This is a genomic window from Gymnodinialimonas ulvae, assembly GCF_037543845.1.
GTDB lineage: Bacteria > Pseudomonadota > Alphaproteobacteria > Rhodobacterales > Rhodobacteraceae > Gymnodinialimonas > Gymnodinialimonas ulvae.
On the sequence record NZ_JBBIFX010000001.1, the window covers coordinates 1751081 to 1860513 of the forward strand.

The following is a 109433-nucleotide window of genomic DNA, read 5'->3' on the forward strand; positions in this document are numbered from 1 at the left end:
CTTGCGCGGAAACCGGTCGCGCAGACGATGCAGGATATCGCGGATCACCGCGCCCGATGGCGAGGTCACAACGCCGATCACCTCGGGTAGAAACGGCAGGGGCTGCTTGCGGGTTTCGTCGAACAACCCCTCGGCGGCCAAGGCGCGACGGCGCTTCTCCAGCATCGCCATCAATGCGCCCGCGCCCGCGATCTCCATTGTATCGACGTTGAGGTTATATTTCGATTGCGGCCCGAAGGTCGACAATCGCCCGGTGACAATCACCTCCATCCCCTCTTCGGGACGCATCCCCAGACCGGCGATCTGACCTTTCCACGTGTTGCACGCGATCACCGACCGGTCATCTTTCACATCATAGTAAAGATGCCCCGATTTCGCCTGAACCACGCGCCCGATCTCGCCGCGCACGCGCACCCGCCCGAACGAGCCTTCTAGCGTCTTCTTGATCGCGCCCGTCAGCTCACTGACGGAGAATTCCGGCGCGTTTGCACCCGGCGCAGTTTCGTCGTCGATCAGATCATCCATGGGAAGCCCCCGCCGCCTGTGTCTCGCATGGGCTCACATGTTGTGCGCCCCGGCTCTGCTCGTTATGCCTGCGCCAACCATATAAAGGGGGGGACGGCCCGTGAACATCCTAATCCTCGGCTCCGGTGGCCGCGAACACAGCCTGGCCTGGGCCGTGTTGCAAAACCCCAAATGCGACCGGCTGATCGTGGCGCCGGGCAATGCCGGCATTGCACAGATCGCAGATTGTGCCACGCTGGATGTGAATAACCCAGCGGCGGTTTGTGAATTCTGTTCAGAGGAATCCATTGATTTCATTATCGTAGGCCCTGAAGCACCGCTGGCCGCCGGGGTTGTGGATCGGTTGACGGATGCCGGATTTCTGACATTTGGCCCGACCAAAGCCGCCGCAGAACTGGAAGCCTCGAAGACCTTCACCAAACAGATATGCGATGCAGCGGGCGCACCCACCGCAGCCTGGGCCCGGTTCACGCAAGCGGACCCCGCCAAGGCCTACATTCGCCGACAGGGCGCGCCGATCGTGGTCAAGGCCGATGGGCTCGCCGCGGGCAAAGGCGTGGTCGTCGCCATGGACGAAGCCACGGCGCTGTCGGCCATCGACGACATGTTCGGCGGTCAGTTCGGGGCCGCCGGGGCCGAGGTGGTGATCGAGGACTTCATGGACGGCGAAGAGGCGTCTTTCTTCCTGCTGTCGGACGGCACAGATGTCCTCTCCATCGGCACCGCACAGGATCACAAACGCGCCTATGACGGCGACGAAGGCCCCAACACCGGCGGCATGGGCGCCTATTCCCCCGCTCCGGTGCTGACCGAAGTCCTGCAAGACAAGGCGCTGCGTGAAATCATCCGCCCCACGATTACCGAAATGGCTCGGCGCGGCACGCCCTACAAAGGCGTGCTCTATGCGGGCCTGATGATCAAGGACGGCCAACCTCGCCTCGTGGAATACAATGTCCGCTTTGGCGATCCGGAATGTCAGGTCCTGATGATGCGGCTTGGCGGGCAGGCGCTCGATTTGATGCTGGCCTGCGCCGAGGGGCGGTTGGCCAAGGCGCAGGTGAATTGGGCCGAGGATCACGCGATGACCGTTGTCATGGCGGCAAAGGGCTACCCGGGTACTTACGAAAAAGGCAGCCGGATCAAGGGTCTCGAAACCTGCTCGGAAACCTCGTCGGAGATGGTCTTTCACGCCGGAACCACCGCCAAAGACGGCGCGATTACGGCTACGGGTGGGCGGGTGTTGAACGTCACGGCGCGGGGCGAAACCCTGCAACAGGCTCGTGACCGCGCCTATGCGATGGTCGACCGGATCGATTGGCCCGCAGGGTTCTGCCGCCGCGACATCGGCTGGCGCGCGTTGTGAGGCAAACCGCCGCCTAGCTCAGCCATTTCGCGTAATCCGACACCAGCAAATGGGTCGGATCGACGTTTTCCTCGATCTCCGCAAAGCGGCCCAACGGCTCGCGATACCAATTGTCGGTCTCGTCATCGTTCACCGTCGACACCTCCCCGATCAGAACGTCGCCACCCTCGCCCCAAAACGCATGCCAATCGCCAGGCATCAGCGTGACCGACTCGCCCGGTGCGAACAAAAGCACCTCGCCGGGCGTGAACCGCCGCTCGATTCCGTCGCACATCACAACCCCGCCCGCATTCGGATCGCACGAGCCGTCTTCGGCAGCGCCGAACATCTCAACGGCCAGTGTGGCCCCCCCGCGGTTGATGATATCCTCAGCCTTCAGGTAGTGGCGGTGCATCGGGCTCATCTGATCCTTCTTTGAGATCAGCAGCTTCTCGGCATAACACATGCCGCCGCCACCCTGAAGATCGCTCAACCGCCCATTGCGCAGCGTGAACAGAAAAAGGCCCAGGTTCTCGAAATCACCTGCGCCGAAATCGGTGATGTCCCAGCCCAAACGCTGATCGATCACCGCGCGCGCCGCGTCCTTGCGGTCCACGAATTCGCCGGGTGTCCAATACGCAAAAGGCGGCAATGCAAAGCCGAACGAGCGCATGAAGGCGTCGGCTTCGGCCATGATATCGTTCACTTCAGAGCGCTTCATTCCGGTCCCCTCCGTAGCTCTCAATCCCGCAGGTTTCCCCCGCCCGTACGGTTTGCGCAAGCCCCCCACGCGACCGAAACCTCCCGACCGCCCGCCCCTCCTTGTTCCGGACAAATGCCGGCGGGATGCGCAAGCAGCCGGGGCAGCGCCCCGTCCCACGCCGCCACACACCACACCGTCAAAAACCAAGCACCATTTTCACCATTCGGTCCTCGCGAAGCGGGCCACGTCCGTCTAGGCTCATCCCCAACGCTACGATACGGACATCGCCATGGACGAGACCCTGCTTCAGGCCACGATATACCTCGGTGCGATGCTGATCGCAGTGCCGATCTCGGTGCGCCTCGGACTGGGGTCGGTCCTTGGCTACCTGCTGGCAGGGATCGCCATCGGTCCGGTGCTTGGCCTTGTCGGCGGATCGGAAACCCAACACCTGCAGCATTACGCAGAATTCGGCGTCGTCCTGATGCTGTTTCTCATCGGGTTGGAGCTTGACCCCCGCGCCCTGTGGGAGATGCGCAAACGCCTGATCGGGCTTGGCGGTAGCCAGATCGCGCTGTCGATCATGGCGCTGGCAGGCGGCGCGGCGCTTCTGGGCATGGAGACCCCCTTGGCACTGGCCATCGGGATCACATTGGCATTGTCGTCCACCGCCATCGTGCTGACCACGCTCAATGAGAAGCAATTGATGCGCACACCGGGCGGACGCGGCGCGTTTTCCGTGCTGCTGACGCAGGACATCGCGGTGATCCCGGCGCTGGCGGTGTTGCCGCTTCTGGCCACATCCTCGCTGCTGCGGCTCAATGAAGACGGTTCGATTTCACGCGGGCTGGAAAGCGACGGCCATCATTCGCTGTCGTTGGTCGACGGCTTGCCCGCATGGGGCGTGACGCTGGTCACACTCGCCGCGGTGGCGGGCATTATCCTAGCCGGGCGCTACCTTCTACCACTGATATTCCGTGCGCTCCACACCACCCGCCTGCGGGAAATGTTCACGGTTGCAGCGCTGGTGATCGTGGTCGGCATTGCAGTACTGATGCTTCTGGTCGGCCTGTCCCCCGCGCTTGGCGCGTTCCTGGCCGGGGTCGTTCTGGCCAATTCCGAATTCCGCCATGAGCTGGAAGCCGATATCGAGCCATTCAAAGGCCTTTTGCTCGGGCTGTTCTTCATCACCGTGGGCGCAGGTATCAATTTCGCCACCTTCTTCGGCATGCCCTTCCTGATCCTCGGCCTCACCCTCGCGGTGATGCTGCTCAAGGGCCTGATCCTCTACGCCATCGCCCGGATCAGCCGGATAGAAGGCCGCGACCGCTGGCTTTTCACCCTCAGCCTTGCGCAAGCGGGCGAGTTTGGCTTCGTTCTGGTAGCGTTCGGTGTGCAGCAGGCTGTCTTTCCGGACCGCATCGCGGAAATCCTGCTCCTGATCGTGGCGCTGTCGATGCTGTTCACCCCGCTCAGCTTCATCCTCTACGAACGGATCAGCGCGCGCCTGGGCGATGGCGGCGACGACGCGCCCGGCCATGACGAGATCGATGATGAAGCCCCGATCATCATCGCGGGCATCGGCCGTTTTGGGCAGGTCGTGAACCGTATGGTGCGCGCCGCCGGCTTCAAAACCGTGGTGCTCGATGCCAACCTCGAAACCATCCGCCTCATGCGCCGCCTCGGGCTGAAAAGCTTCTTCGGCGATCCGACCCGGCCCGAATTGCTCAAGGCCGCCGGGATCGACACGGCCAAGGTGCTGGTGGTCGCGGTCGACAACAAAGCCTCCGCCGTGCAGCTTGTCCGTTACGCCAAGCGCACCAATCCCGATATTTCGGTCGTCGCGCGGGCCCATGATCGGTTTCATGTCTATGAGCTTTATGAAGCCGGGGCCGATCACATCATCCGCGAAGTGTTCGACAGCGCGCTGCGCGCCGGTCGATATGTCCTCGAAGACGTGGGGTTGAGCGATTACGAGGCGCACGAGACCGAGATCGCCTTCTACCGCCACGACCGCCACCATTTGCGTGAATTGGCCGATGTCTGGAAACCCGGCGTCCCCGTGGCAGACAATCCCGAATACATGCGCCGGGCGCGGGAAATGGCCGACAATCTGGAAAACGCCATGGCCGAAGTGCTCAGCGAAATGGGCGACGAGCGGCCCGACATGACGGCCCGCGCGCGGGGCGATGTCAGCGCCTTGTCGGGCCTGTCGCGGGCGCGCCGCCCCGGCGGATCCGGGTCTTAGCTTTCGCGCCGGGTGGCTGCGGAAATCCTGCGGTTTGCGAGCCGGAAATCCTGCGAAATTCGCCCGCGCCTAGCCGTCTGACACACCCGCCTCGGCAAAGCTCGCCATGCCCGAATGACACGCCAGGGCCCCTTTCAGGATCTGGATCGCCAAGGCCGCACCCGAGCCTTCGCCCAACCGCAGATCCAGCGACAGCAGCGGCACCTTCCCCAGCTGTTCAAGCATGCGAATATGGGCCTGTTCCGCCGACGCATGACCGGCGATGGCATGATCCAGCGCGCCTTTGGCCGTGCGGTCCAACACCGCCGCCGCTGCGGTGCAGATGAACCCGTCGAGGATCACCGGAATGCCCTCGACCCGCGCGCGCGCCATGGCGCCGGCCATCGCGGCAATCTCGCGTCCACCCAGACACCGCAGTGCCTCCAGCGGGTCTTTGGCAGCACCGGGGTTCGCGGCCAATCCGTCAGCCACGACCTGCGCCTTGAGGGCAATGCCCGCCGCATCCACGCCCGTGCCGCGCCCGGTCCAATCGGCCGCCTCTCCGCCGTAAAGCGCATGGGCGATAGCCGCCGCCGACGTGGTATTGCCGATCCCCATCTCGCCGACCACCAGAAGATCCGCGCCGGTATCGACAGCGTTCCAGCCGGTGTTGAACGCGAACAAGAACCCCGCCTCATCCATTGCGGGGCCTTGGGTGAAGTCTTCGGTCGGCGTCTCCAGATCGATCGCATGGGCCGACATTGCTGCACCGGCCAGATCGCTGAGCTGGTTGATCGCCGCGCCGCCGGCTTCGAAGTTGGCGACCATCTGCACCGTCACTTCCGGCGGAAAGGCCGAGACACCCCGCGCCGCCACACCGTGATTGCCCGCGAAAACAAGGACCTGCGGCGCCTCGATCCGGGGCCGGGCATCACCGCGCCAGGCCGCATACCAGATCGCGATCTCCTCCAGACGCCCCAACGCCCCCGGCGGCTTTGTCAGCACGGAATTGCGCGCCTCCGCCGCCTCGCGCGTGGCAGTATCAGGCGAGGTTGCCGCCTTCAGGCGCGCGCGAATATCGGACAGGTCTTGCGGTGCACTCATCAATCGGGTCCCTTGCGTTGCGGGGTCATTTTCGTGTTTAGCGGTCGCCAATTCGTCCGCAGGCGGCAAAAAAGGTCATCCCGATGTCTGATACCAAGGGCTTCGCTCCGCAACCCCGCGATGTCGTCCGCGCCTTCCACCTTTTGTCGCGCCTGCCGCTTCCCGGCGGCGATGCGACGCGTGCCGCCTCCTCGGCCTGGGCCTGGCCGCTGGTCGGGTCGCTGATCGCGGCGCTTCAGGTCGGGCTTGGCATTGCGGCGCTGGCCCTCGGCGTTCCGGTCTGGGCTGCCGCGGGTCTGGCGCTGGCGCTTGGCGTGATCCTGACCGGCGGGCTCCATGAAGACGGGTTGGCCGATTGCGCCGACGGCTTCTGGGGCGGGCATAGCCGCGAACGCCGGTTGGAGATCCTGAAAGACAGCCGCGTGGGAAGCTACGGCGTCTTGGCGATGATCTTTGCCGTCGGCCTGCGGTGGAGCCTGCTGGCCGCCCTTCTGCCCACGGCACCCTGGGCGCTGCTCGCAGGCGCCATGCTCAGCCGCGCGGCGATGGCAGTCTTGATGGCCCGGATGCCCTTCGCGCGCAGCGATGGCCTGGCGCAGCATGTCGGCAAACCGCCGGTCATCGCAGCGGCCTTGGCCTGCGCAATCGCATGTGTTGGTGCGGTGATCAGCGCGGGCCTGTGGCCCGGCGCGGTGGCCGCGCTCCTCGTTGTGGGAGCGGCCTTTACGGTGGGTGCGCTTGCCCGCGCGAAGATCGGCGGGCAAACAGGAGATGTCTTGGGGGCCGCGCAGGTCATGGGCGACATCGCCGCCCTTTTGGCCGTCGCAGCCCTTCTGATATGATCAGCAGGGGCCTTGGCTGTAGACGTCCTGACCGAACTGGTTCTGACCCTGATAATAGGCGCATTGCCCGGTCTGGCTGTTGCGCGCAACCTGTGTGCCCACGGCAGCGCCGCCAACGGTGGCCAGAACGGTCCATGCCGGGTTCGCATCAAACGCATCGGCAAGCAGCAGGCCCGCGCCCGCGCCGCCCAAAAGGCCGAGGTTCGCACGATCCTGGTTCGACAGCGGCTGGCAGGCGCTGACGGCGACAGCTGCGATCAGCAGCACGGGTGCAACAAACGTCTTCATAAGAGGTCTTCCTTTCAGTGATGGGCGATTCACGCCCGTTCGGTCATGAGATCCGCGTTTCCCTGATCCACCTAGTAGCACAGAAAAAAACCTGCCGCGAGGTCGCGACAGGTCTGGAAATCCGGCCCTTAGGTCAGGACCGCGTGAACTTGCCCGCGCCGGGGCGGTGTGTCGGCGTTATGCCGCCACCCGTTTCGACAGGACCTCAACCACATGGTTTGCGGCGCCTGCCTCGTCGAGCCCTTTGACCGCCGCCAATTCGCGGGTCAGCCGCTCCAATGCGGCTTCATACAGCTGACGTTCGGAATAGCTCTGCTCACGCTGATCATCGGCCCGGTGCAGGTCGCGCACAACCTCCGCGATGGAAATCAGGTCGCCGGAATTGATCTTTTGCTCGTATTCCTGCGCCCGGCGCGACCACATGGCGCGCTTCACGCGAGCCTTGCCCTTCAGCGTATCAAGCGCCTTGGACACCACCGTCGGGTCGCTGAGCGGGCGCATGCCCACCTGCGTGGCCTTGGCGGTCGGCACGCGCAGTGTCATCTTGTCCTTCTCGAACGAGATGACGAACAATTCCAGCTCCAGCCCCGCAACCTCCTGCTCCTCGATGGAGACGATCTTGCCAACGCCATGGGCAGGGTAGACGACATAATCGTTAGGGCTGAACAGCTGCGACTTGCGGGCTTTACTCATGCGTTTCATTTCCTTTTTGTGGCGCTGGTCACCGGCGATGAACGGCGGCGACGCGCGAGACTGCAGGCGTAAAAAACGCATGCGGGATGCGCGAGCATTCCGTTTGCGTTGCTTTATAACTGCAGAGTTTACAGGCCGATCAGGCGACCCCTCAGTGGTACGGACGATGCGATTTGTTTGCCATATATAACACGAATCGCCCCTGATTCCTAGCGTACCACCCGCAAGGGTTAGCGAAGCCCTTAAAAGAAGGGGCAAATCTTAGGTCAATTGTGCTCACCTTTCGGCACCGGGGCCCCGAACAGACGGTTTAACCGCCCTCACCTGCCGCTTCAGAGAACAGCTCCATCTTGCCATCCTTGCCGTCCATCTCTTCGGCAGTCGGTAGCGGGTCCTTCTTGGTGATGATGACCGGCCAAAGCTCGGAATACTTTCGGTTGAATTCCACCCATTTCTCCATGTCCGGCTCGGTGTCCGGGCGGATCGCGTCGGCGGGGCATTCCGGCTCGCAGACGCCGCAATCGATGCATTCGTCGGGATGGATCACCAACATGTTCTCGCCCTCGTAGAAGCAATCTACTGGGCAAACCTCCACGCAATCGGTGTATTTACAGGCGATGCAGGCGTCGTTGACGATGTAGGTCATGGCTGTGCGGTCCAGGTCGGTCTGTACGTGATGCCTGCTACGGCAGGCGTGGGATGGATGCAAGGCGACCAAATGGCCCCTCACAGGGTCGTCAATTTGGTGTAAGGCAAAGTTTACACTTTGCCAATAACCTCTTCATTCTCCATCGCGAAAGGCCTGCAAATCGCGTCGGTCCTTCTTGGTCGGGCGTGGGCCGACACGGGGGGCGACCGGTTCGGCCTCAGGCGTCAAATCCTCGTAAAGTGCCTGCGCCTCGGCGGCCGGTCCGCGCCGTTTCGCCAGCGCGGCAATCCGCACCACTCGGATTTGTCGGCCCTGCGGAAAGGTTAAGACATGGCCCACGCCCACTTGGGTCGAAGACTTCGAGACCTTGTCGCCATCCACGCGTACGGCGCCGTCGCCGACGACGCGCGCCGCCAGCGAGCGGGTCTTGAAGAACCGGGCCTGCCACAACCAGCGATCAAGCCGATCCTTCTGGCCCGGCTCGCTCAGGATTTGTCCTTGAGCGCAGCCAGAACCGCGAAGGGATTGTCGGGATCGACCTTGCCGCTTTTCTCGGGTTTCGCGGAATAGGTCTTGGGCTTGTCATCGCGCGGCGGACGTTTGCCCTTTGGCTTGCCCCCGCCCTTGCGCTGACCGCCATCGCCGCGTTTGCCGCCATCGCCACGCCGACCGCCGGACGCACCATCGGCGCGGCCACCCTGCGCGCCATCGGCGCGGCCACCCTGCGCGCCGTCGGCGCGACGCGGACGCTGCGCGCCTCGGCCACGCGGGGCCCATGTGAAGGTGTAGAACACCTCCATCTCCGCCTCAGTCGCCGGCTCGACAGGCGCCGCCTCGCCGGACAGCGCATCCGGGGTTTCAACCGCCGTGCCGGGCACAGCCTCAAGCAAGGTCTCGTCCGCGCCTTCCGGAGCCATAGTCGCCGCCGGTTCCGCCTCGGGCGTTTCTTGCGTCGTGGTCTCAGCCGCCGCGTCCGCCGACGCATCCTCTGCGGGGGCGGCCTCAGGCGTCGCCTTGACCTTCACCCGCTCGCCCTGCTCCGCCTTGTAGCCAAGCCCACCCATCAGATCGGCGAATTGCTCCAGCGTCAGGCCCGAGATCGACAACATGTCCGGGTTCGCCTCGAACCCATTGCGGCTGTCTTCGCCGCGCAGCAGATCGGCCAACCGTTCCAGCATATCGATCCGAATCGACCGCGCGCCCGATACGCGGTAGCCCGCCATTGTCGCGTGACCCGCAGGCGCGCCTTCGACCGTCGGGATCGTGACGAGGCCCGGCGGCGGGCTGTCGGGGAAAGTGTCCAGCCCCTGCCAAAGCCCCCACATCACCAGCCGCAGGCGCGTCGGCGCGGGCTTGAGAAGCAGCGGCAAAAAGATCGTGTACTGACCGAACCGCACGCCATGCTTGCGCAACAAGGCGCGCGCGTCCTGATCCAGCGCCTTGATATCGTCGGCGATCTCACCGCGCGGCACGATCCCGAAATTCTCCAGAAGCCGGTACGCCACGCCCTTGGCGAGACCCGAAATCGCCTCGTCCCGGCTCATCGCCAGAAGCGGCTCGAATTGCGCGGCCACGCGGCGGTCGATGAAATGCTGCAACCGGCGTTGCACCTTTTGCACAACATCGGCACCTGCCGCCTCTTCGTCGACGAACGCCTCGGCCACCGGCTTCATCGGGTCGTCGCCGCGAACCAGCTTGCCGACCGCCTGCTCGCCCCACATCAACCCGCCCTGTTCTGTGACGTCGAATTCTGTGTCGGGCGCGTTGTACATGCGGTCCGCGCGCAGGTGGAATTCCGGGCGCAACGCCGCCATCGCCGCCTGCTGCAACGTCTTCGCCTCATCCGGGCTGGCGGTTTCATCCATGCGAAAGCGGAAGCCTTCGATGCGGCCAAGCACCTGGCCCTCCACCGTCACTTCCCCCTGGTCGTTTACTTCGGCCACAAGGCTCTCCCTCTGTTTCAACCGGCGAAGCAGCATGCTGGTCCGCCGATCGACAAATCTTTGTGTCAACGCAGTGTGAAGCGCGTCTGACAGTCGGTCTTCTACGGCACGGGTCGCGCCGCGCCAATGGCTTTCATCATCGACCCAACCCGTGCGCTGCGCGACATACGTCCACGTGCGGATATAGGCCAGCCGTTTCGACAGCGTGTCGATATCGCCCTCAATACGGTCGATGCGCTTGACCTGACGGGCCAGCCAATCGTCGGGCACGCGGCGTGACTCATGCAGAAACTCAAAGATCCGGCCCAGAAGATCGGCATGTTCGGCGTGGCTGATGCCCCTGAAATCGGGAATATTGCACACGTCCCACAAAAGCTTCACCGCGCGCGCATCGCCAAGCCGATCCGCAATCTCCGGACGCGCCACCAATGCCTTGAGCGCCTGCAGATCGTCGGCCTCCCGCGCACGGGCCAGCCATTCGTCCTCGGTGCGTTCTTCCAGCGAGCCGATCAGCCGCTCCGCCGAGCCGAACTCAAGCGCGGAATTCCGCCACATCAACTTGCGCACCGGCGCAAAGCGATGCTCCACGATCGCCTCCGCCACCTGATCATCCAGCGGCGGCGCCTCCCCCGTCACGCCAAAGCTGCCGTCGGATGTATGCCGCCCGGCCCGCCCCGCGATCTGCGCCAACTCATTGGGCCACAGGTCGCGCATCTTTCGCCCGTCGAACTTGCGCAGCCCCGAAAACGCCACATGCTTGATATCGAGGTTCAGGCCCATCCCGATGGCATCGGTCGCCACCAGCACATCGACATCACCGTTTTGATAAAGCTCCACCTGCGCGTTGCGCGTGCGCGGGCTGAGCGCGCCCATGACAACCGCTGCCCCGCCCTTCTGACGCCGCAGCAATTCCGCCATCGCATACAGATTTTCAACCGAAAACCCCACAATCGCGGACCTCGGAGGCATCCGACTGACCTTTTTCGAACCTGCATACACAAGCTGTGAAAAACGCTCCCTGCGGACAAACTCCGCCCCCGGTACCAGCGCCGAGATCGCCGGGCGCATGGTTTCGGCTCCCAGAAACAGCGTCTCGTGCAACCCCCGCGCATGCAGCAATCGGTCCGTAAAGACATGCCCGCGCTCGGGATCTGCGCAAAGCTGTATCTCATCAATGGCCAGGAAATCCGCGCCGTTTCCGGTCGGCATCGCCTCGACCGTGCACACCCAGTATTGCGCACGCGGCGGCACGATCCGCTCTTCGCCCGTGACCAGCGCCACCACGGACGGCCCCCGGATCGCGACGATCTTGTCGTACACCTCGCGCGCCAGAAGCCGCAGAGGCAGACCGATCACCCCGGTCCGATGCCCCAGCATCCGCTCGATCGCGTAATGGGTCTTGCCCGTGTTGGTGGGGCCCAGAACGGCGGCTATTCTTTTCATCTGCGCTACCGCCTTCGGCTACTTGAGCGCGTCGGAATTCTCTTCATCTGCGCTACCGCCTTCGGCCACTTGAGCGCGTCGGGGTTCTCTTCATCTGCGCTACCGCCTTCGGCTGCCTGACCACGCAAGACGCCTCGCTTGCAAACCCCGAATATGTGCGCACTCCGCGCGCCGCCGCAACCCGAAACGCCTAAAGCGCCTCACCTTCTTCGCGCACGCGCAGGTTGGTCAGCAAACGGAAGATATCCGGCTGGTTCGGATGCAACTCATGGGCCATCTCATAGGCCTCCATCGCGCGGTCGGCCTCGCCCATATCCTCCAGCATCAGGCCCATCGACACCAACGCCCCGAAATGGCGCGGTTCAAGCGCCAGCACCCGTTGCAGATCGGCAATGGCCGGGCCGTACATCTGTTGCTCCACAAACATCCGGGCCCGCGTGTGCCACCCTTCGGCGAAATCCGGCGCATGATCGACCAGTGCCGTGAGATGATCGTAGGCCTGTTCGTAATTCTGCGCCTCAAGCGCCTCGATCCCGCGCCGCAACAGGTAATCCGCACTGGCCGAACCCGAAAGCTGCCAGCGTTGAAATACCTCCTGCTCGACGATTTCCCAGTTGCGGAGCTCGGGATTCGCCAGCCGATCCAGGAAATCGTCCGTCGTGGATTGCGCGAATGCAACTACGGGAATCCCGCAGATGACGGACGCAACGGCAAAGTTGATGATGCGAGATGAAATCGTCATGGTCACGAACGTAGCATTCCGCGCGGCAGATACCAGATCACTGTTGCGCGAGGGCGCACGTCCAAAGGGATTTCAAGGGGCCAGAAAATGGGCAATGCAATCATCGACGCCGCAGTGACGGCAATTTCCGAAAAACTCGGCGGGCAAAGCTTTGACGGCTCCGCCAAGTTCGAGATCAACGGCGAAGGTGCCGTGATCGTTCAGGGCACCGAGGTGCGCGAAGCCACCGATGCCGATGCCGCCGACGTCACCATGTCCGCCGACACCGAAACCTTCCAGGAAATCATGTCGGGCGACTTGAACCCGACCGCCGCGTTCATGTCCGGCAAGCTCACCCTTGATGGTGACATGGGCACCGCGATGAAACTGGGTGGCGTTCTGAGCTGATGTTGACCAACCCCGCACCCGACACCCCCGTTTCCAACGGGCTTGAACCCGCGCCGTTTCACGCCGAGGTCGCCGAAGGCCCCGCCGGTGTGAAGGCGTGGTGGGTGCGGGCCAGCGATGGTACGCGGCTGCGCTTCGGGGTTTGGCCGGAGGGGCCGAAAGGCACTGTCCTGATGTTCTGCGGCCGCACCGAATATGTCGAGAAATATGGCCGCGTCGCCGCGGATCTCGCCAAGGCCGGCTACGGCATGGTCAGTTTCGACTGGCGTGGCCAGGGGCTGGCCGACCGTCCGCAACATGAACCCGGCATGGGCCACGTGCTCAGCTTCGATGAATACCGCTGGGACGTGACGGCGTTTCGGACCGCGCTCGAAGATCTGGGTGTACCGAAGCCGTGGTACCTGATCGGTCATTCCATGGGCGGCTGCATCGGCCTGCGGGCGCTTTACGATGGTCTGCCGGTCGCGGCCGCCGCATTCACCGGCCCGATGTGGGGCATTCAACTCACGCCCCTGCTCAAGCTGATCTCGCCGCTTCTGATCGGCGGCAGCACGCTTCTGGGCCGTGACAACCGCTTTGCGCTCACCACCGGTCCGTGGAAGGAAGAGCCGTTTGACGGCAACATCCTGACCACCGACCCCGACCAATACGCCTACATGAACCGCCAGACCGCGGCCCACCCCGAGCTGACGCTTGGCGGGCCTTCGTTCCGCTGGGTGGCCGCCGCCGAGGAAGAGGCCGAGGCATTGATGGCGATGCCGCCGCTCGACCTGCCCGTGGTCACCATTGTCGGCTCCGACGAACGGCGCGTGTCTATCGACAACGCCCGCAAGCGCATGGACACCTGGCCGCGCGGTGAGTTCGTGCTGGTCGATGGGGGGCGCCACGAGGTGCTGATGGAAAGTCCCGCCCGCCGGGGCCAAAGCCTCACGGCGATCCTTGACCATTTCGACGCGCACCGCCCGGACGCGTCCGCTTAGCGCAATCCGCTCGGATCAAGCCGCCTCAAGCACTCCATTCTGCAACCGAATGACCCGGTCCATCCGGCGAGCGAGCGTGTGGTTGTGGGTCGCGATCAGCGCCGACAATCCGGTTCCGCGCACCAGCTCCATCAACACATCAAAGACCGTATCGGACGTCTCCGGGTCCAGGTTGCCGGTCGGCTCATCGGCCAGCAACAGGGCGGGCCGGTTCGCAAGCGCCCGGCAAAACGCGACGCGCTGCTGCTCGCCGCCGGACAATTCCGCCGGACGATGCGCGGCCCGAGGCCCGAGCCCGACACGGCCCAACAAATCCGCCGCTCTCTGATCGGCCGCGGGCCGGCTGATGCCATTGGCCAGCTGCGGCAGCACGATGTTCTCGGCGGCGGAAAACTCCGGCAACAGGTGGTGGAACTGGTAGACAAAGCCCACCCGGTCGCGCCGCGCCGCCGTCCGGGCGCGGTCCGACGCCCCGGTCACCGCCTGCCCGCCGATCTCGACCGTTCCGCCGTCGGCCACATCCAGCAGCCCCGCAATATGCAATAGCGTCGACTTGCCCGCCCCCGAAGGCGCAATCAGGCCGACGATCTCGCCTTGCGCGATCTCGACAGACGCGCCGCGCAACACGGCGATTTCGTTCGGTTTCCCGTGGTTGTACGCCTTTTCGATGCCATCCAGCCGCAACGCCAGCTCATTCATAGCGCAACGCCTCCACGGGGTTCATCCGCGCCGCGCGACGTGCCGGAAAGATCGTCACCACAAACGACAATCCCAGCGACATCGCCATCGCCGTCAACACATCCGCCCCCTCCAGCCGCGCAGGCAGCGCCGAGATCAGGCGCACGGACGGGTCCCAGACGCCGCCCCCCGCAACCCAGTTCACGAACGAGAAAATCGGATCGATCCAGATCGCGAAAGCACAGCCCAGGATCACCCCCATAACCGTGCCCGCCACACCAATCGCCGACCCGCAGATGAAGAACACCCGCAAGATGGCCCCCTCGCTCAGACCTATGGTGCGCAGGATCCCGATATCGCGGCTTTTGTTCTTCACCAACATGATCAGGCCCGACACGATGTTCATCGTCGCGATCAACACAAGGATCGACAGGATGATGAACATGATATTGTCCTCCATCTGAAGCGCCCTGAGATACGCGCCGGAACTGTCCTCCCAGGTCCAGATCTGCACATCACCGCCCGCCTGCAACAACGGCAGGACGTATTGGTTGATCCGCTCAGGTTCGGCCACTGTCACCTGCACTTCATCGGCCACGCCGTCGCGGTTGAAATAGGTCTGCGCTTCGCCGAAGGGGATGTAGACGCGCGTCCGGTCGATATCGAACCGCCCGACCTGGAAGATATAGGCGACCGGATAACTCGACACCCGGGGCGACGTGCCAAACGCCGTGCGCGCGCCATCGGGCGAGATCAACCGGATGCTGTCGCCGACATTGGCCCCCAATTCCCGCGCCACGCCCGCGCCGATGGCGATCCCCGGCGCCATCGCATCGCCCTGCGGCTGCGCGAATTCCGACAGCGCGCCCTGGCTCCATTCCGGGTCCGCGACGAGCGGAATGGCCGCAAGATCCTCAGGCGAGATCCCGATCACCTCCACACCGGCATTGCGCCCGCGATAAGCCGAAAGGACCTGCCCCCGGATCACCGCAGCGGCATGCTCCACCCCGTCAACGCCCCGCACGGCCTCGGCCACCTCGGCGTAGTTCTCCATAGAGCGGTCAAGCTGCCCGGCGGCGTTCTGCTCGGCGATGTCATAGACCGCCACATGGGGGTTCGCGCCCAGGATGATGCCCACGAATTCGTAGCGAAAACCCGACCGCACGGCGAGCGTCGCAATCAACGCCATGACCGCCAGCGCGATGCCCAGAAAACTGATCCAGGTCATCACCGACACGCCGCCTTCGGCCCGACGCGCCCGCAGATACCGCCAGGCGATCAGGAACTCGTATTTCGAAAACGGGGCGGGGGTTGCCATGTGCTCGTGCCTTTTTCGGTCGTTGGCGCAACCTCGCCATTCCAGCGGCCAAGTCAACCGAAACCCTTGTGATATTGGCCAACGCGGCTATCGTTGGTGCGGATCGTAGGGGGACAGACCATGAAACTGGGCGCATTTTCGATCTCGCTGGCGGTGAAAGACCTCGCGATGTCGCGCACCTTCTACGAGAGTATGGGATTTTCGAGCATGGCCGGCACGCCCGAGCACGGCTACCTGATCATGAAGAACGGCGACACGCTCATCGGCCTGTTCCATGGCATGTTCGAGGGCAACATGCTGACCTTCAATCCCGGCTGGGACCAGAACGCGCAAGAGCTCGACACATTCGACGATGTCCGCGCCATCCGGGATGCGCTCACCAAGGCCGGCCACCCCATCGAAAACGAACAAGGCGGCGACACCGGCCCGGGCAGCTTCGTCACCCGCGACCCCGACGGAAACGTCATCCTGATCGACCAGCATCGGTGATCCGGCAATGACGGAATCACGCTCCGCTGCGGAGATTTACCAGGCTTTTCTCGATGCCGTGGGCGAGACCATCGCCCAACGCGATTTCGCGGGCTACAGCCGCTATTACCTGTTTCCCAACCGCCTGATCACCGTACAGAAAACCCTGCTGATCGAAACCGAGGCCGACCTTGAACGCCTGTTCCGCAGCATGTGCCACACGTTGGAATTGAAGACCGTCGCGGCCCCGTCCCGAGCCTGCAGTTCGGCCGAATTCGCCGAAGACGGGCGCACGATCCACGGCGCCCACACCACTTGGCTTGTCAATGCGACCGAGGAAATCCGGCAAAGCTACAAGGCCCGCTCGACCCTGCGTCTGTGCGATGACGGTGCCTGGCGGCTCAGCGCCAGCCAGTACGAGGACAGCGGCGGCATTCTTCCCAATCAGGTCGTCTCGATGACCGACGATATCCCCGGTCAGAAGCCTGACGATGATTGATCACACCGGCCTGTCCGTGTCGGATTTCGCCGTTGCGCGGCGCTTTTTTGATGGCGCGCTCTCCCCGCTTGGCATCGACTACCTGTTCACCGTCCCCCCGGAACACACCGGCGGAGTGAAGGTCGGTGGCTATGGCCGCGACCGGCCGCAATTCTGGATCGACGAGGGCGGCGCGCAACGCCCCCCGATCCACATCGCCTTTGCGGCAGCAACACGCGCCGAGGTGGTAGCCTTCCACACCGCAGCGCTTGCCGCCGGAGGCACCGACAACGGCGCGCCCGGCCTGCGCCCGCAGTATCACCCGACCTATTACGGCGCCTTCGTCCTTGATCCGGACGGCAACAATATCGAAGCGGTCTGCCACGCGCCCGAACCTCAGGCGTAGTCGCGACGTAGCGTCACCCGCCTTGACGCGCCAACGCGTTCGCGCGCAAGTAAACGTCCTGCCGAGGACCCAAATCATGCATCAACCAGCCATCACCGGATCGGGTGTCTTCACCCCCGCGCTCAGCATCTCCAATGAAGAGCTCGTCGTGGCCTTCAACGCCTATGCCGACACGTGGAACGCCGCAAATGCCCCTCAGATCGCAACCGGCGCGGTCGAGGCGATGGCGCATTCCTCCTCCGACTTCATCCATGCTGCCTCCGGCATCGAAAGCCGCTTCGTGCTCGACAAGGACGGGATCCTCGACCCCGACACGATGCATCCGTGGTTGCCCGAACGGTCCAAGGACGAGATTTCCGTCATGGCCGAGATGGGCGTCGACGCCTGCCGCAAGGCGCTTGATATGGCCGGTGTTGCGGCCAGCGATGTGGATGCGGTGATCTGTGCCGCGTCAAACCATGAACGCGCCTATCCCGCCATCGCGATCGAGATCCAGCAGGCACTTGGCACCGGCGGCTTCGGCTTTGACATGAACGTCGCCTGCTCCTCCGCCACCTTCGGGATACAGGCCGCCGCTGACATGGTCCGCTCCGGCTCGATCCGCCGAGCGCTGGTGGTCAACCCCGAGATCTGCTCGGCCCATCTCGAATGGCGCGACCGCGATTGCCACTTCATCTTCGGCGATGTCGCGACAGCGGTGCTGATCGAACGCGCCGACGACGCCAAAGGCCCACATTTCAAGATCAAATCGACCCGCTGCGCCACGCAGTTTTCCAACAACATCCGCAACAACAACGGCTTCCTGCGCCGCACCCGCGATGGCCACATGGACGACCGGCGCGACATGCTCTTCATGCAAAACGGACGCAAGGTCTTCAAAGAGGTCCTGCCGCTCGTCTCCAAACATATCGCCGAGCATATGGATGACACCGGCGTCACCGCGCCCAATCTCAAACGCCTCTGGCTGCATCAGGCCAACAAGACGATGAACGACTATATCGGCAAGAAGGTCCTGGGCCGCACACCGGAAGACGGCGAACAGCCCAACATCCTGCAGGATTACGCCAACACCTCTTCGGCGGGCTCGATCATCGCCTTCGCACAACATTCCGACGACCTTGCGCCGGGCGACACCGGCATCATCTGCTCGTTCGGCGCAGGCTATTCCGTGGGCTCCGTGATCGTCGAACGCGCATCCTGACCGCCCTGCTGCGCCACGCGCTTCCTTGTTTCGGAAATACTCCCGGGGAGAGTGTGAGAGGGGCAGGCAGCCCCTCTCGCGGCCCCGCGCAAGCGCACCCGTCCATCTTGACCCGCGCGATCTGACCCGCGCGATGCACTGGCCTACGACCGGCTGTCGGCCTCCAGCCGCAGCTTCATCTCGATCAGCACCTTCTGAAGCTCCAGCGTCTCTTCCAACAAACGCCGCGCCTCGTTGATCGAAATCACGCCGTCCTCGATCGAGATCTGATACTCCCCCATCAAGGTCGCAAACCGCTGGCTCAAGGCAATGACATTGGCATTCACATTGCCATGGTTGTCGCCGCGCATCGCATTGCGCTTGTCGGCGCCATAACTCAATTGCCCACCATTCAATTCCGCCAAGGCCGCGGTCACATGCGGGAACGACGATTCCGCCTCAAGAGCGGCCACCGCATCCACCGGCATGAACCGGTCCGCGTGCTCGTCCGCTTCCGAAAAATAGCGCCCCAACGTCGCTTTGGACCGCCCCGTCAGGTCGCACGCTGCCGCATATCCGACGTCCTTGATCAATCGCTCCGTATGGCGCTTCAAATAGCCCTTGGCCGTTTCGGTCATGGTGTAATCCCCTCGCTGGTGTCAGCAAAGCCGCTTCCGCCCCTATTCGGTCACGCCCATAGCATATATCTTGTCAGTCCGCCCCTCATGGGCCAAACCTGCCCCCATGGCAAAGCTCTATTTCCATTATTCAACCATGAACGCAGGCAAATCGACTTTGCTGTTGCAAGCCTCCTACAACTATAATGAACGTGGCATGGCAACCTATTTGCTCACAGCCAATTTCGACAACCGCTCCGGCGCGGGCAAAATCGCCAGCCGGATCGGGATAGAGGCCGAGGCCGACACCTACACGCAATCCGATGATCTGTTCGCCAAGATCGACGCCCGCCTCAAGGCCGGGCCCTGCGCCTGCGTGATGGTCGACGAGGCGCAATGGATGACCCGCGATCAGGTCTGGCAACTGGCCCGCGCCGTCGATGACCTGAACGTGCCGGTGATGGCCTACGGATTGCGCGTCGATTTCCGGGGGGAGCTCTTCCCCGGCTCCGCCGCCCTTCTGGCGCTGGCCGATGAGATGCGCGAGGTCCGCACGATCTGCCATTGCGGGCGCAAGGCCACGATGGTCATACGCGTGGGTCCCGACGGCAAGGCCATCCGCGAAGGCGCGCAGATCGAGGTCGGCGGCAATGACCGCTATGTCAGCCTGTGCCGCAAACACTTCCGCGAAGAAATCGGGGATGCCACGAGCGGCTAGAACCGCTTTTCTTGCCGGGCCTTGGCGGGCCAAAAAACCGCGCCGTGGATCGCAGGACCGCCCCCACACGGGCGCAGTCTTCCACAACGATATGCCGCTGTGCAGGACAAAGCGCTAATTCGCTGCACAAGCAAGATCAGTCGGAGGGGAACTACCACGTTACCGGGTCAGGAACTCTGCAAGCGTGCGGTTGTAGCTCTCCCAGCAGGGACTCCCGTGCAAGGGAATATGGTTGGCGGTTTCAAGCACGACCAGCTCGGCCCCGGGAATGCCCGCCGCCAGCTTTTGCGCCTGCGACAGGGGATGCACGGAATCGTCGCGCGCATGCAGGATCAACACCGGGCACCGCACCTGGCCCAGCAGATGTGCGTTTGTTGCGTGATTGATGGCGTCGCGATGGCGCAACATCGTCTCGGGCGGGCAGGCCGCCTGCGCCATGCGCTGCACCTGGCGCATTTCTTCCATGGGGCCTTCGGGAAAGTAAGCCGTCGCAAAGGCGCGCGCGAAGGCGCTATCGGGGCCCGCCCAGCCTTCGGCGATCATGCTTTTCAACGCATCTGGCGCGGCATCCGCACTGCGCCGCGTCCGTCCCTCGACATATCCGCCCACGATCGCCAGCCGGGTCAGCCGTTCCGGGAAGAGGGCCGCGAAGGTCAACGCGGTCATGCAGCCGCCAGAATAGGACATTGCGGAAAAGCGGTCAAAACCGGCGGCATCGGCGACGGCGGCCGCATCGCGCGCCTCGGTCTCATAGTCGAGATCGCGCAGAACCCGTTCCGACTGGCCGCTGCCCACATTGTCAAAGCGCAGGTGCCGGGTGGTGAGCGCCATCGCCGTGCTCCAAGAGCGGTGAAGCCCGTAGGCCCATTCCATTTCCAGGTCGTGAACTCACAAAGGGCCGAACCGCAGCACGGGCGGGCCCTCGCCGCTGACCGCATAGGCGACGGCACTGCCATCCTCGCTATTGCAATAGCGGATCCGTTGGGCTTCTGCGGGGATCGTCGGCGCCGCGACTGCGGCCGGGGCGACCGCCTCACCGGACACCTCCGCGACCAGCATCAGCCCCCGCCGCGCAATGGTTCGAATGACTGCCTGTTCCTTGCCGGTATCACCGACGGCCTTTCGCGCCGACGCGATGCAAGCAGACATCGCGGACTCGGACACGATCCGTCCACCCCAGACCTCTTCCACCATCCGGTCGCGCGTCACGAGGTCCCCGGCATTGCGCACCAGCAAAAGGATAAGGTCAAATACCTTGGGTTCCACGGCCACCGGGCTGCCGCCGCGCGTGAGCGTCAGGCGGGCATCATCCAACGTGCAATCAGCGAAATGGTGTTCCATTCTCCTCTGGTTACGCCACTTTTTCGGTTCTGTCCTACAAGATTCAGCAGCCCAAACGGTTTCTCAAGGCAATCCCAAGGATTTCCAAGGGTCCCCCTCAAGCAAGAGGGCAAAAGATCAAGCACCTTCGGAGCATCAACCAAGGAGCCACGCCGTGATGACCCCGATGCACACCGACCTGATGAAGTACAGTACCCCCACAGCACCGACAGAGCATCAGCGCCAAGCACTTTACGCCCGACGTCGGGCCCGGCGCGCCGCGTTCTCCGCCTTCATCAAAAAGGTCTTCTTGCACGTCTCGCGCTTCTCGGTGGCTCTGAAGCGGCTACGCGTGCACTCGCAGTCCTGATCTCCGCTCACCGACACGGTGGAGTTTGGGCCAAGCTGCGGCAAAAGATGTGTGCCTGCCGTTCTCGAAGACTACCACGCAACGGATCAATGTCGCGGAAGGGCACAAACCCGCCCTTCGCTGCGGCAGCAATCGGACTTATCCTTGCGCAAAGACCGCAATAAACCATTTCGCCGAAGCAAAAGACGGCGACGCAGGCGGGCGGTCTCAAAAGCGTCCGAGGTGCAATGAATGTACCCTGCAATTCTGAGAAAGGATCGCGGTTTTGCGGATTAACAAAACGTAAACAGAAACCGCACTTACGTTTAATATCAATATTTTAAGGCACGGTTGCAACCTTGCAACCAGGGTCAATCACACCGCGTTCGGCGCTGGTCGGCCGTCGGCCACGGCAATCACATTGTCCAGCGCCATGCGCCCCATATCCTCGCGCACTTCCAAGGCCGCCGTGCCCAGATGCGGCAAGAGCGTCACGTTCTCCATCGCCATCAGGGCATCGGGAACCGCTGGCTCGAACTCATAAACATCCAGCCCCGCGCCGCCGATCTGCCCCTCCGACAGCGCCCCGATCAGCGCGGCTTCGTCCACCACATCCCCGCGTGAGATATTCACGAAGATCGCGTGGTCCTGCATCGCCGCAAATTGCGCCGCACCAATCAAGTGATGCGTGTCCGCCCCGCCCGGCGTCGCCAGAACCACGACATCGGCCGAGGCAAACGCGGCGTCCATCGGCATCTGCTCCGCCGGGAAATCCACGTCCTTGGCCGAGCGGTTCACATATACGATCCGGCAGCCGAACCCGTAGTGACACCGCCGCGCAATCGCCTGCCCGATACGCCCCATCCCGATCACGCAGATCGTTTTGCCCGACAGGTGCATCCCCAGCATCTGTGTCGGGTGCCAACCGGTCCATTGCCCCAACCGCACCATGCGCTCGCCCTCGCCCGCCCGCCGCGCGCTCATCAGGATCAGCGTCAGCGCTATATCCGCCGTCGCATCCGTCACCGCACCCGGCGTGTTCGACACTTCGACCCCGGCCGCGCGCGCCGCATCTGTGTCGATATGGTTGTAGCCCACCCCGAAATTGGCCAGCAGCTTGGCGCGGATCGTTCCAGCCTCGTCAAAAGCGGGCGCGCGAAACGCGTCGCCAAGGGTTGGCAGGATCAGGTCATACTCGCGCAACGCGGCCACACATTCGGTATGGTCCATGGGCGTTGTGACCTGTCGGCAGGTGACGTCAAAGCGCGCCTCGGCGGCCTCCATCACAATTTCGGGCAAGCGGCGGGATACAAGAAGGCTCAGCACATGCGTTCTCCGTTCGGAACCGGTTTGTCGGGCGACAGCAAGACGACGCCACCGGCCTCATCGTGCAACCCCAGGATCAGGACTTCGGACCGCATCGGGCCGATCTGACGGGGCGGGAAATTGACCACGCCGATCACCTGCTTGCCGATCAAGGTGTCCGGCGCGTAATGGGCGGTGATCTGAGCGGAGGATTTGCGTTCGCCGATCTCGCCGCCAAAATCCACCCACAGCTTGATCGCAGGTTTGCGCGCCTCGGGGAAGTCTTCGGCTCGCGTCACCGTGCCCACGCGGATGTCCACGGCCATGAACTGATCAAAGGTGATCTCGTCGCTCATTTGCGCAACTCCCGGCTGCGCGCAGTCGCGGCGGCCACGGTTCGACGCATCAACGGGGCCAGACCGTTCTCCCCCATCAGCACCTCAAGCCCCGCTTGCGTGGTGCCGTTGGGCGAAGTGACGTTGATGCGCAGCTGCTCGGGCGTTTCATCGGTGGCTTCCGCCAGCGCGCCCGCGCCCGCAACAGTTGCCGTGGCCAATTGCATCGCCATCTCGGCCGGAAGACCTTCGGCGCGGGCGGCGGCGGCCAAAGTGTCGATCATGTAAAAGATGTAGGCCGGTCCCGAGCCCGAGATACCGGTGACCGCGTCGATCTGCGCCTCGGTCGTCAGGCGTACCACCTGCCCGATCGCGGACAGCATCGTTTCTGCAAGGTCAAGATCGTGTGCCGTCGCCTCCGCATTGCCGACCAGCGCCGTGATGCCTTTGCCCACGGCAGCCGGCGTATTTGGCATCGAGCGGACCACACGCGTCCCAGCGCCAAACGCACGCTCGAACGACGCGATGGGTGTGCCCGCAGCGACCGACAGGATCAGCGTCCCACCGCCGCCGAACCGCGCAACCTGCGGCAGAGCATCTTCCATCATCTGAGGCTTTACCGCGATCATCAAAACCGCCGGCGAGTCCGGCAGGTCACCGTTGATTTGCGCACCAGTGCCCTGCACCCACGCGCTTGGGTGCGGATCGATCACATGGACGGCGCCAGGCGTCAACCCATTGGCCAGCCACCCGCGCAGCATCGCCGAGCCCATCTTGCCGCATCCAAGCATGACCAGCCCGTTCCGATTGATGTCGGACATGTCCATGTCACCTTCCCCCGTCCCCGTCTTTCCTGCAAAGAGATACATCAGCCGTCCCGAAAGGCCAGTCCTCCAAGGCCAAAACGTGAAAGAGCCGCGCCTGAGCGCGGCCCTTTTGCCCGTATGAAAGGCACGCAGTCGGCTTATGCGCGGCCATAGCCCTCGGAGATTGCCACATCCATCGCCTCTTCGGGCGTCTTGTCCGACCACATGGCCAGTTGGAATGCGGGGTAGTAACGTTCGGCGGCGAGCACGGCGGTCTCGACCATGCAGGCGATCTGATCGGGACTGGCCAATTGATCGCCCGCCAGCACCAGGCCGTAGCGATAGACCATCAGTTTCTGCGCCGCCCAGTAGGTGAACGCCCCCGCCCAACATCGGTCGTTCACAAGGTTCAACGCCTCGTATAGCTTATGCATGGTCTCCTGCGGCGGCTCCATTTCGAAGGTACAGATCATGCGCAGGGTTTCGTCGTAAGTGGACCAGGCCAAGGTGATCGAATACGTCCGCCACTGTCCTTCGATGGCCATCGCGATCTGGTCGTCGGCAATGCGGTCGAAATCCCATTCGTGATGGGCGGCAAGTGTCTCGACAATATCGATCGGGTGCAGCTCTTCGATATCGAAGTAGTTTTCTGTATGCGACATGGTCCCAGTCCTGGTTGGCAGCCAGCGGGGCCTTGGTGGTTAAATCCCAAGACTCCCACGAAAGCTGGGTGTCTTCCATAGGAATGGGCTGCTCGGCCTCGGTTCCTACAAAATATGGTGGAGCGTTGGGGACTCGCTGTAAAGACATATTTTTGCGGTGAAAATAGGGGGTGCCCACATTTCCATGAGTTGCCCACAAGATATAGCGGTTCTCACCATTCGCCCCACAAGGGAGAGTCAGTTACCCACAAAAACAGATTCAGAAAAAATGTGCGGCTCCCTACGAACCGTCATCATGAACGTGGCAGAGGGGCGTTTAGCCGGGGATTGTGAGGACAAATCACCTTGGCACGCGCTCTAATTTCAAAAAAAAAGCGCCGGAGCGACCCGACGCTTTTGAAATTCCGATTGTGCCTCCACCCTCGGCGAGAGATTGGAATGGCCCGTCAGTCGGATCCGCCTTCAAGCGCCGCGATCCGAGCCTTGAGGGCTTCGTTCTCTTCGCGGGCTTTCTGGGCCATGGCACGCACGGCATCGAATTCTTCGCGGGTCACGAGGTTCCGGCTAGCGAGCCAGCGGTCCATCATGGAGTTCATGGCCGTCTCGGCCTCGTCTTTGGCACCTTGGGCCACGCCCATGGCATTGGTCATCAACTGGCTTAGATCATCCATGATCTTGTTGCGGGTCTGCATGGGCGGCACTCCTGTCTGTGTTATGACGGATATGGGCGGCGCAGGCCTCCGGATCAAGGTTGACTTCGTCGCACCGCGCCCGCAACCACGGGGAAATCCCAGCGCTTCGAGGCCCCGTTCGTGTTCGCCATCCCGTTCCCACCGCTATCGCCCGAGCTGTTTTCCATCGAGATCGGCAGCTTCAATTTCGCCCTGCGGTGGTATGCGCTGGCGTATCTGTTCGGGCTTGGCCTCGGGTGGTGGGTGATCTGGAAAGCGGTGGCGCGGCCCGGCCTTTGGCCCCGCGACACGCCCCCCCTGAAGCCCGAACAGGTCGAGGGCTTGCTGACGGCGGTGGTGCTAGGCGTGATCCTTGGGGGTCGGGTGGGCTACGTCCTGTTCTATCAACCGGGCGCCTATGCCGACGATCCGCTTGCCGCGCTGCGCATCTGGGAAGGAGGGATGTCGTTCCACGGTGGCCTCGCCGGGGTTGCGATCTCGGCTTTCCTGTTCTGCCGCATGGTCAAGGCGCCCCCGCTGCAAATCGCCGACGCGATGTCGATGGTGATCGGGATCGGATTGCTGTTGGGACGTCTGGCGAATTTCGTCAACGCAGAGCTTTGGGGGCGAGCGTCGGACGCGCCCTGGGCGGTGATCTTTCCGGGCACTGCGGCGCAGGATTGCGCGGGGCCGGTGGGGATCGTGGAATATCTCGGCGCAACCGTCTGCGCGCGGCATCCGTCGCAGCTTTATGAAGCTCTGCTCGAAGGGGCGATCATGGGCGCGCTTTTGTTGTGGCTGGCGTGGCGGCGCGGCTGGTTGAAACGGCCGGGCGCACTGACAGGTCTGTTTCTGCTGATTTACGGAGCGTCGCGGTTCCTCGTGGAGTTTTTCCGCCAGCCCGATGCGCAATTCACCGGCCCCGACAATCCGATCGGCTTCGCGCTCGCGCTATCGCCACAGGTTGGCCTGACGATGGGTCAGATCCTGACACTCCCGATGCTGCTGATCGGGCTCTTCGTGCTTCTGCGGGCGCGCCATGTCTCTTAAGGACCGCCTCATTGCGCGCATCGCGCGGCTGGGGCCGATATCGGTTGCCGACTTCATGGCTGAATGCCTGCACGATCAGGAGTTCGGATACTACGCTACCCGTGACCCGTTGGGTCGGGGCGGGGATTTCATTACCGCGCCCGAAATGACCCAGATGTTTGGGGAATTGATCGGCCTGTGGATCGCGCAGGTCTGGATGGATCAGGGTCGCCCGACCGGCATCCTGGCCGAGCTTGGGCCGGGGCGTGGAACCCTGATGGCCGATGTCTTGCGCGCGACGCGGAGCGTTCCGGGGTTTCACGCCGCGATGGATTTGCATTTGGTCGAGGCCTCAGACGTGCTGCGACAGATGCAAGCCGAAAACGTGCCGGGTGCGGCGTTCCACGGGTCCGCGGCCGACCTGCCCGAAGCGCCACTTTTCTTGATCGCCAACGAGTTTTTCGATGCCCTGCCGATCCGACAGTTTCAGATGAACGCCGCGGGCGATTGGCAGGAGCGCCAGATCGGCGCCGGGGCGGATTGCCTGATCTGGGGTCTGGCGCCCCCTGCCCCACTGTCGGTCCGCGACGGCTTCCGCCCCGGCATGATCACGGAGACCTGCGCCCCCGGCGAGGCCATCGCCGAAGAGGTCGGGCGCCGGATCGCCACCCATGGCGGCGCGGCCCTGATCGTCGACTATGGCGACAGCGAAAGTACCGGCGACACGTTTCAGGCACTGGCGCAGCACGCCTATGCCGATCCGTTGGAGGCCCCGGGCGATGCAGACCTGACCGCGCATGTTGCTTTCGGCCCACTGGCCCGAGCGGCGCGCCCGGTGGTTGCATCGGGCCTTGTGCCGCAGGGCGTCTTCCTTGAGCGGCTCGGCATCACGGCGCGCGCGCAGGCGCTGGCCGACGGCCTGAGCGGTTCGGCACTCGATACGCATATCGCAGCACACAGGCGGTTGACGCATCCGGCGGAAATGGGGACGCTGTTCAAGGTGATGGCACTGACCCCCGACGGCGCACCTGCGCCGCCAGCCATGGAGCCTGCCCCATGACGATGACCGCCACATGCCTCGACCCGATCACCTCGCCGCTTCTGGAGGGCGTGACGCATGGCTTTTTCACTCGCGTCGGCGGGGCCTCGACGGGGATCTTCGCCGGGCTCAATTGCGGTGGCGGGTCCAGCGATCAGGCCGAGGTGGTGGCGATGAACCGCGCGCGCGTGGCCGCCGAATTGGGCGTCTCGCCCGAGGCATTGGTAGGCGTCCACCAGGTGCATTCCGCCGATGTCACGACCGTGCACGGGCCCACCCAAGCGCGTCCGAAGGCCGACGCCATCGTGACTGCAACACCGGGCGTGGCCCTTGCGGTCCTGACCGCGGATTGCCAGCCGGTTCTTTTCGCCGATCGCGAGGCCGGTGTGATCGGCGCCGCCCATGCGGGCTGGCGCGGGGCGTTTGACGGTGTGCTGGAGGCGACGGTAGAGGCCATGGAACGCCTTGGGGCGCGGCGCACGCGGGTCCGTGCAGTGATCGGTCCCTCAATCAGCCAAAGCGCCTACGAGGTGGGACAGGAATTTCTTGAACACTTCATGGATGCGAACCCGGAAAACGGGCGCTTCTTCGTCAACGGGGTCGACGGAAAATACCTGTTCGACCTGACCGGTTTCGGCCTGACCCGCCTGCGTGCGGTCGGTGTGACGGAGGCAGAATGGACCGGGCATTGCACCTATTCGGACCCGGCGTTGTTCTATTCTTACCGGCGCGCCACGCACCGGGCAGAGGTGGATTACGGGCGTCTAATATCCGCGATTCGTCTCTGAACGCATTGGCGTCACGCCCGTGAAGAAATGCGCCGAGATCTGGGCATATTACGCCCCGACATCGGCACAATTCGCGATGCATTTATCCTAAATGCCTTAGAAATAGACCTCTGCGTGTCGGGGGCTTGCCCCAAAATCGCCCAGATGATTCACCTGGCCTTAGGGTTTTTGCCGCAAGACTGCCCGAAAGCCGCGTCACTATGATCTTAGTCGCAAAGATCGCTCGGCAAAGACGAGCAAGCCAAAAGGGACGTGGCACATGAAAACGCAACGCTGGATGAAAACAGCCCTGAAAGAAGCAGACAAAGAGCAGATTGAAATGCCGTGGTCGCGCAAGGTGCGCATGGCCCGGCGCGCGGAGAAGCCGCAAAAGCTCGTGGCCGCCGAATAAAGCGGAAACCCCGGATAAAGACCCCGAGGACCCCTCATCAAGAACGCTTGCACGGGCGGCCAGAATGGCCGCCTTTTAGCGGTTTGGGCACCGGCAACACAGACCGACCCGGCGCCTCACTCCAACGACACTGGCATCTCCAACGCGTCGAAGAGCGGCTGCAAATCCGCCGCATGCAACGTCCACCCGGCTACCGACGAGCGCGCGATGGGTGCGCGGGCCTGCGCGAAGCTCAGCGTTTGAATGCGCCGCGCGTTGTTTTGCGGTGCAAGGCAAGCCGCATCCCACGGCAGATCAACGGCCTCCAGAAGCGCGCGGATCTGCGTTTCGGGATCGGCCGTCAGCTCTTCATATCGGATTGTATGCACCTGTCCCGGCAACGCGGCACGCCAAAACGCTGTCACCGCATCATGCAGCCGGATATATCGCCCCATGGCGGTCAGGTCATAGGCATACCGATGCAACCCATCCGGAAAACGATTGCGATAAAGCGACAGGCCGACATCGCGCGGATCACGGGTAACATGCACGATCCGCGCCTCCGGCAGGGCGCGAACTGCGTGCCCCATGCGCGAAAAGGTCGAGATCGCCTTGTCGACGATCACATCGGGGGTCCCTGTGCGACGGCGCGCCAAGGTCAGATAACGGTCCCCGGCCTGCTGCAAGGCCCGCGGGTCTGCGCGATTTTCCCGGCGCAACAAGTCACGGGACGGGGCAAGAGCCTGGCCGAGAAAAGGCATCTCGCCTCCCGCGCCAACCTGTGGATGCGCGTCAAGAATGGTCTCGACCAATGTGGTGCCTGAACGCGGCAGACCGGTGACGAAGATCACCCGTCCTTCGGGGCTTTCCGGAGCCAGAGGCCCGAGCGCGCCCCATTCGTCGACAAGCGCCTTTGCGGCAGCCACATCGGCCTCGAAACTATAGGGAAACGCCTTGGTCATCAGGCGGTTGGCGCGGTGCAAATGGTCCATGACGGCGCTATGCTGCGCGAGATCAGAGGCGCATTTCGCCGCAGCAAAGTGGAGACCGGCCCGGTCCATGGTCGCGGCCCCTGCCTTTTCGAGCGCCTCGGCGATCCGACCTGGCAAAGCGGCCTCGGGGGTGATCTTTCGGCCGTTGGCAAAGGCGCGGAAGGCCTCGCCATTTGTGGGTTCGGCCGCAAGTGCTGCCTCAAGATCCACCTCAGCCTGCGCCAGTTCGCCCGAGGATTGCGCCATTTGCGCGCGATGGATGAGCAGCGCGGGCGTTGATGTGTGCGCAAGCGCGGCCTCGATCAACGCCGTCGCCGTTTCGATATCCCCCGCTGTTTCCGCCGCACTCGCAACGCGCCGGGCTATGGCCTCCATCGGGGCACCAGCAGTGACGGCATGCCGAAGCGCCGCCTGCGCTTTTGCGCCTCGAAACGCCGCCGCTGCTGCCAGCGCAAGCTCCATCTGCCAAACGCGATCCTTCTCGGGACCATCCGACAACAATGCGACCGCCGCATCCGGTTGCGCCGTCTCTCGCAGGGCTTGGGCGCGCAGAACCGTCGCGGCCGGTGGTAAATCGGGCGCGGCCAACAACACGTCCACACGCGCGATCTGTCCAGTTGCCAGCGCCGCGCGCGCAAGTGCCAGTCGCGCGCCGACGTGCGTTTTATCGCGGGCGTGGGCTGCCTCAAGTGGCGCAATGGCGGCGGCACCTTCACGGATCAAACCCAGCATATACATCGGCCAAAACGCTTGCGGCGCGGCCTTCGTCAGGCGCACGGCCTCAGCTTCCGCCGCCGCCTTGTTCCCGTCGCGCCACAGCCGTTGCGCCTTGGCAAGATCCCGTTCCGAGCCGATCAGGACGCCTGCCCTGGCGGCCTGCGCCTCAAGTTTGGCTCGCGCAGAACCGGAGAGCACAGAGTACAGACCCTGCCAAATTGCGGCCTCTTTCGGCTTCAAGGACAGGGCCTCGCGGAACAATCGCTCTGCCGCGGGGGGGTCATCGGGCAGACAGCGCGCTTTTTGGAACAGAACCTCGGGGATGTCGGCTTTCAGCGACAGGATGCGGTCATAAATTGCAGCTGCTTCGGCCAGGCGGCCAGCCTGCTGGAGCGCTTGCCCCTCACGGTAGAGCGCCGTCAGATCAATCGGAGGCATCCGCTCAGGCCGATTGCGCGAGACGTTCTTCCATCACGTCGAAGGGCACGCCGGGCGTGTCTTTAGCCCCCCGGATCACAAGCGACGTGCGGACCGACGCAACATTTGGTGCCGATGTCAGTTCGCCCGTGAGGAAGGATTGAAACGACGACAGATCGGGCGCCACACATTTCAGGATGAAGTCAATTTCGCCGTTTAGCATGTGGCATTCGCGAACCAGCGGCCAGTTATGGCACCGCTCTTCAAAGGTGACCAGATCGGCTTCGGCCTGGCTCGACAGGCCGACCATGGCGAACACTTGCACCTCAAACCCCAACTGACGCGCGTCGACATCTGCGTGGTAGCCCTTGATGAAACCGGCCTCTTCCAGCGTACGCACCCGGCGCAGGCAAGGGGGCGCAGAAATCCCAACCCGCTTGGCAAGCTCGACATTCGTCATGCGACCGTCACCTTGCAATTCAGCAAGGATCTTGCGGTCGATCGGATCGAGTTTCGCGCTTTGCATCTGGGCCGTGCTCCCTTGGAGCGGTTTTCGAAACGACCGCTCTTCAATTCGATTGCGCAACTTTATTTCACATGCGCGCAAGAAATGGAATAGCTATCAAGTGCAAAGAAGGGCTGCCTTGCCAGCACCAAGATAACCCAACGCATCCGTGTGTGGGCAGGTCTTTCCTCCGCCAAGCGGCGGGCGTATATCCGACGGACGGATGCTGCCACCCCGGGGGAGAAACCCATGACCGACAAACGCCATACCCGCCTTTTGATCATCGGCTCGGGGCCTGCGGGCTACACCGCCGGCGTCTATGCCAGCCGCGCGATGCTGGAGCCGATCCTGGTGCAGGGTATCCAGCCCGGCGGGCAGCTGACCATCACCACGGATGTGGAAAACTGGCCCGGCGACGCCTCGGTCATGGGGCCGGATCTCATGGTTCGTATGGAGGCGCATGCCAAGGAAATGGGCACAGAGATCATCGGCGACCATATCAGCGCGCTGGACCTGTCGACACGTCCGTTCACCGCCCAAGGGGACAGCGGAACGACCTATACCGCCGATGCCGTGATCCTGGCGACCGGCGCCCAGGCTAAATGGCTCGGGCTACCATCAGAGGAGCATTTCAAGGGCTTCGGTGTGAGCGCCTGCGCCACCTGTGACGGCTTCTTTTATCGCGGACAGGAAATCGTGGTGGTTGGCGGCGGCAACACCGCCGTGGAAGAGGCGCTGTTCCTGACGAATTTCGCGAGCAAGGTCACCTTGATCCATCGACGTGATAGCCTGAGGGCAGAGAAAATCATGCAGGACCGGCTCTTCAAGAACCCAAAGATCGAGGTTTTGTGGAACCATGAAATCGAAGAGGTCGTCGGAGCGAGCGAGCCGCGCGGGGTCGAAGGCATCCGCGCCAAACATGTGCAAACCGGCGAAATCACTGAAATCCCGTGCAAAGGCTTTTTTGTGGCCATCGGGCACGCCCCGGCGACGGAGTTGGTCAAGGATCAGCTCGAGATGCACAACGGCGGCTATGTGAAGGTGCAGGCAGGTACGACAAAGACCTCCATTCCCGGCGTGTTTGCGGCGGGCGATCTGACGGACCATGTGTACCGGCAGGCCGTGACCAGCGCCGGCATGGGCTGCATGGCCGCGCTGGATGCGGAGAAATTCCTAGCCGAGATGGAAGGTGAAGACACGGCTGAAGCAGGTGCCTACGCCGCCCCGGTGGATGCCGCCGAATAGCAGCCTGCAGACGGCTTTTCCTTCTCGGGCCGCCTAAGCCCGCCGAAGTCTCTTAGCGAAACGGGCAAGGGCGGTTGGTACGCGTTGCTGCTGACCAAAGCTGCGGACAGCATCGGCGTAAGCGTCAGGCCCGGTGCGCAGGGCCCGCTTGGCCTGACCGGATTGCGCCACGAGCCAATCGCGGGTCTCGGGTAGGATATCATCGAAATCGGTGTCACCACGCAGGGCACGCGGCGTTGCGTGCGGCTCAGGCTCTTCGAACGTCCAGCCCATCCTGGCCTGTGCCCAAGGTCCGGTCGCGCGCGCCATGTCCAGTGCGCCCGCTAGCAGGTCGGGATGCATCCGAAATGGCGCGCCTTCTAGAGTGGACAGGCAGGCCAGAATGCGTCCGTCGCCGGGGTGACGCGCCGGGTATTTGCGGCGGTATTGCACCAAGAGGCGCGTTGCTTCGTCACACAGGCTTATATTGGCATCGCGCCCCTGCTCCGGGAGCGGCCCAAGGTCCAGCGCCTCGGCAAAATGCTGCACCACCGATCCGCCCGCCAACGCATCGCGCTCAAACGGGAAAAGGCGCACGTTTTCCGCCCCAAGCGCCTGGTCCCACATGGCAATGTCGGCAGAATAAGGGCGCGTGGCCCGGCGAAGAACATCCGCGATCGGTGCATGCCCCGTCTTGTAGAATTGCTGCACATAAGAAGTGACGAAGGACAATGGCGGGCGAATGAAGGCTACCGCAGAGATTGAGCGCGCATGCCGATTGAGATGGTCCAGAAGGCTGGTCACCGCCGCTGCGGGAAGCCGCAACATCGCCTCTGCCGACAGGATCGCGCGGGGGGTTCGAACCGCGTACAGCGCATCGGTGATGTGATTTCGCGCATCCATCGGGGATTGCGCCTCAAGCGGACCGGCGTGGATCGCGACCGGCGCGATACGTCCATGGGCACGGAGAACCACCGGATTCGCGGAATGCGGCGGGTTGAGGTCCAGATAGGTCCAATCCTCCCCGGTTTTCACGGCATTCAGCGCGCGCTGAATAGAGGTGGTGCCGGTTTTCGGCATGCCGATATGCAAGACAAGTTCGTCGATCATGGGTATGTTCTGGCGCAAGGGCGTTAAGAAACCATTGGGCGTCCATGAAAATGCCCGGTTTCGACGAAAGACGCAGGGCGCGTTTGAACCTGAGGATATCGGAAGATTTCCACCATAGAAACAAATTGTTCAATCTTGAACAAACCTCTTTTCATTAGGACTGATATCCCATATGCGTTCATCCGTGAACAAACTGATGAATGACTGATTCCCGACCCGATGTTGATGACCGACACAGATTTGCTGTTCCGGCTGCTGCGCCAGATCGATGCCGCGCCGCAGGCGTCGCAGCGCGCGACGGCGCAGGCGCTTGGCATCAGCCTCGGCGGCCTGAACACGGCCCTGCGCGCCGCTACGCAGAACGGGTTGGTTCAGATCATCGACCGGGACAGCACCGACCGTCGCCAGAAGGTCGCCTATGCCCTCACCCCGAAAGGGGCGGCGGAAAAGGCGCGCCTGGTCGACACGTTCCTGGCCCGCAAACGCGACGAATATAATGCCCTGCACGCGGAATTGACCGGCACGGGCGCCACTCTTTCCCCCACGAAAAGGACCGAAACCATGGCCATGCCACTCCACGCTCCGATCCCGGAGCTCTATGTCTCCTATGACAGCGCCCAGAAACTGAAGATGGAGGCTGCTGAGCTTCCCAGCTGGGATCTGACCCCGCGTCAGGTTTGCGATCTGGAGCTGCTGATGAACGGTGGCTTCAACCCGCTCAAAGGCTTCATGGGCAAGGACGACTACGATGGCGTGGTCGAGAACATGCGCACTGCCGATGGCGCGCTGTGGCCGATGCCGATCACGCTCGACGTCTCCGAAGGCTTTGCCGAGACCGTTGACGCTGGCCAGGACATTGCGCTGCGCGACGCCGAGGGCGTGATCCTTGCGATCCTGTCGATCTCGGACAAATGGTCGCCCGACAAAGCGCGCGAGGCCGAAAAGGTTTACGGTGCCGACGATCTGGCACATCCGGCTGTCAATTACCTGCACAACGTTGCAGGGCCGATCTACCTGGGCGGCGCGATCACCGGCATTCAGCAGCCCGTGCATTATGATTTCCGCGCCCGTCGCGACACACCGAACGAGCTGCGCGCCTATTTCCGCAAGCTTGGCTGGCGTCGTGTGGTGGCATTCCAGACGCGCAACCCTCTGCACCGCGCGCACCAGGAGCTGACGTTCCGTGCCGCGAAGGAGGCGCAGGCCAACCTTCTGATCCATCCGGTTGTCGGCATGACGAAGCCGGGCGACGTCGATCACTTCACCCGCGTGCGCTGCTATGAGGCCGTGCTCGACAAGTATCCGGCGGCGACCACGACGATGTCCTTGCTGAACCTGGCGATGCGTATGGCCGGTCCGCGCGAGGCGGTCTGGCACGGTCTGATCCGGCGCAACCATGGCTGCACGCATATGATCGTGGGTCGTGACCACGCGGGGCCGGGCAAGAATTCGGCCGGGGAGGATTTTTACGGTGCCTATGACGCGCAGGATCTGTTCCGCGAGCACCAGGAAGAAATCGGCATCGAGATGGTCGATTTCAAACACATGGTCTACGTGCAGGAACGCGCACAATACGAACCCAATGACGAGATCGCGGATCGCGACAATGTCACCATCCTGAACATCTCGGGCACGGAATTGCGCCGTCGTCTGCGCGAAGGGTTGGAGATCCCGGAATGGTTCTCGTTCCCGGAAGTGGTCCAGGAATTGCGCCGCACCTCGCCGCCGCGTTCGAAGCAGGGCTTCACGGTGTTCTTCACCGGGCTGAGCGGGTCGGGCAAATCGACGATTGCCAACGCGATCATGGTCAAGCTGATGGAACAGGGCGGGCGTCCGGTGACGTTGCTGGACGGTGATCTGGTGCGTAAGAACCTGTCGAGCGAGTTGGGCTTCTCGAAAGAGCACCGCGACCTCAACATCCGGCGCATCGGTTATGTGGCCTCGGAAATCACCAAGAACGGCGGCATCGCGATCTGCGCGCCGATCGCGCCTTACACCGCGACGCGGCGCGCGGTGCGCGAAGAGATCGAGCAGTTCGGCGCCTTCGTGGAGGTGCACGTGGCCACCAGCGTCGAGGAATGCGAACGCCGGGACCGCAAGGGGCTCTACAAGCTTGCGCGGGAAGGCAAGATCAAGGAATTCACCGGGATCTCGGACCCCTACGAAGCGCCGACGGCCGCCGAGCTGGTGGTCGATACCGAGAGCGTGGACGTGGATTATTGCGCGCAGCAAGTGCTTCTGAAGCTGGAAAGCATGGGCCTGATCGCGGCGTGATTTTGGGGGTTGGCGCGGTTTGTGCACGCGTGCACAAGCCATTAAGGCGCTGATTTTAAATCAAATTCCGATTTTCCACTCTGGCCAGGACCCGGGACGGATAAACACGACAGGGGCGGCGCGCGACTGCGGGCCGCCCCTTCCTGTTTGCGGCAGGATCACGGATGCAGACAATATGTGACTTGTCACGGAACTTGTTGTGCGCTTCTATTACCCGACGCAATGGGAGACGAAAATGGATCATGGAGCACCAACACGGGCGCAGCGGGTTGCAGCCCGCAAGGCGCAGCACCAAGATAACCCTTTCGGTCGCTTGCAGGCGACAGCGAGTGCGTCGCGCCGCCAGTCGCAGCGCCTTCTGGCGCAGGCGGGCGGGCTGAGTATCGCGGAATGGCGCATCCTCTGGGATCTGTGCGAAGCCGGGCCGTTGAGCGTGCAGGACATGGCGCAGATCCAGCGCACCGATCATGCGCTGATCTCGCGCGCGCTGCCGGGGATGCGCGAGAAAGGCTTTGTGCAAGTGCTCAGCCATACCGGCGACCGACGCGAAACCCTGATCGAGGTCCTGCCTGCGGGCACGGCGGCATTTGCCGCCGCAGCTCCTATCATGCAACGCCGCCGCGCCGCCCTGTCGGAGGCGTTAACGCCCGAGGGACTGACGCAGATGATCCAGTCTTTCGACCGGCTCGACGCTTATCTCGACATCCCAATTGATGCGCTTCTGTCGCAGGAAGACGCGACATGAACAACGTCCGCCCCAACGTGCTTTGGATCATGGCCGACCAGCTTCGGTTCGATTACCTGAGCTGTTATGGCCACCCGCATCTGCACACGCCCCATATCGATGGGCTGGCCGCCCGCGGAGTGCGCTTTACCAATGCCTATGTGCAATCACCGGTCTGCGGCCCGTCGCGGATGTCGGCCTATACCGGGCGCTACATGCGCAGCCATGGCTCGACCTGGAACGGGATGCCGTTGCGGGTCGGTGAGCCGACGCTTGGCGACCACCTGCGCGAAGCGGGCGCGCGCGCGGTACTGGTCGGCAAGACCCATATGCGCGCCGACCTGGAAGGGATGGCCTGGCTTGGGATTGATCCCGAAAGCGAGATCGGCGTGCGCCGTGCGGAATGTGGGTTCGAGCCGTTCGAACGCGACGACGGGCTGCATCCAGACAGCGTGCGGCAGGGCTGGTCAGCCTATGACGACTACCTCGTGGCGCATGGCTACGAGAGCGATAATCCGTGGGAAGACTTCGCGAATTCCGGGCTGGATGCCAACGGCGATCTGATGTCGGCGTGGTTGTTGAAGAACTCCCGCTTGCCCGCAAATGTACCCGAAGAGCATTCCGAAACCGCCTATATGACGAACCGCGCGATGGCCTTCATGGACGAGGCGCGCGCGGATGGGCGCCCTTGGCTTTGCCACCTGAGTTATATCAAGCCGCATTGGCCCTACATCGTGCCCGCGCCGTATCACGACATGTATGACGCGGGGCATATTGCGGACCCGATCCGGTCCGATGCGGAGCGCGATGGGGAGCATCCGTTGTTGCGGGCGTATCGCGACGGCCGTGTGTGCCAGACCTTCGCCCGCGACGAAGTGCGCGAGACCGTGATCCCGGCCTACATGGGCCTGATCAAGCAGCTCGACGACAATCTGGGGCGGCTTTTCGCGTGGATGGACGCGACCGGGCTGAGCGAAAACACGATCATCGCTATGACGTCGGACCATGGCGATTACCTTGGCGATCATTGGATGGGCGAGAAGGATTTCTACCACGAGATGGCGGTGAAAGTACCGATGATCCTTGCCGATCCGCGCCCGCAAGCGGAGGGCACGCGGGGGGTCGTTTGCGACGATCTGGTGGAAATGATTGACCTTGCCCCGACCTTCATGGCTGCGCTGGGAGCCAAGGCGAAACCACACGTGATCGAGGGGCGCGACCTGACCCCGATCCTGCACGGCACGGGCGGCGTGAACCGGCGCTATGTGATCAGCGAATACGATTATCACTGGTCCGAAATGGCCGATACCCTTGGCGTGGCGCAGGAGGATGCGCGCACGGTCATGATCTTCGATGGACGCTGGAAATACATGCGCTGCGAAGGGTTTGACCCGATCCTGTTCGATTTGGAGACGGACCCGGCCGAGTATGTCGATTTGGGCCGGTCGGAGGCGGCGGAGCATCGGGAGGTGCGCGCGCGGATGGAGGCCGCCCTTTTGACTTGGGCCACGCAGCACCACACCCGCATCACCGCCACGCCTGCGGTTCTGGCCGGGCAAAAGATGGCCGCTCAGCAGGGGATTCTGATCGGGTTCTGGGATGAGGCCGAATTCGAGGCGCATACCGGCATGCGGTTCGAGGATCTGACACCGCAGGGCCGCCCGTGACGGTGCCGGGTCGGCGACAAGGCGCTTGACTCGCGGCGCGCTTTCCCAAGATTATTTCGCGACACAAAATAAATGGCCGTGAACGGCTGAGGGGGAGGCACATGTATCTCGGACTGGATCTGGGCACGTCGGGGTTGCGCGCGCTGTTGACCGATGATGCGGGCCGGACGATCGATACGGCGGAGGCCGCGTTTTCGGTGCAGACCCCCCACAAGGGTTGGAGCGAGCAGGACCCCCGCGCCTGGGTGGACGGGTTGCGGGAGGCGTTGGGCACGTTGAAGACACGTCGCGCGACGGCGCTTGGCCAGGTGCGCGCGATTGGCCTGTCGGGGCAGATGCATGGCGCGGTGGTGTTGGACCGCGATGATGCGGTGCTGCGGCCCTGCATCCTGTGGAATGACACCCGCTCAGCGGAAGAAGCCGCGGCGTTCGACGCGGTGCCAGAGGTGCATGCACTGTCGGGGAATATCGCGTTTCCCGGGTTCACGGCGCCGAAGCTGATCTGGATGGCGCGGCATGAGCCGGAGCTTTTTGCGCGGGTTGCCAAGGTGCTGTTGCCAAAGGATTACCTTCGGCTCTACCTGACCGGCGAGCACGCCACTGATCTCTCGGATGCCGCGGGCACGGCGTGGTGTGATGTGGCCGGGCGGACGTGGTCCGAGGCGCTGTTGTCTGCCAGCGGAATGCGCAGCGATCAGATGCCGCGCCTTGTGGAAGGCTCGGAGGTGTCGGGACGCCTGCGCAAGGCGATTTGCGAAGACTTCGGCCTGCCTGCAACAGCGGTCGTTGTGGGCGGCGGGGCCGACAATGCGGCGGCGGCCTGCGGGTCGGGATGCGTGCAGGAGGGGCAGGGTTTCGTGTCGCTTGGCACGTCGGGCGTGATCCTTGCGGCGCGCGACAGATGCTTGCCGGACCCGACCACGGCGGTCCACACGTTTTGCCATGCGCTGCCAGAGCGGTGGTATCAGATGGGGGTTATCCTGGCGGCGACGGATGCGTTGAATTGGTTGGGCCGTTTGGTCGACGAAGCGACGGGGCATTTGGCCGGGCGTCTGCCGGAGCGACCAGAGGGGCCGAGCGCAACGCTGTTCCTGCCGTATCTGTCGGGGGAGCGAACGCCGCATAATGATGCGGAGGTTCGGGGCGCGTTCGTGGGCCTTGATATCGCGCAGGACCGGGCGGATTTGACGGCGGCAGTTATGGAAGGGGTGGGCTTTGCGTTACGTGACTCGCTTGAGGCATTGCGCGGAACCGGTGCGCAGGTCGATCACCTGCTGGCCGTGGGCGGCGGCACGCAGTCGCGCTACTGGCTGCACGCGCTGGCAAGCATCCTGAACGTGCCGCTTCAGCGTCCGGCGGAAGGCGAATTGGGCGCGGCTTTGGGCGCGGTGCGTCTGGCGATGATGGGCGACGGGCGGAGCGTGGCGGAGACGATGACGCAGCCTGAGATCGCCGAGCAGATCGCGCCGGACGCCACGTTGCGCGGTGCGTATGAACAATCTTATGGAAGATATCGGGCGCTCTATCCAAATATAAAGGCGGCGCTGACATGAGCCGTTTCAACACAGACGTCAAACGAGGGGTTTGGCGCATGGCTCCCGGATTGGCACGGCAGTTCATAAAGCGCGGTGGCTTTGCGGCCGTCATGACCGTGCCGCTCCCGCTGCTCGCCGATCCGGGGGACCTATTGCGGTTTGATATGGCCGAATTCGCCGACATCGCGCCTGAACGTGTCACGCTGGGGCAGCTGCTGTTCTACGATCCGATCCTTTCGGGCAACGAGGGCGTGTCTTGCGCCACCTGTCACCACCCGCGCTTTGCAACCTCGGACGGGCTGTCGCTGGGGTTGGGGGATGGCGGCATCGGGCTGGGTCCGGAGCGGCGGGTCGATGCAGAGAACCTGCCGGAGCAACGCATCCCGCGCCATTCGCCGGCGCTGTTCAACCTCGGCGCCGAAGAATTCGACGTGATGTTCCACGATGGGCGGTTGGAGACCGACGCGACGCGGCCCAACGGGATTCGCACGCCTCTGGGCGATGCCATGGCGGAGGGCTTTGCCTCGGTCCTGTCGGCGCAGGCGATGTTCCCGGTGCTGTCAGCAGATGAAATGGCGGGGCATTATTCGGAAAACCCGATCTCGCAATCGGTGCGGTTGGGGCATCTTTCGCTCGACGGCGGCGCATGGGAACAGATCGCGGCACGGGTCGACGCGGTGACGGAGTACCGTACACAGATCGAGGCGATTTACGGGGCCGGACATCAGGTCAGTTTCACCGACATATCGGACCTTCTGGCAGACTTCATCGCCGTGGAATGGCGCGCCGACGATAGCCCCTTTGACCGGTATGTGCGGGGTGACGGCACGCTTGAGCCCGCGCAGATGCGGGGGATGGAGCTGTTCTACGGCGCGGCGGGATGCGCGTCGTGCCATGCCGGGCAGTTTCAGACCGACCACGCGTTTCACGCCATCGCCATGCCGCAACTTGGGCCGGGCAAGGCCGCGCGGTTTGAGGATCATGCGCTTGATGTCGGGCGGATGCGGGTGACGGGCGATCCGGCGGATGCCTTTGCGTTCCGCACGCCATCGCTGCGCAATGTGGCGCAGACGGCACCCTATGGGCATTCGGGGGCCTATGCCACGCTTGAGAATGTGATCCGCCATCACCTTGATCCGGTCGCGTCCCTTTACGCCTACGATCGGTCGCAGGTCATCCTGCCTGACCTGCCGGGGGCGGCGGATTGGCGGGTGATGGACGACGCGCAGGCGGTGGCCGATATCGCGGCGGCAAATGTGTTGGAGCCGCAGACGTTGAGCGATGCGCAGATTGCGGACCTGATCGCGTTTTTGGGGGCGCTGAGCGATGAGACTTCGCTTTTGGGGCGGTATGGCATTCCGGCTACGGTTCCCAGCGGCCTGGAGGTGGCGCGTTAGGGCGGGTCAGGGTGACGCCCTGATTTGTAGGGATATCCTCGTGCTGTGTGCGGGTGCCATCGGGCCAATGCACGGTGATCTGCACTCTCTGCACCTCTCCAAGCCCGAAGTGCAGCGGCCCGGCACTTCCCCCGGCATGGCCACCGCCGATGGTGCGCTCCTGCGACCACAGCCGGTCACCGACCCGTAGATCGACGATGGCCCCGACCGCCCGCGGGTTGGGGCCGGGTTGCAGAAGATCGATGGAGAGATAGCCCCCCGCATCGGGCGTGATGTTTTGATAAAGCTCCATCGGGGCCCCACGGTTCACCACGGCAATGTCGAGCAAACCGTCGCCGTTCAGATCGCTCAGAACCGCTCCGCGCGAACGCGCCATCGTGGCGATGCCGGCCCGCAAGCCACCTTCGACAAAGGTGGCGTCAGGCTGACCCAGCAGAAGGTTATTGGGATCGTCCATCGCACTTCCGGGCATCTGTTCGACATTGCCTTTGGTCACGAACAGGTCAATGAGGCCGTCATTGTCGGTGTCGCCAAAGGCCGGGTGCCAGCCGGTCGAAGGCCGCCCGTCGTCGCCGGTATAGGGGCGGTGGGCGGTCGCGCCCTGATCAAACGGCGCATCGAGATAGGTCGGACCATCCGCCGCCAGGTCGCGCGCTTGCAGGCGTTGGTCGCCCATGGAGGTCAGGTAGACCTCGGGCCAGCCATCGCCGTCGATATCCTGCGACGCGATGCCCATCCCCCAAAGCTGATGGCGCATCCAGCCGTCGGCCTCGGTGTAGAGGCGGGGGGTGCCGTCCATCGCCCACAATTGCTCGGCCCCGTCGCGGACGTAGTAATGGCGGTCGTTTGATACGCGCAGATCGGCCCGCCCCTGCCGCGCCCAATCGGAGAACAGCATCGAGAGGGCACAGAAACCGGGGATCAATTCAATCGGAGCGCCGTAGGTGTCCCCGGTCGGGCGGTAGAGCGCATTGGCCGCGCAGGTGCCGAAGGGGCCATCGGAATTGGCGCGGTCGACATAATTGCCGAAGGCCAGCGTGGGCAGGATTTGACCGGCTTCCCATGTGGCGGAGAAGGCGGTGGTCCAGCTGTCGTCATCGGGAAGCGTGAGGCCCTGCCATTCCGCGAAACGGCACGCGCCGGCGCCGCGGAAGATGCGGTTCTGCCCAACGCGCAACACGACGAGGTCCATATGACCATCGCTGTCGATATCGAGGGGGTAGCTGCCGGTCACCCCGCTGAGCGCGAGGGCGCTTTCGACGGGGTCGAAGCGGAGGGTGTCGTCACTTTGGTTCAGGAACAGCTGCGCGGGTTCCTCACCCCCGGCGGCAAAAAGCTCGGGCAAGCCATCGCCGTTGCAATCAAAGCTCGACAAGCCTCCGCCGACGAAGAATTCCCATCCGCCGGTGTAGCTGTGGGGGGCAATGTCGCGCGGGGCGAAAATCGGCTCGGCCTGCGCGGGCAGCGCCAGAGCGCAGGTTATGGCAAGGATGTCATGCCGCATCGCGCGACAGGGCCTGGATTTTCTGACGGGTTACGGCCTCTATCGCATAGGCCGCGGCCCCTTTGGCCCACATCAGATCGCCCCAATTGTGCAGCCGGATCTCCGGCAAGGGCGCATCGACCTGCACCACACTGGACTTGACCCAGTTGCGCAGCCGTTCGGCGTCGAACACATCGAGCGAGGCCTGTTGACCGGACAGGATCAACAGCTTTGGATCGAAGATGTTGATGATGTTTACAAGCCCCATGGCCAGCATCCGGCCCGCGCGTTCGAAAATGCGTTGCGCGGTGGGATCACCGGATTTGGCGTGTGCGTAAAGGGTGGCGACGCTGTCGTGGGGGATGTCTTGCCCGTAGACGGCGGCCTCGCGCAACAAGGCATAATCGCCGACATAGGCTTCGAGGCAGCCGCGTTGACCACAGCGGCAGAGCGCGCCTTCGAGTTGCACCTTGGTGTGGGCCAGTTCCGCGCCGCAACCGCGTTCGCCGCGGTAGATCTTGTTGTCCAGCACGATGCCCATCCCGACACCCTGTTCGATGGTGATGACGATGAAATCGGTCTCCCCCTGCCCTTCGCCGAAATGCTGTTCGGCCTTGGCCACGAGGTTGGCGTCATTGTCGACGAAGACCGGCATCGGAAGCGTCTTGGCCAGCACCGCGCCAAGCTCGACGTTGCGCGGTTTGAGGCTGGGGGACCAATAGACGAAGTTGCGTTCGGCATCGATCAGGCCTGCCATGCCGAGGCCAAGGCCCGCAACCTCATCGACACCGCGGCCAATGGTCTCGCAGGCACTTTGCAGCACATCGCGCACGAGGACGGCCAATTCGCCTGGCTCCATCCGGCCGTTGGGAAGCGGGTGGGAGAACTCGCCAACGGTCTCCCCCACGAAGTCGAGCAAGACGATGGTGGCCTTGGCATCGGCAATTTTCATTCCCGCAATCAGGAAGGCGGTGCCGCGCACGCCAAGGGCCACACGCGGGCGGCCCCGCTTGGCCCCACCCGGGATCGGGTCAGGATGCAACTCGTCGATGAGACCGGCAGACAGCAATTCGGACGTGATGGCGGTCACGGTCGCGGGGCTGATCGAGGTGCGTTGGGCGATGTCGATCCGGGCGATCTGACCCGCGTTACGAATCGCCTCGAACACCTGGTGCCGGCCGCTTTCCCTCTGGTCCAACATGGTGAACACATCCTCCGCTTCCGCCGTCTGATCCGATTTAGAGTGCCCGCGTATTTCCGTGGCTTCTAAAGGGCAATCTCCTTAGGCAACGATAGGCAGGATATTTAATTTGTGCCACGAAAAAAATATGGTACAACTCCCGGTAGCGCATGGCCCGTCAGGGCGAACGCCAAAAAGGCCAGCGCAAAACACATGGGAGGATTACATGACTATCAAATCATTCGTGGCCGCTGGTGCCATGTCGCTGATGGCGACCACCGCGATATTCGCACAAGACATCACCGTTGGCGTGAGCTGGTCAAATTTCCAGGAAGAGCGCTGGCAGACGGACGAGGCGGCCATGGTTGCAGCGCTGGAAAGCGCGGGCGCGGGCTACCTTTCGGCGGACGCGCAATCCTCGGCCTCGCGGCAGCTTTCGGATGTGGAAAGCCTGATCGCGCAGGGTGTTGATGCCCTGATCATCCTGGCGCAAGACGCCGCTGCGATCGGACCCGCCGTACAGCTGGCCGCCGACGAAGGTATTCCGGTTGTCGCCTATGACCGCCTGATCGAGGACGATCGCGCGTTCTACCTGACGTTCGACAACGTCGAAGTGGGCCGGATGCAGGCACGTGAAGTCTTCGCCGCACAGCCCGAAGGCAACTACGTCATGATCATGGGCTCGCCCACCGACCCGAACGCAGACTTCCTGCGCGGCGGTCAGGACGAGATCCTGGCAGACGCCGTTGCAAGTGGCGCGATCACCATCGTGGGTGAGGCCTATACCGATGGCTGGCTGCCCGCCAACGCACAGCGCAACATGGAGCAGATCCTGACCGCGGTGGACAACGAAGTGGACGCAGTCGTTGCCTCCAACGACGGCACGGCCGGTGGTGTTGTCGCGGCGCTCGCGGCACAGGGCATGGACGGGATCCCGGTGTCGGGTCAGGACGGCGATCATGCCGCGCTGAACCGCGTTGCACTCGGCACGCAGACGGTTTCCGTCTGGAAAGATGCCCGCGATCTGGGTGCAGCAGCGGCAGAGATTGCCGTGGCTCTGGCCGGTGGCAGCGCGATGGGTGACATCGACGGCGCGCAGGAATGGACCTCGCCCGGCGGCACCACGATGACCGCCATGTTCCTGGAGCCGGTGCCGATCACCGCCGACAACCTCACCACGGTGGTCGATGCAGGCTGGATCGAGCAGGACGCGCTTTGCCAAGGCGTCACGGACGGCCCGGCACCTTGTAACTGATCCTCCCGATTGGTGCTAAACTGAACGGGCGCCCCATCTCGGCAGGGGTGGGGCGCCTTTCTTTTGCGACAGAATTCGACCGTCGGAGCCGTCCATGAGCGATACGACCAACCTGTCCCCGCCCGCTGCGGAGACGTCCTTCATCAAGAAATTGGGGTTGGACACACGCCTTCTCGGCATGGTGGCCGCCTTCATCGTCTTATGCTTGCTGTTCAATCTGATCACGGATGGTCGGTTCCTGACGCCGCGCAACATCTTCAACCTGACGATCCAGACGGTCTCGGTTGCGATCATGGCCTGCGGCATGGTCTTCGTGATCGTCAATCGACACATCGACCTGTCGGTGGGTGCGCTTCTGGCGACCTGTTCGGCGGTCATGGCAATGACGCAAACGGTGATCCTGCCCGAGATGCTCGGCTTCGGCCTGAACCATCCGGCGACCTGGATCATCACGATCCTCGTAGGCATTGTAACCGGCGCGCTCATCGGGGCCTTTCAGGGTTGGCTGGTGGGTTATCTGGGGATCCCGGCGTTCATCGTGACGCTTGGCGGTTTCCTGGTCTGGCGCAACGTGGCGTGGTTCCTGACCAATGGCGCGACGATCGGGCCACTGGATGGGACGTTCCTGATCTTCGGGGGCACCAACGGCACGCTCGGCGCCAGCTTGTCCTGGGCGGTGGGGATCGTCCTAGCCGTGGCCGCCGTGGCCGCGATGTGGGCCGGTCGGCGCGCCAAGTTGCGACATGGCTTCGAAGTCAAGCCGGTTTGGGCCGAGGGCTGGATGTCAGGCCTGGCGGCGGCGGCGATCCTCGGGTTCATCGCGATCCTGAATGCCTACCAGATCCCGACCCGCCGCTTGGAGCGCATGTTCGAAGCACAAGGCGAGGTGATGCCCGAAGGCTTCACACAGGCCTATGGTTTGCCGATATCGGTCTTCATCCTGATCGCAGTCGCCATCGTGATGACGTTGATTGCCCGCCGCACCCGATTGGGGCGCTACATCTTTGCAACCGGTGGCAACCCCGACGCGGCAGAATTGTCGGGGATCAACACGCGGCTTTTGACGGTCAAGATTTTCGCCATCATGGGGATTCTGTGCGCCATCTCGGCGGTCGTTGCCTCGGCACGGTTGGCCAACCACACCAATGACATCGGCACGCTCGACGAATTGCGCGTCATCGCCGCGGCGGTGATCGGCGGCACGGCTTTGGCGGGTGGCGCGGGGACGATCTATGGCGCGATCCTTGGTGCGCTGATCATGCAGAGCCTGCAATCGGGCATGGCGATGGTGGGCATGCCGACACCGTATCAGAACATCGTTGTGGGCGTTGTCCTTGTGCTCGCGGTGTTGATCGACACGATTTACCGCAAACGCCTGGGAGCGCGCTGAGATGACCACACCCCTCGTCGAAATGCGCAACATGTCGATCTCGTTCGGGGGCGTGCGCGCCGTCGATGATGTCAGCGTCGACCTTCATCCCGGCGAAGTCGTGGGGCTACTGGGCCACAATGGGGCCGGGAAATCCACGCTGATCAAGATGCTGTCGGGGGCCTATGCACCCGATGCGGGCGAGATCTACATCGACGGCGAGCGCGCCACGATCACCAACCCGCGTGAGGCGCGGTCCTACAATGTCGAGACGATCTACCAGACGCTGGCACTGGCCGATAACCTTGATGCGGCGGCAAACCTGTTTCTGGGACGCGAGTTAACCACCCCGTTGGGGCTTGTCGATGACGATGCCATGGAGGCCGAGACGCGCAAGATCATGGGGCGTCTGAACCCGAACTTCCAAAAGTTCAGCGCGCCGGTCTCGGCCCTGTCCGGTGGGCAGAGGCAATCGGTGGCGATTGCGCGGGCGGTCTATTTCAACGCGCGTATCCTGATCATGGACGAGCCGACCGCAGCCCTTGGCCCGCAGGAGACGCAAATGGTGGCCGAGCTGATCCAGCAGTTGAAATCGGAAGGCATTGGCATCTTCCTGATCGACCATGATGTGCATCAGGTGTTGAACCTTTGCGATCGGGCGAGTGTCATGAAAAACGGCAAACTGGTGGGGACGGTCAATACCAAGGACGTGACCGATGACGACCTGCTGAGCATGATCATCCTTGGCAAGTCACCAGAGGCGAAAGCGCAAGCAAACGCCTGAACGCGCGATGGCGATGATAGAGGGCCGCGTGCGAGGTGCAGGCGGCCCTTTGGGTTCGCGTGATCCGGGAGGCGCGCGGCGCGCGCGTTACTCGGTGGCTGGCGCCTCTTCCGTTTCGGCGGCCTCTGCCGGCGCTTCTGCATCAGCCGTGCCTTCGCCCGGACCGACCTCGCCGGTGTCAGGATCGGCGGCAACGGCTGGCGCATTGGCGTCGTTGGGCAAGCCGTTTTCCCACTCCGTCTCAAGCACTTCGCCGGTCGCATACGTCATGGTACCCGCCCCCTGACGGCGGCCGTTGACGAAGGTGCCGGTATAAACATCGCCGTTGGAATAGGTTGCCGTGCCGGTGCCGTTGATCTCCCCGTCGTCCCATTGGCCCTCATAGATGAAGCCGTCGGGCATGGTCAGGCGCCCCTGCCCTTCGCGCTGCCCGGCCTCGAATGTGCCCTCATAAACCGTACCATCGGCATAGGTCGCGACGCCTTCGCCGTGGCGCAGACCCTCTTCCCACTGGCCCTGGTAGCGGTAGCCGTCGGGGTGGGACATCGTACCTTGGCCGTGCTGGCGGGCGTTGAGGAAGTTGCCCTCGTAGACCAAACCATTGGCATAGCGCGCCACGCCAGAGCCCTGGATCACGCCGTCGACCCATTCGCCGGTGTAGCTTGAGCCGTTCGGATAGGTGATGGTGCCGGTGCCATGCGCAAGGTCATTGCGGAAAGTGCCCTCGTAGACCGAGCCGTCGGGATAGGTCACTTGACCCTCGCCCTGGATCGAGCCATCGGCCCAGGTGCCCACGTAGACGTAGCCGTCAACGCCGGTGAAGGTGCCCTGACCGTGGCGGCGGTCATTGGCGAAATCGCCCTCATAGACGTCGCCATTTTCGTAGGTGACCCGCCCCTGCCCCTGCCGCTGGCCGTTGACGAGAGCGCCGACATAAACGTCGCCGTTAGGCTGCGTCAGCGTGCCGGTGCCGTTGATTTGGCCCTCGGCCCACTCGCCCTCGTAAATCACGCCATCGGCCATTTCCAACCGTCCGATGCCCGAGCGTACGCCACCCTCAAACTCGCCCGAATACGTCGCGCCATCGGGATAGGTGATCGCGCCGGTGCCTTGTTTCAGCCCGTCGATCCATTCGCCTTCATAGCGATACCCGTTGGGGCCGGTCATGGTGCCGGTGCCATGGTGCAGCGCGTTGCGGAATTGGCCAGTATAGGTCACGCCGTTGGAATAAACCGCGGTGCCGCTGCCTTCGATCCGGCCTTCGACCCATTGTCCTTCGTAGGTGGAGCCGTCAGCGAAGGTGATCATCCCCTCGCCCTGCGGACGTCCAGCGACGAAATTGCCGACGTAGACGGATTGATCGGGAAAGGTTGCCGTGCCCGCGCCGCGAATTTCGCCGTCCACCCAGGTGCCGGTATAGGTGTAGCCGTTGGGCAGGCGGTAGGTGCCGGTGCCGTGTTGCACACCGTTGCGGAACTCGCCCTCGTAGATACCACCGTTGTCGTATTGCTGAATATCGGTGGTGGTCTCGCCGGTGGCCTGCGTGCCCGTATCCTGAGCCTGCGCCGCGCCGGTCAGGGCCACCAGTGCCGCTGCCAAGATTGCCTGTTTCATTCCTGCACCCTCCCTTGATCGGAGATGTTCGTTTTCGACAGCAAAGCTAGGGGAGGCAGCCCCTCGTGGCAACGGCTTTAACCTTTCGCATCGGCAGGTTGGCGCTTGGCCTCGGGCACAGAGTTGTTATGTCAGGGGCTGAAGGGCTCTGGAGGGTGCGATGGCCGATACATTCCGTTTGTGCATGGCGCAGTTGAATGCCACCGTTGGCGACCTTGCGGGGAATGCGGAAAAGGCCTTCGCGGCCTGGCAAGAGGCCAAGGCGGATGGCGCGGATTTCATAGCCTTCCCCGAGATGTTCGCCACCGGCTATCAGTTGCTTGACCTGGTGATGAAGCCCGCCTTTGCGCAGGACGTGGAGAAGGTCATCAACGATCTTGCCGCGCGGTGCGCCGACGGGCCCGCGTTCGGGATCGGGGGGCCGTGGTGGGGCGACGGCGACGCGCGTGGCGGGCCGATGTGGGGGGCTGGGTCGCCCTACAACGCCTATTATGTGTGCGAAGGCGGCGTGGTGAAGGCCAAGGTTCTAAAGCACGAATTGCCCAATTACGCCGTTTTCGACGAGGTGCGGTATTACCATCCCGGCGATTTGCAGGGGCCGGTGTCGGTTGCGGGCGTGCGGTTGGGGCTGCCGATCTGCGAAGATGCGTGGTTCGAGGATGTCTGCGAAACGCTTGAGGAAAGCGGCGCAGAGATTTTGGTGATCCCCAATGGCTCGCCCTATCACCGGGGCAAGATGCCGGTGCGCCATCAGGTGATCGTCAGCCGCGTGGTCGAGACCGGCCTGCCTGCGGCCTATGTCAACCTGCTCGGCGGCCAAGACGATCAGGTGTTCGATGGCGGATCCTTCGTTTTGAACCCCGGCGGCGCGCTGGCGATGCAGGCCCCGCAATTCGAGGAAGACCTTTACTACGTCGATTTCCAGCGCGGGGACGAGGGGTGGCGCGCGGTGGAAGGGGAGAAGGCGGTTCTGCCAGACGCCTATGAGGCCGATTACCGGGTGATGGTGATGGCGTTGGGGGATTACTTGCGCAAGACCGGCTTCAAACAGGTGGTTCTGGGGCTTTCGGGGGGCATTGACAGCGCGATTGTGGCGACAATTGCCGCCGATGCGATCGGGCCGGAGAACGTGCATTGCGTGATGCTGCCGTCGCGCCACACGTCGCAGGTTTCGCTCGACGATGCGCGCGATGTGGCGGAGCGGTTGGGATGCCGGCTCGACACGATCCCGATCACGCCCGCCCGCGAAGCGGTGACCGAAACGCTTGCGCCGTTGTTTGAGGGGCTGGATGCGGACGTCACGGAAGAGAATATCCAGTCTCGCCTGCGCGGTGTGATGTTGATGGCGCTCAGCAACAAGTTCGGGTCTATGTTATTGACCACAGGCAATAAATCCGAAGTCGCAGTGGGCTATGCCACGATCTACGGCGACATGGCGGGCGGCTATAACCCGATCAAAGACCTTTATAAGACGCGCGTGTTCGAAACCTGCCGCTGGCGCAACCGGGTGCACCGCGATTGGATGAAGGGCCCCGAGGGCGCGGTGATCCCGCCGCGCGTGATCGACAAACCGCCGACTGCAGAGCTGCGCGAGGATCAGAAGGACGAGGATTCACTGCCGCCCTACAGCGATCTGGACGTGATGCTGGAGATGCTGATCGATCAGGAACGCTCGGTCGCGGAGGTGGTGGCCGAGGGCTATGATCTGGAGTGGGTGCGCAAGGTGGAACGGATGATTTATCTCAGCGAATACAAACGCTTCCAATCCGCGCCGGGTGCCCGACTGACCGAGCGGGCGTTCTGGCTCGACCGGCGTTATCCGGTGGTGAACCGATGGCGGGACGGCGGCTAGGATCCGCGGGGCGGCAAACCCGCCCCTCTACCCGAGCTGATAGCTGACCGGGACCCAGCGGAACCCGTCTTCGCGGGTCTCGACGAAACCGGCGGCCGGGAACGGCATGTGATAGCCCAACATCGGGATGCGGTCGGCGGCCAGCATGCCAAGGATCGCGCGGCGGGAGGCGGCAGCCGCTTCCTTGTCGGCGTCAAAGCGGACCTCCCAATCGGGATAGGCCAGCGACCAGACATAATGGTTCGCCAGATCTGCGGTCAGCAGGATCTGCGCATCGCCGTCTTCGATCATGTAGGCCATGTGGCCCGGGGTGTGCCCGAAGGCGGCCATTGCGGTGATGCCCGAGCGCGGGCTGTCGCCGTCGCCGATGAAGCTCATCCGTTCGGCCAGCGGCACGACCTCCGCGCCGATGCGCTGACCAAGCCCGTTGTCGGCACCGGGTCCGGTCCAGAAATCGTATTCGACCTGACCGGTAATATAGGCGGCATTGGCAAATACTTCGGCACCGTCCTGCACCAAGCCACCGATATGGTCGGGGTGCATGTGGGTGATCACGACATGGGTAATCTCGGCAGGCGTCAGGCCAATCTCGGCCAGCGCGCTTTGAATACCGCCCTGCCCCAATCCGGTATCAAAGAGAATCTTGTCGTCGCCCGCTTCGACCAGAACCGGCGTGAAATAGCCCTGAAATTGGTCGGAAGGGATGAAGTTTTCTTCAGACACCTGCGCGAATTCGTCGGGCGAGATATTCATGCCGAAGATGCTCTGCGGTTGATCGTTAGCGCCAGATCCATCGAGCAACGTCGTGACGGTGAACGACCCGATGGTGAAGCTGCGCGCGCGGGGCGCAGGCGCAATTGAGGCATGGCCCTCGGCGCGGACGGCAGTGGACAGCGCGGGCAGAAGCGGCAGCGCGCCAGTGGCGGCGAGAACGGAACGGCGAGGCATATGCAGAGGCATGACGATTTCCTTTCGAGACACCACCAAGCGTAACCCGCCCGCGCCGCACTGCAAGGCCGGAGCATTGACCAAAGCGGGCGATCAAGGTCTTGTGATCGGCGATAGGCAAGGGACCTTCCAATGACCGATTTCCTCCTCCTCGCCACGATTTTCCTGGTTGCCGGTGTTATCGCCGTGCCGATTGCCAGCCGACTGGGTCTTGGGTCGGTCCTCGGTTACCTGATCGCGGGGATCGCGATTGCGCCGTTGCTGGCCGGGCTGGGGGTCGACGTGATTTCGATCCAGCATTTCGCCGAATTCGGTGTGGTTATGATGCTGTTTCTGGTCGGCTTGGAGCTTCAACCCAAGGCATTGTGGGAGATGCGGGGGCAGCTGCTTGGGCTTGGGGGTGGGCAGGTTGTGCTCACGACTTTGGCGGTGATGGGGGTGGCGATGGCCATTGGGCAACCGTGGCAGATCGGGCTGGCGGCGGGCATGGTCCTGGCGTTGTCCTCGACGGCTATCGTACTGCAAACGCTCAATGAAAAGGGTCTGATGCGGTCAGACGGGGGGCAGGGGAGCTTTTCGGTCCTGCTGATGCAGGACATCGCGGTGATCCCGATGCTGGCGTTTCTGCCGCTGCTGGCGATGCCCGAATTGATGGATCTGGGCGTCGAGGCTGCGAGCCACGGGGCGGATCACACCGACGCGCACGGTGACGGCCAGGGCGATGGTCATGGACCGGCGATGAGCCTCGTGGACGGGTTGAACGGGTGGCAGACGGCGCTGGTGAACCTTGCCGCGATTGCCGCGGTGCTTGGGATCGGGTCGGTCCTGACTGGGCCGATCTTTCGCTTCATCTCGGCAGCGAACCTGCGCGAATTGTTTACCGCCACCGCCCTGATGCTGGTAATCGGCATCGCGCTGTTGATGAGCCTTGTGGGACTATCGCCGGCGCTTGGCACCTTTCTTGCCGGTGTGGTTTTGGCGAATTCGCCCTACCGGCATGAACTGGAGTCGGACATCGACCCGTTCCGGGGCCTTCTGCTTGGACTGTTCTTCATGACGGTGGGCGCGTCGATCAACTTCACGCTTCTGGCCGAAAACATCGGCGCGGTCTTGGCGATGACGCTGGGGTTGATCGCGTTGAAAGCGCTGGTGCTGATGGTGCTGGCCTTCGTGTTCCGTATCCGGGGCGCGGACAAATACCTGATGGCCCTTGGCCTCGCGCAGGCTGGGGAATTCGGCTTCGTCCTATTGTCTTTCACCGTGGCCAACGGGGTGATCCCGACGGCGATCTCGGACATCCTGTTGCTGGTCGTGGCGCTTTCGATGCTGCTGACGCCGGGGTTGTTCATCCTCTACGACCGGGTCATCGCCCCACGGTTTGTCGCGAGCGAAGAACGCGACGCCGACGAGATGCCCGGCGACGGCAAGATCATCATTGCAGGCGCCGGCCGGGTCGGCGGCATGGTCGACCGCATCCTGCGCGCGGCGGGGCACGAAACCACGGTGATCGACTACAACTCGCGTCGCTTGCAGATCATGGAGCGGTTCGGGATCAAGACCTATTTCGGCGACGCCCGGCGGCCTGATCTGTTGAACGCGGCGGGGCTGGCGGAGGCGCAGATCCTGATCGTGGCCATCGACGACCGGGAAGGGATTAACCAGATCGTGGAATACGCGACCGCGACTTATCCGAACCTTCATGTGATCGGCCGCGCGCGCGACCGCGACCATGTCTATGACCTGTGGTTCAAAGGCTGCCGCGACATCATCCGCGAAACCTATGACAGTTCGCTGCGCATGGGACGGTCGGCATTCGAAGCTTTGGGCGAAAGCCGTGATACTGCGGACCAGATGATCACGGCCTTCAATCATCATGACCGCGAGGCGATGTTGATGATCGCCGAGGTCCACCAGCCCGGCGTCGCGCCCCATGAGAACGAGGCATATGTAGCACGTGTGAACGCGTTACGCGGCGACTGGGAAGAGACTTTGGCCGCCCGGATCTCGGAGATCAGGGCGGGCAGTGGCTCGTGACGCAAGGCACATGCCGGGCAGACAATCGAGCGGCTCTGATCAATGCACGCTCACCGGGCGCATATCGTTCTGGCGGGCGACGATAAAGGCAAGGTCGCGGTCCTTGACGAGGGCGATCTGATCCCCGTTTTCGGCCCCGATGGCATAGAGCGTTTCGATGCCCTGTGCGCGGACCTGCACCTCATCGGGGAGGTCGGCCACGGCCACTTTGCGGATGTAAACGATAGGCCGTTCGGCCTGCTCGATCTGATCTTCGGTCATCACGATGCACCTCCGGTTTCGATCTTGATGGTTTGAACAACGCTATCGGGCACGGCCCGGTTCAAATCGACGTGCAAAAGCCCGTGTTCCATGGCTGCGCCCGCGACTTCGACCCCGTCGGCAAGAACGAAGCTGCGCTGAAACTGTCGCGTGGCGATGCCACGATGCAGGAAGATACGGTCTTCGTCGGCGGGCGCCTGCTTACCGCGGATCACCAATTGGCGGTCCTCGACGGTGATCGCGAGGTCTTCCTCGGCGAACCCGGCCACGGCCAGAGTGATGCGATATGCATTTTCGCCGCGCTGTTCGATGTTGTAGGGGGGATAGCCTTCGTTGCCGGACTTCGCGGTGCGTTCCACCAAGCGTTCCAGCTGATCGAACCCCAAAAGATAGGGGTGAGAGGCAAGGGTCAGTTTCGTCATGTCGCGCACATCCTTGGTCAAGCGATCTGCAAAAGTGGACGTCCCGCATTCGGCAACGCCGTTAGGGGAAAGATGGGTATTGATCCGGCACGAAACAAGGCCATCAAGGCTTGGAGTGGCGCCCCATTCGGCCTATCTCTAGGGAGCAAGAGAGGGATACCGCGATGAATGCCCCGTCCGAGATGAGCCGCGAGGATGTGTTGCGCGTGAAGCTGGAGGCTTTGCGACACGAACATCGTGACCTCGATGAAGCCATCGAAGCGCTGGGAGAGCGCGTGACGGTCGATCAACTGACGCTGAAACGGCTGAAGTCCCAGAAGCTGCGCCTGAAGGACCAGATCGCCCGGATCGAAGACGAGCTGACACCGGACATCATCGCCTGAACGCGACCGGCGTAGGTACCGCGCCCCGGTCATTGCCCAATTGCACCCCCGCCGCTTTGCGCTATACCCCATGGCTCAGGTTTTCTTCCGGGGGTAGGCCATGGTTCAGGTCGCCATCATCATGGGCTCGCAATCCGATTGGCCCACCATGCGCGAAGCCGCCGGGATACTGGATGCGCTCGGCGTGCCGTTCGAGGCTAGAATTGTCTCGGCACATCGCACCCCCGACAGGCTTTGGGACTTCGGCGCATCGGCAGCGGGCCGTGGCTTGAAAGCCATCATTGCGGGTGCGGGCGGCGCGGCCCATCTGCCTGGCATGGTGGCCTCCAAGACCCGGGTGCCGGTGATCGGTGTGCCGGTCCAGACAAAGGCGCTTTCCGGCGTCGACAGCCTTTATTCCATCGTGCAGATGCCGCGCGGCTATCCGGTGGCGACCATGGCGATTGGCGCGGCGGGGGCGGCAAACGCCGGCCTGATGGCGGCGGCGATCCTCGCCAATGACGATGCCGCGCTTGCTGAGCGGTTGGAGCAATGGCGAGCGGACCTTAGCGCCTCGATCCCCGAGGAGCCGCGCGATGAGTGAGCCGCTGGCACCGGGCAGCACCATCGGCATCCTTGGCGGCGGCCAATTGGGCCGGATGCTTGCCATGGCCGCGGCGCGGCTTGGCTACAAGACACATATCTTCGAGCCGGGCGCCGCACCCGCCGCCGATGTGGCGCATACCTGGACGCAAGCGGGCTACGACGATCTGGACGCCCTTCGGACTTTTGCCGAAGCCTGCGATGTGATCACCTTCGAATTCGAGAACATCCCCGCCGAGGCGTTGGACGTGCTTTCGGAGACGACGCCGCTCTACCCCGACCGTCGCGCGCTGGAAGTGAGCCAGGATCGGTTGATCGAAAAAAGCTTTCTGCGCGATCTGGGGCTCGCAACGGCACCCTTTGCCGCGCTGACCTCGGACGTTCAGGCCGACCTCAAGATGACCGGCGTTCCCGCGATCTTGAAAACCCGCCGCTTTGGCTATGATGGCAAGGGGCAGGCCCGGATCACGGCAGCCGATGGCGCGGAGAGCGCCGTGGCCAGCCTTGAAGGTGCTCCGGCCATCGCGGAGGGATTCGTTGAGTTTTCCAAAGAGATCAGTGTCATCGCCGCACGCGGACAGGACGGCGCAATCGCCGCCTATGACCCCGGCGAGAATGTCCATGAAGACGGCATTCTTTCCACCACCACCCTTCCCGCCCAGATCGCCGCCTCCCTCAGGACCGATGCGGTCCTGATCGCGTCGCAAATCCTCAATGCACTCGATTATGTCGGCGTGCTCGGGGTCGAGCTATTCGTGACTCCTTCGGGCCTGGTGGTGAATGAAATTGCGCCGCGCGTGCATAATTCCGGACACTGGACGCAAGCGGGCTGCGCGGTGGATCAGTTCGAGCAGCATATCCGTGCGGTGACCGGCTGGCCCCTTGGCGATGGCAGCCGTCATGCAAACGTGGTGATGGAAAACCTGATCGGTGCGGACGTGACGCGTGCCGCAAGCCTTGCAGGGGAGACTGGCGTGCAAATCCACCTCTACGGCAAGGCCGAAACACGTCAGGGGCGCAAGATGGGCCATATCAACCGGGTGACCGGGTCGGCCTGAAGGCGCTCTTTCAACTTGCCAGAAAATCCAAGCCATCAGCCACTTTTTTCGCGGAAATGGGAGGAATGGAGAGAGCGCCCACTCACTCGATCAGATCACCAATTGCCTCGATCACACCGAGATCGTGGTCAAACACTCCGGTCTCCAGAAACGCCTCCACCTGGGCCAGAACCAGCGGGCTGTTCATCATGAACGTATGGGTAACCGGCAACACAATGTGATCGGCCATACCTGTGACCTGGGTATTGTCGACCGCGACCTTACCGTCGTCGGGACCAGGAATCAGCGCCGAATAAATCGGATTGAGGCTGCGGTTCCCGGCAATAACCCCAAGCTCGAAATTTACCTCGCCCAGACGGTTGACCAGATCGCCATCTGCGGTTCCAAGCTGTTGTCCGGCGGGTCCGTTAAGCCATTCGAACGGCTCCAGCGGCCCCAAAACATCCACAAGTTCCGAACCTCCATTGGGCGGGGCCAGCATCACCACGCGGCCAAGCCGGGTCATACGATGCTCCCCCAGCCAATAGCGGACCAGAATACCACCCATCGAATGGGTCACGAAATGGGTCTGTTGCAACCCGCATTGCGCGACCGCCGGAGGAATGGTCGCTTCGGCCAATTCGGCAATCGCGGCCCGCGTCGAGGGGTAGCCGCGATTGACCACCGTGAAACCCTCGGCGCTCAGGCTTTCCTCAAGCAGGAACAGGGACGTCTCGCTGCGACCCAGCCCATGCAACAACACGACGCAATCGGCCAGGGCCGGGATCGGAGCAAGTGCGAGGAACGAAGCAAGGAGAGGTGTGCGCATGAGTCAAACATAAAGAGTTGCAGAGAAATTCCGAGGGGTCTTGCCCTCACCGCGTCGTAACGTAACTGTGCGGCCATGTCCCGCCCTGTTCGCCTTGCTGTCCGTGGTCTTCTGCTGTTCGAAAATCATCTGCTGCTGGTCAATGCCTGGCCGGGAGGCACGTCCGACCTGCTCTGTGCGCCGGGCGGTGGCGTGGAGCCACACAGTTCGCTGGAAGACAATCTAAAGCGCGAGTTTCATGAAGAAACGGGACTGGGGATTTCGGTGGGCGCACCGTGTCTGGTGAACGAATTCCATGACCCCGCTCGCGATTATCACCAGGTTGATGTCTATTTTCGCGTTTCCCTCATCTCCGGGCAACCGCTGCAACCCTGGTCCGATCCCGAAGGCATTGTGACCGAGCGCCGTCTGGTGTCGCGCGCGCAGATGGATGGGTTGCGGTACAAGCCCGACAGCCTTCCCGAAATCGCTTGGAGTGAGACGATCTACTATGATCCGCTGGAGCCGGTTCTGCGTTGAAACGCGCCAAGGCCGTAGGCGACGCCGCCAAGGGTCACCAGAGCCGCGCCGATCATGCGCCACGTCACCCCTTCCCCCAACAGGACAAATCCAGCTGCCATCGCGATGATCGGCACCGTCAATTGCAGCAGCGCCGAGACGGTTCCGCCCAATTTCGGCAACACCGCATACCAAAGCGCATAGCCAAGGCCGGACGTGAACGCCCCTGCTACAATCGCCAGGGCGATGCCCGTGGCCGTGCTGTCTACGCCGTCGATCTGCGCCGGGCGCAGCAGGGTCAAAAGGATCAAGGGCGGCACAGACCAGATGAAATTTGCTCCGGTTTCCGCCATCGGATCTTGCGCGGCACGCCCCGCAAGGCTGTAGATGCCCCATCCCATGGCGGCCAGCAGCATGGCGACCACGGCAACGCCCGGAACCGCCGCCTCACCCGACGGCCAGCTGAGCCATGCAAGCCCCGCCAGCGCCATCGCCGCTCCGATCCAGCGCCGCAGGGGCGGGCGCTCACCGCCAAAGAGTGCCCCTGCAAACATTGTGACCTGTACGCCGCCGAACAGCAAAAGCGCGCCGAGGCCGGCGTCGATCTGAATATACGCAATGGAAAATCCGATCAGGTAGATTGTCAGGCTTCCCGCCCCGACGATCCGCGCGCGGTGAAACACCGGCAAGGCGCGGCGTCTCGCCAGCACCAGCGCAGCCAGCATGACCGCCCCCGCAATCGCCCGGATCACGGCGAAGGCGATGGCGTCAATCTCGCCATTGCCGACCGCCATCCGGTTCAGGATGGAGTTCGAGGCAAAGGCGATCAGGACCACGCAGGTCAGCAAAGCGAGGCGCATGTCAGGGTCCAATCAACCGGGCGGCGAATGGGCCGCAAAGGTAGGCGGCGCGCCCCGCGCTGAACACGCCTTCGATCCGGCGGGTTGTGGCGTCCATCACGATCAAATCGGCGCGCGACCCCTGCGCGAGCGTTCCACGATCGCTCCAGCCCATGACCCGCGCCGGGCCGCCGGATATAAGGGCCCAAGCCTGGTGTAGCGGCAGACCATCGTCCCAAAGGGCGAGGGCTGCGCGATGCGGGGCGGGATAGTGGTAGTCGGAAACAAGCGCGTCAACGAGGCCATCGGCGATCAAGTCGCGCGCGCCGATTTTGCCATCGTGGGAGCCGCCCCGCACGACGTTCGGCGCCCCCATGATCACCGGATCACCCGCCGCATGCGCTGCTTCGGCGGCGGCGCGGGTTTCGGGAAACTCGGCGATCTTCGCACCAAGGGCACGGAACCGCGCGCGGGTATCGGGTGTGGTGTCGTCATGGCTGCCGATCTTGACGCCCCGCGCCGTCATCCAGTTGGTGAGCTCCGGCAAGGCGTCGAGGGCCGCGGGCGTTTGTTCATGCAGGCGGGTCAGAAGGGCCATGTGGTCGTCCGGAGAGCGGCCCGATTTCAACGCCTGTCCAACTAGGCGGGGCGGGCGTTTACCGACGGACAGCGCCGTGTGGTTGAGGTGATCGTTCAGGACCACATAGCCGATATTTTCATGTTCGATCAGGGCTTTGACCCGGTCGAATGCTTCCAAAAGGGAGAATTCGAACCGAAGTTGAATGCGCAGATCAAGGGCGGACGCATAACTGCCAACGGCGGCGATCAGCGCCTCGGCGAAATCGGGGCCGCGCATGCCGCCTTCCCATGAGAAAAACTGCGCAAGCACCGCGGTGGTGATGCCGTTCGCGGCCAACTCGGCCTCGACCGCGCGCAGGCCAAGTTGCGGATCCGTCTGCGCACCCCGGCGCGGGGCCATGTGATGCTCGAACCCGTCGCCGTGCAGGTCGATGATACCCGGCAGGATCAGGTAGCCAGCCGCGTCGATGTCGCGGGACGCCGCGTCTGTCAGGACACCGTTTTCCATCGCAATGGTGCCGTCGCCCACCCCATCCGGGCCGAGCACCTGCGCACCAATGAACCGAAGGGAGAGCGGGCGTTCCATGCCCGTGGTCTGGCAGGCGCGTGTGCAAAAGAAAAGGGGCGCCCCGGCAGGATGCCCCATCAACTCTTGGCGATCATGCATCCAATCGGGGGGGGCTTCGGGTCGAAAACGGGCCCCGTCAGATGTGCGAACAAATGTGCAGACGCCCACGTGGCCATCTTCACAACAAAGGCCCCCGAGGGGGCCTTTGCACTGCCGTGTTCGACCGAATTCACTTACGTGAATTAGTGTCTTACATCATGCCGCCCATGCCGCCCATGTCGGGCATGCCGCCACCGGGGGCGCCAGCGCCTTCTTTGGCGGGCTTGTCGGCAACCATGGCTTCCGTCGTGATCAGCAGGCCAGCAACCGAGGCGGCGTCCTGAAGCGCGGTGCGCACGACCTTTGCGGGGTCAATCACGCCGAACTTGAACATGTCGCCATATTCTTCCGTCTGCGCATTGAAGCCGAACGCCTTGTCGCTGGACTCGCGGATCTTGCCCGCAACCACCGAGCCGTCGACGCCGGAGTTTTCGGCGATCTGGCGCAGAGGCGCTTCGAGGGCGCGGCGCACGATGGCGATGCCGGCGTTCTGGTCGGAATTGTCACCCGTCAGGCCTTCGAGTGCCTTGGCACCCTGAACCAGAGCAACACCACCGCCAACAACGATGCCTTCCTGCACGGCAGCACGCGTTGCGTTGAGCGCGTCGTCAACGCGGTCCTTACGCTCTTTCACTTCAACTTCGGTCATGCCACCGACGCGGATGACGGCAACGCCGCCAGCCAGCTTGGCCACACGTTCCTGCAGCTTTTCACGGTCGTAATCGGAGGTCGTGTCCTCGATCTGGCCCCGGATCTGGGCGACGCGCGCTTCGATCTCGGCCTTTTCGCCGTTGCCGTCGATGACGGTGGTTTCGTCCTTGGTGATGGTGATGCGCTTGGCGGTGCCGAGCATGTCCATCGTGACGTTCTCAAGCTTCATGCCGAGGTCTTCGGAGATCACCTGACCGCCGGTCAGAATACCGATGTCCTGCAGCATGGCCTTGCGACGGTCGCCGAAGCCAGGTGCCTTGACGGCTGCGATCTTCAGGCCGCCGCGCAGCTTGTTGACCACAAGGGTCGCGAGCGCTTCGCCTTCGACATCTTCGGCGATGATCAGAAGCGGCTTGCCGGACTGGATGACGGTTTCCAGAAGCGGAACCATCGGCTGCAGCGACGAAAGCTTCTTCTCGTGCAGAAGGATCATGCAGTCTTCAAGCTCTGCAATCATCTTGTCGGGGTTGGTCACGAAGTAGGGCGAGAGGTAGCCGCGGTCGAACTGCATGCCTTCGACAACTTCGGTCTCGGTCTCAAGACCCTTGTTCTCTTCGACGGTGATGACGCCGTCGTTGCCGACCTTCTGCATCGCGTCGGCGATCTGACGACCGATTTCCGCTTCACCGTTGGCGGAGATTGTGCCGACCTGTGCAACTTCATCGCTGTCTGCGACTTCGCGTGCGGAGCCCTGGATCTCAGAGATTACCTTGCTGACGGCTGTATCGATGCCGCGCTTGAGATCCATCGGGTTCATGCCGGCGGCAACCGACTTGAGGCCTTCCTTGATGATGGCCTGGGCCAGAACGGTCGCGGTGGTGGTGCCGTCGCCGGCCTCATCATTGGTGCGCGACGCAACTTCCTTGACCATCTGTGCGCCCATGTTCTCGAACTTGTCTTCCAGCTCGATCTCTTTGGCGACGGACACACCGTCCTTCGTGATGCGCGGGGCACCGAAGGATTTGTCGATCACAACGTTGCGGCCTTTGGGGCCGAGGGTAACTTTGACGGCATCGGCCAGGGTGTTCACACCCTTGAGCATACGATTGCGCGCGTCGGTATCAAAACGGACGTCTTTAGCCATAGTGGCTGCTCCTTATCTGGAATTGTCTACGGATTGCAGGATCGAACCTCAGGCCATGACGCCGAGGATGTCCGATTCTTTCATGATCAGAAGCTCTTCGCCTTCGACGGTCACTTCCGTGCCGGACCACTTGCCGAACAGGATGCGGTCGCCAGCCGAAACGGCCATCGCGATCAGCTCGCCGCTGTCTTTGCGGGCGCCTTCGCCACACGCGACAACTTCACCTTCCGAGGGCTTTTCTTTTGCACTGTCGGGGATGATCAGACCGCCAGAGGTCTTTTCGTCCGACTCGACACGGCGGACCAGAACGCGGTCATGAAGCGGTTTGAATGCCATTTTTGGCCTCTCCTCTTTTCCGAAAACGGAATGTCTCTCTGTTGCTGTTGTCACTCAATGCGTGCGAGTGCCAACGGCGGAGAGATAGGAGGCAGGATTTTTCGAGTCAAGGGGTGGGCGGCTTTGCAATGTCGTCAATTTTTGCATCCCCACCCCGACACCGCGCAAACGCGAAACACCCATGGCCGGGCACCGCGCCACCACGCCCCGTGACAAGCCAAACTGACGTGGATAGAAGGGCGCAAAATCTGACACGCGATACGAAGGACGCCGCCCATGACAACGCTGGTTTTTGGCCATAAATCCCCCGACACCGATTCAACCGGATCACCGATCATCTGGTCCTGGTTCCTCAACCAGATCAAAGGCACGGCCGCAGAGCCCGTGCTTCTGGGCGAGCCCAACACGGAGGCTGCGTTCGTTTTGGAACGCTGGAGCCTCGACAAACCCCGCATCATCGATAGCGTCGCGGCCGACACGCCGGTTGTGATCGTGGACACCAACAACCCCGGCGAATTGCCCGACGACATCAACGCCGCCGACATCCAGGGCATCATCGACCACCACAAGCTGGTCGGTGGATTGGAGACGAGGGGCCCCATCGATATCCGGATAGAGCCGCTGGCCTGCACCGCAACGATCATGTGGAAGATGATCGGCAAGCACATGGCGCAGGCGCCGGAAAACATCAAAGGCGCGATGCTGAGCTGCATCCTGTCGGATACGCTTGAATTCCGCTCGCCCACCACGACGCAGGAAGATCGCGCCATTGCAGAAGATCTTGCGAAGGATCTGGGCATCGACATTCCATCCTACGCCGCCGAGATGTTTGCGGCGAAATCGGACGTCTCCGCCTTCTCGGACGCTGAGCTCCTGCGGATGGACAGCAAGACCTATGAAGTTGGCGGCAAGACGTTCCGCGTCAGCGTTCTGGAAACCACTGCGCCGGGCACCGTTCTGGACCGCAAGGCCTCGTTGATGGAGACGATGCCGAAGGTCGCCGAAGAAGACGGCGCCGATCAGGTGCTGTTGTTCGTGGTCGATATCCTGAACGAAGAGGCCACGATGCTCGTTCCCAACGACCTGACCAAATCGGTGGCAGAGAAGTCGTTTGCGACCGTGGTGGGTGACGCCGATCAGGTCGTGCTGCCGGGCGTCGTCAGCCGAAAGAAGCAGATCATCCCGAACCTCACGGTGTGATTGGGCAGGCGGGAAACCCCCCCTTGTGAGATGGGGCCCCGGAGGCGCAAGCTACAGGCTGCACCTCCGGAGGTTCTCATGTGCCGTTTCCTTGCCCTTTTGTTGGCCCTCGCGACGGCCCTGCCCGCGCAGGCAAATAGTCACTGGCCGCAACCGACCGATACGATCATCCCCACGACCGAGGGTCTTTTGCGCCTGAACGCAGAGGGTGTGCCGCACGACCCGATGCTCTTTGGCACCGGCTTCGAGGCGGTCATGCACACGCTGATCCCGGTGTTCGGCTGGGACGCGCCGTATGAAATTAGCTTCCCGTCCGAATGCGGTGCCGGGCCCATGGTGTCCGTACATTTCCCTGGCCGTATCCAATTGATGTTCCAGGACGATGTGCTTGCGGGATGGATGTTGATTCGGGACGCGGGCCTTGTGACCGACACCGGCTTTGCCGTCGGGTCGCCCATCAGCGCGCTGTCGGCCGAGGGGCCAGTCAGCACGTTCGAAACTGGGCTCGGCACCGAATTTCAGGCTGGCGAAACCTATGGTCTACTGACCGAGGACGGAACGCGGGTCGAGGGCCTCTGGACCGGCACAACCTGCATCTTCCGCTAGAAGCCGCCCCGCCAATGTCCTAAGCCTGCGTCGACAGGAACGGAGCACCCATGACCCGCATCATCGAAAATTTCGCCGAAATCTCCGGTATGTACGACGCCGTTTTTTGCGATCTTTGGGGCTGTGTGCACAATGGGGTGGAGCCGTTCGCCGAGGCGATCAACGCCTTGCTTGCGTTCAAAGCCCAGGGCGGCACGGTGTTGTTGTTGACCAATGCGCCCCGCCCGCGCGCCTCCGTCGCCACGCAGTTGGATCGGATCGGCGTGCCCCGCGATTGCTGGGACGTGATCGCGACTTCGGGCGACAGCGCGCGCGCGGCGATGCTGACCGGGGCCGTGGGCCAAAAGGTTTGGCATATCGGCGAGCCGCATGACGCCCCGTTTTTTGAGAAGATGGAACTGATCGACAACGCGGTCGAAATCACACAGGTGCCGTTGGATCAGGCCGAAGGCATCGTCTGCACCGGCCCGTTCGACCCCAAGGCCGACCCCGCCGACATGCGCCCGCAGTTCCTGCTGGCCAAAACGAGGGGGCTCAAACTGCTGTGCGCCAATCCCGATATCATCGTGGACCGGGGTGAAAGCCGCGAATGGTGTGCGGGCGCGTTGGCCAAACTTTATACCGAGATGGGCGGCGAGAGCCTGTATTTCGGCAAACCGCATCCGCCGATTTACGATCTCGCGCGCCGCCGTCTGACCCAGATCGGCAAAGGCACGTCCGACGACCGCATCCTTGCCATCGGCGACGGCATCGTAACGGATATTCCCGGCGGCGTGGGCGAAAACATCGACACGCTTTTCATCACAGGCGGTCTTGCGCGCGCGGAGACAGGCACCGACACGCAGCCCGATGCATCGAAACTGGCGCGATTCCTGACCGATGCGCAGTTGGAGCCAACCTATTCGATCGGCTACCTTCGCTGAGCGGCGCGGGCAGGGTTTTGGCATGGCGGGACCTCAACGCTTCGCGCGCCACGCCATTTTCATATAAACGTCGCCTGCACGGAGCTCTTTGAGCATTTGCGCCACCCGCCGCTCGCGCGTGTCACCGCGTTTGGCCTAGACAATCCACGCCAGATAGTCGTTGCGTTGATACCAGGGCCGCTGGTCGTAATGCGCACGAAGCCCTGCCGCGTTGAGCGCCTCAAAAACATGCTGCGGCATCGGCTGTGCGAGCCGTTTGGCCATGTCACGACGCCACAATCCCGTCACTTGCGGCCAACTTTAACTTGGTAGGGGCACCTGCGTCGATACAGTGGGCCAGCGTTCGGATGCAGCGTTCAGTTTTGGAGCGCAACATAATTACGATTTAGCATCCCATTTTCATACTTTATTACTTTCTGCATTGCAGAATGCCCGCGAGTCGCTGTATACATCCGCCAAAGGAGGCGACCGTCATGCTCGATAACATCAATACCGGCACCATCGTCGTTGAAGACCTTGAGGTGGGGATGACCCGCTCGCTAACGAAAATCGTGACCGATCAGGATATCGAGATGTTCGCCCAGGTCTCGACAGACCGTAATCCGGTCCACCTTGATGACACCTATGCACAAGACACGATCTTCGAGGGCCGTGTTGCCCATGGTATGCTGACCGCGGGTCTGATCTCGGCGGTCATCGGCGAGCAGCTTCCCGGTCACGGCTCGGTTTATCTTGGTCAGACGCTGAGATTCATGGCACCTGTGCGCCCCGGCGATGCCGTCGAAGCGATCGTTGAGGTTTTATCGATCGACTATTCGCAGCGCCGCGTAGAGCTCAAGACGATCGCGCGGGTGGGCGAAACCGTGGTCCTGAAGGGCGAGGCTACCGTCCTTGCGCCATCCGGCAAATTCGACTGAGCCATGTTTTCGGCCCCACGCAGCCTGCAACCTGCGCGGGGGTTCTTGCCCTTCCCCGCCCCGGACCGCTAACTGCGGCTCATGCGAGTCCTGCGCGATTACCAATATGCTCAAACCCGCGATCGCGGTGCATCAATTGCCATCGGCAATTTCGACGGCGTGCACCGAGGTCATCAACATGTTCTTGGGCTGGCAAAACGGCTCGACGCGCCACTTGGCGTTGTCACGTTCGAGCCACATCCGCGTGAGGTCTTTGCACCTGATGCGCCGCCCTTTCGGTTGATGAATGCCGAGGCGCGCGCCAATCGCCTGGAAAAACTCGGCGTCGATCTGCTGGTCGAATTGCCCTTTGACGCGCAACTCTCGGGCCTCACGGCGGAGGCTTTCGTAAGTAATGTTCTGATCGACGGCCTTGGCATCAGTCATGCGGTCGTTGGGGCGGATTTCTGTTTCGGCAAAGGGCGCACCGGCACCGCCGACCTGCTGCAGACGCTCGGGGCGCAGCACGGCTTTGACGTCACCATCGCGACCCTGCTGGAAGGCCATGGCGGCGCGGTCTCGTCCACCGCGATCCGGCAGGCCTTGCGGGACGGCCGTCCGGCGGATGCAGCTGAGATGCTTGGCCATTGGCACCGCATCGAAGGCCCGGTTCTTCACGGCGAAAAGCGCGGACGCGAGCTGGGGTATCCTACGGCGAACATGGACCTGGACGGGCTGCACGTGCCGAAGCCAGGGATCTATGCCGTCACGGTCGAAGTCCGTGAGGGCCTGCATGCGGGCACCTATGGCGGGGTTGCCAATCTTGGGTTCCGTCCGATGTTCGAGCGCGAAACGCCAAATCTTGAAACCTTCCTCTTTGATTTCACCGGGGATCTTTACGGCACACATTTGTCGGTCGGCCTGGTCGCCTACCTGCGCGGCGAGGCCAAATTCGCCAGTCTCGAGGCCCTGATCATCCAGATGGATGCGGACAAAGCGGCGGCCAAAGCCGCATTGCGCGCATGAGAAAAGAGTTCTGGGCCCGCGTGCCGATGGCCAAGATGACGTCAGCGGAATGGGAGGCATTGTGCGATGGCTGCGGAAAATGCTGCCTGAACAAATTGGAAGACGAGGACACGCAGGAGGTCGCACTGACCCGCGTGGCCTGCCGCCTCTTGGACGACGAAACTTGCCGTTGCGGGCAATATGAGATCCGCAAAACATTGGTGCCCGAATGCATCCAGCTTACCCCGTATACAATGGGCGACGTGGCTTATTTCATGCCGGAAACCTGCGCCTACCGGTTGCTGCATGAGGGCAAGCCGCTCTACCATTGGCACCCCCTGATCTCGGGTGACCCGAACTCTGTGCACAAGGCCGGTGTCTCCGTGCGCGGGATAACGGTGCCTGAATTCGAGGTCCCCGAGGAGGAATGGGAAGAGCACGTCATCGAGGAGCCGGGCATCTGAGAACCGGGGCGTCCCACTTTGTTCGCCGAACATGCCGGGAAGCGCGAGGGGCTGGCCCCTCGCTCCGCCGATTTCACCCTCGCGCTTCTCCAATGAGCCGCAGAATGTCCCGTGCTGCCGAAGGGATGTGCGTGCCGGGCCCGAAAATCGCCGCCACACCCGCATCTTTCAGGAAGTCGTAATCCTGCTGCGGGATCACCCCGCCGCAAATGACGATGATGTCGCCCGCGCCCTCTGCCTTCAGTGCCTCGATCAGCTTGGGTGCGAGGGTCTTGTGGCCCGCAGCCTGGGACGAGATGCCGATGACATGCACGTCGTTGTCGATGGCATCCTGCGCGGCCTCTTCCGGGGTTTGGAACAACGGCCCGACGTCGACGTCGAACCCAATGTCGGCAAAGGCCGTTGCGATCACTTTCGCACCGCGATCGTGGCCGTCCTGCCCCATTTTCACCACCAGCATGCGAGGGCGGCGGCCCTCAACCTCGGCGAAGGCTTCAACTTCGCCCTGGATCGCCGCAAAATCCTCGTCGCCCTCGTAGGCCGATCCATAGACGCCAGCCAGAGTCTTCACCTCGGCGCGATGCCGTCCGAACACTTTTTCCATCGCCATACTGATTTCCCCAACGCTGGCCCGCGCGCGCGCGGCCTCCACTGCGGCGGCCAGAAGGTTGCCGCCCTCGGTCGCTACACGTTCCAATTCCGTCAGTGCCGTCGCGCAGGCCTCTGCATTGCGCTCAGCACGGATGCGCTCAAGGCGTGCGATCTGACTGTCACGCACGGCGGAATTGTCGATCTCGCGGATATCGATCGGATCCTCGCTGTCCTTGCGGTATTTGTTGACGCCGACGATCACCTCATCGCCCTTGTCGATCATCGCCTGTCGGCGCGCGGCGCTTTCCTCGATCCGCAGCTTCGGCAGGCCCGAGGCCACGGCCTTGGTCATGCCGCCCATGTCTTCGACCTCGTCCATCAAAGCAGTCGCTTTTTCGATCAACTCGTTGGTAAGGCTCTCGATGTAATAGGACCCTGCCAAAGGATCGACGACCTTGGTAACGCCAGTTTCTTCCTGCAAAATCAGTTGCGTGTTGCGCGCGATGCGCGCGGAAAACTCCGTCGGCAACGCGATTGCTTCGTCGAAGGAATTCGTATGGAGCGATTGCGTGCCACCCAGAACCGCGCTCATCGCCTCAAATGCGGTGCGCACCACATTGTTGTAGGGGTCCTGCTCCTGCAAACTCACGCCCGAAGTCTGGCAATGGGTACGGAGCATTTTGGAACGTTCCGACTTGGCTCCGAAATCCGTCATCACGCGATGCCAAAGGGTCCGCGCGGCGCGCAACTTGGCGATTTCCATGAAGAAATTCATGCCGATCGCGAAGAAAAAACTGAGCCGCCCTGCGAATTTGTCGACATCCATTCCCGCCTCGGTCGCGGCGCGCACGTATTCGCGCCCGTCGGCGATGGTATAGGCCAGCTCCTGAACCAGGTTCGCACCCGCTTCCTGCATGTGGTAACCAGAGATCGAGATCGAGTTGAATTTCGGCATGTTATCAGAGGTATAGCTGATGATGTCCGAGATGATCCGCATCGAAGGTTCCGGCGGATAGATATAGGTGTTTCGCACCATGAACTCTTTGAGAATATCGTTCTGGATCGTTCCAGAAAGCACTGCGCGATCATGTCCTTGTTCTTCGCCTGCAACGATGAAATTGGCCAGTATCGGGATGACCGCGCCGTTCATGGTCATCGAGACGGACACCTGATCCAATGGGATACCGTCAAAAAGGATTTTCATATCCTCGACGCTGTCGATGGCGACACCGGCTTTGCCGACATCACCCACGACCCGATCATGGTCACTGTCATAACCACGGTGCGTTGCAAGATCGAATGCGACCGAGACGCCTTGCTGACCCGCCGCGAGACCCTGACGATAAAACGCGTTCGACTCTTCCGCCGTCGAGAAACCTGCGTATTGCCGGATCGTCCAGGGACGCCCCGCATACATCGTGGATTTCACCCCGCGCGTGAACGGGGCTTCGCCGGGAAGCGTGCCGACATGATCCAGCCCATCGGTGTCGGCCGCCGTATAAAGCGGCTTCACGTCGATGCCTTCCAGCGTTTCCCACGTCAGGTCATCCAGCGGACGCCCGCGCAGTTCCTTTTCGGCCCGCTCACGCCAGGCTTCGGTGTTCTCCGTCATCGGGTAATCCTCTTCCTTCAACTGTCTGCGCGCCGGTCTCTGCCAGCGGCGCATCGATGTAATCGACCAACCCACCTGCCCCATTGGCCAGCCAGGTCAGATCATCTTGGTATTGGCCCCGCAGCGCATCGGCTTCGTGCGCTTCAAACGGCATGAACCTGTCGGTTGAGGACCGTATGAACGTGTCGGGGTCGACGCCGTAATTGCACAACAGATCGCGCAACGCCTTGGCGCGCGGCGCCGCGTTCAGGATCGGCAGGCTGGAGGGTCGTGTCGCGATCTCGGTGAGGTCGTGCAGGATACGATGCGGGGCTGATCCCATGGCCTCATGGCTCCACACCGCGACGCGTGCGTCCGGAACGGCGCGTGCGACTTGTTCGGCCAAGTCACGCCAACGGCGCGGTTGGGTCACCAAGCGTTCACGCAATTCGGTCCGCGGCAGCGGCCCCCCTCGCGACAAGCGGAACGCAAGCGCAGACGACCACCACGTCGAATAGCACCGTATGCCAAGGCCGATGGTCAGGTTATGCCCCTGAAAACCTTTTGCGAATCCCGCAATCCGTTTGGCTGCATCGGGGTAGAGCAGCGTATCTTCCAAGACATCGCGCAGATTGCCCAACATATTCTCATCACTCAAGATCAGTCGCTTCATCCCGTCCTGACGCAGGCCCTCGACCCTGAGCGCGGCACGTTTCCCGGCGCGGTTCGCCTGCCATGGCAAGATCGGCCCGGACCCGCCCGACATGCCCCCAAACAGGCCGCCTCGGATCACTTTGGGGCCCCAGAAGGTGGTTTTGTTTGCGTGCAGTGTGTCGCGATGCGTGGCCATATGGCGTTGAAACGTGGTGGTCGCGGTGCGGTGCGCACCGACATGCAGGATCACGTCCATCACTTGGGCCTCTCGCAGGAGTGGAAGGTCATTTCCCTCCAATCTGCTCCAAAGCGATGAATATCCGGTCAATACGCCCGTAAGCGTCATTAACCCCTTCGAAATCCCGCGCAGCCCGCCTATATCTGAAGCAACCGGAGGACCCATGCGACCCAACACCCTGATCCCGCTGGCCATTGTGGCCCTTCTCTCCCTGCCCGCCGCAGCGCAGGAAGCAAGTGATGCAACGCTCAGCGCGGGCGAAGGCGATGCGACGCCCCTGTTGGCCGACGCAGACGCAAGCGCTGAGGACCCCGTAGAAGTGGACGAAACCGTAGAGGTAGATGACGCTGACGTCCTTGCGCCACGTGACGCCGCCGGTGTGACTTTGGATGAATTTCTGTGGATCGCGCGGCCCATCGTCGTATTTGCCGATACCCCAGCCGACCCGCGTTTCGTCGAGCAAATGGCGCTTCTGGCGGAGCGTCCCGATCCGCTGATCGAGCGGGACGTGGTGATTATCGTCGACACCGATCCCTCGGCCCGCACCGCCGTGCGCACCGCTTTGCGGCCGCGCGGTTTTTCGGTCGTTGTGCTTGGAAAAGACGGCACTGTGGGCCTTCGACGGCCCGCACCCCGCGATGTCCGCGAAATCGTGCGCGCCATCGACAATTTCCAGCTGAGACAGGAAGAATTACGGCAGGGTGGCTGACTTACCTTGCAACTTGTCGGTAACGACCCCATGTTATACTCTGTCAGCAGTCGATGAAGGGAACGTGATCCATGATGGTATCCATCCGCTACGGTAAAGCGCCCTCCGCCCCGGAGCCCACGCCCGGTGGCCCGATTGAGGGCGGCGATATCTGACCACGGCGCGGTCATGCTGCACCTCCGGCGTCGTCCGGCTGGGTGTCTTTGCGCCCTTCGATCATCTTCTGATTTTTCCCGCTCGGCGCCCAACGTTCCGGTGATCTGAGCGCATCATCCAACGCTCGAACCGCCTCGTAGGCGGTCAAAAGCGTGGCTCCGCGGCGGCTTTCAAGAATGTCATAGGCAGTCGCACGTCGATCATTCTCAAGGTTTCGGATTGTCTCGGATCGGAAATCCTCGGTGTAAGAGGCAAGCTCGGAATACGCGGCATAAAACCGGGTCACCTTTTCGATCGGTCCCCCCTCGATCAGGTGAACCCTGCTGCCGATCGCGTTGAAGATCACTGGTGCGCTGATCGAGGTCGGATAGGGCATGTATTTGTCATCATCGCTCGACTTCATGATCTTCCCGCGTGTGCCTTTTCCGACCGCTTCCTGGTCCACGGCATCGAAAATCTCGAACACCAGGAAAATTTCTTCGCGCAGCGCGCGCATTACCATTTCGCGTTCCCGCGACAAGCTGGCCAGGCTTTCGAATTGGCGTAGGAGCGAGGCGACCAGCCATCCCAATGCCACCGTCAAACCGCCGATCACCCCGGGCACCAGGCCAAGGGGGGGCGCATCGAGCGTCAGCACGCGCCAAATGGCCCAGATCGCCGGAGGGACAAACACCACCGCGATCGCCAGCGCTTGGTAGATCAGCGGCAGGTAGAGGTCGCGCGACCCCGCGCCACGGGCACCGGTCGCGCCGTCGCGCACCGACAGCCCCAACAGGACACAGGCCAGGCCAAGGGCGATACAAAGCGCTATGACCTCTGCGTTGCTCACTCGAACTCCATGATCACATCATCCACGGCCAGACTGTCACCCGCGCCTGCGTTGATCTTGGTCACCACTCCCTTTTTCTCGGCGCGCAGAATGTTTTCCATCTTCATCGCCTCGACGGTGCACAAAGCCTGTCCCTCCTGCACCTCGTCGCCTTCGTTCACATCGACCTTCACAACAAGGCCCGGCATCGGGCAAAGCAGCATCTTCGACGTATCGGGCGGCAGCTTTTCGGGCATCAAATCGGCCAATTCGGCCTGACGCGGCGAGCGGATGTTAACGCACAGATCCGCGCCGCGCGTGCGCAGCCGGAACCCGGCGGGGACCTTGCCCACTTTCAGAACGAGCGGATCGCCGTCGACCATGACGCGCGCCAATTGATCGCCCGGGGTCCAATCGCTTGTGATGCGCAAGGCAGCGTCCCCGATTTTCACGGTCGAGCCCTCAGGATCGGCGTCGATCTTCACATCGAACCTCTGCCCCTGCGCAGAGACAACCCAGTTTTTTCCAACCCGGCGCTCGTGATTGTCCATCCGTCCGGAGACGCGGCTGCGCCGGATTTCCGCGACACGGTACATCGCCGCCGCGGCCGCCGCGACACGCATCAAAGCGGCATCGGGAAGCGTCACCCCATCGAACCCGTCGGGATATTCCTCGGCGATGAAGGCTGTCGTCATGTTGCCACTGGCGAATTTGGGATGATCCATCACCGCGCTGAGGAACGGCAGATTGTGGCCGATCCCCTCAACTTCGAATCCGTCCAGAGCAACGCGCATGGCTTCAAGCGCCGTGTCGCGGTCGTTGCCCCACGAGCAGAGCTTCGCGATCATCGGATCGTAATACATGGAAATCTCGCCGCCCTCGTAGACGCCGGTGTCATTGCGCACCGCCGTGTCGCCTTGCGGGCCATCTTCCAACCACTTGCCGTTCGTCAACATCGGACCGGCGGCCACTTCCACCGGCGGGCGGTAGCGGGTCAGCCGCCCGATGGAGGGCAGGAAATTACGATATGGGTCTTCGGCATAAAGGCGGCTTTCAATGGCCCACCCGGTCAGCGTGACATCCTTTTGGGCCATGGGAAGCGTTTCGCCCGCCGCGACACGGATCATCTGCTCAACCAGATCTACGCCGGTGATCAGCTCGGTCACGGGATGTTCCACCTGCAGCCGGGTGTTCATTTCAAGGAAGTAGAAGTTGCGGTCGCCATCGACGATGAATTCCACCGTCCCCGCGCTGGAATAGCCGACGGCCTGCGCCAATGCGACGGCCTCTTCGCCCATGGCCTTGCGGGTCGCTTCATCAAGGAACGGCGACGGGGCCTCTTCGATGACCTTCTGATTGCGGCGCTGGATCGAGCATTCCCGTTCACCAAGGTAGATCGCATTGCCGTGCTTATCGGCGAGGACCTGGATTTCGATGTGGCGCGGTTGCGTCACGAACTTCTCGATGAACATGCGGTCATCGCCGAAACTGCTCGCCGCCTCGTTCTTGGAGGCCTGAAACCCTTCGGCAACCTCGCTTTCATTCCACGCTATGCGCATGCCCTTGCCGCCGCCGCCCGCAGAGGCCTTGAGCATCACCGGATACCCGATCTGACCGGAAATCTTGATCGCCTCTTCCGCATCCTCGATCAGGCCCATATGGCCCGGCACGGTCGAGACCCCCGCCTCCTGCGCGATTTTCTTAGAGGTGATCTTGTCGCCCATGCTCTCGATCGCGCTGGCGGGTGGGCCGACGAAGGCCACGCCTTCGGCCTCAAGCGCTTCGGCGAACATCCTGTTCTCTGACAAAAAGCCATAGCCCGGATGCACCGCGTCGGCTCCGGTGTCGCGGATCGCCTGCATGATCTTGTCAATCACGATGTAGGATTCTGCCGCCGGCGGCGGGCCGATATGAACAGCCTCATCCGCCATCTTGACGTGCAACGCCTGCGCGTCGGCATCGGAATACACGGCCACCGTGGGAATCCCCATGCGCTTGGCGGTCTTGATGACACGGCAGGCAATCTCGCCCCGGTTCGCGATCAGCAACTTCTTGAACATCTCACTTCCTCTTCCTCATCCTGCGGCACTGGTGCGGGCCACGGGCTATCCCGTTCGTTGGCGGTCAGCGATTTTCGTTCACGAATCTCTCACGAAAAATCACAACCACTTGTTTAAATTGAATTTTCGTTGCGCGCATGCCACAGACTCATCATTCGCGCTGGCCTCTCCATGCTGTGAAGTCGCGTGAATACCATTGCATGCCAACTTTCCCTTACGCGACCAAATCCGGCCGCGTTGCACAGTGATTAGGGGATAAAAACCATGCCACACCAACCGACTCTCACACGCGGCCTTGTCGCCTCTCTGTTTGGCAGCGCCTGCCTTCTGGCGGCACCCGTGCTCGCCCAGACCCAGATCGAAACACTTGAGGCAAGGATCGCCGCATTGGAAGCCGAGCAGGCGGTAGCCCCGTCGCAAACCGGCTTCGCGTTCAACACGGTCGACAGCCTCGGCGATTTTGACCAGATCGGGCAGCGCCACGGTCTTGGGCGCCTGAGCTTCGGCATCGCCGATACCACCACACTGACCATTTACGGCTTCATCCGCGCCGAAGCGTTCTACGATTTCGATTTTGCCCAAGGTGACCTGAGCCGCGCGGGCCGCGTTGGCGACCCGACCTTCGAGGTGGACGATTCCGAATTCGACACCTCGGTGCGCGTGTCCCGCTTCGGCATCCGTAGCAACACCGACACCTCGTTCGGCAGCGTTGCCACGCAATTGGAGTTCGACCTGTTCGGATCCGGTGGTGATCAGAGTCAATCGCCCAACCTGCGCCTGCGCCACGCCAACCTGCGCGTGACGTCGGGAAACAGCGAAGTGCTGCTTGGCCAATTCTGGACCAACTTCATGCCGTTGGTACATTATCCCACGACCGCCGATTTCAACGGCCCGGTCGGGATCACCTTCGCCCGCGTGCCGCAGGCGCGTTACACCTACCGCAACAACGGTCTGGAGCTGTCGGCCTCGCTTGAGGAAAGCGCCGGCGGCGACAACAGCTCGGATCCGGTGTTCACGGCGGCGGCCTTCTATGGCACCGATCTGTTCTCGGTCCGCGCGGCGGTTCTGACCGGAACGTTCGAACAGGGCGGCGACGAATTCGACACCAACGGCATCACACTGTCGGGAAGCGTCAATCCCTGGGAAGGCGGATCCGTCGGCCTCACGCTGACGGCGGGTGAAGGGCTTGGCAACCTGCTGATCGGCGGCGGCGCGCGTCAGGTGGGCGGTGCCGAGAATGAATCCGAAAGTCTGACCTTCGAGTTCCGCCAGGATATTTCCGACGCATTGAGTGCGGGCATCGCTTACGGCCTGGAAGACTACGACCTGGCAACCACGGGTGGCCTTCCAGGTGGCTTTGACCGTCTGGAGTCGGTGCATGTCAACGCGTTCTACTCGCCGATCGACGCGCTGACGTATGGGGTCGAGTACATCCACATCGAAAGTGAAGGCCCCCTCGACAGCGCTGAAGCTGATCGGATTGGTGTTTCGGCCACGTTGCGCTTCTGACGCGCGCAAAATCGAGCTCGGGCATCTCAAGGGGGCTCGAGTCGTAATTATGCAAAGAGCATTCGACCGCCAGACTGCATTTTTCCGAGTCTGGCGGTTTTCGCGCGTCCAGGGCTTGCGCCGGTACGGCTCAGCAGAGGTTGACGTCGTCGCAAAGAGCGCCGGCTGCCGCGCCGACAACAACTCCCGTGGCGACCGATCCACCAACTGCGGCGGTACCAAGCCCGCCAACAAGCGCGCCCGCGCCTGCGCGTTCGATGTCGGATGCCATACAGCCCGATACGGCCAGCATGGCTGCGAACAACGCGGTGATTTTGAGTTTGGTGCGCATTTTGATGCGTCTCCTGTCGAATAACCTCGTGAAGTTCTCTTTACACGCGATTTGGCACTTCGATAAGGCCGGAGTTTTTTCGCCCGGGTTTGGGCAAAAAGAGGCGGCCGGTTGATCAAGCCAGCCGACCGCCGTGAAGGGGAAGGGTAACACGTCTTGTGGATGCCGGCCCTGTAGAAACAACTGGGGACTGGGGCCGACAGGGCAACGATGGCAGGATTCGCGCCCCTCGATAGAGGGTGGCGCGTGCGTCTTGCCTTGTGCGCAACGGGCCGCTCATATCGGGAAGCCTCTGGCGAAAACATGCCGATCATCCTTCCCATATGCCAGTCCCGTCAAAAATTTCCGGGAACGCGGCACGTGCGCGGCCCTCGTCGATGCGCAAAAGGGCGTCATAGCTTTCCGGGTCAAACGGATCTTCGGCGGGGACGACCTCACGCCCGAAGAGCCAGCTCAACCGCCCCGCATCCAGGTTGCCGCGCTCAAAGGGTTCATCCCCAAAATGCATCCACAGCGCTTCCATGAAACCGGCATCCGCGCGCCGGTCGGCGGGCCTGCGGTCCGCGTATCGGTCGCGCGCGATTAGTTTGGTCGCGCCCGCCTTGTTGTCGCGCCGAATGGTGAACTGGAAATCCGTCCCCGGGAGCCGCCCGGGAAAGCCCCGGTGCTTCAACATGGGGCGACATCCGCACGGAAAAACCGGGCAAGACTCGCGCCTCGCCCGGTTAGGGAAAACGGTCTGCCCTGGCTAGCTGGGGGATAGTGCCAGTGGACCTGCCTTTTTTGCGACCGAGGCGGCGTCTGCAATTCCGCCCGTGCCGATTTCTTCTTCTTGTTGCCTCGCGGTGTGACCGGGCCAATAGGCGGGAAGCCAAGCGACCCGGCCACGATCCGAGGTACAGCTGCAGTTGCGCAGCTAAGGATGACGATACATCGCCTCACAGTTTCTCCACAGACCTTTCCACAAAGGATTGTAGTCTGTGACTCAGTTGCATCACACGGGATATAGGATGAACTATGGGGCACAAGGTGTTGTGGTTGCACTACAAAAGCTCCCACTGACAAGTGTCATCAGAAATCGCATACGCCTCGATAGACTGAGTTATCCCCGGCGCGGGCTCTCCGCGTTCGAAAGGTTCTGCCATGAATTGCACCACGATGCGGGCCGGTCGCGGGTCGCGCTCGGCTGCGCGCACGCCCCAAAGGTTGCATGCCCAATCGTGATCCTCATGGCCGACATTGGTCACGAGGCCCCGATCCACGACACGCACAACCGCCCAGATCTCGTTGCTCGGCTGTACCTCATAGACCACATCACAAAGCGTCACACTGCGCCCGGACGGTGCCGTTTCACTCTCGTCGAGCGGGCACAAATTTGCCTTCGCCCCAGACGACGCCAGGAACCAATAGGCTGCGCCGCCAATCATTGCGACAGCCAGAAGCATTATGAGACCTCGGATCATGCGCGCGCCCTCATCACAGCGGGATGTTGTCGTGCTTTTTCCAAGGCCGGGTCTGCGTCTTGCGTCTGAGCGCCGCGAACGCCCGGCACACACGGCGGCGCGTCGAATGGGGCTGGATCACCTCGTCGATATGCCCGCGCTCGGCGGCCACGAACGGGTTGGCGAAGCGGTCCTCGTATTCCGCGGTGCGGGCCGCGATCTTCTCCGCATCGCCCAGGTCGGCGCGATGCAAGATCTCCACCGCCCCCTTCGCCCCCATCACGGCAATCTCCGAGGTCGGCCAGGCATAGTTCACATCCGCCTTAAGGTGCTTGGACGCCATCACCACATAGGCGCCGCCGTAAGCCTTGCGCGTGATCACCGTGACCTTGGGCACTGTCGCCTCTCCGTAAGCGAACAGCAACTTCGCGCCGTGCTTGATCACCCCATCATATTCCTGCGCAGTGCCGGGCAAAAACCCGGGCACGTCAACAAGGCTCAGGATCGGGATTTCGAAGCAATCGCAGAACCGCACGAACCGTGCGCCTTTCCGCGCGCTGTCGATGTCGAGCACCCCGGCCAGAACCATCGGCTGGTTCGCAACCACGCCGACCGTCTGGCCCTCAAGCCGGATGAAGCCGGTGATAATGTTGCCCGCGAAATCCTTCTGGATCTCGTAGAAATCCCCCTCGTCCGCGATCTTGCCGATCAATTCCTTCATGTCATACGGCTGGTTCGGGTTCGCAGGCACCAGCGTATCAAGGCTTTCCTCAATCCGATCCGGACTGTCGAAGAAAGGTCGCGTCGGCGGTTTGTCCCGGTTCGACAGCGGCAGGAAATCGATCAACCGACGCACTTCGCTGAGCGCTTCGACATCATTCTCGAACGCGCCATCGGCCACCGAGCTTTTCTTGGTATGTGTGGAGGCCCCGCCCAATTCTTCAGCCGTCACAACCTCATTCGTGACGGTTTTGACCACATCGGGTCCGGTGACGAACATGTAAGAGCTGTCTTTCACCATGAAGATGAAATCGGTCATCGCAGGCGAATAGACCGCTCCACCCGCGCAGGGTCCCATGATCATCGAGATCTGCGGCACGACCCCCGACGCCTCGATATTGCGTTGAAACACCTCGCCGTAGGCGGCCAAACTGTCGACGCCTTCCTGGATCCGTGCGCCGCCGGAATCGTTGATCCCCACGACCGGCGCACCGTTCTGCATGGCCATATCCATGATCTTGCAAATCTTCTGCCCATGGGTCTCTGACACCGAACCGCCAAGCACGGTGAAGTCCTGGCTGAAGACGTAGACCTGACGCCCGTTAACCGTGCCCCAACCGGTCACGACGCCATCGCCCGGAGGCCGGTTACCCTCCATGCCGAACTCCGTGGCGCGGTGGGCGACAAACATGTCGTATTCCTCGAACGAGCCCTCATCGAGAAGCAATTCGATCCGCTCCCGCGCTGTCAGCTTGCCCTTTGCATGCTGCGCCGCGACCCGCTTTTCGCCTCCGCCCAGACGCGCCTGACCGCGACGCTCTTCGAGCTGTTCGACGATATCCTTCATGTGCCTCTCCCCTTGGGTTGCGCCGAACCTTAGTGGCGCGCCGCTCTATCGACCAGTTTCTTTCTGCATATTTGCAAATCCATCAGGTCACCTCTCTCAATTTTTGCAAATCCGCTAATCGGTATACATCTGCACGTGGGCTGGACCTCCCCCCTGCCCTCCCCTAACTCTCGCGCGATGATCACGCATACTCCGGTCCGGTTTCTGGATCGCACCACACCACCGCACATTTTCACGCTGATCGTGATCACGGGCCTTGGCGCGCTGTCGATGAATATCTTCCTGCCGTCTCTGCCTGCGATGACGACCTTCTTCGAGACCGAGTACCGCGTCATGCAATTGTCGGTGTCGCTATACCTCGGCGTGAACGCGATCCTGCAGGTTTTGATTGGTCCGATATCGGATCGGTTCGGGCGCCGCCCCGTGATCATCTGGGGCTTTGCGCTGTTCCTTCTTGCGACCATCGGCTGCTTGCTTGCATCGACGATCGAGAGCTTCCTGCTCTTTCGCATGATGCAGGCCGTTATCGTCGTAGGCCTCGTCCTCGGCCGTGCGGTGGTGCGCGATATGAACGATGCGGAAAACGCTGCCAGCCAGATTGGCTATGTCACAATGGGCATGGCAATTGTCCCGATGATCGGCCCTGCAATCGGGGGAGCGTTGGATCAAACGCTTGGATGGCAGGCGAATTTCTGGCTCCTCCTCGGCCTGGGTGCGCTTACTCTCGCGCTTGTCCACCGCGACCTTGGTGAAACCGCGCAGACCACGTCCGCCAGCTTCGCCGCGCAATTCCGCGAATATCCGGAGCTTCTGACCGCGCGCCGTTTCTGGGGCTACTGCGCCTGCGCCGCGTTTGCGTCCGGCGCGTTTTTCTCCTACCTCGGCGGCGCGCCTTTCGTGGGCTCGGAAGTGTTCGACATGTCGGCCGCACAGGTCGGCCTGTTCTTTGGCGCGCCCGCGCTTGGCTATTTCTTCGGCAATGGTATCTCGGGCCGCTACTCCACCAAACTCGGGATCAATCGGATGATCCTTTACGGCGCAGTTCTGACCGTTCTGGGCATGGGCACCGCGCTGGCGCTTTTTCTGGTCGGGTTCCACAATGCCTATGTCTTCTTCGGCTTCACGACCTTCGTAGGCCTTGGCAACGGCATGGTCTTGCCCAATGCAACCTCCGGAATGCTGTCGGTCCGCCCGCATCTGGCCGGCACGGCGAGCGGACTTGGCGGCGCGATCATGCTCGGCGGCGGTGCGACCCTGTCAGCGCTGGCGGGTGTCGTTCTGACCGGCGGCGATAGCGCCTACCCGTTGCTTTTGATGATGCTGGCAACTTCGATCCTTGGCGTCATAGCCATTCTTTATACGATCCGTCGCGAGGCTCAGGTGTCCGGCGCGTAGTCACACGCCCTACCTTGCCTTGCAAACCACATTGCAAATCCGCAAAGCTGTTTCTGCAAAGTTAGGATCAACGCCATGCCCGTCCAGAAGCTCTATGTCGGTGCCAAGCTGCGCTCCGTGCGCACCCGCCTTGGCCTCACGCAGAAGGATTTCGCGGCCAAACTCGGCATTTCGTTGCCGTATCTCAACCAGATGGAGAACAACAATCGCCCGCTGTCCACAACGGTTTTGATGGGGCTGGCGCAGGAATTCGGCGTCGATGTGACCGAGCTTTCGGCCTCCGATACCGACCGCCTCGTCTCCGACATGCGCGAAGCCTTAGCGGACCCTTTGTTCAGTGAAGGCCAACCCAATTTGGCCGATCTTCGCCTGACTGCGGCCAATGCACCGACCCTCGCCCATGCCTTCCTTGAACTGCACCGGGCCTACCGTCAGACCCATGAACGGCTGGCGTCGCTGGACGAGGCGCTGGGGCAGGCCCCTTCGACCACCGCCTCGCCCTGGGAAGAGGTGCGCGATTTCTTCCATTACACCGATAATTACATCGACGCCGTCGACCGCGCCGCCGAACGCTTCGCAACCCGCGCAACCGGAGATCTGGCCGCCCATACAGCCGCCGTGCTCGAAGACCGCGACATCACGATCCGACGCGCGCCCGGCGACGGCGTGCGCCATTATGAACCCGCCACCAAGACCCTCACCTTGAGCCCACAAGCCGCCCCCGAGACCCAGCGCTTTCAACTGCTGCACCAATACGCGCTTCTGGGGCAGCACGACCTGATCGAGGCCACGCTCGACCTCGCCAGGTTTCAATCCGACACCGCCCGCGAGATTGCCCGCATCGGGATGGCCAATTATTTCGCTGGCGCCTGCCTTATGCCATACGGCCGCTTCGCCGACGCCGCGCAGGAAACACGCCACGACCTCGAGCGCCTGTCGATCAGCTTTTCGGCCTCCATCGAACAGATCGCCCACCGGCTTTCCACCCTTCAACGGCCCGGCGCGAAGGGCATCCCGTTCTTTTTCGCCCGCGTGGATCAAGCAGGCACCGTCACCAAACGCCACTCCGCCACGCGGCTGCAATTCGCCCGCTTCGGCGGCGCATGTCCGTTGTGGAACGTCCATCAGGCGTTCGAGACCCCCGGTCGCTTCCTGCGCCAATTGGCCGAAACCCCGGACGGCGCATCCTACGTGATCCTGGCGCGTGACGTGTCGAAATCCGGCGGCGCATGGGGCCGCCCGACACGGCGCTACGCGATCTCGCTCGGGTGCGAGGTGCGCCATGCGCAGAGCCTTGTCTACGCCGATGATCTGGATCTGACCGCCGCGCCGCAGCCCATCGGCATTTCCTGCCGGATCTGCGAAAGGAAGGGCTGCCACCAACGCGCAGTGCCACCGTTAGAGCGGCGCCTGACGGTCGATCCGAACCGGCGCGGCACGCTGCCATACGAAGTTGCGCCGTGACACGCCACCCGCTAACCTCCGAAAATCAGACCGGAAAAGGAGCCGTCAGATGGAAATGCACAGCAGCCGTCATATCGCAGCCGACCGCGCGACCATCTGGGCAGCCCTCAACGATGCCGAAACGCTGAAGGCCTGCATTCCCGGCTGTGAAGAGCTTACCGGCTCCCCGGAAGACGGGTTTTCGGCGGTCGTCAAACAAAAGGTCGGCCCCGTTAAGGCGACGTTCAAAGGCGAGGTGACATTATCCGATGTCGTGCCTGAGGTAAGCTACACGATCTCGGGCGAAGGCAAGGGCGGCGTGGCCGGCTTTGCCAAGGGCGCGGCGCAGGTCGCGCTGGCCGACCACCCCGAGGGCGGCACCGAGCTCACCTATGATGTCGACGCGAAAGTTGGCGGCAAGATCGCGCAGTTGGGCTCACGACTTGTCGATAGTTTCGCCACAAAGATGGCCGATCAGTTCTTCGAACGCTTTCAGGCCCATGTCGAGGGCACGCCCGAAACCTCCTGACCGCTCGCGTCAGGCCTTCGCCAGCATCGCCGCGATCTCATCCTTCAAGGCCATCCGCTCGCGCCGCATCTGCTGCTCGGCCTGATCGCTGACCGGCTCCACACTGGTTTCGGCCCGGTGCACTGCGCGGTTGAGATCGTGATAGGCGTTGGCGAGCTTGGCGAAATGCGCATCTGATTGCTTCAGCGCATGAATCGCATCGGCTTTGTCGGGAAAATCGTCGAGCAATTCATGGGGGGTATGGGACATTACAAGCCTCCTCCGGTTTGTTTGCTTGCTCGAAGGATGCCATGCGGCGCGCCAAGCCGCCTTGCGCTACATCAAATCGGTGTGGTCGGTCGTGGCTATTGCGCTGCGGTCTCCAGGTCGCCGCGCCAGGTCGAGGTCAGGATCTCGGGGCTCAGCACCTTGGCCATGGGCAGGGTCCCGAAATCCTCGGGTGTATCGGCGGCCAATGCGCCGGGGAAAGCCAGAACCGCAAGCCCCGCATCCTGCGCCGCTTGCGCGCTGGCTGGTGTATCGGCCACCACGGCGACACATTCGCGTCCAACCCCCAGCGCTTCGATGGCACGGGTCATCGCCTCGGGATGCGGCGCAAGATGCGTGACGTCCTCGCGCAGGACGGCCACATCAAAACCAATACCAGAACGTGCGCGCGCCGTTGAGGTCAGAACCGCGCGCACCGGGACCGCTCCGGCACGGCTGACGAGGCCCAATTGCACCCCGGCCCGCACCAACCACCCCAGCGTGCGCCCCACCCCGGGCCGCAGCGGCAAAGGCCCGGTCAGCATCGAGGCAAACCGCCTTTGATGGGTCTCGTCCAGAAGCTCGGGCCGGACCGGACAAATCTCGTTCCGCCAAGCCGCATAGCGCGTGACCAATTGCCGGTCGCCGCCCGCACGCATCAATTCCGCATAGGTGTCCCAAGACCAATCCCAGTCCATCCCATGGGCGCGAAATGCGGCATTCCACGCGTTGCGATCGCTTTCCGCGCATTCAGTCACCGCGCCTATTCCACCAAAGATGATGGCTTCCAATGTCATGGCATTCTCCCGTATTCTTGCAGATGAAATGAGCGGCGCGGGTGGGAACAACCGGTGGCTGCAGAATGCTGCAGTACAGCATCAATGTAAGGGCAAACATGGCCGGTATTCTGGCAAAGTGCACATTTTCCGGGCGGAACGGAAAGGTTAACGCGGTGCGCGCATGGCCTCTCGCCAGGTGATGAACGTGACGGAGGCGATGATCATAGCGCCGCCAATCACCACGAAGGCATCGACAGGCTCCGCAAAAACCACGACGCCCAGAAGCGTAGCCCAGACGAGCTGCAGGAAGGTCACGGGTTGGGTGACAGTCAACGGCGCGGCGCGAAATGCCAGTGTCATCGTGTAGTGCCCCAATGTCGCAAACAGCGCGCAGACGAAAAGCCAGCCCAGATCAACCCATCCGATCGGAACCCAGACCATCCACGCAATCGGGGCAAGGAGCACAGGCACAAGTATCGAAAGGTAGAAGACCACCACTTCGGGCGCGAGTTTTTGGGACAGAAGCTTGGCCAGAAAATAGCTGCCGGCCATCGCGACGGCAGCGAAGAGCATCACGATGTGGCCCGCGTCGATCTCGCGAAAGCCGGGGCGGATGATGACCAGCGTGCCGAGGAAGGCGACGCAAACGGCGGCGATGCGCCATGGGCCGAGGCGCTCGCCCAGGAACACGACCGCCAGCAAGATCACATAGACCGGGTTGAGGTAGTTCAGGGCGGTGACATCCGCGATAGGGATCCGGGTCATCGCGAAGAACCACATCGAGACCGCCACCGCGTGGCAGGCGCCGCGGATGAACAGCATCCCGCCCGTGCGCCGGTCGATCCTGGCACGGCGGACGGAGGCGAGCATCGGCAGGAGGAACACAAGGCCGAGGGCGTAGCGCAGGAACCCGGCCTGGGTGGAGGGGACATCCTCACCGACCATCTTGACCGAAGCGGTGACGGTGACGAAGCAGAGCCCCGTGACGAACATCCAGAACATGCCCCAGCCCGGGCGGGCAGTGGGTTCGGCGGGGATGTCCGGGGGGGCGTGCGTGTCCATTGCCCGCACAAGATCACCGCAGGCTCAAAGGTTCAACGCCAGTTTCACGGCCAGTGCCAGCATCGTGAGGCCTACGATCACGTCGAGCCACATCCACGCTTTGGGCCGCGCGAAGACGGGTGCGAGGGCGCGGGCACCGTAACCGAGGATGAGGAAGAATACGCAGGACGCGGAGAGCGCACCGGCGCCGAAGATCCAGCGGCCGTCGCCATAGGTGGCGGCGACGGCGCCGATGAGGCCAACGGTGTCGAGATAGACGTGCGGGTTCGCCCAGGTGAGGATGAGGGTGGTGGTGAGCGCTGCGGCCAGGCTTTGCTCGGGCGCGCCGTCAGCCTTCAGCGCATCCTCGGAGTTGAGCGCGGCCCGGAGGCTGCGCAAGCCGTAGACGACGAGGAAAGCGGCACCGCCCCAGCGCATGGCCTCCAAAGCCCAGGGCGCGGCCTCGGCGATGAGGCCGAAACCGGCGACGCCCGCGAAGATCAGGATGGCTTCGGACAGGCAGCAGATTGCGACGACGGGGGCGACGTGGAGGCGGCGGATACCCTGGCGCAGAACGAATGCATTCTGCGCGCCGATGGCGAGGATCAGCGAGAAGGAGAGCGCGAAGCCTGCGGTGAAGATGGGGAGCATGGGCGCGCGCCTTGGGGTGGGGTTTGGAGGCGTCTGACTAGCGGGCGGCGGGGGTGGTGTCGAGGGGGTTTTGGGGGTCTGCGCACGCGTGCGCAAAGGGGTTAAGGCGTTGGAAAGATTGGGGAAAGGGATTTTTGTTAGGGATTTTTTAAGGATTTGAGGAGGGGGTTTTCGCCCGGCAAATGGTCGATTTGAGCGACCTGAAATCTGCGGAACAACGAGCGCAAACCGCGGCGCCCGAAGTGAACATGAAAACCAGCAGCTCTTTGCAGGGCTCTAGGTCTTCTCGGACGGTTTACGGAACGGTTTGGCGTCTCCGCCTTTGTCCGTTCTACGCTTTGGATGCTTAGCGGCCTTGCCTGCGTGTCTTGATCCATTTCGAGCGTTTTTGCCCGAACGCATGGGCTTGGATGGGTCTGATGCGCCTTCCTTTCGTTTTTCCCGTTTGCCGTCTTTGCCAGTTTGTTTTGCGCTGTCACTGGGCGCCGCTTTGTTTGGCCGTTTTTCGTGGCTGGTGGGTGCGCGCGCGGATTTCCCTTCGGATTTGTTTGCGCTCTGTTTTGGTTTTGGCGCGCCCTCGGCGTCGTCTGAATGCTTTCGCTTTGGCTTACGCACTGGTTTTTGCGGCTTGCTGACGCGGTCCTTCGGTGCCTTTGCCTGATCTTTGGGAGCTGCAGGTGGCCCTTTGGGCGATGCTTCGAAATCCGGCAGGCCGTCAAGCTCAGTCAGGGTGGCCCCTTGTTCGAGGGCAAGCTCTTCACCCAATTCTCGTTTCATCGCCGGAACTGCGTCCGTGGCGATTTCAACAAAGGTCTCTAGATATTGGACGCGAATGGCCCCGATCGCCGTTTTGGAAATGCCCGCGTTGCGACAGAGCATAGGCAAGAGCCAGCGTGGCTCCGCCCGGTCCTTGCGTCCCAACGACAACGAGAACCATGTGCTTGGCCCGAAGTCGCGGTGATCCTGACCCGCCTCGGGGCGCCTTCCGGGCTGTGGCGCTATGTCCAAAATTTCAGGTGCGCAGTGATGTTCGCGGTAGAGCCGCAGATAGGCAGCAGCGATTTGTTCGGGCGTCCGGCCATCGAGCAACCGCTCGGCGAAGGCGCTTTCTTCGGCGCTTGGGGTGCTATTGAAAGCGGGGGCGGAAATGATGCGCTCTTCCTCTTTGGCCAGCACCTCATGGGCAGTGGGCGGTGCGCCCCATTCTACTTCCAACTTGGCTGATTTGAGCAGTCTTTGTGCTTTGGCGCGCTGTCGCCCCGGAACGATCAAGACAGACTGCCCCTTGCGGCCTGCGCGGCCGGTTCGCCCAGATCTGTGAAGCAACGTTTCTGCGTTTGACGGGAGGTCGGCGTGGATCACAAGATCCAGCCCAGGAAGATCAATTCCCCGCGCGGCGACATCCGTTGCAACACAGACATTTGCACGCCCATCGCGTAGTGATTGCATTGCATTGCCGCGCTCTGACTGGCTCAACTCCCCAGAGAGAGACACCACTTTGAACCCCCGGTTCGAGAATTTGGCGGTCAGGCGGGCCACCATCGAACGGGTATTGGCAAAGATGATAGCAGTTTGTGCGTCGTGGAAGATCAGGACATTGATGATGGCCTTCTCGATATCCGACGGCGCGACATTCAAAGCGCTGTAAGCGATGTCCGCGTGTTGAGAGGTCGTGTTGCCGATAACAAGGCGTTCGGCATCGTCTTTTTGATGCGTTTGTGCCAGTTTTGCGATGCCGCGCGGCACAGTGGCCGAGAACATAAGTGTCCGCCTGTTGCCTGGCGTTTCGTTGAGAACGAACTCAAGGTCTTCGGCGAACCCCATGTCCAACATCTCGTCAGCTTCATCGAGAACGACCGCTTGCAACGCGCTTAGGTCAACGTTGCCACGTGCCACGTGATCGCGCAGCCGTCCGGGCGTTGCCACGACCACATGCGCGCCGCGTTCCAGCGCCCGCCGCTCGGTCCGGGTATCCATGCCGCCGACAGCCGAGGCCGTCACGATCCCGGCTTGGGCAAAGAGCCAGTCAAATTCTCGACGCACCTGCAAAGCAAGTTCCCGGGTCGGTGCGATCACCACGGCGAGGGGAGCCGCCGGTCGATCAAACCGACCATCTTCGCCGAGGAGATCGGGGGCAATGGCCAGGCCAAACCCGACGGTTTTTCCAGACCCCGTTTGCGCAGAGACCAGAAGATCCTTACCGCGCAGGGTTTCGTCGATCACCGACGCTTGTACCGGCGTAAGGGAGCTATAGCCCCTTTCGCTCAGGGCTTCCGACAGGCTGTCCGGCAGGCGAGAGAAGTCTTGCATATGTCACCAATGGCCAGGGAAAGGCTGGGCGATAGTCACATTCGCGCCGGATGTATAGCGGTCAATTCGCGTTTCGGACCTTTCCCAATCGGGTCACCGGAGCGAAGGACTCGTATTGCAATATGGCAATCGCCGGGTGTGCCGGGCGGAGGGGTGGCGGGACAGGTCCCACCCTGCAGGTGCCGCTTTACTCCGCGCCAAGCTGCGCCATGACCTCGTCCGAGACTTCGAAGTTCGTCGTGACGTTTTGCACGTCGTCGTCGTCTTCGAGGGCTTCGATGAGTTTCATCAGCTTCTGCGCGTCTTCGAGTTGCAGTTCGGTCGTGGTGGTGGGACGCCAGACGAGTTTGGTGGACTCGCTTTCGCCCAGTTCCGCCTCCAGCGCGTTGGACACGTCGCCGAGGTCGGTGTCGGCGCACCAGATGGTGTGGTTTCCGGGGTCCTCGTCGCCGTCGCCTTCATTGGTTTCGACGTCTTCGGCACCGGCTTCGATCGCGGCCATCATGATGGTGTCGGCATCGCCCGCGGAGAGCGGATAGGTCACCTGCCCCTTGCGTTCGAACATGAAGCCGACGGAGCCGGTCTCCCCGAGATTGCCGCCGTTCTTGGAGAAGGTCGAGCGGACGGTGGACGCGGTGCGGTTCTTGTTGTCGGTCATGGCCTCGACGATGACGGCGACCCCGTTGGGGCCGTAACCCTCGTAGCGGATCTCGTCGTAGTTTTCCGCATCGCCCCCGGTGGCCTTGGAGATGGCACGTTCGATGACGTCCTTGGGCACGGATTGCGATTTCGCTTCCTTCACCGCGAGGCGCAGGCGCGGGTTCTTTTCGGGATCGGGGTCGCCCATCTTGGCGGCGACGGTGATTTCCTTCGCCATCTTGGAGAAGAGCTTGGCGCGGATCTTGTCCTGGCGCCCTTTGCGATGCTGGATGTTCGCCCATTTTGAGTGGCCTGCCATGGCGCTGATCCTTCCAGGGAATGCGTTTGGCGGGTGTCATACCCAAGGGGCCGTGGCGGGGCAATGGGGGCATGGAAAAACGCGGGGCGGAGGGGGGGCGGCCCGCGTTTGGTGCCCGTTCATTGGACACGGAGAGGAGGGCGGATTGCGCCATGGGGAAGAGGATTACCAGTTGCGGCAGACGGGCCGGTCGCAATCGGCCAGCGTGGTGTCGACGCAGTGGGCGATAGTGAAGAGTTGCAAGGTTGCAACCGGGGGTTAAGCGTTTGTTTTTAGACGTTAAAGGGAATATTGGTTTTGTTTCAATCTGCGAAATTCGGGACGTCCGGGCGGTGCGGGCATTGATCTGGCAGCCGGAACGCTGCGCCAGCGGCCCGGTGTAACGGTGTCTCCGGCGCGGCCGATTTTTATTTACGCTTCCGACGGAGAGGTTACCGTCACATTGAAGCGCGCCACTTGTTGTTGCGCGACGTGGGTGGAAGACGCCCTGCCCTGGAAGGAGCTTCCGAAATGAACGGCGCAGAAGCCCTTGTGGAAACCATGCTTGCCGCAGACGTAGCCGTCTGCTTTGCCAATCCCGGCACATCCGAGATGCACTTTGTGGCCGCGCTGGATACGCATCCGGAGATGCGCTGCATTCTATGCCTGTTTGAGGGTGGCGTGACCGGAGCGGCCGACGGCTATGCCAAGATGAGCGGGAATGTGGCCGGAACACTTCTGCACCTTGGGTCGGGCTTTGCGAATGGATGGGCCAATCTGCACAACGCGCGCAAGGGCACTCCGGGATCGTGAATGTGGTGGGCGATCATGCGGGCTATCACCTGAAACACGACGCGCCGCTGCAATCGGACCTCGATGGTGTGGTGGGTTCGATCTCGAACTGGGTGCGGCGGGCGACCCATGCGACGATGGTCGGCCAGCTTGGTGCAGAGGCAATTCAGGCCGCGCGGGATGGGCAGATTGCGACACTGATCCTTCAAGCAGACGCGGCTTGGGGGGACAGCGTCACAGGTCGGCGCCCCCGTCCCGGCCCACCCAAAACACATGCCGGACGCCGCGCGTATTGCGGCGGCGGCCAAGACCCTCACCTCACCGGGTGCTGCCATCCTGGGGGGGCCGCGCTGTTTGGAGACGGAGCAGAAATGGCCGGAAAGATCGCAGCACGGACCGGATGTCGCTTGCTGGCCCCTTTCTGCGCCCCCCGCATGGGGTATGGCGAGGGCGCGGTTGCGTTCGAGTCGCTTTATTACCCCGCAGACTTGAATGCGGCCTTCCTCAGCGAAATCGGCAGCATAACACTGGTCGGGGAAAGCGCGCCGGTGAATTTATTCGCCTATCCCGGAAAACCCTCCACACCGGATGCGCCGGGCTGTGCCATTGACCGATTGTGCTACGGCGACTGGGACGTTCTGGGCACGCTCGCGGCCCTGGTCGAGGCCGTGGGCGTAGATGGCACAGAAATCGTTCCACGGATCACACGGGCCGTTGCTGAGGTCGAAAACGGCCCGCTGACGCCCGAAGGCATGGGGCGGGCCCTTGCGAAAGCCATCCCCGACGGCGCCATCATGGTGAACGAGGCTGTCACGGCCAGCGCCGGGATCTTTCCACCCATCAACACCGCAGCGCCACATGACCGTTTGAACAACACCGGCGGGTCCATCGGCCAATGCCTGCCCAACGCGCTTGGGGCATCTGTGGCGTGCCCAGATCGCCCATTTTTTGCGGTCTCGGGTGACGGGTCGGCGATGTATCAACTGCAATGCCTGTGGACGCCGGCGCGGGAAGAATTGGACATCACTTTCGTGATCGTCGCCAACCGGGGCTATCAGATCCTGCATCTCGAGCTTGCCGAACAGGGCGCACCCAAACCCGGGCGCAACGCGCGCGCCATGTTCGACATCGAAGCGCCGCTGCTGGATTGGGTTGCCCTTGCCAAGGGCCATGGCATCGGCGGCGTGCGAGTGGATACGGAAGAGGCGTTCGCTGAGGCGTTGGAAATGGCCCGGACCACGAAAGGTCCGTTTCTGATCGAGGCCGTCATTTGACCGTTAAGAGCCATGACGGAACACAGCTTTCCGGCACTGTGCGCACGCGGTAAGCTCGCGCCATGACACAAGATCAGATTATCCTCTTCTCGCTCTTTGGTATCGTCTTTGGCCTGCTGTTGTGGGGGAAGTTTCGCTACGATTTGGTGGCGTTCAGCGCGCTGATGGCGGGCACGGTTCTGGGCGTTGTGGAGCCGTCGGAGGCGTTTGCGGGCTTTGGCCATCCAGCGACGCTGGTGGTGGCGCTGGTCTTGGTGGTGTCGGCCGGTTTGGTGCGCTCGGGCGCGGTGTTCCTGATCACGCGGACGCTGGTGGATGCGGGGCGGTCGTTGGGCGCGCATATCGCGATCATGGGCGGGATCGGCGGGGTTTTGAGCGCGTTCATGAACAACGTCGCGGCGCTGGCGTTGCTGATGCCGGTGGACATTGCGACGGCGCGCAAGGCGGGGCGCTCGCCGGGGGTGTCGTTGATGCCGCTGAGCTTCTGCACGATCCTGGGTGGGATGGTCACGTTGATCGGGACGCCGCCCAACATCATCATCGCGACGATCCGCGAAGACAGCCTTGGCGCGCCGTTCAAGATGTTCGATTTCGCGCCGGTGGGCGGTGTGGCGGCGATTGTGGGGCTCACCTTCGTGGCGCTGTTCGGGTGGCGTTTGATCCCGGCGCGCGACAGCGGCGTGGGCGATCAATTGAACCAGTTGGAGCCGTATCTTGCGGAGTTGCGCCTGCCCGAGGGCAGCAAGCTGGCCGACACGCGGTTGCGCGATCTGGATGCGGCGGCGGGAGAGGCCGATGTGACGCTTTTGGGGATCTTGCGCGACGGCAAGCGGCGGTTCGGGATGGGGCGAAACTTGCGCCTGCGCGAGGGCGATGTGTTGGTGTTGGAGGCCGCCCCCGAGGCGCTTGACGAGTTCCGCGTGGGTCAGGGGTTGGAACCTGCGGGCGCGGGGGCTGTGGCGAATGTGACGGGCGACGGGGTGAGCTTTGTCGAGATGGTCGTGCAGGGCGACAGCCGGATCGCGGGCAAGACGGCGGAGGCGGTTGGCCTGTCGTGGCGGCAGGGCACGACGTTGATGGGGATCGCGCGCAAGGGCACGCGGATCACGAAACGGCTGCGCAAGACGGTGGTTGAGCCGGGCGATATCCTGCTGCTGCTGGCGCCGTCGGACAGGGCAGACGATGTGGTGAGCTGGCTTGGCGGGCTGCCGCTGGCCGATCGGGGGCTGACGGTGACGAATGACACCAAGACCTGGGCGGCAATTGGGCTGTTTGCGGCGGCGGTGGCGCTGGCGTCGTTCGGGCTTTTGTACCTGCCGATTGCGCTGGGGATCGTGGCGGTGGGGTATGTTCTGTTGAAGATCCTGCCGCTGAGCGAGATTTACGACCATATCGAATGGCCGGTGGTTGTGTTGCTCGGGTCGATGATCCCGCTCGGCGCGGCGTTGGAGACAAGCGGCGGGACGGAGTTGATCGCGGGCGCGTTGGTGGGCCTGACCGAGGGGCTGCCGGCCTGGGCGATCCTGACGGTGCTGATGGTGGTGACGATGACGATGTCGGATGTGCTCAACAACACGGCGACGGCGATTGTGGCAGCACCCGTGGGCATCACGATGGCGCAGACGCTTGGCGTGTCGCCCGATCCGTTCCTGATGGCAGTCGCGGTGGCGGCGTCGGCGGCTTTCCTGACGCCGATCGGGCACAAGAACAACACGCTGATCTTGGGCCCCGGGGGGTATCGGTTCGGAGATTACTGGCGGATGGGATTGCCGCTGGAGGTGCTCGTCATCGCGGTGTCGATCCCGACGATCCTGGTGGTTTGGCCGCTGTGACGAGGGGCGCCCCCCCCCCGGCCCGCCCCCCTTGCGCTTGCTGGCTTCCACTGGTTCCAAATACCTGAAGAAGGACAGGTTGATTGAAGACACCGGTGCGATCCTTTGCGTCCTCGGGCCAGCGGCAGGCGCTGTAGAAAAGATAGAGAAAAGATATAGTGCCTTCGGCGAAGGTATTTTTGACCAATGGAAGACAGGGCGGTGTTTTGGCCAGGTGGCTTTACCCGCTTTTAACCAATGTCGGTGCAGGGTTTTCGGGCGGTACAGGCTGAGGAGCCGATGGCCGTACCAGTGGAAGACCGCCCGGGAGGAATGGCTGAGGCCAGCCCGGGTGGCTTCTTTCCCGGGGAGTCTTTGCTTTCGCGCCCACAGGGCGCCACCGCCCGGCCGGAGGCCGGGCCACGCCGCGCCACAGGCGCGCGCGGGACCGCGTGGCGAAGCCAAGCCAGTCTGATGATGGTGCCAAGAGCGCGGTTCAGAGCGGCCAGATCAGGGGGATGGCGAGGCAGACGACCACGCCGAGGCTGAGGTTCAGCGGCAATCCCACACGCAGGAAATCGCTGAAGGCGTAGCCGCCGGGGCCGTAGACGAGCATGTTGGTCTGGTAGCCGATGGGGGTGGCGAAGCTGGCCGAGGCGGCAATCATCACCGCGATGACCAAGGGGCGCGGGTCGATGCCGACGGCCTGGGCCAATGCAATCGCGATGGGGGCCATGATGACGGCGACGGCGTTGTTGGACACCAGCTCGGTCAGGACCATGGTGAGGTAATAGACCGCGATCAGCAGGACCCAGTTGGGGGCCGTCGACAGGGCCGGGGCCACCTGCCCCACGATCAGATCCACGGCGCCGGTCTGCGAGAGCGCGGCGCCGACCGCGAGCATGGCGAATATCAGCGCCAGAAGCCGTCCGTCGATGAAGGAGAACGCCTCTTCCGCGTCGATGCAGCCGGTCAAGAGCACAATGGCCACGGCGGTGATCGCGAGGGCGAGGATGGGGGCCACGTTGAAGGCGGCGAGCACGACGATGCCCGCCATGCAGGCAATCGCGATGGGGGATTTGGAGCGGCGATAGGCGCGCTCGGACGGTTTGGAGACGTCGACAAGGTCCATATCGGCGGCGAGGCGTTGAATATCCGCCGGGTCGCCTTCGAGCAGGAGTGTATCGCCCACGCGCACGATCAAGTCGTCGAGCTGCATGCCGATGTTCTGGTTCCGGCGATGCACGGCCAGCGGGTAGACGCCATAGCGGCGGCGCAGGCGCAAGTCTCCGAGCGAACGGCCAACCATGCGGCAACCCGGCGTGATCAGAACCTCGACGGTGGCGGTGGCGACCTGGCTGAGCTTGTCGACGGTCTTGAGGTCCTTGGATTCCTGCAGGCTGAGGACTTCGGACATCTCGGTGCGCAACACGACACGGTCGCCTTCTTCGAGCAGGACACCGGTGAGGTTGCGGCGCAGGGACGCGTCGCCGCGTAACACGTCGATCAGGCGGACGCCGTCACGTTTGAAGAGGTCCACCACCTGCGGGGCCTGCCCGATCAGGGCGGAGCCTTCGGGCACGGCGACCTCGGTAAAGAACTTCGGACGCGCGCGGCCACTGCCCAGAAGCGACGCCATGGACGACCGGTCGGGCAGCAGGCGGCGGCCAATGAGGGCGAGGTAGAGCATGCCCCAAGCGACCACGACGAGGCCGATGGGTGTGACCTCGAATATGGTGAACGGCTCCAGCCCTTCGGCGCGGGCGACCCCGTCGACCAGAAGGTTCGTGGACGTGCCGATCAGGGTCAGCGTGCCGCCCATGATCGCCGCATAGCTGAGCGGGATGAGGAACTTGGAGGGCGATTGGCCGAGAATGCGCGCGATCTGCACGAAAACGGGGATCATGATTACCACGATAGGTGTGTTGTTCATGAAGGCCGATGCGATGGCGACAAAGGCCAGCAGGCTGACCACGGCGACGGCGGGGCGGGCCTTGGCATTGGCTTCGGCAAAGCGGGTCAGCCGGTCAAGCGCTCCTGTGCGCACGAGCGCGCCCATGACGATGAACATCGCCGCGATGGTCCAGGGCGCGGGGTTCGACAGGACGTCGACCGCAGCCTCGTAGGGCAAAAGCCCAAGCACCAGCAGCGTCGCGGTGCCCCCGATGGCCACGACCTCCGTGGGCCATTTCTCCCACATGAAAAGGGCGAACATGGCCAGCAGGATCGCCAGTGCGAGCAGGCCTTCGCCGGTTTGTGAGAGGGGAAGATCAATCATAGCGGCCCCTTATAACGACGTCATGGAAGGCGTCACCCATAAATAGATGGCGGGTAAGTCGATGAAATTGGAAGGGGCCGCATGGGATTTGCGCCGGGCGTGGGACGTATCCGGGTCATCGGATGAAAAATGTGCCGCTTTTTGGGCTATTGCGCGGGCTGCGCCGCGCGGGGGCGCGGGGTGCGCCGCGACGTGACGGCTATTGCGCGGGCTGCGCCGCGCGGGGGCGCGGGGTGACGAGGAAGAGGCCCACCATCATCAAGGCCAGCGCCGCCCAGACCCATGTGCTGTAGATCTCGCCGAGGATCAGTTTGGCCCAGAGGATGCCGAAGCCCGTCACGAGGTAGCCCACCTGCGCGGTGAAGACCGCGCCCGCCGCCCCGACGAGCCAGACATAGGTGACATAGGCCGCGACATGGGCCAGCGAAGATCCCAGAATGGCCCAATCGGGGACGCCCCACGGCCCGCGCGGGTCGATCCATTCGCCGGTGACCCAAGCCAACGGCGCAGAGATCAGCACGCCCACAAGCGAGGCACCGGCCAGCACCTGCATCGCATCGAGGCCATGGGTGCCCCAGCGGCCCACGATATTGCCCTCGCAGGCATAGAGAAACGGTGCGATGAGCGCGATGGGCAGCCAGATCGCCATGCCCGCGTCGGGCAGAGAGCTATCGGGAGCGGAGATGGCGATAATGGCAAGCAGGCCAAGCGTCAGGCCCGCGATCCGCGCCGGAGAGAACCGGTCCATGCCAAGGCCCACCGCGATGGGAAGCGCCATCATCGGCACGGTGGCGATGACGATCGACAGGATGCCCGAGGGCAGATGCACGGCGGCGGTGAAGCTTGCCCAATTGGGCAGGATCGTTCCGATCAGCGCGATCAGCAGATAAAAGCGCAGGTGGACGGGCTGCAGCGGAAGGGCCTTGCGTCGGATCACGAGAAGCGCGCCCAGAAGCGCCGCGCCGATTGCGAATTGCCAGAAGATGATCCCGATATCGCGGTAGCCTTCGGAGACGGCGATTTTCGATAGCGGCTGCGTGATGCCCCAGGCCGCGCCCATGCCAACGAGGATCGCCAGAAGCATGGCGCGGGTATGGGTCACGGGGACGCTCACGGGGTGGCGGTCTGGAGCCGTCCGCCTTCCCGGATCGGGGTGATGGTGGTGGCTTTGCCGTCGGTGTCGGTCTCGACCAGGACACCCGAGAGGCTTGCGTCGCCCGCGGCGGGCGTGAAGCGTTCTTTCGGCATGCCGGTCAGGAAGCGGCGCAGGGGTTCCTTTTTGTCCATTCCGATGACGGAATTGTAGTCGCCGCACATGCCCGCATCGGTCAGGTAGCCGGTGCCGCCCGACAGGATCATCGCGTCGCCCGTGGGCACGTGGGTATGGGTGCCGACCACAAGGCTGGCGCGGCCATCGAGGAAATGGCCCATGGCCATCTTTTCGGACGTGGCCTCGGCGTGGAAATCGACGATTCGGGTCGCGGCCTGCCCGCCCAGTTGCTTGAGGGCGGCGTCGAGGGCGGAGAACGGATCGGCGAAGGGGCGTTTCATGAACACCTGCCCCAGCGCTTGCGCCACGAGGATCTTACGGCCTTTCACATCGAAGAGCCGCGCGCCCTTGCCGGGGGCTTGGGCGGAGAAGTTCAGCGGGCGGAGAATGCGCGGCTCGGCCTCGATGAATTGCAGCATGTCCTTCTGATCGAAGGCGTGATCGCCGAGGGTCACGCAATCGGCGCCCCCCTCCAGAAGAGTCTTGGCATGGGCGCCAGACAGGCCAGCCCCGGAGGTCGCGTTTTCGCCGTTCACCACGGCGAAATCGACCCGCCAGTCGGTTTTCAATTGGGCCAGTCGGGTGGTGATGGCGGCACGGCCAGAGCGGCCCATGACGTCGCCGAGAAAGAGGATACGCATGGGCCCGGGTTAGTCCGGTGCCGGCCGGGGGGCAAGGGTTCCGTTTTCGGTGACGAGGGCATCGAGGCGTTGATCGGTGGGCTCCTGCGGCAGGTCGGGGTGTTCCTGCGCGGCGTAGGCGAAGCCGATTGCACGGGTGGGCGCGGCGGCGCGCAGACGGTGCAGCGTGCGGTCATAGAAGCCACCGCCATAGCCCAGGCGATTGAGACGCGCGTCGAAGGCCACCAGCGGCACGATCAGGGTGTCGGGGGTGAGCCAGTCGCCATGGGCGGGGATCTGCGCGCCGAAAGGGCCGCTTTGCATCGCAGACTCCGGCGACCAGGCGCGGAAATCGAGCGGCTGGCCTGCGCCCGCGATGACTGGCACGCAAAGCCGCGCGCCCATTGCATGGAGCGTCTCCATGGCGGGCAGCGGCGAGATTTCGGTGCGGATCGGCATGTAGCCCGCGATGATGCGGCCTTTTGCGGGGCCGATGGCCTTGAGCAGGAGCGCCGTGGCGCGGGGGGGCGCGCTGGCGGCGTCGGCATGGGCGGCCTTTCGTGCGGCGAAGGCGGCGGCGCGGGCGGTGGCTTTGGGATCGTCGGTCATGGTCGTATTGGCCACGGGCCGCGGCGCGCGCGCAACGGGCTTTCCGACCTGTGGGGCATGAGTTACGACAAGGGCATGTTGGATTTGGATCATATCGTGGTCACCACGGACGTTCTGACCGAAGGCGCGGCGCAGGTTGAAGCGCATCTCGGGCAGGGTTTGCTGCCCGGTGGGCAGCACGCGGCGATGGGCACCCACAACCGGCTTCTGTCGCTGGGGCCGGAGGCGTATTTCGAGGTGATCGCGGTGGACCCGACAGGCGCGCGCCCCGGCCAGCCGCGGTGGTTCAACCTCGATGCACGGACGCCCGGTACGCGACTGAGCCACTGGGTGATGCGCTGCGATAATCTGGAGGCCGCGCTGGCGGCGGCGCCTGAGGGCTGCGGGGTGCCGTGGGCGTTGGAGCGGGGCGATCTGCGGTGGCGCATGGCCGTTCCCGAAACCGGGCAGACGCCGTTTGACGGCATGTTTCCGGCCTTGATCCAATGGGATAGCCCACCGCCTGTGTTACATGATACGGGCGTGCGGTTGGAGGTGTTGCGGCTGTTCTCACCCCAGGCCAGAGCGCTACGAGCGGCGCTGGGGCCGATGATGCAGGGCGCACCGGTGGAGATTGCCGAGGCGGACGTAGCGCGGATGGAGGCGGTACTGCGCACACCCGGCGGCGACGTGGCGCTATGATCCGGGCGGCAACCGCGCAGGACGCGCCGGAGGTCTTGTCGCTTTGGAACGAGGTGATCGCGGAGACAACGATCACCTTCACAGCCACCCCCAAGACCGAGGCGCAGATCCTGCGCATCCTGGAACATCAGCCGGTCTTCGTGCCGGTGCTGGACGGCGCGTGCTGCGGCTTTGCGACCTACGGGCCGTTTCGGGCGGGTGACGGATATGCCCGTTCGGCGGAGCATGCGATCTATCTGCGCGACACGGCGCGCGGGCGCGGGTTGGGGCGCGACTTGATGGCGGAGGTCGAGGCCCATGCGCGCGCGGCTGGCATACATATGTTGATCGGCGGCATCTCGGGCGAGAACGCGGGCGGGCTGGCGTTTCACCGGGCGATGGGATTTGTGGAACGGGGCCGCCTGCCGGAGGTGGGGCATAAATTCGGGCGGTATCTGGACCTGATCCTGATGCAGAAGGCGTTGTGACCTTTTTGAGCCTGACGTTCCGCGGCAGAGCGGGCTAAGCTGGCCCCATGTCGCTGTGGTCACGGATATCGGATGCGCTTGCTGCACTTGGGGCGGGGGAGAGCCTGTCGGAGGTGTTTTCGCGCCTGCGCACGCCGCCCGAGCGCACGGTGGCGTTCACCATCGCGGTGATCGCTCTGTCGGCGAAGATGGCCAAGGCCGATGGGTTGGTTACGAAAGACGAGGTCACGGCGTTTCGCGAGGTGTTCCATATTCCGCCCGCGGACGAGCCTGCCGCCGCGCGGGTGTTCAACATGGCGCGCGAGGACGTGGCCGGGTTCGAGACCTACGCCGAACGGATCGCGCGGATGTTCCGCGTCGACGGCCAACCCTGCGGGCAGGACAGCGTGCTGTGCGATCTGATGGAGGGGTTGTTTCATATCGCGGCGGCGGACGGCGAATATCACCCGGCGGAAGAGGCGTTCCTGAGCCGGGTGGCCGAGATCTTCGGGATGGAGCGCCCCGCGTTCGAGCGCCTGCGCGCGCGCTATGCGCCGGAGTATGGCCCCGATCCCTACACGGTTCTGGGCGTCTCGCCGGATGCGACGCTGGAGGATATTCGCGCGGTCTGGCGCGCCGAAGTACGCCAGACCCATCCCGACCGGATGATTGCGCGCGGCGTGCCGGAGGAAGCCGTGCGTCTGGCCGAGCGGCGGATGCAGGCGATCAACCAGGCCTGGGAAGACATTCAGGCCGGGCGCGCGGCCTGAGGGGTGGGATTTTCAGGTATTTTTGACCAATGGAAGACAGGGCCAGGCGCGCCGGATCTGGGCCGGATCCGGGCCAGATCGGGACCGGAAGGAGTGGGGAAGCGGTGCGGATAGCAACCTATAACGTGGAGTGGTTTCACACGCTGTTTGACGCGGAGGGGGGGCTTTTGCGCGATGACAGCTGGTCGGGGCGGCGCGATGTCACCAAGGCGCAGCAGACAGAGGCATTGATCACCGTGTTTCAGGCGCTGGATGCCGATGCGGTGTTGGTGGTGGAGGCCCCGGATTGTTCGCGCGAGCGCGATGGGGTGGCGGCGTTGCGGGGCTTTGCGGCCGAGGCGGGCTTGCGGGCGCGCGAGGTTTGCAAGGGATTTCAGAACGATACGCAGCAGGAATTGATGTTGCTGTATGATCCCGACGTGATCGCCGCGCGCCATGCGCCGGTTGAGGCGGGCGCGCCGGGGTTCGAGACGGAGTTTCGGATTGATCTCGATATTGACGCATCGGAGGACATTGTGCGGTTTTCCAAGCCGCCGCTGGAGGTCGCGTTGGAGACGCCGGTGGGTCGGATGCGGTTGATCGGGGCACATGTGAAATCCAAGGCGCCGCACGGGGCGCGCGACGAGGCCCACGCGATGCAACTGGCCATCGCGAACCGGCGCAAGCAATTGGCGCAGTGCATCTGGCTCAGGCGCAGGATCGAGGCGCATCTGGAGGCCGGTGAGGCGTTGATTGTGGCCGGTGATCTGAACGATGGGCCGGGGTTGGACGAATACGAGGCACTGTTCGGGCGCTCGGGGGTGGAGATCGTGTTGGGCACGCAGGCCGAGGCGGGTTTTCGGATGTTTGACCCGCATGCGGCGCAGGCGTTGCAGAGCCGGATTTCGGCAGTTCCCACGACGGCGCGGTTCTTTTTGCATCATCAGGAGCGATTTTTGCAGGCGCTGCTGGATTACGTGATGGTATCGCCGGATTTGAGGCCCCGCGCACGGCGGTGGCAGATCTGGCATCCGTTCGACGATCCGGCGTGTTGGGGCAAGCCAAAGTTGCGCGAGGCGCTTTTGACGGCCTCGGACCATTTCCCGGTAAGTCTTGATTTGTCCTGAGGCCAGGCCCCATCTTTACAGGATGAAACAGTTCATCATTGCAAGCACATTGGCCGGGGCGCTGGCGATCGCGGCGCCTGCGGCTGCACAGGACGAGGATGATTTGAGCGAGGGTCTTGGCCTGTTGGGCGAGGGCGCGCAGATGATCCTTGAGGGTCTGATGGAGGAAATGCGCCCGATGCTGGAAGAGGCGCGGCCGTATTTCGAGGAAGAGGTCTTGCCGTTCTTGAACCGGATGGGGGAGTTGATGGATGATGTGACGTCCTATGAGCTGCCGGAGCGGTTGCCGAACGGGGACATCATCATCCGCCGATCGCCCGATGCGCCGCCGTTTGACCCCGAGGTGGGCGCGCACGGTGACGTGGAGCTTTGAGGGTGAGTTCAAAGGCAGGGGGCGCTGCCCCCTGACGCGCCCTTTCCCAAGGTCAAGGACGCTGACCCCCGAGGTTTTTCTGGCAAGATGAAAGGGCGGCGGGTTGAGGACCGGAGGAATGGAGCGCATATCTGTTGCGAACACCAAATGACACGACACGAGGATGTCCAATGCGCCTGACTTTTCCTGCCCCGATCCGTGAAGCTGCCACCGAGGCCGGAGGCGCGCCTTTGGGGGGCCTGCCGGAATGGGATCTGAGCGATCTGTATGAGGGGCAGGATGCGGCGGAGTTGAAGCGCGATCTGGATTGGTTGGAGAGCGCGTGCCGGTCGTTTGCGGAGGATTACGAGGGCAAGCTGGCCGATCTCGATGCGGCGGGGCTATTGGAATGCACGTTGCGCTACGAGAAGATCGACGTGATCGCGGGGCGCATCATGTCCTTTGCGGGGCTGCGGTATTACCAGAAGACCACCGATGGCGAGCGCGCGAAGTTCATGTCGGACATGCAGGACAAGATCACCGCGTTCACCACGCCGCTGGTGTTCTTTTCGTTGGAATTCAACCGCATCGACGATGGGCGTTATGATGCGATGATGGCGTGCAATGCAGATCTGGCCCGCTACAAGCCGGTGTTTGACCGGATGCGGGCGATGAAGCCCTATCAGCTTTCCGATGAGTTGGAGAAGTTCCTGCATGACAAGTCGGTCGTGGGCGCGAGCGCGTGGAACAAGCTGTTTGATGAGCAGATTGCGGGGCTGTCGTTCGAGGTGGACGGCGAGGCGATGGGGATCGAGGCCACGCTCAACCTGTTGACCGACAGCGACCGCGAGGTGCGCGAGACGGGTGCGCGGGCGCTGGCGGACAAGTTCGAGGAAACCGCGCCGCTGTTTGCGCGGGTCCACAACACGCTGGCCAAGGAAAAGGAGATCCACGACCGCTGGCGCGGATTACCCTCGCCGCAGATGGGGCGGCATTTGTCGAACCACGTCGAGCCCGAGGTGGTCGAGGCGCTTCGCAATGCCGTCGTGGCCGCCTATCCGCGCCTGTCGCACCGGTATTACAAGCTGAAGGCGAAATGGATGGGGTTGGAAACGCTGGAGGTCTGGGACCGCAACGCGCCCTTGCCGATGAACGAGGACCGCATCGTCGGTTGGGACGAGGCGCAGCGTGTGGTGTCGGAAGCCTATGCCGCGTTTGACCCCCGAATGGAGGAACTCGCGCGGCCGTTCTTCACCGACGGCTGGATCGACGCGGGCGTCAAAGAGGGCAAGGCGCCGGGCGCATTCGCGCATCCGACGGTAAGCGATGTGCACCCCTATGTGATGCTGAACTACCTGGGCAAACCGCGCGATGTGATGACGCTGGCGCATGAATTGGGACACGGCGTGCACCAGCGCTTGGCCGCCGGACAGGGCGAGCTTTTGTCATCGACACCGCTGACGCTGGCCGAGACGGCATCGGTGTTCGGCGAGATGCTGACCTTCCGCAAGATGCTAGCCGAGGCCAAGGATGACGCGGCGAAGAAGGTCATGCTGGCCGGTAAGGTCGAGGACATGATCAACACCGTCGTCCGCCAGATCGCGTTCTACGATTTCGAATGCAAGCTGCATGCGGCGCGCGCCGCGGGCGAGTTGACCGTGGATGACATCAACGCGCTGTGGATGTCGGTGCAGGGGGAAAGCCTTGGTCCGGTGTTCAACTTCATGGAGGGCTACGAGACCTTCTGGGCCTATATCCCGCATTTCGTGCATTCGCCGTTCTACGTCTATGCCTATGCGTTCGGCGATGGCCTCGTGAATGCGCTTTACGCGGTCTATGCGGAGGGCGCCGAGACGGGCGAAACCGGCTTTGAAGAGAAGTATTTCGATATGCTCAAGGCGGGCGGCTCGAAGCACCACAAAGAGCTTCTGGCGCCGTTCGGGCTCGATGCGAGCGACCCGGCGTTCTGGGACAAGGGCCTGAGCATGATCGAAGGGTTCATCGACGAGTTGGAAGCGATGGAGTGAGGCCGGAGGTCACTCTGGCCCGGCTTGGGGCCGAGGATTTCGAGCGCTTTTCCGGTATCGCCGTGTTGCCGGCACAGGAGGTTTTCTGCGGCACGGTGGCGGAGGCCTTTGCAGAGGATCCCGCGCGGTTCGACCTGCACGGGATCCATACGGAGGGCACTCCGGTGGGCCTGTTCAAGATCGACCGGGCGTACCGATACAACATCGCGATCTGCACGCCGGGCGCATTGGGCCTTCGGGCGTTCATGATCGACGCCGCACACCAGAGGCGCGGGATTGCGTCGGCCGCGGTGCGGGCGATGCCGGTGCATTTGGCCACAGAATACCCGGGGCACCGCCACGTCGAGTTGACGGTGAACCATGTGAATGGCGCGGCGCGGGCCTGTTACCTGAACGGCGGGTTCGTGGATACGGGCGCAGACTGGCGGGAGGGCCGCGCGGGACCGCAGGATTTGCTGCGGATGACGCTGCGCTGATCCGAAACTGGCACTTTATTTCAGTTGGCTGTCCTTGGAGCCGCGCCGGTTGATGCCGCCACGATGAGCGGGCTGCGCGTCGCGGTCGGAGGCGCAGTCGATGCAAAGCTTCACGCCGGGGATGGCGGCGCGGCGGGCGTCGGGGATCGGTTCCTCGCAATCGGCGCAATGGGTCAGGCTTTCGCCTTGCGGGCCGCTGCGGGCACGCATGCGGGCCAGTTCATCGGAGATCGAGGCTTCGATCTGCTCACTGACTGCGCCGTCTTTCGCCCATCCGCCTGCCATGTGTTCCATCCGCTCCGTCTTGTCAGCGCCCTACCGGTGCCCACATAGATTGGGCAATCGCAACGAAGGGATCAAGCATGCGGACGTTTGGAAAATGGTTGGGACGCGCGATTGTCGTGCTGATCGGGGGGGTGGTCGCGGTTCTGAGCCTTGCGCCCGGCTATGTCGAGGCGGAGCGCAATGCGATCAATTGGCAGGGCCCCTACCCCGTGTCCGACGATGCCGCCGCCCTGCACGCAACGCTGAGCATCGGGGATTGGCACGCCGACAGCCTTCTGTGGAACCGTGACCTGACGCAGCGCGGGGATCGCGGGCATGTGGATGTGCCGCGCCTGTTGGAGGGCAATGTCGCGGTGCAGGTGTTCACTGCCGTCACGAAAAGCCCGGCGGGGCAGAATTACCATTCGAACACGGGCGACGGGACGGACAACATCACCCTTCTGGCGATCGCGCAGATGTGGCCTCCACGCACATGGACGAGCCTTGTGGAGCGCGCCCTCTATCAGGCGGAGCGGCTGCACGGGTTTGCCGAGGCCTCGGACGGGGCGCTGCGTGTGGTCACTGGTGCGGCGGAGTTGGAGGCGGTGCTGGACGACCGCGCGGCCGGGGTTGAGGTTGTCGGCGGGATCCTGGGGATCGAGGGCGCGCATGCGCTCGAAGGCGACATCGCCAATCTCGATCGTTTGGAGGCGGCTGGCTATCGGTTGGTCGGGCTGCACCATTTCTTCGACAATGAACTCGGCACATCCCTGCACGGTGTCGGCGATGGCGGGTTGACCGATTTCGGGCGCGAGGTCGTGGCGGAGGTGGTCAGGCGCGGCATGGTGCTGGACCTCGCGCATTCGTCGGAGGCGGTGGCGCGCGAGGTCGTGGACTTGACGGATATACCGCTGATCGTGAGCCATACCGGCTTGCGCTCGGCCTGTGACGCGCATCGGAATTTTCCCGATGACCTGATGCGGGAGATCGTGGGCAATGGCGCGGATCAGGGCGGCGGCGTGATCGGGATCGGCTATTGGGCGGATGTGACCTGCGACGACAGCCCCGATGGGGTGGCGCGGGTGATCATGGCGGCAATCGAGGTGCTTGGCGTGGATCACGTGTCACTGGGGTCGGATTATGACGGCTCGGTCACGGTGGGGTTCGACACGTCGGAATTGGCGGCGCTGACCGATGCGCTGTTGCGGGCGGGCGCCAGCGAGGAGGAGGTGCGCGCGGTGATGGGCGAGAACATGATGCGGGTGCTCAGGGCGCGGCTGCCGTGAAACTCCGCGCCTTATCACGCGTGATAAATTCCGTAACGCCTTGATAAATATACAATCGCCTTTTTTGTTTACGCTTTCTTAACCCCTAGCGCTGGCTGTGGGAGCCGTCGCAAACCTTATAGTTTGCTGTGCGACCCGTCGCACAAGGGCGCGTTCGACGTCGCCTTGCAGCCGCAGAAGAAGGCTTTGCCGTCCTTTTCGGGGGTGTACTTCATGGGAGTGAAATCGCTGCCCTTGTGCGAGCCATCGCAAAACGGCTGAGACGCGGACTGGCCGCATGTGCACCAGAAATAGCTTTGGCCGGCTTCGACATCGACGGCGTAGGGGGCTTTCTGGGCGATCTTGGGGGCGTCTGACATGGGCGGCTGGCTCCTTTGGCTGGCGTATCGCGCAACGATGACGATCCGCGAGGTGCCGTCAAGCGACGGGCGCGCGCAGGGTCTGTGCGGATATGTTCAATCGAGGTCGGTCCAGGGCCAGGGCTTCACCTCGGAGGCGGCGACCTGATAGCGGGCCGCCTTGGCGATCCAGATGCCCAGATCGGTGCCGAAATCGGCCAGTCGTTCGTTTGGCGCCCCCTTGGAGACCAACATCACAATGAACTGGATCACCGTCACGGCCGTCAGGATTGTGCTGGCGAAGCTGAGCATGAAAGCGATGAGGATCATGTAGAGCAGCCGTTGCAAAAGGCTGTCTTTCACCGCGACGGGTTGTTCGCCGTGGACACGGCCATCGAGGTTTGTGTCATCGTTTCGCGACATGGGCGGTATCCTTCTTGCGGCTCGGTGCAGTCTAGCCCGCCGCCCGCCCCATGGCAAAGATCGCGTCAAGCGTGGCCTGCGTGCCGCGGGTGAATTCGAGCGGATTGCCGAAAGGCGTGCCGTCAAGCGCATGGGCCGCGACGGATTCGACCTGCAGCACGTATTGGTCGGCGTCCGGGAAGCGGATCACCTCGGCCTCGGTGTCGGAACGGGTCAGGTGGATCTGCGCCTCGCCCCAGTAATGGGCGTTGAATGGCGTGGCGAGGGTCAGCGTGCCCTTGGTCCCGTGGAAGGTCATGTGCTGATGCTTGGTCGTGCGCATGGAAACGTGGAAATTGAACCGGATATCGCCCGCGCGCAGGGTGATCCAGGCGCTGGTGTCCACGCCGTTTTCAAGCACCCAGTCGACATGGGTGGGTGTGGGCTCCTGCCCGGTGGCGAAGCGAAAGCCGCCGATGGGATAGACGCCGATGTCATAAAGCGCGCCGCCGCCCATATCGGAGCTGAGGCGGATGTTGGCCGGATCGAGACCGCCGAAACAGAAGCTTCCGGTGACGGTTTTGAGATCCCCGATGGCACCGTCGGCGATCAGGGCACGGGTGCGGGCCCATTGCGGGTGATGGGCGGGCATCCAGGCCTCGGCGATGAGCTTGCCGGTGGCATCGCGGGCGGCGATCAGACGGTCGATATCGGCGGAGGCCAGGCCAATGGGCTTTTCACAGAGCACGTGTTTGCCCGCCTGTGCGGCGCGGATGCTGTAATCGGTGTGCAGCGCGTTGGGCAGGGGGATGTAGATCGCGTCGATCTCGGGATCGGCCAGCAGCGCGTCATAATCTGTCTCGACATGCAGGCCCGGAAAGCGCGCGGTGAAGGGGGCGGCACGCTCGGCACTGCGGGTGGCGACGGATTTCAGGCGGCTGCGGGCGGCGGCATGGATGGCGGGCGCCATGGTGCCGAGTGCGAAACGGGCGGTCCCGAGGATGCCCCAGGTCAGGTGATGTGTCATGCCGCCTTGGTAGCGCGGCGGGCGTTACGCCGCCAGAGGGGTCGTATGCGCGCGCGGGCCGTGGGCGGCGGTCATCATCGTGGCCAGCATGGTTCCGATGGCGGCGTCCCAAGCGCCGAGCAGCGCGGGATCGGGGCCGAGGCAGCGGGCGATGGTGCTTAGAAATGCCGCGCGCAGGGCAATGTAGCCGCGCGGGGCGAGGCCGTGATCGCGGAGCTGGTCGGCCAACGGGCCGAGGGTGTCACGCAGGATTTCAGGCGACGTCTCGCGATGATGCAGAACGGGCGCGAGGGTTGCGACCGCACCGATCAAGGCACGGGCCATCGCGGGATTTTCGGACAGCGCAGGCGCCCCATTGCGCAGATGTGTGATCAGATCGGCCGCCGCCTCGCCCTTCATCGCGGCAAGCCGGGGGGCCGTCGCGCGCAGAAGGGCTGCGGGGCCGAGGGCGCGGAATGCGTGAATGGTCATGGCGTTTTGGCCTTCTGCCGTATGCAACTGACAACCAGTATTGCGGCTTATCTCGCGGGGCGAAAGGTCAGGAAACCCCAACTAAACACACGTTCAGGCGAGCCATTGAAACAATCGGAAACCTGCCCTGCGCGGCGCGGGGGGGGAAGTGCGGGGCCGGGTTGTGACGAAGGTCCAGTGGAAGGATTGCAATTTCACGGGATGGGGTCCTGTTGTGGTTTCACATGCGCTTGGGGCCGCAGGTTACGCCATGCCGGTTAACAGGTCGTGAAACGAAAACGGCCCGTGCGGTGAGTGCGCACGAGCCGTTCTGGGGATCGTTCGTTTGCGGTCGAGGGGTCAGGCGGTGGCCAGCATCCCCTGTTCCCGCGCCAGTTCGCGCATGCGCTTTTGCAGCTTTTCAAAAGCGCGCACCTCAATCTGACGGATGCGTTCGCGGCTGACGTCATAGACGCCGGACAGGTCTTCGAGCGTCACCGGGTTCTCTTGCAGGCGGCGCTGCGTGAGGATGTCCTTTTCGCGCTCGTTGAGCACCTCCATCGCTTCGGCCATCATGGCCATGCGGCTTTGGAATTCGTCACGTTCGGCGTAGTCCGTCGCCTGATCCGCGCCTTCATCTTCGAGCCAATCCTGCCATTGCGCGGTGCCCCCTTCGTCCGACCCGACGGTCGCGTTGAGCGACGCATCGCCCCCCGACAGACGCCGGTTCATCGAGACTACCTCGGTTTCGGTCACGCCCAGATCATGGGCGATGCGTTCGACGTTTTCCGGGCGCAGGTCGCCTTCTTCCAACGCGCCGATGCGGGCCTTGGCCTTGCGCAGGTTGAAGAACAGCTTCTTTTGCGCGGAGGTGGTCCCAAGCTTGACCAAAGACCACGAGCGCAGAACGTATTCCTGGATCGCGGCGCGGATCCACCACATCGCATAGGTCGCGAGGCGGAAGCCCTTTTCGGGGTCGAATTTCTTGACCGCCTGCATCAGGCCCACGTTGGCCTCGGCGATGACTTCGGCCTGCGGCAGGCCATAGCCCCGGTAGCCCATCGCAATTTTCGCGGCCAGGCGCAGGTGCGAGGTCACCATCTGGTGCGCGGCGTCGGTGTCTTCCTGCTCGACCCAGCGTTTGGCGAGCATGTATTCCTGTTCCGGTTCCAACATCGGGAACTTGCGGATTTCCTGAAGGTAGCGGTTCAGGCCGCCTTCCGGCGTGGGTGCGGGCAGATTTGCATAGTTGGCCATGTCTGGTCCCCCTGTTCACGAATGGGCACTCCGGCCCAGTTGGATCTCATGTAAATACGATTAACTTCATTACAAGAGGTACGGTGCTAAAACCGGATCATCGGTATAGCGCGGCGCACAGGCGCACGGCAAGCGCAGATGGCGCACGATCACGTGCAATTGCGCACAAGTTACTGCGAGATCTCAGCGAGAAGATTGCGTAGATCGGCGGGCAAAGGGGCCTCAAAGCGTAGGGTTTCGGCGCTGACGGGGTGTTGAAAGCCGAGAATTGCAGCATGCAGCGCCTGCCGCGGGAAGCTGTTGATGGCCTGCGCGCCGGGCGTTTTCTCGGACACTTTGCGCCGCCCGCCATAGGTCTGATCCCCCACAAGCGCGTGCCCTGCGTGGGACATGTGCACGCGAATCTGATGCGTGCGTCCGGTTTCAAGGCGGCATGCCACCAGCGCCACGGGGCCGTGCCCTTCGAGAACGCGCACGCGGGTGACGGCATGGCGGCCGCCGGAAAACAGCACCGCCTGACGCTGCCGGTCGGTTTTGTGGCGGGCAAGCTGGGTGGTGATCTTGAGGGTCGGGCCCTCGAAACTGATGCCGCGCAGGCCGCGCAGGCGCGGGTCGGACAGGTCGGGCTGCCCATGACACACGGCAAGATACTCGCGCTCCATCGAATGGTCCGCAAATTGCGCGGCAAGCCCATGATGGGCGCGGTCGGATTTGGCGACGACCAGAATGCCAGAGGTGTCCTTGTCGATGCGATGCACGATACCGGGGCGCTTTTCGCCGCCCACCCCCGACAGATTGCCGCCGAAATGATGCAGCAACGCATTGACCAGCGTGCCCGAGGGCGACCCGGGGGCCGGGTGGACAACCATGCCCGCGGGTTTGTTCACCACGATCAGGTCGTCATCCTCGAACAGGATATCGAGGGGGATGTTTTCGGGCCGCGTGTCGACCTCGACCGCATCCTCGACGGTGATCGCGACCGCGTCGCCTTCGGACAGCTTGGCCTTGGGGTCGGTCACGGGCGTGCCATTGACGGTGATGGCCCCTGTGGGGATCAGTTTGGCAAGCCGCGAGCGGCTCAGCGCCTCGGCCTCTGGCACGACCCGCGCGAGTGCCTTATCAAGGCGCGGCTCCGGGTTGGGGCCGATGATAACCGAAACGATGCGCGTGGATGCGGACATGACCGACGAGACCCCGGAAGACGACGCCCCCCCATTGCCCGCCGATCTGCGGTTTCTGAAGACGCTGGTGACGGTTCTGACCGCCGTGATGATCCTGGGGGTCATAACCATCGTGATGCTGCTTGTCATCCGGTTGAATGGTGCCGGCGCGCCGGTGCTGGTGCATCCGGAGGTGTTCGAGATCCCCGAAGGTGTGGAGGCCGTGGGCTATAGCGTGATCGACGGCTATACGGTGATTATCGGCGACGACGGGGTCATCCGCGTGTTCGCGAGCGATACGCGGCGTTTGATGGACGAGCTGAACCTGCGGGACTGAGGTGTCGCTTATGCAGGGGGGGTGGGGGGTATGGTACCAGCGCCCCGGCTCGAACGGGGGACCTCCTGATCCACAATCAGGCGCTCTAACCTACTGAGCTACGCCGGCATACCTTTGCACAGGCGCGGGAATAGCGCTGGCCCCACGCGATTGCAAGGGGGTCCGTCACCCCAGATCGTAGGTTGTAAGCTCAATCCGATTGCCGTCGGGATCGGTGAAATAGAGCGAATGAGACAGGCCGTGATCGACACAATCGGCGGCCGTAAGCCGCGTGCCGTCCCGCCCGACGATGTCCGCGCGCGGCAGGCTTTCCACGAAGGTGCCAAAGGCCGAACCGGAGACCCGAAAGGCGATGGTGGCGTCGCGCGTGGGCGCTGCGCAATCGCGGGCAAACAGCGACAGGGCGGGCGCACCGTCGCCCGCCGACAGGATCAGCGGACCCATCGGATCATCGGCCCAAGCCGCCAGGTGCGGATCCCGCGATAGCCCGAGCGCCCGCGCGTACCAATCGGCGGCGGCGTCGCGGTCGCGTACTTCGATATGAACATGATCGATCCGGTCGACCTGCATGGGCGGGCCCCCTCCCTTGCGCAGGGGTCCCGGCT

General features: G+C 63.0%; 113 protein-coding genes and 1 tRNA gene (1 of these 114 cut by a window edge). 53 read left to right on the top strand and 61 right to left on the bottom strand.

Features of this window, described 5'->3' with window-relative positions; genetic code table 11:
* Positions 1-525 carry the 5' end (the start) of an exodeoxyribonuclease VII large subunit gene (gene xseA, locus V8J83_RS08430; protein WP_339985378.1) on the bottom strand. 1041 nt of this gene lie to the left of the window's left edge, so the window shows 525 of its 1566 coding nt (coding positions 1-525); the start codon lies at positions 523-525; its stop codon lies beyond the left edge, outside the window.
* A gap of 100 nt (positions 526-625) precedes the next feature.
* On the opposite strand from xseA, the gene purD reads away from it, so the two are divergent.
* Positions 626-1888 carry a phosphoribosylamine--glycine ligase gene (purD, locus tag V8J83_RS08435; RefSeq protein WP_339985380.1) on the top strand — a complete coding sequence of 421 codons (1263 nt, stop codon included), beginning with the start codon at positions 626-628 and terminating at the stop codon, positions 1886-1888.
* Positions 1889-1901: 13 nt separating this feature from the next.
* Here purD and V8J83_RS08440 read toward each other — a convergent pair whose 3' ends face one another.
* On the bottom strand, positions 1902-2588 hold the full coding sequence (locus V8J83_RS08440) for a D-lyxose/D-mannose family sugar isomerase (RefSeq protein WP_339985382.1): 687 nt from the start codon (positions 2586-2588) through the stop codon (positions 1902-1904).
* A gap of 271 nt (positions 2589-2859) precedes the next feature.
* Between V8J83_RS08440 and V8J83_RS08445 the strand changes: the two genes are divergently transcribed.
* Complete coding sequence (locus tag V8J83_RS08445; RefSeq protein WP_339985384.1) at positions 2860-4818, top strand: monovalent cation:proton antiporter-2 (CPA2) family protein; 1959 nt, start codon at positions 2860-2862, stop codon at positions 4816-4818.
* 69 nt (positions 4819-4887) lie between these two features.
* On the opposite strand, the gene cobT is transcribed toward V8J83_RS08445, so the two are convergent.
* Positions 4888-5901 carry a nicotinate-nucleotide--dimethylbenzimidazole phosphoribosyltransferase gene (gene cobT / locus V8J83_RS08450; RefSeq protein ID WP_339985387.1) on the bottom strand — a complete coding sequence of 338 codons (1014 nt, stop codon included), beginning with the start codon at positions 5899-5901 and terminating at the stop codon, positions 4888-4890.
* A gap of 83 nt (positions 5902-5984) precedes the next feature.
* On the opposite strand from cobT, the gene cobS reads away from it, so the two are divergent.
* Positions 5985-6743: an adenosylcobinamide-GDP ribazoletransferase gene (gene cobS, locus V8J83_RS08455; protein ID WP_339985389.1), complete on the top strand. Its 759-nt coding sequence runs from the start codon at positions 5985-5987 to the stop codon at positions 6741-6743.
* On the opposite strand, the gene V8J83_RS08460 is transcribed toward cobS, so the two are convergent.
* The 6 genes from V8J83_RS08460 to V8J83_RS08485 form a co-directional block, all read right to left on the bottom strand.
* A complete protein-coding gene (locus V8J83_RS08460; RefSeq protein ID WP_339985391.1) occupies positions 6744-7031 on the bottom strand; it encodes a glycine zipper 2TM domain-containing protein in 288 nt (95 codons plus the stop codon).
* A 177-nt stretch (positions 7032-7208) separates the two neighbouring features.
* Positions 7209-7724 (bottom strand): CarD family transcriptional regulator, encoded by a 516-nt coding sequence (locus V8J83_RS08465; protein WP_339985393.1) that lies wholly within the window; start codon positions 7722-7724, stop codon positions 7209-7211.
* A 310-nt stretch (positions 7725-8034) separates the two neighbouring features.
* Entirely contained in the window at positions 8035-8370 is a 336-nt protein-coding gene (fdxA, locus tag V8J83_RS08470; protein WP_339985395.1) for a ferredoxin FdxA, read from the bottom strand.
* Positions 8371-8505: 135 nt separating this feature from the next.
* Positions 8506-8862: an RNA-binding S4 domain-containing protein gene (locus tag V8J83_RS08475; protein WP_339986046.1), complete on the bottom strand. Its 357-nt coding sequence runs from the start codon at positions 8860-8862 to the stop codon at positions 8506-8508.
* Positions 8859-11759 carry a helicase-related protein gene (locus tag V8J83_RS08480; protein WP_339985397.1) on the bottom strand — a complete coding sequence of 967 codons (2901 nt, stop codon included), beginning with the start codon at positions 11757-11759 and terminating at the stop codon, positions 8859-8861. The genes V8J83_RS08475 and V8J83_RS08480 overlap by 4 nt, the downstream gene beginning before the upstream one ends.
* A gap of 190 nt (positions 11760-11949) precedes the next feature.
* Positions 11950-12501 (bottom strand): tetratricopeptide repeat protein, encoded by a 552-nt coding sequence (locus tag V8J83_RS08485; protein WP_339985399.1) that lies wholly within the window; start codon positions 12499-12501, stop codon positions 11950-11952.
* 87 nt (positions 12502-12588) lie between these two features.
* Between V8J83_RS08485 and V8J83_RS08490 the strand changes: the two genes are divergently transcribed.
* Positions 12589-12888, top strand: a complete 300-nt coding sequence (locus tag V8J83_RS08490; RefSeq protein WP_339985401.1) for an SCP2 sterol-binding domain-containing protein — start codon at positions 12589-12591, stop codon at positions 12886-12888.
* Positions 12888-13868, top strand: a complete 981-nt coding sequence (locus tag V8J83_RS08495) for an alpha/beta fold hydrolase (protein ID WP_339985403.1) — start codon at positions 12888-12890, stop codon at positions 13866-13868. The genes V8J83_RS08490 and V8J83_RS08495 overlap by 1 nt, the downstream gene beginning before the upstream one ends.
* A 15-nt stretch (positions 13869-13883) precedes the next feature.
* Here the strand turns inward: V8J83_RS08495 and V8J83_RS08500 are convergent, their stop codons facing one another.
* Positions 13884-14567, bottom strand: a complete 684-nt coding sequence (locus V8J83_RS08500) for an ABC transporter ATP-binding protein (RefSeq protein WP_339985405.1) — start codon at positions 14565-14567, stop codon at positions 13884-13886.
* Positions 14560-15864, bottom strand: coding sequence for a lipoprotein-releasing ABC transporter permease subunit (locus V8J83_RS08505; RefSeq protein WP_339985407.1), 1305 nt, complete (start codon positions 15862-15864; stop codon positions 14560-14562). Before V8J83_RS08505 ends, V8J83_RS08500 begins: the two co-directional genes overlap by 8 nt.
* Positions 15865-15984: 120 nt before the next feature.
* Between V8J83_RS08505 and V8J83_RS08510 the strand changes: the two genes are divergently transcribed.
* The 4 genes from V8J83_RS08510 (at position 15985) to V8J83_RS08525 (ending at position 18417) form a co-directional block, all read left to right on the top strand.
* Positions 15985-16353 (top strand): VOC family protein, encoded by a 369-nt coding sequence (locus tag V8J83_RS08510; protein ID WP_339985408.1) that lies wholly within the window; start codon positions 15985-15987, stop codon positions 16351-16353.
* Positions 16354-16360: 7 nt separating this feature from the next.
* On the top strand, positions 16361-16831 hold the full coding sequence (locus V8J83_RS08515) for a hypothetical protein (protein ID WP_339985410.1): 471 nt from the start codon (positions 16361-16363) through the stop codon (positions 16829-16831).
* A complete protein-coding gene (locus tag V8J83_RS08520) occupies positions 16824-17216 on the top strand; it encodes a VOC family protein (RefSeq protein WP_339985412.1) in 393 nt (130 codons plus the stop codon). Before V8J83_RS08515 ends, V8J83_RS08520 begins: the two co-directional genes overlap by 8 nt.
* Positions 17217-17292: 76 nt before the next feature.
* Positions 17293-18417 carry a beta-ketoacyl-ACP synthase III gene (locus V8J83_RS08525; protein WP_339985414.1) on the top strand — a complete coding sequence of 375 codons (1125 nt, stop codon included), beginning with the start codon at positions 17293-17295 and terminating at the stop codon, positions 18415-18417.
* Positions 18418-18560: 143 nt separating this feature from the next.
* Here V8J83_RS08525 and V8J83_RS08530 read toward each other — a convergent pair whose 3' ends face one another.
* On the bottom strand, positions 18561-19034 hold the full coding sequence (locus V8J83_RS08530; protein WP_339985416.1) for a hypothetical protein: 474 nt from the start codon (positions 19032-19034) through the stop codon (positions 18561-18563).
* 106 nt (positions 19035-19140) lie between these two features.
* Here V8J83_RS08530 and V8J83_RS08535 point away from each other — a divergent pair, with 106 nt between their 5' ends.
* Positions 19141-19731 (top strand): thymidine kinase, encoded by a 591-nt coding sequence (locus tag V8J83_RS08535; protein WP_339985418.1) that lies wholly within the window; start codon positions 19141-19143, stop codon positions 19729-19731.
* A 159-nt stretch (positions 19732-19890) separates the two neighbouring features.
* Here V8J83_RS08535 and V8J83_RS08540 read toward each other — a convergent pair whose 3' ends face one another.
* Positions 19891-20604, bottom strand: a complete 714-nt coding sequence (locus tag V8J83_RS08540; protein WP_339985420.1) for an alpha/beta fold hydrolase — start codon at positions 20602-20604, stop codon at positions 19891-19893.
* 15 nt (positions 20605-20619) lie between these two features.
* A complete protein-coding gene (locus tag V8J83_RS08545) occupies positions 20620-21072 on the bottom strand; it encodes a winged helix-turn-helix domain-containing protein (RefSeq protein WP_339985422.1) in 453 nt (150 codons plus the stop codon).
* A 157-nt stretch (positions 21073-21229) separates the two neighbouring features.
* Here V8J83_RS08545 and V8J83_RS08550 point away from each other — a divergent pair, with 157 nt between their 5' ends.
* Positions 21230-21421, top strand: a complete 192-nt coding sequence (locus tag V8J83_RS08550; protein WP_339985424.1) for a hypothetical protein — start codon at positions 21230-21232, stop codon at positions 21419-21421.
* Positions 21422-21775: 354 nt separating this feature from the next.
* Here V8J83_RS08550 and V8J83_RS08555 read toward each other — a convergent pair whose 3' ends face one another.
* The 5 genes from V8J83_RS08555 to V8J83_RS08575 form a co-directional block, all read right to left on the bottom strand.
* A complete protein-coding gene (locus V8J83_RS08555; protein WP_339986048.1) occupies positions 21776-22723 on the bottom strand; it encodes a 2-hydroxyacid dehydrogenase in 948 nt (315 codons plus the stop codon).
* The gene (locus tag V8J83_RS08560) at positions 22720-23061 is read right to left on the bottom strand and encodes a tRNA-binding protein (protein WP_339985426.1); all 342 of its coding nucleotides are present in this window, start codon (positions 23059-23061) and stop codon (positions 22720-22722) included. Before V8J83_RS08560 ends, V8J83_RS08555 begins: the two co-directional genes overlap by 4 nt.
* Positions 23058-23867, bottom strand: a complete 810-nt coding sequence (gene proC / locus V8J83_RS08565; RefSeq protein ID WP_339986050.1) for a pyrroline-5-carboxylate reductase — start codon at positions 23865-23867, stop codon at positions 23058-23060. Before proC ends, V8J83_RS08560 begins: the two co-directional genes overlap by 4 nt.
* Positions 23868-24004: 137 nt before the next feature.
* The gene (locus tag V8J83_RS08570; protein ID WP_339985428.1) at positions 24005-24508 is read right to left on the bottom strand and encodes a type III secretion system chaperone family protein; all 504 of its coding nucleotides are present in this window, start codon (positions 24506-24508) and stop codon (positions 24005-24007) included.
* Positions 24509-24954: 446 nt separating this feature from the next.
* Positions 24955-25200, bottom strand: coding sequence for an accessory factor UbiK family protein (locus tag V8J83_RS08575; RefSeq protein ID WP_339985430.1), 246 nt, complete (start codon positions 25198-25200; stop codon positions 24955-24957).
* Between the two features lie 120 nt (positions 25201-25320).
* Here V8J83_RS08575 and lgt point away from each other — a divergent pair, with 120 nt between their 5' ends.
* The 4 genes from lgt (at position 25321) to V8J83_RS08595 (ending at position 28426) form a co-directional block, all read left to right on the top strand.
* Positions 25321-26229, top strand: a complete 909-nt coding sequence (gene lgt / locus V8J83_RS08580; protein ID WP_339985432.1) for a prolipoprotein diacylglyceryl transferase — start codon at positions 25321-25323, stop codon at positions 26227-26229.
* Entirely contained in the window at positions 26219-27268 is a 1050-nt protein-coding gene (locus V8J83_RS08585; protein ID WP_339985434.1) for a class I SAM-dependent methyltransferase, read from the top strand. Before lgt ends, V8J83_RS08585 begins: the two co-directional genes overlap by 11 nt.
* Positions 27265-28035 carry a peptidoglycan editing factor PgeF gene (gene pgeF, locus V8J83_RS08590; protein WP_339985437.1) on the top strand — a complete coding sequence of 257 codons (771 nt, stop codon included), beginning with the start codon at positions 27265-27267 and terminating at the stop codon, positions 28033-28035. The genes V8J83_RS08585 and pgeF overlap by 4 nt, the downstream gene beginning before the upstream one ends.
* A 259-nt stretch (positions 28036-28294) precedes the next feature.
* Positions 28295-28426 carry a hypothetical protein gene (locus V8J83_RS08595; protein WP_339985439.1) on the top strand — a complete coding sequence of 44 codons (132 nt, stop codon included), beginning with the start codon at positions 28295-28297 and terminating at the stop codon, positions 28424-28426.
* A 116-nt stretch (positions 28427-28542) separates the two neighbouring features.
* Here V8J83_RS08595 and V8J83_RS08600 read toward each other — a convergent pair whose 3' ends face one another.
* Both V8J83_RS08600 and V8J83_RS08605 read right to left on the bottom strand, forming a co-directional pair.
* The gene (locus tag V8J83_RS08600) at positions 28543-30552 is read right to left on the bottom strand and encodes a sulfotransferase (RefSeq protein WP_339985441.1); all 2010 of its coding nucleotides are present in this window, start codon (positions 30550-30552) and stop codon (positions 28543-28545) included.
* 4 nt (positions 30553-30556) lie between these two features.
* On the bottom strand, positions 30557-31057 hold the full coding sequence (locus tag V8J83_RS08605) for an Lrp/AsnC family transcriptional regulator (protein WP_339985443.1): 501 nt from the start codon (positions 31055-31057) through the stop codon (positions 30557-30559).
* A 228-nt stretch (positions 31058-31285) separates the two neighbouring features.
* On the opposite strand from V8J83_RS08605, the gene trxB reads away from it, so the two are divergent.
* Positions 31286-32281 carry a thioredoxin-disulfide reductase gene (gene trxB, locus V8J83_RS08610; RefSeq protein WP_339985445.1) on the top strand — a complete coding sequence of 332 codons (996 nt, stop codon included), beginning with the start codon at positions 31286-31288 and terminating at the stop codon, positions 32279-32281.
* A 33-nt stretch (positions 32282-32314) separates the two neighbouring features.
* Here trxB and V8J83_RS08615 read toward each other — a convergent pair whose 3' ends face one another.
* On the bottom strand, positions 32315-33370 hold the full coding sequence (locus tag V8J83_RS08615) for a hypothetical protein (protein WP_339985447.1): 1056 nt from the start codon (positions 33368-33370) through the stop codon (positions 32315-32317).
* Positions 33371-33595: 225 nt separating this feature from the next.
* Here V8J83_RS08615 and V8J83_RS08620 point away from each other — a divergent pair, with 225 nt between their 5' ends.
* The 5 genes from V8J83_RS08620 to V8J83_RS08640 all read left to right on the top strand — a co-directional run bounded on the left by V8J83_RS08620 (position 33596) and on the right by V8J83_RS08640 (position 40967).
* Positions 33596-35644: a bifunctional sulfate adenylyltransferase/adenylylsulfate kinase gene (locus V8J83_RS08620; RefSeq protein WP_339985449.1), complete on the top strand. Its 2049-nt coding sequence runs from the start codon at positions 33596-33598 to the stop codon at positions 35642-35644.
* A gap of 235 nt (positions 35645-35879) precedes the next feature.
* Complete coding sequence (locus V8J83_RS08625) at positions 35880-36389, top strand: MarR family winged helix-turn-helix transcriptional regulator (RefSeq protein ID WP_339985451.1); 510 nt, start codon at positions 35880-35882, stop codon at positions 36387-36389.
* The gene (locus V8J83_RS08630) at positions 36386-38035 is read left to right on the top strand and encodes a sulfatase-like hydrolase/transferase (RefSeq protein WP_339985454.1); all 1650 of its coding nucleotides are present in this window, start codon (positions 36386-36388) and stop codon (positions 38033-38035) included. Before V8J83_RS08625 ends, V8J83_RS08630 begins: the two co-directional genes overlap by 4 nt.
* A gap of 101 nt (positions 38036-38136) precedes the next feature.
* The gene (gene xylB / locus V8J83_RS08635) at positions 38137-39588 is read left to right on the top strand and encodes a xylulokinase (RefSeq protein ID WP_339985456.1); all 1452 of its coding nucleotides are present in this window, start codon (positions 38137-38139) and stop codon (positions 39586-39588) included.
* Positions 39585-40967 (top strand): cytochrome-c peroxidase, encoded by a 1383-nt coding sequence (locus V8J83_RS08640; RefSeq protein WP_339985458.1) that lies wholly within the window; start codon positions 39585-39587, stop codon positions 40965-40967. The genes xylB and V8J83_RS08640 overlap by 4 nt, the downstream gene beginning before the upstream one ends.
* Here V8J83_RS08640 and V8J83_RS08645 read toward each other — a convergent pair.
* Entirely contained in the window at positions 40933-42471 is a 1539-nt protein-coding gene (locus V8J83_RS08645) for a CRTAC1 family protein (RefSeq protein ID WP_339985460.1), read from the bottom strand. The two genes, V8J83_RS08640 and V8J83_RS08645, sit on opposite strands and share 35 nt — an antisense overlap.
* Positions 42461-43651, bottom strand: a complete 1191-nt coding sequence (locus V8J83_RS08650; RefSeq protein ID WP_339985462.1) for an ROK family transcriptional regulator — start codon at positions 43649-43651, stop codon at positions 42461-42463. The genes V8J83_RS08645 and V8J83_RS08650 overlap by 11 nt, the downstream gene beginning before the upstream one ends.
* 238 nt (positions 43652-43889) lie before the next feature.
* Here V8J83_RS08650 and xylF point away from each other — a divergent pair, with 238 nt between their 5' ends.
* The 3 genes from xylF to V8J83_RS08665 all read left to right on the top strand — a co-directional run bounded on the left by xylF (position 43890) and on the right by V8J83_RS08665 (position 47038).
* The gene (gene xylF / locus V8J83_RS08655) at positions 43890-44885 is read left to right on the top strand and encodes a D-xylose ABC transporter substrate-binding protein (RefSeq protein ID WP_439649778.1); all 996 of its coding nucleotides are present in this window, start codon (positions 43890-43892) and stop codon (positions 44883-44885) included.
* 94 nt (positions 44886-44979) lie between these two features.
* The gene (locus tag V8J83_RS08660; protein ID WP_339985466.1) at positions 44980-46275 is read left to right on the top strand and encodes a sugar ABC transporter permease; all 1296 of its coding nucleotides are present in this window, start codon (positions 44980-44982) and stop codon (positions 46273-46275) included.
* Between the two features lies 1 nt (position 46276).
* Positions 46277-47038, top strand: coding sequence for an ATP-binding cassette domain-containing protein (locus V8J83_RS08665; RefSeq protein ID WP_339985468.1), 762 nt, complete (start codon positions 46277-46279; stop codon positions 47036-47038).
* A gap of 87 nt (positions 47039-47125) precedes the next feature.
* On the opposite strand, the gene V8J83_RS08670 is transcribed toward V8J83_RS08665, so the two are convergent.
* Entirely contained in the window at positions 47126-48652 is a 1527-nt protein-coding gene (locus V8J83_RS08670; RefSeq protein WP_339985470.1) for a 2-isopropylmalate synthase, read from the bottom strand.
* Between the two features lie 160 nt (positions 48653-48812).
* Between V8J83_RS08670 and V8J83_RS08675 the strand changes: the two genes are divergently transcribed.
* Entirely contained in the window at positions 48813-50504 is a 1692-nt protein-coding gene (locus tag V8J83_RS08675; protein ID WP_339985472.1) for an NAD+ synthase, read from the top strand.
* A 27-nt stretch (positions 50505-50531) separates the two neighbouring features.
* On the opposite strand, the gene V8J83_RS08680 is transcribed toward V8J83_RS08675, so the two are convergent.
* The gene (locus V8J83_RS08680) at positions 50532-51464 is read right to left on the bottom strand and encodes an MBL fold metallo-hydrolase (RefSeq protein WP_339985474.1); all 933 of its coding nucleotides are present in this window, start codon (positions 51462-51464) and stop codon (positions 50532-50534) included.
* Between the two features lie 120 nt (positions 51465-51584).
* Here V8J83_RS08680 and V8J83_RS08685 point away from each other — a divergent pair, with 120 nt between their 5' ends.
* Entirely contained in the window at positions 51585-53486 is a 1902-nt protein-coding gene (locus tag V8J83_RS08685; RefSeq protein ID WP_339985476.1) for a cation:proton antiporter domain-containing protein, read from the top strand.
* A 39-nt stretch (positions 53487-53525) separates the two neighbouring features.
* Here V8J83_RS08685 and V8J83_RS08690 read toward each other — a convergent pair whose 3' ends face one another.
* A complete protein-coding gene (locus V8J83_RS08690) occupies positions 53526-53747 on the bottom strand; it encodes a DUF1150 family protein (protein WP_339985478.1) in 222 nt (73 codons plus the stop codon).
* The gene (locus tag V8J83_RS08695) at positions 53747-54169 is read right to left on the bottom strand and encodes an Hsp20 family protein (RefSeq protein ID WP_339985480.1); all 423 of its coding nucleotides are present in this window, start codon (positions 54167-54169) and stop codon (positions 53747-53749) included. The genes V8J83_RS08690 and V8J83_RS08695 overlap by 1 nt, the downstream gene beginning before the upstream one ends.
* Before the next feature lie 164 nt (positions 54170-54333).
* Here V8J83_RS08695 and V8J83_RS08700 point away from each other — a divergent pair, with 164 nt between their 5' ends.
* The 3 genes from V8J83_RS08700 (at position 54334) to V8J83_RS08710 (ending at position 56192) form a co-directional block, all read left to right on the top strand.
* The gene (locus V8J83_RS08700) at positions 54334-54552 is read left to right on the top strand and encodes a YdcH family protein (RefSeq protein WP_339985482.1); all 219 of its coding nucleotides are present in this window, start codon (positions 54334-54336) and stop codon (positions 54550-54552) included.
* Between the two features lie 100 nt (positions 54553-54652).
* Positions 54653-55135: a 5-(carboxyamino)imidazole ribonucleotide mutase gene (gene purE, locus V8J83_RS08705; RefSeq protein WP_339985484.1), complete on the top strand. Its 483-nt coding sequence runs from the start codon at positions 54653-54655 to the stop codon at positions 55133-55135.
* Entirely contained in the window at positions 55128-56192 is a 1065-nt protein-coding gene (locus V8J83_RS08710) for a 5-(carboxyamino)imidazole ribonucleotide synthase (RefSeq protein WP_339985486.1), read from the top strand. Before purE ends, V8J83_RS08710 begins: the two co-directional genes overlap by 8 nt.
* 82 nt (positions 56193-56274) lie before the next feature.
* Here V8J83_RS08710 and V8J83_RS08715 read toward each other — a convergent pair whose 3' ends face one another.
* Positions 56275-57000 (bottom strand): esterase/lipase family protein, encoded by a 726-nt coding sequence (locus tag V8J83_RS08715; RefSeq protein ID WP_339985488.1) that lies wholly within the window; start codon positions 56998-57000, stop codon positions 56275-56277.
* 75 nt (positions 57001-57075) lie between these two features.
* On the opposite strand from V8J83_RS08715, the gene V8J83_RS08720 reads away from it, so the two are divergent.
* Positions 57076-57519 carry an NUDIX domain-containing protein gene (locus tag V8J83_RS08720; protein ID WP_339985490.1) on the top strand — a complete coding sequence of 148 codons (444 nt, stop codon included), beginning with the start codon at positions 57076-57078 and terminating at the stop codon, positions 57517-57519.
* Here the strand turns inward: V8J83_RS08720 and V8J83_RS08725 are convergent.
* From V8J83_RS08725 to V8J83_RS08740, 4 genes are all read right to left on the bottom strand, one after another.
* Positions 57489-58358, bottom strand: coding sequence for a DMT family transporter (locus tag V8J83_RS08725; protein WP_339985492.1), 870 nt, complete (start codon positions 58356-58358; stop codon positions 57489-57491). The genes V8J83_RS08720 and V8J83_RS08725 overlap by 31 nt on opposite strands.
* Position 58359: 1 nt before the next feature.
* Positions 58360-59502: an alpha-D-ribose 1-methylphosphonate 5-triphosphate diphosphatase gene (locus tag V8J83_RS08730; RefSeq protein WP_339985494.1), complete on the bottom strand. Its 1143-nt coding sequence runs from the start codon at positions 59500-59502 to the stop codon at positions 58360-58362.
* Positions 59503-59734: 232 nt separating this feature from the next.
* The gene (gene groL, locus V8J83_RS08735; protein ID WP_339985496.1) at positions 59735-61378 is read right to left on the bottom strand and encodes a chaperonin GroEL; all 1644 of its coding nucleotides are present in this window, start codon (positions 61376-61378) and stop codon (positions 59735-59737) included.
* A 48-nt stretch (positions 61379-61426) separates the two neighbouring features.
* A complete protein-coding gene (locus tag V8J83_RS08740; RefSeq protein ID WP_339985498.1) occupies positions 61427-61714 on the bottom strand; it encodes a co-chaperone GroES in 288 nt (95 codons plus the stop codon).
* Positions 61715-61990: 276 nt separating this feature from the next.
* Between V8J83_RS08740 and V8J83_RS08745 the strand changes: the two genes are divergently transcribed.
* The 3 genes from V8J83_RS08745 to V8J83_RS08755 all read left to right on the top strand — a co-directional run bounded on the left by V8J83_RS08745 (position 61991) and on the right by V8J83_RS08755 (position 64443).
* Positions 61991-62914, top strand: a complete 924-nt coding sequence (locus tag V8J83_RS08745) for a manganese-dependent inorganic pyrophosphatase (RefSeq protein WP_339985500.1) — start codon at positions 61991-61993, stop codon at positions 62912-62914.
* A gap of 78 nt (positions 62915-62992) precedes the next feature.
* On the top strand, positions 62993-63520 hold the full coding sequence (locus V8J83_RS08750; RefSeq protein ID WP_339985502.1) for a hypothetical protein: 528 nt from the start codon (positions 62993-62995) through the stop codon (positions 63518-63520).
* Between the two features lie 50 nt (positions 63521-63570).
* Positions 63571-64443 carry a TIGR01459 family HAD-type hydrolase gene (locus tag V8J83_RS08755; protein ID WP_339985504.1) on the top strand — a complete coding sequence of 291 codons (873 nt, stop codon included), beginning with the start codon at positions 63571-63573 and terminating at the stop codon, positions 64441-64443.
* A gap of 135 nt (positions 64444-64578) precedes the next feature.
* Here the strand turns inward: V8J83_RS08755 and V8J83_RS08760 are convergent, their stop codons facing one another.
* On the bottom strand, positions 64579-64707 hold the full coding sequence (locus tag V8J83_RS08760) for a hypothetical protein (protein WP_339985506.1): 129 nt from the start codon (positions 64705-64707) through the stop codon (positions 64579-64581).
* Between the two features lie 209 nt (positions 64708-64916).
* On the opposite strand from V8J83_RS08760, the gene V8J83_RS08765 reads away from it, so the two are divergent.
* From V8J83_RS08765 to V8J83_RS08775, 3 genes are all read left to right on the top strand, one after another.
* Positions 64917-65360: a MaoC family dehydratase gene (locus tag V8J83_RS08765; RefSeq protein WP_339985508.1), complete on the top strand. Its 444-nt coding sequence runs from the start codon at positions 64917-64919 to the stop codon at positions 65358-65360.
* An 81-nt stretch (positions 65361-65441) separates the two neighbouring features.
* Positions 65442-66365 (top strand): bifunctional riboflavin kinase/FAD synthetase, encoded by a 924-nt coding sequence (locus V8J83_RS08770; protein ID WP_339985510.1) that lies wholly within the window; start codon positions 65442-65444, stop codon positions 66363-66365.
* Complete coding sequence (locus tag V8J83_RS08775) at positions 66362-66808, top strand: YcgN family cysteine cluster protein (RefSeq protein WP_339985512.1); 447 nt, start codon at positions 66362-66364, stop codon at positions 66806-66808. Before V8J83_RS08770 ends, V8J83_RS08775 begins: the two co-directional genes overlap by 4 nt.
* 73 nt (positions 66809-66881) lie before the next feature.
* Here the strand turns inward: V8J83_RS08775 and scpA are convergent, their stop codons facing one another.
* Both scpA and V8J83_RS08785 read right to left on the bottom strand, forming a co-directional pair.
* A complete protein-coding gene (scpA, locus tag V8J83_RS08780; RefSeq protein ID WP_339985514.1) occupies positions 66882-69011 on the bottom strand; it encodes a methylmalonyl-CoA mutase in 2130 nt (709 codons plus the stop codon).
* A complete protein-coding gene (locus tag V8J83_RS08785) occupies positions 68983-69900 on the bottom strand; it encodes a hypothetical protein (RefSeq protein ID WP_339985516.1) in 918 nt (305 codons plus the stop codon). The genes scpA and V8J83_RS08785 overlap by 29 nt, the downstream gene beginning before the upstream one ends.
* A gap of 145 nt (positions 69901-70045) precedes the next feature.
* Between V8J83_RS08785 and V8J83_RS08790 the strand changes: the two genes are divergently transcribed.
* Positions 70046-70591 (top strand): DUF4174 domain-containing protein, encoded by a 546-nt coding sequence (locus tag V8J83_RS08790; protein WP_339985518.1) that lies wholly within the window; start codon positions 70046-70048, stop codon positions 70589-70591.
* Positions 70592-70757: 166 nt separating this feature from the next.
* On the opposite strand, the gene V8J83_RS08795 is transcribed toward V8J83_RS08790, so the two are convergent.
* Positions 70758-71576 carry a hypothetical protein gene (locus V8J83_RS08795; protein ID WP_339985520.1) on the bottom strand — a complete coding sequence of 273 codons (819 nt, stop codon included), beginning with the start codon at positions 71574-71576 and terminating at the stop codon, positions 70758-70760.
* Complete coding sequence (locus tag V8J83_RS08800) at positions 71573-73615, bottom strand: acetyl-CoA carboxylase biotin carboxylase subunit (protein ID WP_339985522.1); 2043 nt, start codon at positions 73613-73615, stop codon at positions 71573-71575. Before V8J83_RS08800 ends, V8J83_RS08795 begins: the two co-directional genes overlap by 4 nt.
* A 264-nt stretch (positions 73616-73879) precedes the next feature.
* Between V8J83_RS08800 and V8J83_RS08805 the strand changes: the two genes are divergently transcribed.
* Complete coding sequence (locus V8J83_RS08805) at positions 73880-75124, top strand: DcaP family trimeric outer membrane transporter (RefSeq protein ID WP_339985524.1); 1245 nt, start codon at positions 73880-73882, stop codon at positions 75122-75124.
* A gap of 130 nt (positions 75125-75254) precedes the next feature.
* On the opposite strand, the gene V8J83_RS08810 is transcribed toward V8J83_RS08805, so the two are convergent.
* The 4 genes from V8J83_RS08810 to V8J83_RS08825 form a co-directional block, all read right to left on the bottom strand.
* A complete protein-coding gene (locus V8J83_RS08810; protein WP_339985525.1) occupies positions 75255-75455 on the bottom strand; it encodes a hypothetical protein in 201 nt (66 codons plus the stop codon).
* 310 nt (positions 75456-75765) lie between these two features.
* Complete coding sequence (locus V8J83_RS08815; protein WP_339985527.1) at positions 75766-76131, bottom strand: hypothetical protein; 366 nt, start codon at positions 76129-76131, stop codon at positions 75766-75768.
* Between the two features lie 367 nt (positions 76132-76498).
* Positions 76499-76918 (bottom strand): DUF6497 family protein, encoded by a 420-nt coding sequence (locus V8J83_RS08820; protein WP_339985529.1) that lies wholly within the window; start codon positions 76916-76918, stop codon positions 76499-76501.
* A gap of 13 nt (positions 76919-76931) precedes the next feature.
* Positions 76932-78464, bottom strand: coding sequence for an acyl-CoA carboxylase subunit beta (locus tag V8J83_RS08825; RefSeq protein WP_339985531.1), 1533 nt, complete (start codon positions 78462-78464; stop codon positions 76932-76934).
* Positions 78465-78641: 177 nt separating this feature from the next.
* Here V8J83_RS08825 and V8J83_RS08830 point away from each other — a divergent pair, with 177 nt between their 5' ends.
* From V8J83_RS08830 to V8J83_RS08840, 3 genes are all read left to right on the top strand, one after another.
* Positions 78642-79859: a multidrug effflux MFS transporter gene (locus V8J83_RS08830; RefSeq protein WP_339985533.1), complete on the top strand. Its 1218-nt coding sequence runs from the start codon at positions 78642-78644 to the stop codon at positions 79857-79859.
* Between the two features lie 75 nt (positions 79860-79934).
* On the top strand, positions 79935-81323 hold the full coding sequence (locus V8J83_RS08835) for a helix-turn-helix domain-containing protein (RefSeq protein WP_339985535.1): 1389 nt from the start codon (positions 79935-79937) through the stop codon (positions 81321-81323).
* Between the two features lie 49 nt (positions 81324-81372).
* On the top strand, positions 81373-81831 hold the full coding sequence (locus V8J83_RS08840; protein ID WP_339985537.1) for an SRPBCC family protein: 459 nt from the start codon (positions 81373-81375) through the stop codon (positions 81829-81831).
* A gap of 9 nt (positions 81832-81840) precedes the next feature.
* Here the strand turns inward: V8J83_RS08840 and V8J83_RS08845 are convergent, their stop codons facing one another.
* From V8J83_RS08845 to V8J83_RS08870, 6 genes are all read right to left on the bottom strand, one after another.
* Positions 81841-82080, bottom strand: coding sequence for an HP1242/YdcH family protein (locus V8J83_RS08845; protein WP_339985539.1), 240 nt, complete (start codon positions 82078-82080; stop codon positions 81841-81843).
* Positions 82081-82175: 95 nt separating this feature from the next.
* On the bottom strand, positions 82176-82874 hold the full coding sequence (locus tag V8J83_RS08850; RefSeq protein WP_339985540.1) for an HAD family hydrolase: 699 nt from the start codon (positions 82872-82874) through the stop codon (positions 82176-82178).
* 147 nt (positions 82875-83021) lie between these two features.
* Entirely contained in the window at positions 83022-83918 is an 897-nt protein-coding gene (locus V8J83_RS08855; protein WP_339985543.1) for a DMT family transporter, read from the bottom strand.
* Between the two features lie 24 nt (positions 83919-83942).
* Entirely contained in the window at positions 83943-84548 is a 606-nt protein-coding gene (locus V8J83_RS08860; RefSeq protein WP_339985545.1) for a LysE/ArgO family amino acid transporter, read from the bottom strand.
* Between the two features lie 276 nt (positions 84549-84824).
* A complete protein-coding gene (locus tag V8J83_RS08865) occupies positions 84825-86858 on the bottom strand; it encodes a DEAD/DEAH box helicase (RefSeq protein WP_339985547.1) in 2034 nt (677 codons plus the stop codon).
* Between the two features lie 187 nt (positions 86859-87045).
* Positions 87046-87816: a YebC/PmpR family DNA-binding transcriptional regulator gene (locus V8J83_RS08870; RefSeq protein ID WP_339985549.1), complete on the bottom strand. Its 771-nt coding sequence runs from the start codon at positions 87814-87816 to the stop codon at positions 87046-87048.
* 510 nt (positions 87817-88326) lie between these two features.
* On the opposite strand from V8J83_RS08870, the gene V8J83_RS08875 reads away from it, so the two are divergent.
* The 3 genes from V8J83_RS08875 (at position 88327) to V8J83_RS08885 (ending at position 91693) form a co-directional block, all read left to right on the top strand.
* A complete protein-coding gene (locus V8J83_RS08875; protein WP_339985551.1) occupies positions 88327-88608 on the top strand; it encodes a thiamine pyrophosphate-binding protein in 282 nt (93 codons plus the stop codon).
* Positions 88563-89861, top strand: a complete 1299-nt coding sequence (locus tag V8J83_RS08880) for an acetolactate synthase large subunit (RefSeq protein ID WP_339985553.1) — start codon at positions 88563-88565, stop codon at positions 89859-89861. The genes V8J83_RS08875 and V8J83_RS08880 overlap by 46 nt, the downstream gene beginning before the upstream one ends.
* Positions 89862-89923: 62 nt before the next feature.
* Entirely contained in the window at positions 89924-91693 is a 1770-nt protein-coding gene (locus V8J83_RS08885) for an SLC13 family permease (protein ID WP_339985555.1), read from the top strand.
* Between the two features lie 475 nt (positions 91694-92168).
* Here V8J83_RS08885 and V8J83_RS08890 read toward each other — a convergent pair whose 3' ends face one another.
* The 4 genes from V8J83_RS08890 to V8J83_RS08905 form a co-directional block, all read right to left on the bottom strand.
* A complete protein-coding gene (locus V8J83_RS08890; protein ID WP_339985556.1) occupies positions 92169-93950 on the bottom strand; it encodes an SLC13 family permease in 1782 nt (593 codons plus the stop codon).
* 199 nt (positions 93951-94149) lie between these two features.
* The gene (locus V8J83_RS08895; RefSeq protein WP_339985558.1) at positions 94150-95052 is read right to left on the bottom strand and encodes a DMT family transporter; all 903 of its coding nucleotides are present in this window, start codon (positions 95050-95052) and stop codon (positions 94150-94152) included.
* A gap of 8 nt (positions 95053-95060) precedes the next feature.
* On the bottom strand, positions 95061-95861 hold the full coding sequence (locus tag V8J83_RS08900) for a TIGR00282 family metallophosphoesterase (RefSeq protein ID WP_339985560.1): 801 nt from the start codon (positions 95859-95861) through the stop codon (positions 95061-95063).
* Positions 95862-95870: 9 nt separating this feature from the next.
* On the bottom strand, positions 95871-96449 hold the full coding sequence (locus V8J83_RS08905; protein WP_339985562.1) for a 5-formyltetrahydrofolate cyclo-ligase: 579 nt from the start codon (positions 96447-96449) through the stop codon (positions 95871-95873).
* Positions 96450-96506: 57 nt separating this feature from the next.
* Between V8J83_RS08905 and V8J83_RS08910 the strand changes: the two genes are divergently transcribed.
* The 7 genes from V8J83_RS08910 to V8J83_RS08940 all read left to right on the top strand — a co-directional run bounded on the left by V8J83_RS08910 (position 96507) and on the right by V8J83_RS08940 (position 102307).
* Positions 96507-97130 (top strand): VOC family protein, encoded by a 624-nt coding sequence (locus tag V8J83_RS08910; protein WP_339985564.1) that lies wholly within the window; start codon positions 96507-96509, stop codon positions 97128-97130.
* Positions 97127-97597: a GNAT family N-acetyltransferase gene (locus V8J83_RS08915; protein WP_339985566.1), complete on the top strand. Its 471-nt coding sequence runs from the start codon at positions 97127-97129 to the stop codon at positions 97595-97597. The genes V8J83_RS08910 and V8J83_RS08915 overlap by 4 nt, the downstream gene beginning before the upstream one ends.
* Positions 97598-97644: 47 nt before the next feature.
* Positions 97645-98346 (top strand): TerB family tellurite resistance protein, encoded by a 702-nt coding sequence (locus V8J83_RS08920; RefSeq protein ID WP_339985568.1) that lies wholly within the window; start codon positions 97645-97647, stop codon positions 98344-98346.
* A gap of 104 nt (positions 98347-98450) precedes the next feature.
* Positions 98451-99452, top strand: a complete 1002-nt coding sequence (locus tag V8J83_RS08925; RefSeq protein ID WP_339985570.1) for an endonuclease/exonuclease/phosphatase family protein — start codon at positions 98451-98453, stop codon at positions 99450-99452.
* Positions 99453-99474: 22 nt separating this feature from the next.
* On the top strand, positions 99475-99825 hold the full coding sequence (locus tag V8J83_RS08930; protein ID WP_339985572.1) for an AAA+ family ATPase: 351 nt from the start codon (positions 99475-99477) through the stop codon (positions 99823-99825).
* 170 nt (positions 99826-99995) lie between these two features.
* Positions 99996-101831, top strand: a complete 1836-nt coding sequence (locus V8J83_RS08935) for a M3 family oligoendopeptidase (RefSeq protein ID WP_339985574.1) — start codon at positions 99996-99998, stop codon at positions 101829-101831.
* A complete protein-coding gene (locus V8J83_RS08940; protein ID WP_339985575.1) occupies positions 101828-102307 on the top strand; it encodes a GNAT family N-acetyltransferase in 480 nt (159 codons plus the stop codon). The genes V8J83_RS08935 and V8J83_RS08940 overlap by 4 nt, the downstream gene beginning before the upstream one ends.
* 15 nt (positions 102308-102322) lie before the next feature.
* Here the strand turns inward: V8J83_RS08940 and V8J83_RS08945 are convergent, their stop codons facing one another.
* Positions 102323-102592 carry a DksA/TraR family C4-type zinc finger protein gene (locus V8J83_RS08945; protein ID WP_339985577.1) on the bottom strand — a complete coding sequence of 90 codons (270 nt, stop codon included), beginning with the start codon at positions 102590-102592 and terminating at the stop codon, positions 102323-102325.
* Between the two features lie 77 nt (positions 102593-102669).
* Between V8J83_RS08945 and V8J83_RS08950 the strand changes: the two genes are divergently transcribed.
* Positions 102670-103857 (top strand): dipeptidase, encoded by a 1188-nt coding sequence (locus V8J83_RS08950; RefSeq protein WP_339985579.1) that lies wholly within the window; start codon positions 102670-102672, stop codon positions 103855-103857.
* Positions 103858-103973: 116 nt separating this feature from the next.
* Here the strand turns inward: V8J83_RS08950 and V8J83_RS08955 are convergent, their stop codons facing one another.
* The 6 genes from V8J83_RS08955 to V8J83_RS08980 all read right to left on the bottom strand — a co-directional run bounded on the left by V8J83_RS08955 (position 103974) and on the right by V8J83_RS08980 (position 108512).
* On the bottom strand, positions 103974-104216 hold the full coding sequence (locus V8J83_RS08955; protein ID WP_339985581.1) for a CDGSH iron-sulfur domain-containing protein: 243 nt from the start codon (positions 104214-104216) through the stop codon (positions 103974-103976).
* 96 nt (positions 104217-104312) lie between these two features.
* Positions 104313-104618, bottom strand: a complete 306-nt coding sequence (locus tag V8J83_RS08960; RefSeq protein WP_339985583.1) for a DUF4389 domain-containing protein — start codon at positions 104616-104618, stop codon at positions 104313-104315.
* Between the two features lie 31 nt (positions 104619-104649).
* Positions 104650-105624 (bottom strand): Gfo/Idh/MocA family protein, encoded by a 975-nt coding sequence (locus tag V8J83_RS08965; RefSeq protein WP_339985585.1) that lies wholly within the window; start codon positions 105622-105624, stop codon positions 104650-104652.
* Positions 105625-105648: 24 nt separating this feature from the next.
* Positions 105649-106095 (bottom strand): hypothetical protein, encoded by a 447-nt coding sequence (locus tag V8J83_RS08970; protein ID WP_339985587.1) that lies wholly within the window; start codon positions 106093-106095, stop codon positions 105649-105651.
* Between the two features lie 339 nt (positions 106096-106434).
* Entirely contained in the window at positions 106435-107331 is an 897-nt protein-coding gene (gene rpoH / locus V8J83_RS08975) for an RNA polymerase sigma factor RpoH (protein WP_339985589.1), read from the bottom strand.
* 170 nt (positions 107332-107501) lie between these two features.
* Positions 107502-108512 carry an RluA family pseudouridine synthase gene (locus V8J83_RS08980; protein WP_339985591.1) on the bottom strand — a complete coding sequence of 337 codons (1011 nt, stop codon included), beginning with the start codon at positions 108510-108512 and terminating at the stop codon, positions 107502-107504.
* Between V8J83_RS08980 and V8J83_RS08985 the strand changes: the two genes are divergently transcribed.
* Positions 108511-108828 (top strand): DUF6476 family protein, encoded by a 318-nt coding sequence (locus V8J83_RS08985; RefSeq protein ID WP_339985593.1) that lies wholly within the window; start codon positions 108511-108513, stop codon positions 108826-108828. The genes V8J83_RS08980 and V8J83_RS08985 overlap by 2 nt on opposite strands.
* Before the next feature lie 31 nt (positions 108829-108859).
* Here V8J83_RS08985 and V8J83_RS08990 read toward each other — a convergent pair.
* Both V8J83_RS08990 and V8J83_RS08995 read right to left on the bottom strand, forming a co-directional pair.
* A tRNA-His gene (locus V8J83_RS08990) sits at positions 108860-108936 on the bottom strand.
* A 57-nt stretch (positions 108937-108993) separates the two neighbouring features.
* A complete protein-coding gene (locus V8J83_RS08995; protein ID WP_339985594.1) occupies positions 108994-109398 on the bottom strand; it encodes a VOC family protein in 405 nt (134 codons plus the stop codon).
* Positions 109399-109433: the final 35 nt, after the last annotated feature.

What these genes read in the sequence shown, in the direction of transcription:
- V8J83_RS08460 (WP_339985391.1), bottom strand. Translation starts at nt 7,031, where the DNA reads ATGAAGACGTTTGTTGCACCCGTGCTGCTGATCGCAGCTGTCGCCGTC.
- V8J83_RS08850 (WP_339985540.1), bottom strand. Translation starts at nt 82,874, where the DNA reads ATGACATTGGAAGCCATCATCTTTGGTGGAATAGGCGCGGTGACTGAA.
- V8J83_RS08740 (WP_339985498.1), bottom strand. Translation starts at nt 61,714, where the DNA reads ATGGCATTCAAACCGCTTCATGACCGCGTTCTGGTCCGCCGTGTCGAG.
- V8J83_RS08945 (WP_339985577.1), bottom strand. Translation starts at nt 102,592, where the DNA reads ATGGCAGGCGGATGGGCGAAAGACGGCGCAGTCAGTGAGCAGATCGAA.
- V8J83_RS08910 (WP_339985564.1), top strand. Translation starts at nt 96,507, where the DNA reads ATGAGTTACGACAAGGGCATGTTGGATTTGGATCATATCGTGGTCACC.
- cobS (WP_339985389.1), top strand. Translation starts at nt 5,985, where the DNA reads ATGTCTGATACCAAGGGCTTCGCTCCGCAACCCCGCGATGTCGTCCGC.
- V8J83_RS08440 (WP_339985382.1), bottom strand. Translation starts at nt 2,588, where the DNA reads ATGAAGCGCTCTGAAGTGAACGATATCATGGCCGAAGCCGACGCCTTC.
- V8J83_RS08560 (WP_339985426.1), bottom strand. Translation starts at nt 23,061, where the DNA reads ATGAGCGACGAGATCACCTTTGATCAGTTCATGGCCGTGGACATCCGC.
- V8J83_RS08530 (WP_339985416.1), bottom strand. Translation starts at nt 19,034, where the DNA reads ATGACCGAAACGGCCAAGGGCTATTTGAAGCGCCATACGGAGCGATTG.
- V8J83_RS08570 (WP_339985428.1), bottom strand. Translation starts at nt 24,508, where the DNA reads ATGTCGCATACAGAAAACTACTTCGATATCGAAGAGCTGCACCCGATC.
- V8J83_RS08935 (WP_339985574.1), top strand. Translation starts at nt 99,996, where the DNA reads ATGCGCCTGACTTTTCCTGCCCCGATCCGTGAAGCTGCCACCGAGGCC.
- V8J83_RS08745 (WP_339985500.1), top strand. Translation starts at nt 61,991, where the DNA reads ATGACAACGCTGGTTTTTGGCCATAAATCCCCCGACACCGATTCAACC.
- scpA (WP_339985514.1), bottom strand. Translation starts at nt 69,011, where the DNA reads ATGACGGAGAACACCGAAGCCTGGCGTGAGCGGGCCGAAAAGGAACTG.
- V8J83_RS08505 (WP_339985407.1), bottom strand. Translation starts at nt 15,864, where the DNA reads ATGGCAACCCCCGCCCCGTTTTCGAAATACGAGTTCCTGATCGCCTGG.
- V8J83_RS08660 (WP_339985466.1), top strand. Translation starts at nt 44,980, where the DNA reads ATGAGCGATACGACCAACCTGTCCCCGCCCGCTGCGGAGACGTCCTTC.
- rpoH (WP_339985589.1), bottom strand. Translation starts at nt 107,331, where the DNA reads ATGGCCAACTATGCAAATCTGCCCGCACCCACGCCGGAAGGCGGCCTG.
- V8J83_RS08960 (WP_339985583.1), bottom strand. Translation starts at nt 104,618, where the DNA reads ATGTCGCGAAACGATGACACAAACCTCGATGGCCGTGTCCACGGCGAA.
- V8J83_RS08825 (WP_339985531.1), bottom strand. Translation starts at nt 78,464, where the DNA reads ATGAAGGATATCGTCGAACAGCTCGAAGAGCGTCGCGGTCAGGCGCGT.
- V8J83_RS08700 (WP_339985482.1), top strand. Translation starts at nt 54,334, where the DNA reads ATGAATGCCCCGTCCGAGATGAGCCGCGAGGATGTGTTGCGCGTGAAG.
- V8J83_RS08620 (WP_339985449.1), top strand. Translation starts at nt 33,596, where the DNA reads ATGACCGACACAGATTTGCTGTTCCGGCTGCTGCGCCAGATCGATGCC.
- V8J83_RS08835 (WP_339985535.1), top strand. Translation starts at nt 79,935, where the DNA reads ATGCCCGTCCAGAAGCTCTATGTCGGTGCCAAGCTGCGCTCCGTGCGC.
- V8J83_RS08495 (WP_339985403.1), top strand. Translation starts at nt 12,888, where the DNA reads ATGTTGACCAACCCCGCACCCGACACCCCCGTTTCCAACGGGCTTGAA.
- V8J83_RS08670 (WP_339985470.1), bottom strand. Translation starts at nt 48,652, where the DNA reads ATGAAACAGGCAATCTTGGCAGCGGCACTGGTGGCCCTGACCGGCGCG.
- V8J83_RS08820 (WP_339985529.1), bottom strand. Translation starts at nt 76,918, where the DNA reads ATGATCCGAGGTCTCATAATGCTTCTGGCTGTCGCAATGATTGGCGGC.
- V8J83_RS08715 (WP_339985488.1), bottom strand. Translation starts at nt 57,000, where the DNA reads ATGCGCACACCTCTCCTTGCTTCGTTCCTCGCACTTGCTCCGATCCCG.
- V8J83_RS08865 (WP_339985547.1), bottom strand. Translation starts at nt 86,858, where the DNA reads ATGCAAGACTTCTCTCGCCTGCCGGACAGCCTGTCGGAAGCCCTGAGC.
- V8J83_RS08775 (WP_339985512.1), top strand. Translation starts at nt 66,362, where the DNA reads ATGAGAAAAGAGTTCTGGGCCCGCGTGCCGATGGCCAAGATGACGTCA.
- V8J83_RS08965 (WP_339985585.1), bottom strand. Translation starts at nt 105,624, where the DNA reads ATGACACATCACCTGACCTGGGGCATCCTCGGGACCGCCCGTTTCGCA.
- V8J83_RS08465 (WP_339985393.1), bottom strand. Translation starts at nt 7,724, where the DNA reads ATGAGTAAAGCCCGCAAGTCGCAGCTGTTCAGCCCTAACGATTATGTC.
- V8J83_RS08445 (WP_339985384.1), top strand. Translation starts at nt 2,860, where the DNA reads ATGGACGAGACCCTGCTTCAGGCCACGATATACCTCGGTGCGATGCTG.
- V8J83_RS08645 (WP_339985460.1), bottom strand. Translation starts at nt 42,471, where the DNA reads ATGCGGCATGACATCCTTGCCATAACCTGCGCTCTGGCGCTGCCCGCG.
- pgeF (WP_339985437.1), top strand. Translation starts at nt 27,265, where the DNA reads ATGACGATGACCGCCACATGCCTCGACCCGATCACCTCGCCGCTTCTG.
- V8J83_RS08720 (WP_339985490.1), top strand. Translation starts at nt 57,076, where the DNA reads ATGTCCCGCCCTGTTCGCCTTGCTGTCCGTGGTCTTCTGCTGTTCGAA.
- V8J83_RS08550 (WP_339985424.1), top strand. Translation starts at nt 21,230, where the DNA reads ATGACCCCGATGCACACCGACCTGATGAAGTACAGTACCCCCACAGCA.
- V8J83_RS08525 (WP_339985414.1), top strand. Translation starts at nt 17,293, where the DNA reads ATGCATCAACCAGCCATCACCGGATCGGGTGTCTTCACCCCCGCGCTC.
- V8J83_RS08630 (WP_339985454.1), top strand. Translation starts at nt 36,386, where the DNA reads ATGAACAACGTCCGCCCCAACGTGCTTTGGATCATGGCCGACCAGCTT.
- V8J83_RS08930 (WP_339985572.1), top strand. Translation starts at nt 99,475, where the DNA reads ATGAAACAGTTCATCATTGCAAGCACATTGGCCGGGGCGCTGGCGATC.
- V8J83_RS08860 (WP_339985545.1), bottom strand. Translation starts at nt 84,548, where the DNA reads ATGCTCCCCATCTTCACCGCAGGCTTCGCGCTCTCCTTCTCGCTGATC.
- trxB (WP_339985445.1), top strand. Translation starts at nt 31,286, where the DNA reads ATGACCGACAAACGCCATACCCGCCTTTTGATCATCGGCTCGGGGCCT.
- V8J83_RS08985 (WP_339985593.1), top strand. Translation starts at nt 108,511, where the DNA reads ATGACCGACGAGACCCCGGAAGACGACGCCCCCCCATTGCCCGCCGAT.
- V8J83_RS08980 (WP_339985591.1), bottom strand. Translation starts at nt 108,512, where the DNA reads ATGTCCGCATCCACGCGCATCGTTTCGGTTATCATCGGCCCCAACCCG.
- V8J83_RS08875 (WP_339985551.1), top strand. Translation starts at nt 88,327, where the DNA reads ATGAACGGCGCAGAAGCCCTTGTGGAAACCATGCTTGCCGCAGACGTA.
- V8J83_RS08755 (WP_339985504.1), top strand. Translation starts at nt 63,571, where the DNA reads ATGACCCGCATCATCGAAAATTTCGCCGAAATCTCCGGTATGTACGAC.
- V8J83_RS08785 (WP_339985516.1), bottom strand. Translation starts at nt 69,900, where the DNA reads ATGGACGTGATCCTGCATGTCGGTGCGCACCGCACCGCGACCACCACG.
- V8J83_RS08545 (WP_339985422.1), bottom strand. Translation starts at nt 21,072, where the DNA reads ATGGAACACCATTTCGCTGATTGCACGTTGGATGATGCCCGCCTGACG.
- V8J83_RS08750 (WP_339985502.1), top strand. Translation starts at nt 62,993, where the DNA reads ATGTGCCGTTTCCTTGCCCTTTTGTTGGCCCTCGCGACGGCCCTGCCC.
- V8J83_RS08540 (WP_339985420.1), bottom strand. Translation starts at nt 20,604, where the DNA reads ATGGAATGGGCCTACGGGCTTCACCGCTCTTGGAGCACGGCGATGGCG.
- V8J83_RS08765 (WP_339985508.1), top strand. Translation starts at nt 64,917, where the DNA reads ATGCTCGATAACATCAATACCGGCACCATCGTCGTTGAAGACCTTGAG.
- V8J83_RS08920 (WP_339985568.1), top strand. Translation starts at nt 97,645, where the DNA reads ATGTCGCTGTGGTCACGGATATCGGATGCGCTTGCTGCACTTGGGGCG.
- V8J83_RS08970 (WP_339985587.1), bottom strand. Translation starts at nt 106,095, where the DNA reads ATGACCATTCACGCATTCCGCGCCCTCGGCCCCGCAGCCCTTCTGCGC.
- V8J83_RS08770 (WP_339985510.1), top strand. Translation starts at nt 65,442, where the DNA reads ATGCGAGTCCTGCGCGATTACCAATATGCTCAAACCCGCGATCGCGGT.
- xylF (WP_439649778.1), top strand. Translation starts at nt 43,890, where the DNA reads ATGTCGCTGATGGCGACCACCGCGATATTCGCACAAGACATCACCGTT.
- V8J83_RS08500 (WP_339985405.1), bottom strand. Translation starts at nt 14,567, where the DNA reads ATGAATGAGCTGGCGTTGCGGCTGGATGGCATCGAAAAGGCGTACAAC.
- V8J83_RS08665 (WP_339985468.1), top strand. Translation starts at nt 46,277, where the DNA reads ATGACCACACCCCTCGTCGAAATGCGCAACATGTCGATCTCGTTCGGG.
- V8J83_RS08900 (WP_339985560.1), bottom strand. Translation starts at nt 95,861, where the DNA reads ATGCGTATCCTCTTTCTCGGCGACGTCATGGGCCGCTCTGGCCGTGCC.
- V8J83_RS08680 (WP_339985474.1), bottom strand. Translation starts at nt 51,464, where the DNA reads ATGCCTCTGCATATGCCTCGCCGTTCCGTTCTCGCCGCCACTGGCGCG.
- V8J83_RS08640 (WP_339985458.1), top strand. Translation starts at nt 39,585, where the DNA reads ATGAGCCGTTTCAACACAGACGTCAAACGAGGGGTTTGGCGCATGGCT.
- cobT (WP_339985387.1), bottom strand. Translation starts at nt 5,901, where the DNA reads ATGAGTGCACCGCAAGACCTGTCCGATATTCGCGCGCGCCTGAAGGCG.
- V8J83_RS08890 (WP_339985556.1), bottom strand. Translation starts at nt 93,950, where the DNA reads ATGATTGATCTTCCCCTCTCACAAACCGGCGAAGGCCTGCTCGCACTG.
- V8J83_RS08695 (WP_339985480.1), bottom strand. Translation starts at nt 54,169, where the DNA reads ATGACGAAACTGACCCTTGCCTCTCACCCCTATCTTTTGGGGTTCGAT.
- V8J83_RS08915 (WP_339985566.1), top strand. Translation starts at nt 97,127, where the DNA reads ATGATCCGGGCGGCAACCGCGCAGGACGCGCCGGAGGTCTTGTCGCTT.
- V8J83_RS08510 (WP_339985408.1), top strand. Translation starts at nt 15,985, where the DNA reads ATGAAACTGGGCGCATTTTCGATCTCGCTGGCGGTGAAAGACCTCGCG.
- V8J83_RS08520 (WP_339985412.1), top strand. Translation starts at nt 16,824, where the DNA reads ATGATTGATCACACCGGCCTGTCCGTGTCGGATTTCGCCGTTGCGCGG.
- V8J83_RS08595 (WP_339985439.1), top strand. Translation starts at nt 28,295, where the DNA reads ATGAAAACGCAACGCTGGATGAAAACAGCCCTGAAAGAAGCAGACAAA.
- V8J83_RS08615 (WP_339985447.1), bottom strand. Translation starts at nt 33,370, where the DNA reads ATGATCGACGAACTTGTCTTGCATATCGGCATGCCGAAAACCGGCACC.
- V8J83_RS08800 (WP_339985522.1), bottom strand. Translation starts at nt 73,615, where the DNA reads ATGTTCAAGAAGTTGCTGATCGCGAACCGGGGCGAGATTGCCTGCCGT.
- V8J83_RS08625 (WP_339985451.1), top strand. Translation starts at nt 35,880, where the DNA reads ATGGATCATGGAGCACCAACACGGGCGCAGCGGGTTGCAGCCCGCAAG.
- purE (WP_339985484.1), top strand. Translation starts at nt 54,653, where the DNA reads ATGGTTCAGGTCGCCATCATCATGGGCTCGCAATCCGATTGGCCCACC.
- V8J83_RS08810 (WP_339985525.1), bottom strand. Translation starts at nt 75,455, where the DNA reads ATGCGCACCAAACTCAAAATCACCGCGTTGTTCGCAGCCATGCTGGCC.
- V8J83_RS08490 (WP_339985401.1), top strand. Translation starts at nt 12,589, where the DNA reads ATGGGCAATGCAATCATCGACGCCGCAGTGACGGCAATTTCCGAAAAA.
- groL (WP_339985496.1), bottom strand. Translation starts at nt 61,378, where the DNA reads ATGGCTAAAGACGTCCGTTTTGATACCGACGCGCGCAATCGTATGCTC.
- V8J83_RS08885 (WP_339985555.1), top strand. Translation starts at nt 89,924, where the DNA reads ATGACACAAGATCAGATTATCCTCTTCTCGCTCTTTGGTATCGTCTTT.
- V8J83_RS08955 (WP_339985581.1), bottom strand. Translation starts at nt 104,216, where the DNA reads ATGTCAGACGCCCCCAAGATCGCCCAGAAAGCCCCCTACGCCGTCGAT.
- xylB (WP_339985456.1), top strand. Translation starts at nt 38,137, where the DNA reads ATGTATCTCGGACTGGATCTGGGCACGTCGGGGTTGCGCGCGCTGTTG.
- V8J83_RS08880 (WP_339985553.1), top strand. Translation starts at nt 88,563, where the DNA reads ATGGGCCAATCTGCACAACGCGCGCAAGGGCACTCCGGGATCGTGAAT.
- V8J83_RS08675 (WP_339985472.1), top strand. Translation starts at nt 48,813, where the DNA reads ATGGCCGATACATTCCGTTTGTGCATGGCGCAGTTGAATGCCACCGTT.
- V8J83_RS08790 (WP_339985518.1), top strand. Translation starts at nt 70,046, where the DNA reads ATGCGACCCAACACCCTGATCCCGCTGGCCATTGTGGCCCTTCTCTCC.
- V8J83_RS08840 (WP_339985537.1), top strand. Translation starts at nt 81,373, where the DNA reads ATGGAAATGCACAGCAGCCGTCATATCGCAGCCGACCGCGCGACCATC.
- V8J83_RS08575 (WP_339985430.1), bottom strand. Translation starts at nt 25,200, where the DNA reads ATGCAGACCCGCAACAAGATCATGGATGATCTAAGCCAGTTGATGACC.
- V8J83_RS08870 (WP_339985549.1), bottom strand. Translation starts at nt 87,816, where the DNA reads ATGGCAGGCCACTCAAAATGGGCGAACATCCAGCATCGCAAAGGGCGC.
- V8J83_RS08480 (WP_339985397.1), bottom strand. Translation starts at nt 11,759, where the DNA reads ATGAAAAGAATAGCCGCCGTTCTGGGCCCCACCAACACGGGCAAGACC.
- V8J83_RS08815 (WP_339985527.1), bottom strand. Translation starts at nt 76,131, where the DNA reads ATGTTGAAGCACCGGGGCTTTCCCGGGCGGCTCCCGGGGACGGATTTC.
- V8J83_RS08690 (WP_339985478.1), bottom strand. Translation starts at nt 53,747, where the DNA reads ATGACCGAAGATCAGATCGAGCAGGCCGAACGGCCTATCGTTTACATC.
- V8J83_RS08535 (WP_339985418.1), top strand. Translation starts at nt 19,141, where the DNA reads ATGGCAAAGCTCTATTTCCATTATTCAACCATGAACGCAGGCAAATCG.
- V8J83_RS08855 (WP_339985543.1), bottom strand. Translation starts at nt 83,918, where the DNA reads ATGGACACGCACGCCCCCCCGGACATCCCCGCCGAACCCACTGCCCGC.
- V8J83_RS08950 (WP_339985579.1), top strand. Translation starts at nt 102,670, where the DNA reads ATGCGGACGTTTGGAAAATGGTTGGGACGCGCGATTGTCGTGCTGATC.
- V8J83_RS08685 (WP_339985476.1), top strand. Translation starts at nt 51,585, where the DNA reads ATGACCGATTTCCTCCTCCTCGCCACGATTTTCCTGGTTGCCGGTGTT.
- V8J83_RS08515 (WP_339985410.1), top strand. Translation starts at nt 16,361, where the DNA reads ATGACGGAATCACGCTCCGCTGCGGAGATTTACCAGGCTTTTCTCGAT.
- V8J83_RS08585 (WP_339985434.1), top strand. Translation starts at nt 26,219, where the DNA reads ATGTCTCTTAAGGACCGCCTCATTGCGCGCATCGCGCGGCTGGGGCCG.
- V8J83_RS08725 (WP_339985492.1), bottom strand. Translation starts at nt 58,358, where the DNA reads ATGCGCCTCGCTTTGCTGACCTGCGTGGTCCTGATCGCCTTTGCCTCG.
- V8J83_RS08600 (WP_339985441.1), bottom strand. Translation starts at nt 30,552, where the DNA reads ATGCCTCCGATTGATCTGACGGCGCTCTACCGTGAGGGGCAAGCGCTC.
- V8J83_RS08845 (WP_339985539.1), bottom strand. Translation starts at nt 82,080, where the DNA reads ATGTCCCATACCCCCCATGAATTGCTCGACGATTTTCCCGACAAAGCC.
- V8J83_RS08710 (WP_339985486.1), top strand. Translation starts at nt 55,128, where the DNA reads ATGAGTGAGCCGCTGGCACCGGGCAGCACCATCGGCATCCTTGGCGGC.
- V8J83_RS08830 (WP_339985533.1), top strand. Translation starts at nt 78,642, where the DNA reads ATGATCACGCATACTCCGGTCCGGTTTCTGGATCGCACCACACCACCG.
- V8J83_RS08730 (WP_339985494.1), bottom strand. Translation starts at nt 59,502, where the DNA reads ATGGAACGCCCGCTCTCCCTTCGGTTCATTGGTGCGCAGGTGCTCGGC.
- fdxA (WP_339985395.1), bottom strand. Translation starts at nt 8,370, where the DNA reads ATGACCTACATCGTCAACGACGCCTGCATCGCCTGTAAATACACCGAT.
- V8J83_RS08760 (WP_339985506.1), bottom strand. Translation starts at nt 64,707, where the DNA reads ATGGCCAAACGGCTCGCACAGCCGATGCCGCAGCATGTTTTTGAGGCG.
- V8J83_RS08905 (WP_339985562.1), bottom strand. Translation starts at nt 96,449, where the DNA reads ATGACCGACGATCCCAAAGCCACCGCCCGCGCCGCCGCCTTCGCCGCA.
- V8J83_RS08650 (WP_339985462.1), bottom strand. Translation starts at nt 43,651, where the DNA reads ATGTTGGACCAGAGGGAAAGCGGCCGGCACCAGGTGTTCGAGGCGATT.
- proC (WP_339986050.1), bottom strand. Translation starts at nt 23,867, where the DNA reads ATGGACATGTCCGACATCAATCGGAACGGGCTGGTCATGCTTGGATGC.
- V8J83_RS08805 (WP_339985524.1), top strand. Translation starts at nt 73,880, where the DNA reads ATGCCACACCAACCGACTCTCACACGCGGCCTTGTCGCCTCTCTGTTT.
- V8J83_RS08995 (WP_339985594.1), bottom strand. Translation starts at nt 109,398, where the DNA reads ATGCAGGTCGACCGGATCGATCATGTTCATATCGAAGTACGCGACCGC.
- V8J83_RS08485 (WP_339985399.1), bottom strand. Translation starts at nt 12,501, where the DNA reads ATGACGATTTCATCTCGCATCATCAACTTTGCCGTTGCGTCCGTCATC.
- V8J83_RS08605 (WP_339985443.1), bottom strand. Translation starts at nt 31,057, where the DNA reads ATGCAAAGCGCGAAACTCGATCCGATCGACCGCAAGATCCTTGCTGAA.